The organism is Burkholderia sp. NFPP32 (assembly GCF_900119325.1).
GTDB lineage: Bacteria > Pseudomonadota > Gammaproteobacteria > Burkholderiales > Burkholderiaceae > Burkholderia > Burkholderia pyrrocinia_C.
Map to the genome: position 1 here is coordinate 41,281 of NZ_FPJP01000003.1, position 113,542 is coordinate 154,822.

Here is a 113,542-nt window from a genome sequence, read left to right on the forward strand (position 1 = left end):
GTGTGCGAATCGCGGATCGTCGTCAGCAGTTCGTTCGAGCGTTGTTCGAACGTGGCGGCCTGCGTGGTGAGATCGCGCGTCGTCTGCGCAAGCGCGTCGCAGATTTCCTGCTGACGGCCCGCGCTATGCACGCCCGCGCGCTGCCATTCGTCGCCGAGCTTCGCGGCCATCGCGGCCAGCGAGTCTTTCCACGCGGCGAGGCGCTGTTCGTCGCGCGCGGCCAGTTCGGTCTGCAGCCCGGCGTGCGACTCGCGCATCGCGGCGAGCGTCGCGCTCGAATGCCGCTCGAACGTCGCGGCCGCTTCGCCCAGCGCGCGTGCGTGCTGGCCGGCCAGCGTCTCGCCGACCTGCTCCTGGCGCGACAGCGCTTCGCGCCACACGTCCGACAGGCGGCCTTCGGTCGATTCGAGGCGCGTCGCGACGCCGTCGAGCAGATCCGTCGAACGCTGCGCGAACGTGTCGGTGAACTGGCCGAGCGTCGTCTGCAGTTGCTGCGCGACGGCATCGCCCGCGCGGCGCTGTTCGTCGAGCGCGCGGTTCCAGACGGCCGTCACGTTGCCGGTGGTCTTCTCGAAGCCGTCCGTCAGCCCGTCGAGCTGGCGCTGCACGGCGCCCGTCACGGTGTCGCGCAGCGCGGCCATCTCCTGCGCGAGCCCCGTCATCGTCGCGGCGACGACCGGCTGCAGCGCGGCGCCGGCCACGCGCGCACTCTCGGCGGCGCTTTCCTTCAGCGCGTCGCCGACGTTCGACGCGAGGCCCGCATACGCGCGCTCGGTCCGGTCGAAAAACGCCTGCTGGCTTTCGAGCTGGCGGTCGTGCAGCGCGACGCTGCGCGCCTCGAGCGTCGTCATCATCGTCTGCAGCCGGTCGACGAGCGCCGGCATCACGTCGGCCTGGCGCTGCAGCAGCCGGAACGATTCGTCGCGCTGGTGCGCGGACGAATGCACGCGCAGCGTCGTCGCGATCTTCGCGTCGAGCTGCTGCGCTACGTCGATCCGCTCGCGACGCACGAGCGCGGACAGCAGCCCGAGCATCGCGGACGTCGCGACACCGGCGATCGACGTGCCGAACGCGAAGCCGAGACCCTTCACCGGCGCGATCAGCGATGCGCGGATCGCGTCGAGATCGGTCGCGCTTTCGAGCGCGGCGCCCGTGCCCTTCAGCGTCACGACCATCCCGAGCAGCGTGCCGAGCATGCCGAGCAGCACCAGCAGGCCGACCAGATACGGCGTGAGCGCCGGGCCCGGCAGCGCGACGCGCGCGCCTTCGACACGCGCACGCACGGCGCCGCGCAGGCCCGGGTGCAGCGTGTCGAGCCACGCGTCGAGCTTCGCCGGCGGCTCGGCCAGGCCCGCGACCGCGCGCGACAGCGTGGCGGTCGCCTGCCGGTAGCGCAGCAGTTCCCATGCGCCGGCGACATAGCACGCGCCGATCAGCAGCGTGACGGCCGTCGCCAGCGGGTTCGACGCGACATAGCCGACGCCGATCCAGCCCACTGCGAGCAGACCGGCGACGAAGACAACGAGATCAATGCGAATTCTGGACATAGAGCGTGTTGATTAGCAGGTGCGAAGGGCCGCGAGCAGCCCGTCTACCGTTTGAAACCGGACTTCGAGTTCGGCGAGCAGGATGCTCTGCATTTCGTCTCGAAACGTGTCGAGCCATGCGCCGGGCACGATCGCCGCGACGGCCGTGCCGCCGGCAACCGCGCCGTCGTCAGCCGTACCGGCCGGGTCGGCTGCAGCAGCGGATTCGGCATCGGCCAGCGCTTGCCGTTCCGCTTCGCGCAGCCGCCCGAAGCGCGTGCCGAGCAGCACGGGCACGGCCGACAGCAGGCTGCGCTCGCGCGCGCCGAGCACGCGCTCCATGATCGTGTCGAGCGTCGCGAGCCGCGCCATCCCGGACGAACGCGCGGCGAGCGCGACCCGCAGGCGGCCGCGCAACTGGCCGATCGCCGTTTCCATCTCCTGCTGCAGGGACAGATAGCGCTGGCGGAAGTCCGCGAAATCGGCCGTGTCGGCGGCCGGCGGCGGCATGTCGCCGGGCCGGCGCCGCGTACGCGGCCGGTTGGTGGCCGTGATCGCCTGCGCGAGATCGTGGCGCACGCGCGCGCAGTCGCGCTCCGCGTCGTAGCCGCGCACGCCGGCCGCGACGCCGGGCGGGCTCGTGCTCAGCGCGGACGACAGCGTGATCGCGTCGGTCCAGCCGAGCCACTGGCTCAGCCGGTCGGACAGCGTCTGCCGGGATTCCGCGACGTCGGCATCGGCCAGGCGCGCGAGCAGCCGGACGAGGGTCGGACCGCTCAATGCCGGGCGCGGAGGAGCTTGCACCATGCTGCAAACCGTCAAAAAAGGCAGCAGTTTACACGTCGTCGGGGAGGCGACCGCCAGAATCGGGGAAGCGGCGCCGTCCGGCGCACCGGGCGACACACGCGAACGCCCGTCGCGCAAGGCTCCGCGGGCGGTGGCGGGTAGCCGGGACCACCGTCGTCGGCGGCTCGGCGAGCCGCCGGGATCGGAGCGCCGGGCGCATCGCCCGGTGTGTCATGAGGAAGAAGAACGCGTTTCCGGAAGCGTGGTGCGCGGTTCGGGCAGTTCGCTCCGGCGGCCGACCAAATGAATGGCCTGCCGCCATGCGATGCAGACCAAGGGTGGAAGCAGTCAGATCCCCGCTTTCGGTGCATTCAGGATCAGCCGCAGCCCGAGCAGCGTGATCGCGCCGGCCGCGATGCGGTCGACCCATTTCTTCGCGCGCAGGTAGAGCTCGCGCGGCCGGCGCGTGGAAAAGCACAGCGCGACGATCGTGTACCAGCCGAACTCGACGCCGAACACGAGCGGCGGCAGCGCGAGGTAGCACCACAGCGGCGGATGCTGGGGGAGCAGCGCCGCGAAGATGCTGCCGTACCAGATCGCCGTCTTCGGGTTGCTGAGCTGGGTCGTGAGGCCCGTCCAGAACGACTTGCGCGCGCTGCCGCCGGCCACGGCCTGCGGATCGTCCATCGCGATCGGCCGGTCGGCGCCGCGCCAGATCTTCGACGCCATGTAGATCAGGTACGCGCCGCCCGCGATCTTCAGGCCCACGTACAGCCATTCGACGGCCTGCAGCAGCGTATAGAGCCCGGCCAGCGCGACGCCGCCGAACACGATGCCGCCCATGCCCATGCCGAGCGCGGTGGCGAGCCCGTCGCGGCGCGACAGTCCGATCGAATTGCGGGCAACCAGCACGAAGCTCGGGCCCGGAATCATCGCGCCTAGCCACAGCGCGGCCAGGATCGCAAGTACGGCAGCCGATGCGGTCATCGAAGTCTCCTTGGTCAGCGACGCCGATGCGCCGGCGCCTGCGTGTCGTTTCCGACGGTCGAGCCGCCGATTCTGGCACGCTTCGCGCGTGACCGAAAGCGGCCGCGCGCTGCTATGCTGGCCCTCTTTCCCGCCATCCCGCGCCGACGCCCATGATCGAAATCCGCGCCGCCCGTTATCCCGACGATGCCCGTGTCGTCGTTCGCCTTCAATCCAGTGCCGGACACCGGGTTTTCCGGGCGGGATCCGCGATCGGCACGACAACACGCCGGGCCCTCGTCCCGCTGCTCGCCGCACTCTCGTTCAACGCATGGGCCGGCGACCTGCCGAAGTCGATCGCCACGCAACTGCCGCCCGGCTACCAGCCGCTGCTCGCGCAAGCCGGGCCCGATCTCGGCAACGGGCTGCACAGCTTTCTGGTCGTCGTGCATCGCTCGACCGACACGCGCGAGCAGCCGTCGCCGCGCCCGCTGCTGATCTACGAGGAACAGCCCGACCACACGTTCCGGCTCGCCACGCGCAACGACCAGGTCGTCCTGCGCGCGAACGAAGGCGGCCAGTGCGATCCGTTCGAGTTCGCCGACGACGGCCTCTCCGTAAAAGGCCGCTATTTCACCGTGCAGAACGTCGTCGCGTGCGGACAGCACTGGAGCGACTACGTGACGTTCCGCTACGACCCGCGCACGCACGGCTGGGTATTTTCGAACCAGATCGTCACGGAATCGTTTCCGCTCGACGACAAACCCGACCGCGTCACCGTCACGCGCGCCGACTCGCACCGGCCGATCACGTTCGGTCAATGGAAACGCAAGGACTGAAGCGACCGGCGCAACGCGCTGCGACCCGTTGCGCCGCGCGCCGGCCGCCTCGTACCCGCACCGGCGCGTGGCCCGTCTGTCGCGCTCCCTGCGTCGCCCGCCCTTCCGGTGCTCGCGAGCGCACGCCAACAGGACTACCATAAGGCGCTCGCCGTCGCGCGACCGTGCGCCGCCACCGCACGCGGCTCGCCCGCACGCCTTCCCTCGTTGCACCCACGCAGGAGGACGTCATGACGCAACACTTCGATGCAATCGTCATCGGCACCGGGCAAGCCGGGCCGCCGCTCGCCGCGCGGCTGTCCGCCGCCGGGATGAAAGTCGCGATCGTCGAACGCGGCCGCTTCGGCGGCACCTGCGTGAACACCGGCTGCATTCCGACCAAGACGCTGATCGCGAGCGCATACGCCGCGCAGCTCGCGCGGCGCGCCGCCGAATACGGCGTGTCGGTCGGCGGCGCCGTCACCGTCGACATGAAAGCCGTGAAGGCGCGCAAGGACCAGATCTCCGGCCGCTCGAACCATGGCGTCGAACAATGGGTGCGCGGCCTCGCGAACACGACCGTGTTTCAGGGTCATGCCCGATTCGAGCGCGCCGACGCGGTGCGCGTGGGCGACGAACTGCTCGAAGCGGAACGCATCTTCATCAACGTCGGCGGACGCGCGCAGGTGCCAGCGATGCCGGGCCTCGACTCGGTGCCATACCTCACCAACTCGACGATGATGGACGTCGACTTCCTGCCCGAGCATCTCGTGATCGTCGGCGGCAGCTACGTCGGGCTCGAATTCGGCCAGATGTACCGCCGCTTCGGGTCGAAGGTCACGATCGTCGAGAAGGGCTCGCGCCTGATCCGCCGCGAGGACGACGACGTGTCGCAAGCCGTGCGCGATATCCTCGAAAACGAAGGGATCGACGTGCAGCTCGACGCGAACTGCCTGAGCGCGCGGCGCGACGGCGACGGCATCGCGGTCGGCCTCGACTGCGCGGGCGGCGGCCGCGAGGTCGAGGGCTCGCACCTGCTGCTCGCGGTCGGGCGCGTGCCGAACACCGACGATCTCGGGCTCGACCGTGCGGGTGTCGAGACGGACGCGCGCGGCTATATCACCGTCGACGAGCAGTTGCGCACGAACGTGCCCGGCATCTGGGCGCTCGGCGATTGCAACGGGCGCGGCGCGTTCACGCACACGGCGTACAACGACTACGAGATCGTCGCGGCCAACCTGCTCGACGGCGATCCGCGCAAGGTGTCCGACCGCATCGCGGCTTACGCGATGTATATCGATCCGCCGCTCGGCCGCGTCGGCATGACGCTCGCGGAAGCGAAGCAGACGGGCCGCAGGCTGCTCGTCGGCACGCGCCCGATGACACGCGTCGGCCGTGCGGTCGAAAAAGGCGAAAGCCAGGGTTTCATGAAAGTGATCGTCGACGCGGACAGCCACGCGATCCTCGGCGCGTCGATCCTCGGCGTGACGGGCGACGAGGTCGTGCACGGGATGCTCGACGTGATGGCCGCGGGCGCGCCGTACACGACGATCAGCCGCGCGATGCACATCCATCCGACCGTGTCGGAACTCGTGCCGACGCTGCTGCAGGATCTGCATCCGGTCGAATGACGCGCGGCAGGCGGCAGGCAGCCTCCGCGAATCGCCCGCCCACGACGGTGCGCGCCGCCCGCTCAGCTTTCGAAATACCGCGGCCGGTCGATATCGGCAATCAGCCCCGGCTGCGTCGGCGCCCAGTCGAGCCATGCACGCGTGCGCTCGCTGGTTGCGGGCGCATCCATTCCCGCGAACATCGCGAACCAGCCGAAGTGCTCGCCCGCTTCCGCCGCTGATTTCGCGACGACCGGCACGTTCAGCCGCCGGCCGATCACCGCCGCGATGTCGCGGAACGGCACCCCCGTATCGTCGACCGCGTGATAACGCGCGCCGGCCGCGCCGCGTTCGATCGCGAGCCGATAAACGCGTGCCGCGTCGAGCCGGTGCACGGCAGGCCAGCGATTGCCGCCATCGCCGAGATAGGCCGATGCACCCTTCTCTCTCGCGACTGCGATCAGGCGCGGCACGAACGCGTGATCGCCGTCGCCGTGCACGGACGGCGGCAAGCGCACGACCGACGCATGCACGCCACGCGCTTCGAGCGCGACCGCAGTGGCTTCGGATGCGCGCGGATAGGCCGCCGAAACCGGCACGTGCGGATCGTCCTCGGTCGCTGCGCGGCCGGGCGCGACGAGCGCCAGGCCCGACGTGACGACGAGTGGCCGCGCCGAGCCCGCGAGCACCGCACCGATTGTCTCGATCGCACGTCGGTCGAGTTCGCAGTTCTCCGCAAAGCGCGAGAAGTCGTGATTGAATCCCGTATGGATCACCGCATCGGCGACATCGGCACCGCGCGCCAGGCTGTCGAGATCCTCCAGCGACCCGCGATGGACGTCGGCGCCTGCGGCCGCAACCGACGCGGCGGCCGCATCGGACCGTGCAAGCCCGAGCACCGAATGGCCGGCGGCAACGAGGTCGGCAACGACGGCGGAGCCGACGAATCCCGATGCTCCAGTGACAAAGACACGCATGTTCAGCACCTCCGGATGGAATGGAGGATTACTATCTGTCGACGGCCGCTCGCGGTGAAGACGTGACGGTTTACCGGTAAACGAACTAACAGGCTATGGCAGACGCACCCGACAACCTGCTCGGCGCGTACCTTCGGGATCGCCGCGAGAAACTCGACCCGGCCGCGCTCGGCCTGCCCGTCGCGCGCCGCCGCACACCGGGCTTGCGGCGCGAGGAAGTCGCGCAGCGCGCGCACGTGAGCGCCGCGTGGTACACGTGGCTCGAACAGGGGCGCGGCGGCGCGCCGTCGGCCGACGTGCTGGACCGGCTCGCGAATGCGCTGATGCTGAACGACGCCGAACGCGAGCACCTGTTCCTGATCGGCGTCGGCCATCCGCCCGAAGTGCGCTACCACGCGACCGACAGCGTGACACCCCGCCTGCAGCACGTGCTCGATTCGCTCGAAGCGAGCCCCGCGATCGTGCGCTCGGCGACGTGGGACGTCGTCGCATGGAACGACGCGGCGGCAGCGACGCTGACCGACTATGCGACGCTGCCGCCGGAGCGACGCAACATCCTGCGGCTGATCTTCGTCGATCAGCGCGTGCGCGATGCGCAGTCGAACTGGAAACAGGTCGCGCGGTTCGCCGTGGGCGCGTTTCGCGCCGACGTCGCGCGCGGCGGCGCAACGCAAACCGTGCAGGCCTTTGTCGACGAAATGCGTGCGACGAGTGCGGAGTTCGATGCACTGTGGCGCGACCACGATATCCGCGCGCACGAAGAAGGTACCAAGGAAATCCGCCATCCGGCCGTCGGGCGGATCGCGCTCGAATACTCGGCGTTCGCGGTAAACGGCCGGCCCGACCTGACGCTCGTGATTTTCACGCCGGAAACGGCCGCCGATCGCGCGCGCATCCGGACGCTGGTCGCGGCGCGCGAACAAGCCGGCACGGAACACGCATCGGCCGCGTAACGATGCCCCGCCACCCCGCCGCGCCCCGTCGCAATCCGCACTTGCGGTGGCCGGTAGCGGCCGGCGGAAAACGCGAAGGGGCGTCGCGCATCAACGCGCGACGCCCCTGCTTCGTTTCCGGCAATCGGGACGTCGATGCAAGAAATTCTTCGCGGATTGCCGCGGATGTCGCTTGACGACCCGAATCGGCCGAACCAGCCAGTCGGCTCCGGCACCATCGATGCGCTATGCGTGTCGGTTTTCGATTTTCGTCAACGGTTACCCGTGCGGAACGTGCAGCCGCGACAATCGAACGCCTACCCTTCCGGACAAGGCGCCGCGCATGGCGCGATGTGGCCTTGGCGCAGGAGTTCGCTGGCGCGAGCGGCCCCCACCGCTTCGCTGAAACGGAAGCCTTGCGCACTCGTCGCCCGATTCGTCGCAGCCAGCAGCGCACGCTGTTGCTCGGTCTCCACGCCTTGGGCAATGACGCCGATCCCGATACTGTGCGCAAAGGTGACGATGGCACGTATCGTCGCCGCGCTCTCGGGATCGCTGGTCGACCGGTGGATGAGGGATCGCGCGATCTTGAGATGGTTCACGCGATACGCCTTGACATACTCAAATGACGCGTAATTGCTACCGAAATCATCAATGGCAAGCTTCGCGCCGAGCGCATGCAGCTGCGGGAGTATGTCGCTTTGTGCCCACGACAGCCTGGCCAGAGTCGCCTCGGTCACGTCGAATTCCAGATCGGAGGGGGCGAGGCGCCATTTCGCGGCCGCTTCAGCGACATCGCGCACGAACGTTTGAGCACTCCAGAGCTCGAACAGAGACAGATTGATCGCGATCATCAGCGGGGCCACCCCCTCGTCGCGCCACGCTCTCATTTGCCGGCACGCCTGATCCAGCACCCAGCGCCCAAGCGCTGCCATGGTGCCGTCCCTCTCGGCGATCGGAATGAACACACCGGGGGCAATGAGGCCCCGCGTCGGGTGATGCCAGCGAACCAGCCCTTCCATTCCGAGAATGTTTCCGGAGGACAACTCGACCTCGGGTTGGTACTGGAGTTCCAGCTCGCCGCGATCCATCGCTCCTCTCAAGTCGTCGGCGAGTGCGACACGTTCGCGTACTTCCTGGTCGAGTTCGTCGGAATGAAAGCGGTACCGGTTGCCGCCCTGATGCTTCGCGCGCTGGAGCGCCAAATCGGCCTGCATCAGCATGGCGTCCGCTCCACTGTCGCCCTGGACGTACGCACGGATGCCGATGCTCGCCGAAATCCGCACATCGTTGCCATCAAGCAGATAGGGAGCCGACAGCGCCGCCTGGAGCTTCGCAGCCAGTGCCCCGGCGTCCGCCGGCTCGACCATCTCGCCCTGCAGCACGGCAAACGCATCGCCGCCCATCCGGGCAACCAGGTCGCTTTCCTGAGCGCAATTCCCGAGACGCTCCGCCACCTCCCGAAGCAACCGGTCGCCGATCGGATAACCCAGTCTGTCGTTGACCAGCCTGAAGCGGTCGAGCGCGACAAACAAGATCGCAAACGGCATGGTGCCGTGTCGGGCTGCAGCGAAAGCCTGGCGCACCCGCGCGAGGAAGCCGGCCCGATTCGCCAATCCCGTGAGCGCATCGGTGTGAGCGAGCCGCGCGATCTTTTCCTCCGCTGCCTTGCGCTCGGCAATGTCGATGATGATCCCTTCGACTTCGATCAGCCGTCCCTCCTTGTCGCGGACCGGAACATAGCGATTCTCGACACAACGGTAAGCGCCGTCGCCAGTGCGCAAGCGGAACTCGATCGAGACGCCTTCGGTGTCCTTGTCCAATACTCGCGCCAGTGCCGCATCGACTTTGGCCTGGTCGTCCGGCGCGACAAGCTCGTTGGCCCAGACTGGCGAAGCGAGCAAGGCAGCGCGGTCGTGGCCGAACCTGGCGATGTCATGCGATATGTAGATGAGCGGAAACGACGGCACGCCGCGCAGACGGTAAAGGATGACCGGACTGTTCTGGACGATGATGTTGGCTTCGGCAAGCGCATCGATTCTTTCCTCGACGACCTCTTCCAGGTCGCTCGTCTTGAAGGCCGCCTCTTTCGTCATCTGCCACTTCGTGGTCAGCACGCTCGCCGTCTGACGGACCTCGATGTTGTTCAATGGCTTCTTGAGAATGAGCAGCCGGTCGTCTGCGCCCAGGCGTCTGGCCAGGGTGCCCCAAGGGGGATCGGAATGCGGGCTGCATAGGGCAACCTGCAGCTTCGGATCCACTTGCCAGAGTCGCTCGATGGTCTGAAAGCAGTCCCAACCGTGCAGCATGTGCGTGTCGACAAAGGCCATCGCATAGGGTTTGTTCTCCGCCAGCGCATGCACGACCCGCTCCAGCGCTTCCCGGCCCTGATAGGCGGAATCGATCTGAAACGCCGCGCGACCGGCTGGAACCTCGCCGAACAACGGCACCTGGGTTGCGGCCAGCGCAGTTTCGCCGTCCAGTGGGCGAGCGAGAATCTTGCGGAAATTCTGGTGCGCCGCAACGTTGTCGTTGATCACGAGGACGCGACGATTGACCGGATCGGTCTGCGCGCTCACGCAGGACCCTTGACGGTGCCAGTGGTGGATCCAGGGCAACGATCCCGCCTTTGCAGGCGTCGTCGCACCGTGTCTGCCGGAGCGCACGCCCCTGGGCAGCCAGTGCGGTTCCATGTAAGCCCCGGCGTGAGGCGCAGACCGTGCCTCCCCCTGTCCGTGGTGAAGCCTAGATTGAAAACGCATGCCAGGTTCTCCCCGCAATCCCGCTAACGGTTGCCGCTGAATCGAACCGATCTCAAGTGTTGCGCCGACAAAAAGTGCGCCGAACACGTATAGGGACGCATCGATCCCGCCCAGCGCGATCGCATTCGTATCGAGCCGAGCGGCGGCGTGGGGTCGCTCGAAGCCTCCACGGTGACGGGTCGGGCCGCAGATACACGATTGCTTAGGATAGTTGGACGATTCCGGCCGCTCCACGCTTGCAGCAACTTTGGTTCAATGCGTCAACGTCGACTCACCGCGGCACCCTGTATGTCGAGCCGCGTATGTGTTGGGTCAAACTCAGCCCCAAAGATTGGCCCAATTTCGTCAGACGATCGAAGTATAGTCGCGCGCATCGATCTGACAAACTTCAGTGACCGGGAATCTCATTCGCGCTTGACGGCGAATCGAGGGTCGGACGCGGCATGGTCAGGTTGCGGGACGGGTTGCGCCCACTCGGATCAGCCGCTGGCCAGCATTCGAGCCCTTAACTTCGTCGACTACCAGGTCCACGGCAACAACGCGACGCTTTGGAATCCTTGATACCGAAATGTCGGCCGAATGTTCGCCGACGCCGGCACGCCAGCCTATACTTCATATCGATAGATGAATGCCAGCGATACCAGAGCGTCCGGCTACGCGCGCTGGCGTGAGCAGCCGATCGCCTGACTGCGGTCCTGGAACCCTCCCCCGCCGGTCTTCGCGAAATCAATGAGAATTTTGAGGGGCGCATGAGCGCGTCATCGTCGCCGACGAGCGCCCCCGGGCCGTCGGGCTCGTGACCACGGCTCATGTCTGCTTGCTCCTCGAGGCCTTGGCGCTGGTCCTCACCGGTCCGTTTTTCCTTCAAGATCCCGCCCTCAGATTCGAGAGTTCCGCGTTTCGTGGAATGGCGATCGTGGCAGCCGCGCTGGAGGCCGTTTCGCGGCGTATGTGACGTGGCGTATTACCGGTCATCCAGCGGAGCCCCCGTTGCACTATATGACGCCTGGTTTTCTCTCTTGCCGGGAATGATGTTGAACCCGACACGATGGGGGCACTACATGAACAATTTGACCCTTGAAAAACCGCCGCTCCATATCACCGTCATAGCGATTGCTTACGTGATCTGCGGACTGTGGTACTTCAGCTGGCGCCTGACAGCCATCAACTGGCATCTACCGTTTTTTTCGATCCCGCTCTACGGCGCAGAACTATTCGGTTTCGTCACGGGCTTGCTGTACCTCTTGATTACCTACCGGTTAGCCGTACGGTCGGTACCAGCCCCGCTACGCGATGCTACCGTCGACGTGTTCGTGCCGACGTATAACGAGTCGATCGAACTGGTTCGCCGCACGTTGCAGGCAGCACTCAATATCGAATATCCGCACCGGACCTGGTTGCTTGACGACGGCCATCGCGAGGAAATGCTGATGCTGGCACGCGAACTCGGCTGCGACTACCTTGCGCGAAGTGAAAACAGTTACGCGAAGGCCGGCAATCTGAACAATGCCCTCAAACACAGCCATGGCGAATTCATCGCGATCTTCGACGCGGACCATGCAGCGCGCAAGGACTTCCTCGACAAGACGCTGGGCTACTTTGCAGATCCGATGGTGGCGTTCGTACAGACACCGCAGGACTTCTACAACGTCGATTCATTCAACCATCGCATGGGAGGGCGTCGCGTCTGGAACGAGCAGTCGCTCTTCTTCAAGGTCATCCAGCGCGGCAAGGATACGTGGAATTCGACCTTCTTCTGCGGTAGCTGCGCGCTGCTACGCCGCAGCGCGCTGGAAGCGATCGGCGGCTTTGCGACCGAGACGGTCACCGAAGATATCCACACGTCGATCAAGCTGCACAAGCAGGGATATCGGTCGGTGTATCAGCCGGAATCGCTTGCATTCGGCCTGGCCCCGCACAGCATTGAAACCTACCTGCAACAGCGGATTCGTTGGGGCATGGGCGGTATGCAGGTACTACGGCGCGAACGCATTCTTTCCAGCCCTGGGCTGACGTTGGCGCAGCGACTGAACTACTTTGCGTCGATGCTCGTTTACTTCGAAGGATGGCAAAAGCTCGTCTTCTTCATTACTTCGCCCGCGGTCTTCTTCTTCGGAATCCTGCCAATCAGCGCGCCGGTGAGCGAATTTCTGATCTATTTCTTGATGTACTACGCGCTTTCGTCGCTGATGTACACGGAACTGGCACGGGGCTACGGCGCGCTGTTTCTGAGTGAGCAGTACGGCATGGTCCGCTTCTTCTCATTCATGTTAACGACCGTCGGCCTGTTTCGCAGGACGATCGGTTTCTCGGTCACCAGCAAGGAATTATCGCTTGCAGGCCGCGCCTGGCTCTGGCTATTGCCGTCGCTGATCGTCGCAGGACTGACCGCGTCGAGCATTCCGTTCGGCCTCTACCGGATGTATCACGGCACGTTACCGGTGGGCGCCGGCATCGCGAACACCGTATGGGCGTGTGCCACGATCGCAGCCGCGAGTGTCATTGCATGGTTCAGTCATCGCCGGGCGCAGAACCGGCGCACCGAATATCGTTTCCCATTGCATATGCCGATGATGCTGACGCTGGACGGCAGGTCGTTTCTAGGCCTGTCGGAGGATCTTTCGGCAAGCGGCGCGCTTTACCACGGAGAAGTTCCCTCCCGGTTGTCGCCTGAAAGCTGCCCTGAGGTCGAGATCCACCTGCCGAACCTCGTCGTACGTACCAAGGCGAGTGTTACGTTCGTCGGAGACGATCGCGGCATCGCCCATTCCGATCGAACGATCGGATTGCGCTTTAGCTGGGCCTCGGCGGACCTGAGTCGCCCGCTTGAGACGTTCCTGTTTGGCAGCAGTTTGCAATTCGAACAGGGCGGCGTGACCGATCAGCGGACAACCCTGTTGACGCGTCTTGCGCGCGGCACCCCCATCAATACGAGCGTGCTGGGTGCGGGTAGTCATTGGGCACCGGGATTCTTGAACCAGTCCCGCGACACTCATCCGGTACCCGTTACCGTCGTGTCGGCGGTACGCGATACGGGCGACATGGGGTGGATCCTCAGCAACGGCGAACTCGACACGAGCCTCGATGTGTTTTTGCACCAGCGCCGGGCGGGCAGCGAAACGACGCAGCGCCTCTCATTGAGTTTGAGCGGAAGCCTGGATACGCCTACCGGGCAAATGCATCTATACAACGTCACGTCGCGTCATGCGCTGACGCTGCATAATCTCGGGAACGAAAATGACGAAGATCTCGCCGATCAATCGAGCAATGCCTCGCCGGCTGGCGCTTGCAATCGTCGCTTGCGCCCTGCCATTTAGCCCGTCGGCGCTCGCAGGACAGCCGTTGATATTTGCCGGCGCATCGATCGCCGAGCAAGGTGAACGCAACGAATACATCGGCGTCACGACCCCATTTTTTTCCAGTCGCTTCCTGACCCAGCGGCTCGCGATCAGCGACTATTACTATCAGTACGGCACGAACGGAACGACCGTCAAGGTCAGGGGGCAGGCAGCCGAGGTAGCCCTGGGCGCGCAGGCGGCCTGGCAACGCGGATGGGTTGAAGCTTCGACCGGCCCACGGTTTCGCCATAACCGTGTGACGCCGCCCGGTGCTAACGCACGTGCCGACGGCAGCCAGTGGGGGCTCGCGCTTGGTTTGCAGGGCGAGCAGCGTTTCGGTGAGGATTGGGCTTTTAACGGGATTGGTTCTTACACGATCGGGCCGGCATCATATTGGGGCCGAGCCCGCTTTCTGCATCGAACGTTTGGCGATGCGTGGGCCGGTGTCGAAGTAATCAAGCACGGCGACCCCGACTATCGGGCCACGCAAGGCGGCCTTGTACTAACGGGCATCAAGATTGGCGATAAGTTCGACATTGGATTCTATGCCGGCGTGAAGAAGACGAGCGGCCAGCCGCGTTCCTTTTATGGCGGCATCGAACTGACCAAGGGATTCTGATCCTGCGCTCCGCAGCGTATGGGTGCTTGCGACCAAGAAATCCGACAAGCCTTTGCGGATCAACGAGATTAGGGAGCGTCGCCGGAACATTTCGAATTCAGGCCGATTCGCCCAACGCTTTCCCACGACAAGCAAATGCCACACAAGACGCAAGTGCGTGTAGATTAGAACGTCGCTGCGACCCGCCACCGTGTCTTCGCATCGGTCGCCATCCGAGTCAGTCCTGAAGTTGCACAGGAGCCGGCATGAACACGAAGCACAGCAAGAAAGGGCATCTCGAAGCCGCGGCGTCACACCACGAGCAGGCCGCGCGACATCACCGCGAGGCGTCGCGGCATTTCGAGGAAGGCAAGGACTTTGCCCATGCCGCACATCAGGCGATGATGGCCCATGGTCACACGTTGCATGCAATCGATCAGGCGCACGATGCCGGCGCGCACGGCGCCAATACGCCGCCCACAACGCCATCATCGATCGGCTCGGGCGCAAGTGCCGCGGACGTGGCAAAACTTCATGCCGCGGCCGTCGAGCTTCACACGCAAGCGGCGCAACACATGCGCCACGCCGTCAAACTCTTCGAGCAGGATCGGAGCGCGGCCACCCACGACGCACAGCTGGCGCTCGCCCTCGCACTGCGTGCGTTGTCCCATGGCAACGAAGCAGCCAGGCTATTCGTCAAGCTCGCTGTCAGTGCCGCTGCGTGAAACGAGGTGGGTTACCTCTCGTTGGGGTTTCGCGGGGTATTCAGCGTGACTCGCTACCCGGTTGCGCACGCCGCCCGGCACCAGGTTGTCGCGCGGACCCACGGTCGTGGGCCTCCCGTACCGATCCGCGCATGGCCAGGTATCGCGCAATCGAGCGTGCCGCTCGCGACTAGGCCGTTCGTTCCAGCAGATCCGTTGCGAAAGACTTCGCGTGCGCTACGGCCTCTTGCGGGTCCGGGAACACACCGAGCTGCTCCCAGTGCTCTTCGGCCGCGTACGTTCCTTTCACGCCGAGTGCCCGCTGAACGCGCAATTGCGCGGCGTATCTGCCGTCCTCCAGTGGTCGGGCCGTCGCAATGACCTTGTGCGGAAGATCGGATCTTTCAGGTTGTACCAACTCGACAGGACCGCCAGCCACGCCAATATCCTTCAACTCGTTCCTGGCGTTGCAGTCCGGGCAGTAGAAGCACCACCCTTCGTCCTCGTGTTTGGACCTGACCTGCCCGCGAGCCAGTACGGCACGACATTCAACGTTTTCGCAGATGAACGGCATAGCAGTCTCCGGAGTTGTTTGAGAGAAATCCTAGCATGTCCGCGGACGGCCAACCATCGGCATTGTTGCGTTGCCCGACGCTGACGAAACCCTCACGCGCAAGGTCGCGAGGTCGCCCCTTCCACCGACCATCGTCATGCACGCATCGGCCGCATTCGCGAAGCACGTCACGTGATACGCCGGCATGTTCATCGGCATCATGTGCGGGCGGAACCGATCGACGAGGATGATGTCGGCCGGCGCTTCCCGGCTTCGAGCGGACCGACTTCGCGATCGATCGACAGCGCCTTCGCCGCATCGATCAGCCCGGGCACCGGGCAGCGCCCGATGATCGACGTGACGCGGCTATACGGTTTTCCCGGATAACCCGTGCATCGGCCGCCGCAGCGCGGCGTCGAACGGGTTGGTGCGCGGCCCGATCGCGTCGGCCTGGCGCCGCAGCAGTTCGACGACCATCGGCATCCGGTCGTCGCCGAGCCGCGACGCGAGCGTGCCGACGCTCAGCGCGCCGACCGGGTAACCGGTGCGATCGAGGATCGGCACCGCGACGCCGGCCATCCCGTCGAGCACACCGCTGTTGCGGCCCGCGTAGCCGAGTTGCCGCACGCGTTCGATCTCGGTGCGCAGGTACACCTCGTCGAGCACGCCGTAGCCGCGGATACGCGGCACGTTGAAGCGGATCACTTCCTCGCGCTCGGCTTCGGGCAGGAACGCGAGGATCGCGAGGCTGCCCTGCCCGACGCCGAGCGCGATACGCCCGCCGATGTCGCCGGTAAACGAGCGGATCGGGAACGGCCCTTCGCACAGGTCGAGACACACCGCGTCGAAGCCGCTCTTCACGAGCAGGAAGATCGTCTCGCCGAGGCTCGCGCACAGCCGCAGCAGCGCGGGACGGCATAGCGTGCGCATGCTGCTGGGGTTGCCGGCCAGCGCGGCGAGCGCGAAGAAATCGACGCTCAGCCGGTACAGCTTCGACTGCTCGTCCTGCTCGACCATCCCTTCGGCGATCAGCGATTGCAGGATCCGGTGCGCGGTGCCCTGCGTGAGGCCGACGGCCTTCGCGAGATGCGTGACGCGCACGCCGTCCTGCTGCATGCCGGCCAGCGCACGCAGGATCGCGAACGCGCGCTGCAGCATGCCGGTACCCGGCACGCCGGCCGGATCGGCTTCGTCGTCGCCGCCGGACGCGCGCGCGGCGGGCGTGCCGGGCATTCCGGACGAAAGGGGTTCCTGCATGCCGGCTCTCCTCGACGATTTCATTGAACGGAATACGGTAGCCGCCATTGTCGTCCGGCCGAAATTCCACGGGCATCCGGGTGTACACGGGATTGACGCGCGCATTTCGCGGCCCGGCCACCCTTCACCCATCGGAACGATTTGCGCGCGATACGTCGATCCGTTCCGCTCGCCGGAATTTTTTCGAAATTCATCCCGTTCAGCAGAATTCGAAATTGACGCTCCGAAATATGGCTGGCTAGAGTCCGCGTCATCGGCGCACCGGCTATGCGGTGTGCGAACCCGGAGCTCCTCATGTCGTTTCTCACGCTTACGGATCTGACGAAAACCTTCGGCGAACTCACCGCCGTCGCCGACGTCAACCTGTCGGTCGAACAAGGCGAGTTCGTGTCGCTGCTCGGACCGTCGGGCTGCGGCAAGACCACCACGCTGCAGATGATCGCCGGCTTCGTCGACGTCACGCGCGGCCGCATCGCGCTCGACGGGCAGGACATCACGCACCTGAAGCCGAACCGCCGCGGGCTCGGCATCGTGTTCCAGAGCTATGCGCTGTTTCCGCACATGAGCGTCGCGGAGAACGTCGGCTTCGGCCTCGACATGCGCGGCGTCGACAAGGCCGAGCGCGCGGAGCGCATCCGCGCGGCGCTCGCGCTCGTGCGCCTCGATACGCTCGCGCACCGCTTTCCGCGCGAGCTGTCGGGCGGCCAGCGGCAGCGCGTCGCGATCGCGCGCGCGGTCGTGATCGAGCCGCCGGTGCTGCTGCTCGACGAACCGATGTCGAACCTCGACGCGAAGCTGCGCGAGGACATGCAGTTCGAACTGCGCGCGATCCAGCGCAAGATCGGCACGACGACGATCATGGTCACCCACGATCAATCGGAAGCGCTGTCGATCAGCGATCGCGTGGTCGTGATGGAAGCCGGCCGCGTCACGCAGATCGACACGCCGTACCAGGCCTACGAGCGCCCGGAGAACCGCTTCGTATCGCAGTTCATCGGCAAGGCGAACCTGCTGCCGGGCACCGTCGTCGCGCACGACGGCGACGCGATCCGCATCGACCTCGGGCACGACCTCGCCGAAACCGGGCGCACCGCGCACCTGCCGCCGCGCGAGCGCGACATGCGCGTCGGCGACGCGGTGTCGGTCTGCATCCGCCCCGAGAAGCTGCGGCTGTGCGCGCCCGATGCGGGCCGCTTCGCCGCGACCGTCACGAGCCGCTTCTTCCTCGGCAGCCAGTGGCTGTACCGCGTCGACAGCGCGCTCGGCGAAGTGCTCGTGTGCTGCCAGAACGAAGGCGCGGAGCCGCTCGCGGAAGGCGCGCCGGTCGGCATCGACTGGCATAGCGACGCGGTGCGCGTGATGCGCCGGGAGGCCTGAATGCGACAGCCTTCCCGCCCGCTGCCCGCCGACGGCGCGACGGCCCTCGCCGTCGCACGTCGTGCGCCGCGTACGTCGGTGCGCGCAACGTGGCGCGCGCATGCGCCGCTGTGGCTGATGTGCGCACCCGCGTTGGTACTGTTCGCCGCGCTCGTGCTCGTGCCGCTCGCGATGACGTTCGTACTGACGTTCTACCGCTACGACCCGGCCACCGGGCCGATCGCCGCGCTCCAGTTCGGCAACTACGCGGAAGTGCTCGGCTCGTCGTACTTCCACACGATCTTCATGCGCACGTTCGGCATCGCCGCGCTGACGACCGCGATCTGCGTCGCGATCGGCACGCCGGAAGCGTACGTGCTGTCGAAAATGCGCGACCCGTGGCGCTCGCTGTTCCTGCTCGCGATCCTCGCGCCGCTGCTCGTGTCGGTCGTCGTGCGCGCGTTCGGCTGGAGCATGCTGCTGAACACGAGCGGGCTCGTGAACCAGGCGCTCGGGCTCGCCGGCCTCGGGCCTTACAAGCTCGAATACACGACCTTCGCGATCGTGATCGCGCTGGTGCACGTGATGCTGCCGTTCATGGTGATTCCGGTGTGGACCGCGCTGCAGCGGCTCGATCCGCAGACCGAGCACGCGGCGCTGTCGCTCGGCGCGTCGCCGTTCACGACGCTGCGCCGCATCGTGCTGCCGCAGCTGATGCCGGGCGTGCTGTCGGGCAGCCTGATGGTGTTCGGGCTGTCGGCCAGCGCATTCGCGATTCCCGGCCTGCTCGGCGGACGCCGGCTGAAGGTCGCGGCCACGGCCGTCTACGACGAGTTCCTCGGCTCGCTGAACTGGCCGCTCGGCGCGACGATCGCGGTGCTGCTGCTGGTCGCGAACCTCGTCGTGATGCTCACCTACTACCGCGTGCTCGAACGCCGCTATGCGCGCAGCCTCGGAGGTGCATCCCGATGAGAAAGAACGGCCCCTTCGCCCTCGCGTTCCACACGCTCGTGATGCTGTTCGTGCTCGCGCCGCTCGCGATCGTCGTGCTGGTCGCGTTCACGCCCGACGAGACGCTGACGCTGCCGACCCACGGGCTGTCGCTGCGCTGGTTCCGTGCGATCCTCGACTATCCCGACTTCGTCACCGCGTTCTTCAACAGCCTGAAGCTCGCGTTCGCGTCGGCGACGCTGTCGCTCGCGATCGGTTTGCCGGCGGGCCTTGCGATCGGCCGCGCGGCGTTTCCCGGCCGCGCGTTCCTGAACGGGCTGCTGCTGTCGCCGCTGGTAATCCCCGGCCTCGTGCTCGGCATCGCGCTGCTGCGCTTCTTCGCGCTGATCGGTGCGACCGGCTCGTTCGCGTGGCTCGTGCTCGCGCACATGATCGTCATCACGCCGTTCGTGATGCGGCTCGTGCTCGCGTCCGTCGCAGGCCTCGACCGCAGCATCGAGCAGGCCGCGTGCTCGCTCGGCGCGGACCCGTGGACGACGTTCCGCCGCATCACGCTGCCGATGATCGTGCCCGGCATCACGGGCGGCTGGCTGCTCGCGTTCATCAACAGTTTCGACGAACTAACGATGTCGATCTTCGTCACGTCGCCGCAGACGGTCACGCTGCCCGTGCGCATGTACATGTATGCGACCGAATCGATCGACCCGATGATGGCGTCGGTGTCGGCGCTCGTCATCTTCATCACCGCCGGCGCGATGCTGCTGCTCGATCGCGTGTACGGCCTGAACCGCATCCTGATCGGCCAACACTGATGTCGACTCCCGTTTCCCGCTCCAAAAACGATCCGGCCGACGGCGCGCAGTTCGTGCGCGTCGCCGAACGCGAGCGCGCCGCCGTTGCGTTCATGCTCGACGGCCGCCCCGCGCAGGCGCTCGCCGGCGACACCGTGCTCACCGCGATCCTCGTCGCGCAGCGCCGCGTGCGCATCAGCGAATTCAGCGGTCAGCCGCGCGCGGGTTTCTGCCTGATAGGCGCATGCCAGGACTGCTGGGTGCGCACCGAGGCCGGCGCGCGCATGCGCGCGTGCTCGACGCCGATCGTCGAAGGCATGCGAATTCTCACCGCCGTTCAATCGGCCGCGACCGGAGACACGCAATGAGCGACGCACTGCAACCGGTCATTGTCGGCGCGGGCCCGGCCGGCGTGCGTGCGGCCGAGGCGCTGGTCGACGCGGGGCTGCGCCCTGTCGTGATCGACGAGAACGCGCGCTGGGGCGGGCAGATCTATCGTCAACCGCCGGCCGACGGCGGCTTCGCGCGCGGCAAGCGCGCGCTGTACGGATTCGAAGCCGGGAAAGCCGATGCCGTGCACCGGACGATGGCCGCGCTGCTGCCGCACGTCGACTACCGGCCGAACACGCTCGCGTGGGCATGCGGCGCGGGCCGCGTCGATACGCTGCAGGACGGCCATGAAGTCACCGTGCCGTACTCGCACCTGATCGTCGCGAGCGGCGCGACCGACCGCATGCTGCCCGTGCCGGGCTGGACGCTCGCGGGCGTCTATACGCTCGGCGGCGCGCAGGTCGCGCTGAAGGCGCAGGGCTGCGCGATCGGCCGGCGCATCGTGTTTGCGGGCACCGGGCCGTTGCTTTATCTCGTCGCGTACCAGTATGCGAAGGCCGGCGCGCAGGTCGCGGCCGTGCTCGACACGAGCCCGCTGCGCCACCAGGCCGCCGCCGCGCCCGCGCTGCTGCGCATGCCGTCGACCTTCGCGAAGGGGCTCTATTACATCGGCTGGCTGCGCGCACATGGCGTCGCGATCGAAACCGGCGTCACACTCGAACGCGTGCTCGGCGAACAACATGTAACCGGGCTCGCGTGGCGCGCGGCCGGTGACGACACGCGGCCGCGCGTGCTCGACTGCGACGCACTCGGCCTCGGCTTCGGCCTGCGTTCGGAAACGCAGCTCGCCGATCTCGCCGGCTGCCGGTTCGGGTTCGATCCGGTCAACCGCGCATGGCTGCCCGAGCGCGACAGGGCCGGCCGCACGTCGGTGCGCGGCATTTACGTCGCGGGCGACGGTGCGGGCATCGCGGGCGCCGACGCGGCCGAAGCGTCGGGCCGGCGCGCGGCGCTTGCGTTGCTCGACGATGCCGGCATTGCATTGCCATCGCCATCCGGCAAGCCTGACGCGGCGACACTCGAACGCACGCTCGCCCGCATTGGCGCATTCCGCGCGGGCCTCGAAGCGGCGTTCGCGCCGCCCGTCGAGCAGGCCGCGCGCTGCCCCGACGACACGATCGTGTGCCGCTGCGAGGAGATCGACGCGGGCACGCTGCGCCGCTGCATCCGTGGCGGCGCGGCGACCGAACTCAACCGGCTGAAAGCGTTGACGCGCGCCGGGATGGGCCGCTGCCAGGGGCGCATGTGCGGCGACGCGGCCGCGCTCGTGCTGGCCGCCGAAACCGGCCGCCCGCTCGCCGAGGTCGGCCGGTTGCGCGCGCAACCGCCCGTGAAGCCGTTCCCGATCTCGGCCGCGCTCGCGGGCGACGACGTCGCGGCGATTCCCGACGAGGCGCGCGATGAGTAATGCCCGTCATTACGACGTCGCGATCGTCGGCGGCGGCCTCGTCGGCGCATCGGCCGCGCTTGCACTGACGCGGCGCGGCCTGCGCGTCGGGCTGTTCGAGCGGCGCGACTGCGGCGCGCAGGCGAGCGGCGTGAACTACGGCGGCGTGCGCTGCCAGGGCCGCCCCGCCGAGCAATTGCCGCTCGCGCTGCGCGCGCGGCGCATCTGGGATCGCCTGCCCGAGCTGATCGGCATCGACGGCGAATTCGTCGTATCGGGGCACTTGCGGCTCGCACGCAGCGACGCCGATCTCGACGCGCTCGACGCGTACGCGACGCTCGCCGGCGAGCACGGCCTGCCGCTGCACGTGATGCGCGGCGACGCGTTCCACCGCCGCTATCCGTGGCTCGGCCGCGCGGCGCTCGGCGGCTCGCTGTGCGAGACCGACGGCCACGCGAACCCGCGCCTCGTGTCGCCCGCGTTCGCGCGCGCGGCCCGCGCGGCGGGCGCGGACGTGTTCGAGCACACGCCGGTCGACGACGTCCGGCACGACGGCACGCGCTTCCACTTTCAAGCGGGCGGCCGCGCATGCACCGCGACGTGGCTGATCAATTCGGCCGGCGCATGGGCGAACACGATCGCCGAACGCTTCGGCGAAGCCGTGCCGATGGAGCCGATCTACCCGAACATGTGGGTAACCGAACCGCTGCCGCCGTTCATCGCGCACAACCTCGGCGTGTACGGCGGCGGCGTGTACGCACGGCAGGTCGCGCGCGGCAATTGCGTGATCGGCGGCGGGCGCGGCCGCGGCGACGGCGAATTCGGCCAGCCTTCGGTCGACACGACGCGCGCGGTGATGCGCGACGCGTGCGCGCTGCTGCCCGCGCTGCGCGACGCGCTGCTGATCCGCACGTGGAGCGGCGTCGAAGGCTGCACGCCGGACCACAACCCGATCGTCGGCGCGAGCCGCACGACGCCGAACCTGCTGCACGCATTCGGTTTTTCCGGCGGCGGATTCCTGCTCGCGCCCGGTGTCGGCGACGTGCTCGCCGATCTCGTGACGATCGGCGAAACCGCCACGCCACTCGATGCATTCTCGATCGGCCGCTTCGTCCGTCAAGCCGCGCCGACCGCCCCTTTCCCCCAAGAGGAGACCTCTCGATGAAACTGCTCGGTACGATCGCGGCCGCCGCCGCACTCTGCATCGCCGGCGCCAGCGCCCCCGCGTTCGCGCAAACGAAGACGATCTACATCGGCATGAACGGCGGGCCGATGGAAAAGGCCTATACGAGCCAGGTGCTGCCCGAGTTCGAGAAGGCGAACAACGTGAAGGTCGTCGTCGTGCCCGGCACGTCGTCGGACGTGCTCGCGAAGCTGCTCGCGAACCGCAACAAGCCGCAGATCCACGTCGCGTTCCTCGACGACGGCGTGATGGCGCGTGCAGTCAGTCTCGGCGTGTGCCAGAAACTAGACGATTCGCCGGTGCTGAAGGAGCTGTACCCGTTCGCGCGGATGAAGGACGACGTCGGCGCAGGCGTGCAGCTCGGCATGACCGGCATCGCGTACAACAAGAAACTGTTCGCGGAAAAGGGCTGGGCGCCGCCGACGTCGTGGATGGATTTCGCCGATCCGAAATACAAGGGCAAGGTCGTGTTCCAGTCGGCATCGAGCAGTACGTTCGGGCTGCACGGCTTCCTCGCGATCAACCGGCTGCTCGGCGGCAGCGAGCAGAACGTCGAGCCCGGCTTCAGCAAGTGGGCGAGCACGGTCGGGCCGAACGTCGTCGAGTACATCCCGAACTCGGCGAAGATCTCCGAGATGGTGCAGACCGGCGAGGCCGGCCTGTTCCCGCTCACGCCGACGGGTGTCGGCGACCTGCAGGACAAGGGCATTCCGGTCGGATATGCGAACCCGAAGGAAGGCCCGGTGCTGTTGCTCGTCGACCTGTGCGTCGTCGCAAACAATCCCGATCCGCAGCTTGCGCAGAAGCTCGCGCAGTTCCTGCTGTCCGCGCCCGCGCAGACGAAGGCCGCCGAGGCCGGCAAGCAGATCCCGACCAACCGTCTCGCGAAGATGCCCGCCGCGATGCAGCAGAGCCTCGGCAATGTCGACGATCTGGTGCGCAAGGTGACGGTGGTCGACTGGACCGCGATCAACGCGCGCCGCGCGCAGTGGGATACGCGCTGGAACCGGCAGATCGAGCGGTGACCTTCGCCTGACTACGCGGCAGCCCGCAACGCGCGCTGCCCGGCCGCGAGCGCGGCGCCCGCGAACAGCGTCAGCGCCGAATACACAAGCCCGCGCGCGAGCCCCGCGCTGTCCGACACCCAGCCGATCGCGACAGGCCCGGCAATCTGACCGAACGCGAAGACCGTCGTGAACGCGCTGATCCCTTTCGCCCAGCCGTCGGGCGGCAGGTTGTGCCGCACGAACGCGGTGGTCGATGCAACAGCCGACAGGAACGTCGCGCCGAACAGCACGCCCGATGCGAACGCGGCGGCCGGATGCACGAACATCGCGGGCATCAGCGTCGCGATGCCGAGCAGCGCGTTGAGCACGGCCAGCGCCTGGCCGCCGCGCATCCGGTCGAGCAAGCGCGACCACAATCGCGCCGAGACGACGGTCGCGACGCCGAGCATCACGTAGAACGCCGATACCACCGTGCCGCTCATTCCCGCGCCGCGCAGCAGCGCGACGATGAACGTCATGTAGCCGATATAGCCGACGCCGAACAGGCCGTAGCCGGCCAGCGCGAGCGCGAAGCGGGCGGGGCTCGCGGTGACGGCCTCCAGCGCGCTGTCGCGCGGCGCGGCGTGTACCGCATGCTCGCGCTCGATACGACGCGCGGCCGACACGGCCACCGCCGAGAACAGCACGCACGCGAACGCGAGCGCAAACCATGCGGGCTGCCAGCCGTGCGCGCCCTGCGTAAGCGTGGCCGGCACGAGTAGCGACGACGCGACGATGCCCCACCCCGTGCCGCCGTAATAGAGACCGAGCAGCAGCCCCGCATCACGCGGCGACGCCGATGCGAGCCGCGCAGCCAGCACGCCGCCGCTGATGAAGATCAGCGCGCTGCCGACGCCGGTCGCGAGCCGCTGCACGAGCAGCGTGTGCATGTCCGACGTAAACCCGCATGCGGCCATCAGCAACGCGGTCAGCGCACAGCCGGCCGCGAGCAGCGCGCCCGCGTGCCGGCGCCGCGACAGTATCGGAAACACGAGCGCACCGATCAGGTAGCCCGCCGCATTTGCCGTGTTCAACGCGCCGGCCTGCGCGAACGTCCAGCCGAGATCGGCCTTCATCGGCGGCAGCAGCAGTGCATACGAAAAGCGTGCGAGGCCGAGCGCGATCGCGCTGCCGAGCGACAGGCAGATCGCCAGCCGCCACGCGGCCATGCGGTCGGGGTCGGTTGCGCCGGCATCCGGTCGCGACGAGCCGGCACGCTCCGGTTGCGGTGCCATGGGCATCGGGTTGTCTCCGTTGTCGTTCGAGGTCGGGATGCGCGCCCCCCGCGACGCCGACGTGGCGTCGCGAACGGCGGCCGCCGCATCGTCGATGCGAAATCCGCCGCAGCGCATGCGTCCATCCCGATTGCCGAGGCCGACGGCGCCGTCGAGCGATCATACTCGAGCGCTCGCGCCAACGTTGCCGCCGCGCCCGGAATCCGACGACGACCTCTGCCGCCGCCGGTTCGTCCATCCGGCGACGAAGAGCACGGGAGCACGGGAGCGCGCGAGCCGCGTGCCTGCGCTATGCGCCCAATCCGGCCGTAAAGGCCGTGAGCAGCGCGCCGCCTTCGCGCCATTCCCCCAGCCCCGCGGCCGCGTTCAGATGGCCGCGCGCGCCGAGCAGCAGCGGCGTCGCGCCATATGTGCTTGCCCACGCAATCCCGCGCCCCAACGGGTCGTACGGATCGTCCGAACTGGCGATCGCCAGCACCGGCAGGCCGCCGAAATTGCCGGTCGGCAGCTTCGCGAACACCTTTGCGGCGACCGGAAAGCGCGGGCCGCCCGGGTCGGGCACCGCGACGAGAAACGCGCCGCGCACGCTGCGCGTCGAAACGGCATGCCAATGCGCGAACAACAAGCAACCGAGCGAATGACAAATCACCAGCGGCGGCGCCGCGGCTTTCGCGACGGCCTCGTCCAACGCCGCAATCCAGTCGCTCAGGTCGGGCGCGTCCCACGAAGCCGGAGTCATGCGCGTGGCGCCGGGAAGCGTCGCCTCCCAATGACTCTGCCAGTGATCCGCGCCCGAGTTTCCGATACCCGGCACGATGACAATCGCTTGTTCCATCCCCGCCTCCATGAACACAGGAGTTCGCAGTCTGACGGGCCGGAAACACGCGCGGAATGGCAAGTCATCGGTTATTGAGACAAAATGCCGATGACTTAACGGAACAGGAGGGCGGCAATGTCGAACGGAGAACTCGATCGCCTGGATATCGCCATCCTCGAAGCCCTGCAGGAAAACGCGCGAATGCCGCTCTCCGAAGTGGGCCGGCAGATCGGACTGTCGCAGCCCGCGACTTCGGAGCGCGTCAAACGCCTGGAAGAGCGGGGCATCATCACGGGCTACGGCGCGCGGATCGATCCGGCGGCACTGGGGCTGGGGATGATGGCCATCATCCGGCTGAGAACGACGCACGAACACATCAAGCCCGCCCTGAGCGCGTTCGCCGACATGCCGCATGTGATCGAAGTCCACCGCATGACCGGCGAGGATTGCTTCCTGCTGAAGGTACGGGTGCCGACACCGGAGCAACTGGAAACCATCGTCGACGCGATTGCCCGCTTTGGCGCAGTCACGACTTCGCTGGTACTCCGGTCTGAACCGGTCAAGCCGCTCGGGAAAGCGCTGCTCGGTTGATGCGGGTCACAGCCTCGCTGGGCGCGCGCGATTCGCATGATCTGCTTCCTGCGCCGCGCCGGATCGCGCATGCTCGATGTTTAGCACCGCTCGGCTAAAAACCTTGCAGTGCATTGCCTTCCTCAATTCGTCAGACTAATATCGACGCCACTCGCCCGGCATTCACGAAATACCGGACGGGGAGCGGCAATCTTTTAGCCGTGCGCTTTCATGTTGAATCACTCATGTTCACCACAGGAGAATTGACATGCAGGAAACCCAGCAGATCGAATTGCTTGACTGGATGCAGGAAGACACGCACCCCGAGGCCGTCGACATGATGGTCGAGGACGCCGTGGTGCCGTTCGGCACCGCGCTCTGGCCGGTCTGAGCGGGCCACCCGTTCTCGCGGAAGGGCCGCGGCCCTTCCGCCGTTTCCGGAGACACGCATGCTGAACCTGCACCGCGCACTCGGCTTTCACCCCGCGCTGCGCGACAAGCTTGCGCGCGGCGAGTCGGGAAAACTGCTGGTCGGCCACGACACCCGCAACCGCGACATCGCGTTGCGCGCGTTTTCCGCCCTGCCCGATTCGCTCGACGCGACCACCCTCTGCCTCGAAACCACCCCGCCCGCCGACATCGCCGCCGCGCTCGATCGCGCCGACCTGTTCGTGCTGCTGTACGACTCGTCTTGCCTGCCGACGCCGTCGCCGAGCGGGCCGCCGTTCCTCGCGGCGATCCGCCCCGCGATCGTCGAGCACTGGGGCAAGTCGGTCTTGTTCAAGGATTACGGCCCGCATCTGGACGAGGCATTCGCCGAATCGCTCGACGACATCGCGGCACGCAACGGCCGGCTGATCGAAGCGGCCGCGCGCGCATCGCGGATCCGCTTCATCGACGAAGCCGGCAACACGCTGACGGGCTCGCTCGCGCCGGATCAGAAATGGACGAGCGTGGACGGAATGGGCAATCTCGACGTCGTGCCCGGCGAGATCGCGACGCACGTCACCGACCTGAACGGCTCGGTCGTGTTCAGCGGCACGTTTCTCGGCACCGTGCCGTTCGCGATCAAGTACAAGGTGGTCGAGCGGCTCGCGACGCTGCATGTCGAAGGCAGCACGATCGTCGATTTCGACAGCGACGACGCGGGCTTCCGGCGCGACTTCTCGACCTATCTCGACCGGCACGCGAATCACCGGCGGATCGAGGAATTCGGCATCGGCACCAACCTCGGGATCCGCGGGCTATACGGCCGCAATGCAGGATTCGAGGAACGCCATCCGGGCCTGCATCTCGGGCTCGGCGGCGGCGAAAACGGCAGCCACCACCTCGACCTGATCTTCGCGCGCGGCACGCTCGCGCTCGACGAGCGGATCGTGTTCGACGGCGCATTCGCCGTCTGACGAAGCGGCTGCGTGTTCAGGCTTCGGCGGCCGCCGCGTCGCCGAGCCACTTGAACATCACGAAACAATCGACGAACCCGAGCCGCGCGTGACGGTACGCGCGCGGCAGGCGGCCGACGATCTCGAATCCCAGCTTCTGCCACAGCGCGACCGCGACCTCGTTCGTCGCGACCACCGAGTTGAACTGCATCGCGAGAAAACCGCGCTCGCGTGCGACCTGCTGCGAGTGCTCGCACATCAGGCGCGCGACGCCGCGGCCGCGCGCCGCGTCGCTCACCATGTAGCCGCAGTTGCACACGTGATTGCCGGGCCCGGCCGCGTTCGCCTTCAGGTAGTACGAACCGAGCAGCACGCCGTCCTCTTCGGCGATCCATGTGCAGAGCGGCGCGTCGAGCCATAGTGCGCGCGCTGCCTCGGGCGTCGGCGCGGGATCGAATGCATAGGTTTCCTGAGCAGCGACGATGGTGCGGTAGGTCGGCCAGAAGCGCGGAAAATCGTCCTCGGTCATCGGGCGAAGCGTGATCATGCGGGTTCTCTCGTGAAGGCGATGTTGGCCGGAAGGCAATCGATCGTACCGCGATTCGTCGATAGCCGCCGACCCGCGGCACGCCGCTGCGATACACGCCCTGCGGCACGCCATACCGGCGCTCGAGTGCCGGCGAGAAACCTGGCAGGCGCTCGCCGTCGCGTCGCCGGCAGGTTTGCCGCTCACGTCATTCCCTCCAGACACCCACACTCGGCGCGTGCCTCGTCATCGCACCATCGACACAGGCCATTCAGCCGAATCGCCGCTGTACACACCGGATGAAAGAATGATCGTCGTCCGGGAAACCGGCTTCGCTGCCTGAAACCCCGAATCATGAAGACGCTGCATGCGCTCCGGCCGCAGCGCCGTTGCGTTGCATGCCGTCTCGATCCGACGACCGGCAACGCGTGCATCGCACCCCGTTCACACCACCTGTGGCAGCCCGCATGGCCGCCTCGTTCCCTTCACCATTTTTGTAGCTTATAAGTTACAATCCCATCCAAGTTCGAACTGCTTCGCTATCAGCGCGACGACGGTCGCGAGCCTTTCACCGAATGGCTGAACGCCGTGCGCGACAAGTTCGCCCAGGCGCGGATTCGAGAACGCCTCCGCCGTGTGCAGACAGGCAACTTCGGCGATTGCGAGCCTGTCGGCGAAGGCGTGATCGAACTGCGCATCCATGTCGGTGCCGGCTATCGCGTGTACTTCGGCCGGCACGGCGGTGCACTGGTGCTGCTGCTGTCCGGCGGCGACAAGGGCAGTCAACCCGACGACATCAGGCGTGCAAAGGAACACTGGTCGAACTGGAAACGGAGGCAAATGTGAGCAAGCTCAAAGGCGCGGTATCGCACCACGACGCGGAAGTCGCCGAACTCGGCGCCGATCGCGACCTCGCGGTGGCCTATCTGCGCGTCGCAATGGAATCGCTCGACGATCCCGACAACCGCGCGGCCGCCCTGCTCGCGCTGCGCACGGTCGCGGAAGCGTACGGCGGGCTCGGCGCCGTCGCGGCCGAAGCCGGCATCAGCCGCGAATCGCTGTATCGCACGCTGTCCCCCAACGGCAACCCGACGCTGAAAACCCTGCTCGCGGTGCTCAAGACGGTCGGCCTGCGCCTGTCCGTCGTCCCCGCGCAGCCGGCGCATGCGTAAGCGGCGCGCGGCCCGCCTGCCCGCTCACGGCCTGACCATCCACACCAGCAGCATCCCGGCCGGCGCGGCATTCATCCCCGCCGGCGGATGCTCGATCGTCGGCTCGACCGCCAGCGCCTGCGCGATCGCCGCCGCATCGTCGATCGGCGTCGTCCGCACGATCGTCATCAGCCGCGCCGGCCGGTGCAGCGTCTCGCGATACAGTGCGCCGTACCACAGCGGCCGCGTGCCGAGCGCATCCTGCAGCACGTACGGATAACGCCACAGCCGCAGCACGACACGGCTTTCAGGGTGGCCCGGATCGACGCGGACGAACACGCGGCGCGTGCTCTCGCCGTGCGTGTAGCGCGGCAGCACCGGCAGCGTGTCGACCGGCGCCTGCGGCAACAGCCAGCGCAGCGCGGTGGCGGGCGACCACGGCGTCGCGCGCTGCCAGCCGGCCTGCGCGAGATGGCGATCGAGCGTGTCCGACGTCGCGCTCCATTGCAGCGGCAGATATTCCTCGCGATCGCCGCCGATCTCGGTGCGCCGCGTCGGCACGCGCTGCCACCCGCCGCGCATCCACTGATCGACGGTCATCGCGACCACGTCGCCGACATGCGGGCGCGCCGCGCGGTCGAGCTGCCATTGCGCGGGAACCGTCCATACGCCGGCCGTCGCGAGCACCACGACCACCGCGACGAGCGCGCCCCTCGACTGCACATGCTCGCGCACGCGCCAGTACGCATAAGCGCCGGCGAGCACCGCGAACCACGCCAGCCCGAGGCTCCAGCCGCCGAGCAGACCCGACAGCCACGTGTCGCCGACATACAACCGCGCGAAGCCGCCGAGCACGATCCACAGCACGACCGCCGTCACGACCGGGATGCGCCACCGCGCGGGCCCGTCGTGCGCCAGCACCCAGCCGAGGCCGCTGCTCGCGAGAATCGCGAACGCGGCATCGGCATCGGGCAGCGGCACGTGCAGTGCGCCGGGCGGCAGGCTCGCGGGCGTCGCGCCGGGCACGCCCGCGCCGAACACCGGCACGAGCACGACGGCGATGCCGATCGTCGCGAGCCACCACGCGGACGTCAGCCAGCAGCGATGAATCATCAGCCAGACGAGAAACGCGGCCGCGACGATCAGCCCCGTATCGTGCCCGTGCAGCACCGCGAGCGCGCTCATCGCGGCATCGACGGGCGGCGTGCGCAGGTTCTGCAGGAACGCGTACAGCGCGATGTCCGCCTGCATCAGCGGATCGTTCGCGACGACATCCTGCACGAGCCCCGCGAACAGCCACACGCAGCCGACGAACAGCAGCGCGAGCACCGGCACCGCGCCCGGCAGGCGACGCACGCGCGCGATCGTGTCGTGCAGCCGCGCGCCGAACCGCGGCCAGCGGCGTGCACAGGCGTGCGCGACTTCGACGAGCGCGCGACGCAGCAGCGGCCAGCCGCGACGCAACGCGACGCGCACGCCGATCCACACCAGCGCGACCAGCGCGGCGACGACCGCCAGGATCGCGGCGACCCGCACGCTGATCGCCGCGGCCAGGACGGCCGATGCGCCGAACAGGATGCCCGGCGCCACATGAACGGGCGCCCACACGAGTGCCGATATCACGTTGACCGGATAGAACGACCGGCGCGGCAGCGTCGCGCAGCCGACGACGACCGGCACGACCGCGCGCACCGGCGCGAGGAAGCGCGCGAGCACGATGCTCTTCATGCCGTGACGCAGCACGAACTCCTCACCACGCGCGTAAGCGGCTGCGTAGCCGAAGCGCGCCCACGCGTTGCGGATCACCCCGCCATAGTGCCGCCCGAGCTCGTAGCTGATCCCGTCGCCGACCACGGCGCCGACGGCCGCGACGCCGATCGTCGTCCACCCGTCGAGCGCGCCCGCGCCGATCAGCGCACCGGCCGCGAACATCACGGCACCGGCCGGCACGACCGTGCCGACCAGCGCGATCGCCTCGGCGCAGGCGGTCAAGAACACGATCGCCAGCACGAGCAGCGGATGCGCGCCGATCGCGCCGATCCACGCGTGGATCGTGTCGCTCATCGCGCGCTCCAAAGCGGTGCGGCCCGGTGTGCGAACACCGGGCCGGCAGTGGCGTGGGGAACGTTCATCGCGAGGTGCGCGCGGTCGAGCCGGCGTCGGAGGTCAATCGAACTCGTACTGCCGCGCATCGGCCTCGAGCGGCGCGTCGTGGTACCCGACCGTCGCGATCTCGTGCAGATAGCGCGCGAGAAACGCGCCGATCGACCCGGCGGCCTCGAATTGATGCACGTGACGGAATTCGTGGGTCAGCAGGCGGCGCGTGTCTTGCCCGCGCAGCACGAACACCGCATGGCCGAGCGTGAGCCCGATCGTCCCCGGCGACAGCAGCCCCGTGTCGCGTGCGATCGCGGCCAGCGAAGGCGTGTCGGGGAACGGCATGCGGTCGACGATCACGACGCGGATCCGCTCCGCCTGCGCGACGCCCACGGTGCGCGCGTCGTCGGCCTGCGCCGGCGTCAGCGGCACGCCCTGCGCGATCCCGCGCGCCGCCTCCGCTTCGGCCCATGCGACGGCGGCAGGCAGTGCGGACGGAAGGATATCGGCAAGGTCGATCATCGCGGGGCTCCTCGGTTGGCGCGGCGGCATCGGGCACCAGTTTAGTCCCGAATCGGGGCCGTTCGCGGGGCCGTTCGCGGGGCGCTTCGCGTGACGCCGCGCAGGTCCGCCCCCGGGCGCATCAGTCATCAGGGAATACCCTATTCCACAAGCGGTCCACGCCGCTTCCTTTCCGTCGATTACTTCGGTTCAGTACACATTCCGGGGTCGGATATCTCGAAAATTTCCCGGATGTGTACCGTTTTGGGATTCGGCGGAATATATTGATCGGAAGAACAATCGCGGCGGCAACCGGACGGCAGGGTCCGCGGCGTCATCCCGAAGAGGGTCGCTCGATGATCAGGGTAATTCTGGCTGACGATCACGCAGTCATGCGAGACGGACTGCGTCATATCCTGGAGAGGGCCGGCGGTTTCGAAATCGTCGGCGAGGCGAGCGACGGCCCGGCCACGCTCGCGCTGGCCGAGCGCAGCGCCGCCGACGTGCTGCTGCTCGACCTGTCGATGCCCGCGCCGACCGGCATCGAGCTGATCCGGCTGGTCAAGAGCCACGCGCCGTCACTGCGCACGCTCGTGCTGACGATGCATGCCGAGGCGCAGTACGCGGCGCGCGCGTTCAAGGCCGGCGCAGTCGGTTACCTGACGAAGGACAGCGCGACCGCCGAGCTCGTCGAGGCCGTGGGCAAGGTCGCGGCGGGCGGCGTCTACGTGAGCCCGTCGGCGGCCGAAAGCCTCGCGCGCACGCTGCGCGCGCCGGCCCAAACGCTGCCGCACGAACGGCTGTCCGCGCGCGAGCTCGACGTGATGCGCCGCATCGTCGCGGGCCAGACCGTCACGCAGATCGCGTCCGAACTCGCGCTGAGCGCGAAAACGGTCAGCACATACAAGACGCGGATCCTCGAGAAGATGGAACTGCCGCACGAAGCCGCGCTGGTCCGCTACGCGATGCGCCACGATCTCGACCCCGGCGTCGACGACGCATGACGACCACCCTCCACTTACCGCCTGCCCCCGCGGACGACGCCGATCCGGACGCGTCGCGCCTGTTCATGTCGTCGCTGCCGCCGGGGCGGCGCGAGCGGCGGCTCGCGATCGCGACCGTGCTCGTGTCGGCCGCGATCTTCGCCACGCTCGCGCCGTTCGCGGGCATGCCGCTCGCGCCGGGCTGGGCGTTCATCCCCGTGTACCAGTCGGCGATCGTCGTCAACGACATGGTGACGGCCGGCCTCCTGCTCGGCCAGTACGCGATCCTGCGCGAAAAATCGCTGCTCGCGCTCGCGGGCGGCTACCTGTTCACGGGCTTCATGGCCGGCACGCACATGCTGACCTTCCCGGGGCTGTTCGCGCCGACGGGCCTGCTCGGCGCCGGCGAACAGACCACGGCCTGGCTGTACCTGTTCTGGCACGGCGGCTTTCCGCTCGCGGTGGCCGCCTATGCGCTGCTGCGCGCGGCGTCGCGCACGCGCCCGATCCCGGCCCCGCAGCGCCGCGCGGCGATTCCGGTGGTGCTCTGCATCGCCGCGGCGGCCGCCGCGACGGCCGCGCTCGCGGTGCTCGCGACCGCCGGCCACGACCTGCTGCCGCGCATCATGCACGGCAACCGGATGGCCGCGACGATGACGAACGCGATCACGGTCGTCTGGGCGCTGAACCTGGTTGCACTGGTGCTGATGTGGCGGCAGCGTCGCCATCATTCCGTGCTCGACCTGTGGGTGATGACCGTGCTCGTTGCCTGGCTGTTCGACATCGCGCTGTCGTCGATGCTCAATCACGGGCGCTTCGATCTCGGCTTCTACGCGGGCCGCGCGTACGGCCTCGTCGCGTCCGGCGTCGTGCTGTTCGCGATGCTGTTCGAGAACGGCCGGCTGCATGCGCAGACGGTGCGCGCACTGGCCGGCGCGCGCTACCAGCATCTGCTCGTCGTGCAGAAGAGCGCGCAGCTGAACGAGGCGAACGAACGGCTCGAACAGCGCGTCGCCGCGCGCACCGCGCAACTGAGCGCGTCGAACCGCGACCTGCGGCGCGAAGTCGAGGAGCGCGTGCGCGCGGAGCGGGCGCTGCAGGCGTCACGCGAGGAACTGCGCGAGATCGCCGCGATCAGCGCGACCGCGCGTGAGGCCGAGCAGCGCCGCATCGCCCGCGAGCTGCACGACGAACTCGCGCAGACGCTCGCGGCGCTGAAGAACGATCTCGAATGGCTGATCGACCGCGTGCCGCAGGACGACGCGCCGCTGGCGCGCAAGATCGCGGCGATGCACACGATGGCACGCGGCGCGGTGGCCGCGACGCGGCGCATCGCGTCGGACCTGCGCCCGCTGATGCTCGACGATCTCGGCTTCGCGGCGGCGATGCAATGGCTCGTGGAGGATTTCCGGCACCGTCACGGAATCGCGTGCGGGCTGCATGTCGATCCGCCCGAGTTGCAGCTCGACGAGCCGTATGCGACGGCCGTGTTCCGCATCGCGCAGGAAGCGCTCGCGAACGTCGCGCGGCACGCGGCCGCGTCGCATGCGGATGTCGAGCTCGTGCACGGCGACGATGCGATCGCGCTGACGATTCGCGACGACGGCGCGGGATTCGATCCCGGCGTGCAACGTAAGTCGAACTCGTTCGGACTGGTCGGTTTGCGTGAGCGTGCGTACCTCGTCGGCGGCACGCTGCGGATCACGACGACGCTCGGCGAAGGCACGACGGTCGAGGTGGAGATTCCGCTGTCGCATCCGCAGGTAGCTGTTGCGCATGGGGGAGATGAGGCTTCGCGCGGGTAGGCGGTCGAATGCGGCGGTGCCGCGACGCTGACGCGGTCAGTGGTAATCGTCTTCTCGTTGATGGCGGACGGCGAGGATCGTGACTTGCGTCCGCGATGCATGAATCGCCATCCCAATGGCTTACCCGAGCGCTCTTGTCGCCCGTGCCGCTTTCAGCATGCGCTCGAGTTCAGCCTGGACGTTTACAGCGTCGATGTATTCGCCGGTCCGCCGCGCCTCGTCGCGTGATGCGAGACCACGCGCGACAAACTCGCGCTGCACGCGTCGGCGCGCAACGCGAGCGCGCAACGCCGATTCGATGAACGCGGAGAGCGTCTCGTTTTTCGCCAGAACGGATTCAGCGGCTTCAAGCAATTGCGGATCGATCCGGAACGCGGACTTCGTCGCAGAATTCATTGCATTCCCCACATGTGTCAATGGATCGCACGGTAGCACACCGACACGCTCCAGGAGCGTGAACCGGTTGGAGCAGCCACGAATCCATGCGCGTCACACCCGCGCCGCGACCATCCCCCGCTCCGAGCGCGTCCACGCGACCAGCGCGCCGATCCCGAGCAGCGCGAGGCACACGATCGGCACGATCATCGGCCCGAACGCGGTGCCCGTCACCTTGCCCGCGAACGGCATCAGGTTCTGGCTGAAGAAACCGCCGAGGTTGCCGATCGAATTGATCGCCGCGACGCTCGCCGCCGCCCGCGCGCCGGTGAAATAGCGCGGCGGCATCGACCAGAAGCACGGATACAGCAGCGGGATGCATGCGCCGCCGAGCACGAGCGCGATGAAGCGCAGCGGCGTCGACGGCAGCACGAGGCTCAGCAGGAAGCCGAGCGCGCCGAGCGCCGCGACGATCGCTATCGTGCGCAGGATGCTCTTCGCGCGGCGCAGCTTCGCCGGCAGCCACAGCAGCAGCAGCACCGCGAGCGCCCACGGCAGCATGCTCAGGAAACCGTTCGTGCTGCTCGACACGCCGAACGATTTCACGAGCGTCGGCAGCCAGTACGTGACGCCGTACAGCGACGTCGACATCAGCATGTAGGTCGCCGCGAACAGCATCACGCGCGGATCGAGCAGCGCCTTCCACGGCTGACCATGCTCGGCCTGCGCGGGTTTCTCGCGCTCCAGCGCGGCCGCGACGATCTGCTTCTCGCGCTCGTCGAGGAACGGCGCCTCGCGAAACGACGCGGGCAGCACGCGGAACACGACGATCGCGACGATCACGGCCGGAATGCCGGTTGCGATGAACACCCACTGCCAGCCCGCCAGCCCCCACACGCCGTTCAGGCTCAGCAGCACGCCGCCGACCAGCGAGCCGAGCATGTTCGCGAGCGCGCTGCCGAGCGTGAAGATGCCGAGCACCTTCGCGCGGTAGCTTTGCGGAAACCACAGCGTCAGGTAGTAGATCACGCCCGGATAGAAGCCGGCCTCGGCGATGCCGAGCAGGAAGCGCAGCGAGCAGAACGCGGGCATCGACGTCGTGAAGCCCATCAGCACGGTGATGAGGCCCCACGTCAGCATGATCCGCGCGAGCCATACGCGCGCGCCGTAGCGATGCAGCGCGAGCGTGCTCGGCACCTCGAACAGCAGATAGCCGATGAAGAACAGCGACGACGCGAGCCCGAACGCGGCCTCCGTCATCCCGAGGCTGTGCACCATCTGCAGCTTCGCGAAGCCGACGTTCTGCCGGTCGATGAACGCGATCAGGAACATCACGACGAGGATGGGCAGCAGGCGCCGCGCCACCTTCGACATGATGCGCTGTTCTTCGGCGGACGCGGGGTCCAGGGTTTCGGTAGCGTTCACTACGGGCTCCTTACGTGAATCGGTTGCGTGTCGGTTGAATCGGCGCCGCGCGCAACGAAGGCGCGGACGCGGAATGTTTCGATGAATGTCGCTTGTCGGCCGTCGGCGGCGCTCAACCCGACCGGTAGTCGTCGAGCATCGGCGCGAACATCTCGTGCCACGCGCGCGGCTTCGCCTTGATCGTGCCGGCCAGGTACAGGAATTCGACGTAATCCATCAACTGGTTCGGCCGCACCGAGAAGCGCGTATCGGGCGCGGCGAGCATCCGCATCACGTCGTCGTGCGACACGCCGACGCCCGACGACGCCGCATAAAGCGCGGCCGCCGCGCGCGGATCCTGCGCGATCAGGCGGTTCGCTTCGTCGAGCGCGCCGAGAAACGCGGCGGCCAGCGCGGGCTCCGTATCGACGAGCCGCTTCGGCGCGAACACGACGTCGAGCGTCAGCGGGCCGAGCACGTCGACCGAACTCACGACGCGGTGGATACCCGGCTGCCGCAACTCGAGCGTCGAGAACGGCGGCGACGTGAAGTGCGCGGTGACGCCGTTCTCGCGGCGGATCAGCGCCTGCATCGCCTGCGGATGCGGCAGGTTCACGGTGATCGAATCGAGCTGCGCGAAATGCTTCGGACCGAGCTGCCGGCTCGCGACCATCTGCAGCACGACGGCCGACAACGACGTGCGGATGCCGGGCACCGCGATCCGGTCGGACGGCGTGAAGTCGCGCAGCGACGCGAGGCCCGGACGGTTCGCGTTCAGCGACAGCGACGTGGTCGACAGCCCGCTGATGCCGATCACCTCGACGTTCGGAATGCCGCGCGCCCGCGCCCACAGCTCGATGAAGCCCGGCGCGCCGGCGCCCGCGAAATCCAGCGTGCCGGCCATCATCGCGTCGTTGACGGAATTGCCGCCGTCGAGCAGCACCCAGTCGACCGCGACGTCGCGCACGCCGTGCCGCGCCGCGTGCCGCTCGAACAATCGCTGCTTCTCCATCACGAGCAGCGGCAGGTACAGCACGCCGTAGCCCTTCGAGATCCGCACCGTGCGCGGCTTCGCGCGCACCAGCGCCGGCGCGGCGAGCGCGCCGAGCCCGGCGGCGATCAATGCGCGGCGGCGCGGCGACGTCGTCATGCGTGCGCCGCCTTGCGACGGGCGGCAAACGGCCACGCGAGGGCCGGCGGCGCGCTGCGGCGCGCGTGCGTCGTGCCCGTGACTTGCTGCATGTTGCCGTCTCCTTGAATATTTCTGGTATTAATGCCGTCCTTGCGTGCTGCTTCCGGCTCGACACAGGTTATCGACCGAGTCTGAGAAAATGCTGACATCCCGGCCCCGGGAAAACCCCTAATCCACCCACCTGAAAAACGGCACCATGCGCATTCTCGTCGTGGAGGACGATGCCGAAATCGGCGCGGCGATCCGCAGCCGCCTGGCGCGGCTCGGCCACGCGGTCGATCTCGAAACCGACGGCGCGACCGCGAACGGGCTGCTGCGCGTCGAGCGCTTCGACCTCGTCGTGCTCGACGCGAACCTGCCCGGCATGGACGGGTTCGCGGTGCTGCGCAACCTGCGCGCGTCGGGCGGCACGACGCCCGTGCTGCTCGTCACCGCGCGCTCGGCGATCGACGACCGCGTGAGCGGCCTCGGCCTCGGCGCCGACGACTATCTGGTGAAACCGTTCGACTACCGCGAGCTCGATGCGCGCGTGCAGGCGCTCCTGCGCCGCAACAGCGGCCACGCGAACGACGTGCTGACGCTCGGCGGCCTCGTGATCGACCGCAGCAGCCGCCTCGCCGAGCTCGACGGCCAGCCGCTGTCGCTGTCGCGCCAGGAATTCGCGCTGCTCGAAATCCTCGCGAGCCGACCGCAGCGCATCTTCTCGAAGGAAGAGCTGCTGAACCAGTTGTTCAGCTTCGGCAACGAGCCGACCGCGAACGCGGTCGAGCAATACGTGACGCGCGTGCGCAGGAAGCTGCAGGGCAGCTCGGTCGAGATCCGCACCGCGCGCGGGATGGGGTATCAGATTGCCGCGCACTGACTGGTTCCCGAAGACGCTGTTCGGACGCACGCTGCTCTTCATCGCGCTCGTCGTCGCGACCGGCGCGCTCGCGCTCGCGGCGATCGCGCGCTACTACGCGGGCGTCGCAGCCGAACGCGCGTACGACCAGCTGCTCGCCGGCGCGTCGATCCAGGTCGCGGAAAACCTCTACGTGCAAGGCGGCGTGCTCGCACTGAATCCGCCGGTGGCCGCGCTGTCGACGCTGTCGCGCTACGACCTCGTCTACTACAAGGTCGTCGATTCGCGCGGCATCGTCGTGGCCGGCTACAACGATCTCGCGAGCTCCGCGACGCTCGCCGCCGCGAAACAAGGCCCTGCATTCGCGAACGCCGTCTACCAGGGGCACCGGATCCGCACGGCGACGATCGCGCGCTACATGCCCGAGGAAAGCACGCCGGGCTGGGCGCTCGTGACCGTTGCGCAAACAACCAACGCGCGCCAGCAGCTCACGAACGACATGAGCATCAAGGTGTGGACGCTGATCCTGCTGATGAGCGTGCTCGCGATCGGCGCGAGCGGCCTCGCGATCCGGCGCGGCCTGCGCCCGCTCGCGCAGATCGGCACCATCATCGCCGCGCGCGACCCGGCCGACCTGCGGCCGGTGGCCGTCGACACGCCGAGCGAGATAGACGCGATCATCGGCTCGATCAACGGGTTGATACACCGCCTGGCCGAACGCATCAATGCGATGCAGCGCTTCATCGCCGACGCCGCGCACCAGATGCGCACGCCGCTCGCGCGGCTCGACGCGCAGATCGAACTGCTCGACGGCGAATCCGATCCCGCGCGCCATGCGGCACGCCTCGACGCGCTGCGCGCGACCTGCTCGGACGTCGGCCGCCTCACCGGCCAGCTGCTCAATCATGCGATGGTGATCCATCGCATCGAGGCCGTGCCGCTGCAACCGGTCGAACTCGTCGCGCTCGCGAAGGACGTGCTCGGCCGCACGATTCCGCTCGCGGACGAGCGCGACGTCGCCGTCGCGTTCGCGAGCGACGCGCCGCTTGCGTGGATCGACGGCGATGCAATCAGCTTGCAGGAAGCGCTGTCGAACGTGCTGCACAACGCGCTGCTGCATGGTCATGCCGACGACATCGTCGTCTCGGTCGCGACCGCGGGCAACGCCGACGGCGCGGTCACGCTGACCGTCACCGACAACGGCCGCGGGATTCCGCGCGAGCACTGGGACGCCGCATTGCAGCCGTTCGTGCGGCTCGCGCCGGACGGCAGCGAACGGCGCACGGGGTCGGGCCTCGGGCTCGCGATCGTGCAGGAAGTGATGAAAGCGCACGGCGGGCGCGTCGGGTTTGCGTTTCCGGAAGCGGGTGGGTTCGCGGTGGTGATGACGTTTCCGCGGGCGGCGGGGATCGGCGCCAGGCAGGCATAGGCCGGTGGAACCCGGCTCACGGTCGATCGGGTACTTGCTTCGACTCTTGAGCCGCAGGTGATCATGTGTCGGCCACCGATGAGCCACGCCAACTACGCCGCCACCGCCTCCCCGCCCAGATACGCATCGCGCACTCGCTCATCGTCGAGCAGCGCCGTCGCGGGCCCTTCGAGCACGACGCGCCCGGTCTGCAGCACGTACCCGTAGTGCGCGATCTCCAGCGCGAGGCTCGCATTCTGCTCGACCATGAACACCGTCACGCCCTGCTTGTTGATCGCGTCGATCAGTTCGAGCACCTTGTCGACGTAGAGCGGCGACAACCCCATCGTCGGCTCGTCCATGCAGATCAGCTTCGGCCGCGCCATCAGCGCGCGCGCCATCGCGAGCATCTGCTGCTCGCCGCCCGACAGCGTGCCCGCGCGCTGCGCGAGCCGCTCCCGTACGCGCGGAAACAGGTCGAGCACGCGTTCGTAATCTTCCGCCACTGCCGTGCGGTCGCTGCGCGTATACGCACCCATCAGCAGGTTCTCCCGCACGCTCATGTCGCCGAACAGCCGCCGCGCCTCGGGCACGGCCGCGATTCCGCGTCGCACGCGCTGCGGCGTCGCGAGCGCCGTTACGTCGTCGCCGTCGAAACGCACGACGCCGCGGCGCGGCCGCATCAGCCCGAGAATCAGCTTCATCGTCGTCGATTTGCCGCTCGCATTGCCGCCGAGCAGGCTGACGATCTGCCCGCGGCCCACTTCGAAGTTCACGTCGAAATGCACCTGCACCGGCCCGTAGAACGTATCGAGGTGTTCGAGTTTCAGCAGCGCGTCGGTCATGATCGTGTCGGGTCCGGTGGAAAGCGTGTTCATGCAGCCGCCTGCGTCGTGCGCTCCGCGGCAGCACCGCCCGCGTGACGCCGGCCAAGGTACGCCTCGATCACGCGCGGATCGTGCCGCACGTCGCGCGGCGCGCCTTCGGCGATCTTTACGCCGTTGTCGAGCACCATCACGCGGTCGGACACGCGCATCACGAGTTCGAGCTTGTGCTCAATCAGCAGGATCGTCAGGCCGCGCGCCTTCAGCGACTGGATCAATTGCAGCATCTCGGCCGTCTCCGTCTCGTTCATCCCGGCCGTCGGTTCGTCGAGCAGCAGCAGGCGCGGATGCAGCGCGAGCGCGCGGCCGATCTCCACGCGCCGCCGGTTCGCGTACGACAGGCTGTGCGCCGGATGATCGATGCGCGGCGTGAGCCGTTCGCCGAACCCGGCGACGATCGCGCGCGCCTCGTCGCGCAGCGCCGCTTCCTCGCGCCGCACCGACGCGGGCCGCACGAGCGCGCGCAGCACCTCGGCCGCCGCGCCGAGCGCTGGCCAGCCGGGCCGTGCCGCACGCAACCGCGCATGCGCGCCGATCAGCACGTTGTCGAGCACGCTCAGGTTGCCGAACACGCGGCCGTGCTGGAACGTGCGCGCGATGCCGAGCGCCGCGAGCCGTTCAGGCGCCGTGCCCGTGATGTCGCGGCCGTCGAACGTCACGCGGCCGGCATCGGGCCGATCGGCACCCGCGATCAGGTTGAACAGCGTCGACTTGCCGGCGCCGTTCGGCCCGATCACGCTCAACAGTTCGCCGTCGGCGAGCGTCAGGCTCGCGCCGTCGAGCGCGGTCACGCCGTCGAAGCGGCGCGTCAGGCCCTGCACGTCGAGCAAGGGTCGGGGGGTGGTCATCGCATTCCTCCTCACACCGTGCCGAGCAGGCCCTGCGGCCGAAACCGGACGAGCAGCAGCAGCACGACACCGTAGATCAGCATCCGGTAGTCGGCCGCCCAGCGGAACAGCTCGGGCAGCCCGATCAGCGCGACCGCGCCGGCGATGCCGCCGAGCACGTTGCCGAGCCCGCCGAGGATCACCATCGTCAGCGCGAGGATCGACACCTGCGAATCGAAGGTCTGGTGATTGATGTAGCTGTACAGGTGCGCGGCGATGCCGCCACTCACGCCGGCCGCCACGCCGCTGACCGCGAACGCGATCGCCTTGTAGCGATTCGGCGCGATGCCGTGCGCGCGTGCCGCAATGTCGTCCTCGCGCACCGCGCGCAGCGTGCGCCCGAGATGCGAGCGCAGCAGCCGAACCTGCACGAGCGCGAACACCACGAGCACCGCGAACGTAAACCAGTACGCGGCCCGCGCGGTCGTCGCCCACGGCAGCGGCGCGATGCCGGTGATGCCGAGCGGGCCGCGCGTGAGGCCGTCCCAGTTCAGGATCACGAGGCTCACCACTTCGCCGATGCCGAGCGTCGCGATCGACACGTAGTGCCCGCGCAGCCGGAACGCCGGGTAGACGAGCAGCGTGCCGAGCACTGCCGTGATCGCGCCCGCGCACGGGATCGTCACGGCCGGCGACCAGCCGAGATCCGACGACAGCAGCGCCGACGCGTACGCGCCGATCACCAGCAGCGCCGCAGCCCCAAGCGAAATCTGCCCGACCGTGCCTGCGACGAGCGTGAGGCTCAGCGCGAGCAGGCCGTACAACCAGGCGTTGGTCAGCGTCTGCAGCACGTACGGCGACGCGCCGAGCCACGGCAGCACGGCCGCGAGCACGATCAGTACGACGAGCGCCGGGCGCGGCACGCGCACGGCTTTCGCGGCCGCGAGAAAGGTGCCCGTCATCGGTTCGGGCGGCAGCGCGCGGTTCGCGCTGAACAAGCCGTTCGGCCGCCACACGAGGAACACGATCAGCAGCCCGAACGCGAACAGGTCGCGATAGCTCGTGCCGAACAGCGCGACGCCGTAGCTTTCGACGAGGCCGAGCAGCAGGCTGCCCGCGATCGCGCCCGGCACGTTGCCGAGCCCGCCGATCAGCAGCGCGACGACGCCCTTCAGCGTCGCCTGGAAGCCCATCGCCGGATCGATGCTGTTGTAGTACATGCCGACCAGCAGCCCGCTCACGCCGCCGAGCGCGCACGCAATCGCGAACACGGTCTGGTTCACGCGATCGACGTCGACGCCCATCTGCAGCGCCGCGTCACGATCCTGCGCGGTCGCGCGCACGGCCCAGCCGAGCCGCGTGAAGCGCAGGAAGCCGTACAGCAGCGCGGCCGCCGCGATGCCGATGCCCGCGATCAGCAGGTCGAGCGAGCCGAGCGTCGCGCCGGCGATCCTCAGGTGCCAGTCGGGCAGCGGCGTCGGCACCGCGCGCGGGTCCGCGCCGAATGCGAGCTGCGCGAGCTGGTCGAGGATGAAGCTGATGCCGATCGTCGCGAGCAGCGGCGCAATCCGCGCCGCATGGCGCAGCGGCCGCAGCCCGATCCGCTCGATCGCAATGCCGAGCGCGCCGCAGCCGACGACGACCGCCGCGAGCGCGACCGGCAGCGGCAGCCCGAAGCGTGTTAGGCACAGCCAGCCGATGAACGCTCCGGCCATGTAGACCGAGCCGTGCGCGAAGTTGATCAGGTGCGACACGCCGAAGATCAGCGCGAGCCCGACCGCGAGCAGCGCGTAGATGTTGCCGACGATGAGGCCGTTGAGCGTGTAGTCGAGCCAGGATGCCATCACGATGCGTCCGTCACTTGCATGCGGTTGATTCGAATCAGCGCGCGGCGAGCTGCGGCTTCGCGCCGTCCCACAGCGCCCACTGCCCCTGCTTCACGACCAGATACACGGTGCGCGCGCCCGCAACGCGGCGCGTCTGCGGATCGAAGCGCACCTTGCCGAAGATCACGCTCGGCACGTCGCTCACTTTCGCGAAACCGTCGTGCGCGGCCTGGCGAGTCGTGCCGTAGCGACGCAGCACCTCGGCCGACAGGATCAGCGCGTCATATGCGCGCGCAACGAACGAATCGGGATCGGCGTGGAATTTCGCGCGATAGCGCTGCACGAACGCCTGCACCTCGGGGCGCGGCTCGGCCGGGAAGAAATTCGATTCCGTATAGACGCCGTCGACGGCCGCGCCGCCCAGTTCGAGGAACTTCGGCGAATACACGGAGCCGACCGCCGCGATCGGCAGCGCAACGCCCGACGTGCGCGCCTGGCGCACGATCTGCGCGCCGTCCGCGTAGTACGAGATCAGCACGATCGAATCGGGCTTCAATGCGCCGATCCGCACGAGCGTCGAGCGGAAATCCTTCTCCGCCGGCTGATAGCCTTCGGCCGCGACGACCTGCGCGCCGAGCCCGGCCGCCGCCTTCGCGAAGATGTCCTTGCTGGTGCGGCCCCAGTCGGTGTTCAGGTACAGCACCGCGATCCGCTTGAAGCCGAGTTCCTTCACCGCGTAGCGCGCGAGCAGCGGCTGCTCCTCGGCCTGGCTCAGCGCGGTGCTCCACAGGTAATCGCCGCCCTTCGTGAAATCCGGGTGCGAGTTCGTGAAGCCGAACTGGATCAGTTGCCCGCGCTGGTAGATCGGCGACGCTGCCATCGACGTCGCGCTGGAGAAATCGCCGAGCTCGATCGCGATGCGCGGATCGGCGACGAACTTCTGCGCGATCGCCACCGCCTGGCGCGGGTCGCTGCGGCTGTCCTGGAAATCGATCGCGAGCGGCCGGCCGTGAATGCCGCCGCTGCCGTTGATCTCGTCGAGCGCGAGATCGAAGCCGCGCTTCCATTGCTCGCCGTATTGCGCGTCCTGGCCCGTCAGCGGCCCGCTCACGCCGACCACCACCGGCTCGCCCGACACGCCCGCCGCGAGCGCGCCGCCCGCCGACAAGCCCCATGCGGCAGCGAGCGCCGCCACCGTGCCCAGCACGCGCCGCCATGCGCCGCGTGCGTCGTTCCCCGAAACGTTCATGCCGCCCCCACCTTCAGTCAGTCGAAAAGAGTGAGGGCATGTAACCATCCGGTTCAGGGCGATCCAACGAAGTTTTGCGCATATCGATATCGCGTGCGGCGCGAAGCGGATGACGCGCGCGGATGGCCATCCGCATGCGGCGCATCGTGCAGTGCGTCTGCGTGCATCGCATCGCGTTGATTCGATTGCGGTTTCCCGCGCGGCTCTCCTCTCAGCCGACGCGCACGTACGCGCCGCCGGCCATCGTGAAGATCGCGCGCTTCGCAGTTTTCGCGCTGTCGATAGCAAAAATCATTATATGAATTACGCATGCTCGCACTCCTACAATGCGCAAATCGCATCATCGGAACGCGTCATGGAGCTGCATCAACTCGAAGCCTTTTCCGCGGTCATGTCGGCCGGCAGCGTGACCGGCGCGGGCGAACTGCTCGGCCGCTCGCAGCCGGCCGTCACGCGGCAGATCCAGGAGCTCGAAGCCGATCTCGGCTACGCGCTGTTCGACCGGCACGGCCCGCGCGTCACGCCGACGCGGCGCGCGTTCCTGCTGTACGAGGAAGTCGAGCGCTCGCTGGTCGGCCTGCGCGCGATCGAGGCACGGGCACGCGCGCTCGGAAACGAAACGGCCGAACCCGTGCGCATCGCGGCGACGCCGTCGCTCGCGGCCACGCTCGTGCCGGCCGCGCTCGCCGCGCTGCCCGACGGCGCACACGCCCCGCACTACCAGTTGCGCAGCGAATCGGCCGAGCATGTCGTGCATGAAGTGCTGGCCGGCACGGCGGATATCGGCGTCGTCACGCTGCCGATGGCGCACGCGGGGCTCGACGTGCACTGGATCGCGCAGACGCCATGCGTCGCCGTGCTACCCGCCGGCGATCCGCTCGCGGCGAAGCCGCGCATCGCGCTGCGCGATCTCGCGCGCCGCCGCATCGTGACGGTCGCGAACCGGCACCGGCTGCGCCAGCGGATCGACGCGGCATTCGCGGCCGCGCGCGTCGAGGCGCGCGTGTTCATCGAAACCAATGCGTCGCTGAATGCGGTGATGGCCGCGCGCGCGGGCATCGGGATCGGCATCGTCGATCCGGCGACGGGCGTCGCGCTGCCGGTGGACGGCGTCGTCGCGCGCCCGCTCGACGTCGACATTCCGTTCGCGTTCGGCGTTGCGACGCCGGCCGGCAAGGCGCGCACGGCCGCCGTCGATGCGCTGCTCGACGCGCTGCACCGCACGACGCGCGCGCTGCTCGACGACGTGATTTTTCACGACGCCGCCGCGCACGACGCGCTGCTGCGCGGCGACCGGCTGCGCAGCGAAAGCGCACCGCGCCCGCCTCGCACGACACGTACACGCCGCACCCGCCCGGAGGCCGCATGACGACGCCGCTCGACGCACTCGACGCACTCGAAGCGCGGCTCGCGCAAGACCTGCGCTGGCTCGACCTGCCCGCGCCGTCGTGGGTGCCGCCGCGCGAAGCCGACGGCGCGCGTGTGCTCGACGTCGCGATCGTCGGCGGCGGCATGGCGGGGCTCGCGGCATCCGCCGAACTGCGCCTGCTCGGCATCGACAACCAGTGCGTGATCGACCGCGCGCCGGCCGGCTACGAAGGGCCGTGGGTCACGTTCGCGCGAATGGACACGCTGCGCTCGCCGAAGCAGCTCTCGGGCCCCGCGCTCGGCCTGCCCGCGCTGACATTCCGTGCGTGGTTCGAAGCGCAATACGGCCGCGACGCGTGGGACGCGCTCTACAAGATTCCGCGTACGCAATGGATGGATTACCTACGCTGGTATCGGCGCGTGCTCGACCTGCAGGTGCGAAACGACACGACGCTCGTCGCGCTGCGCCCGCGCGACGACGGGCTGCTCGCGCTCGACGTGCACGGCAACGGCGAAGCGCGGACCCTGCTCGCGCGGCACGTCGTGCTCGCGACCGGCCGCGACGGTCTCGGCGGCCCGTACGTGCCGCCCGTCGCGCAACGCGCGCCGCGCACGCGCTGGGCCCACTCGTCCGAGCCGATCGACTTCGCGGCGCTCGCGGGCAAGCGTGTCGGCGTGGTCGGCGCGGGCGCCTCCGCGTTCGACAACGCGGGCACCGCGCTCGAAGCCGGCGCCGCGCGCGTCGATCTGTTCTTCCGCCGCGCGGACATTCCGCGCATCAACAAGCTGACGGGTATCGGCAGCCCGGGCCTCGTGCACGGCTACGCCGATCTCGACGATGAGTCGAAGTGGCGCTTCATGCACTACGCGTTGACGTCGCAGACGCCACCGCCGCGCGACAGCGTGCTGCGCGTGTCGCGCCACGAGCACGCGCATTTTCATGCGGGCAGCCCGATCGAGACGCTCGCCGAACGTGCGGACGGCCTCGACGTGACAACGCCGCGCGGGCGCTACACCGTCGACTTCCTGATCTTCGCGACGGGCTTTCATTCGGATTGGACGACGCGTGCGGAATTCGCGTCGTTCGGGCAGCACGTGCGGCGCTGGAAGGACCGCTATCGCCCCGAACCGGGCGCATGGCTCGACGAGCTCGCCGAATCGCCCGATCTCGGCCCCGCGTTTGCGTTCCAGGAACGCGAGCGCGGTGCGTGCCCTGCCGTCACGCGGATTCATTGCTTCAATCATGCGGCGAGCCTGAGCCACGGCAAGCTGTCCGGCGATATCCCGGCCATCAGCGCGGGCGCCCAACGGCTCGCGCGCGGCATCGCGAGCCGGCTGTTCGACGCCGACCGCGACCGGCACTACGATGCACTCGTCGCGTATGCAAACGCCGAACTGCAAGGCGACGAATGGCGCGACGACGACGCATGAGCGCGCATTCATCGATCACATGAACGACGAAGGGAACCAGAAACGATGACTGAATCCATCACGCCGGCCGCCGCGCCGGATACGATCGACGCGGTGGCCGGCCTGCGCGACGGCGATGCCGTGACTGCGCTGCGCCGCGCGCGCGACAAGGTGCTGCTCCATACGCGGCTGAGCGAAGCCGCGCTGTTCGATCCGTCGTTGACCGATATTTCGTTGGTCGAAAGACTGCATGCGGCACGATACGTCGCGCAACGATCGAACGCGCACGCACTGGCCTCGACGTATCGCACGCGGCTGCTCGACGCGGGCGGCATCGCCGAGGACATCGCGCGCGCCGACGCCGATGCGTTCGACGCGCTCGCCCCGCGCGTTGGCGCGATCCTCGCTCATGCGCGGCTTTTGACACACGCGCCCGCCGATGCACGCCCCGCCGACCTCGATGCGCTGAGGTCGGCCGGACTCACGACGCCCGCGATCGTCGCGCTGTCGCAACTCGCTGCGTTCGTCGTGTATCAGCTGCGCGTCGCGTTTGCCGCACAAGCGCTTCAGGCACGTGCCGCCAAGGAGGCCTCATGACGACGTCCGCCCACGGCTTCACGTCCGACACGCTCGGCTGGCGCGCCTGGCTCGACACGGTATCGCTCGATGCCGCGACGCCCGATCAGCTTGCGGTACTCGAAGCGAGCCACCCGCATGCGAAAACGTCCGACTACTACCTGCTGCTCGTCCACCTGCCCGACATCCTGCGGCAGCGCTCGGGCGTGTTCAACGCGATCATGTACGGCCCCGGCGGGCTGTCGCGTGCCGAGCGCGAACTCGCCAGCACGGCCGTGTCGCGCGTAAACGGCTGCGTGTATTGCGCGTCGGTTCATGCGCAGCGCTTCGCACAGCTCGCGAAACGCACCGATGCGATCGAGCAGGTGTTCGACGATCCGGCGACGGCCGGCACGACGGCACGCGAACGCGCGATCGTGCGCTATGCGATCGCGCTGACCGAGCGGCCCGATACGGTCGACTCGAACGATATCGCCGCGCTTGAAGCCGAAGGGCTGACACATGAGGAGATTCTCGACCTGTCGCACGCGGTCGCGATCTTCGCGTGGGCGAACCGGTTGATGCTGACGCTGGGGGAGCCGGTGTTTCCGGTGTCGGCAATCGACACCTGATTCGGCGACGCACACCCGACGGCATACGCTGCCCGGGTATCGCCCGACACATCGATCATGCGATGCGTCGCCGACGCCGAACGCGCGCCCCCGACGCGCATCGCGCGTGCCGCCGCGTAGGCCGCCGCACCTGTGCGGCGTCGCCTCCGCTCAGCGCCAGCTATCGACGTAATCCGCAACGAACCGCTCGAACGCGATCGGCGCCCGCCCGAGCAGCGCCTGCACGTCGTCGCTGACGGCCGCCGCCTGGCCGGCCGCGATCATCCGGTTCAGGCTCATCAGCGTATCGATCGACCACGCGTCGGCACCCGCGGCGCGCATGGATTCGATCGCCGCATCGTCCGTCACCGGCACGTACTCGACCTTGCGACCGAGCGCAGTGCCGATCCGTGCAGCCACATCGGCGTTCGACAGTGCTTCGCCGCCCGTCAGTTCGTAGATCCGGCCGGCATGATCGGCCGGGTGCCGCAGGATCGTCGCATCGACGGCGGCGATGTCGCGCACGTCGACGAACGACACCTTCCCGTCGCCCTGCGGCAGATAGAGTGCGCCGTCGCGAATCATGCCCGCGTAGTACGTCACGAAGTTCTGCATGAAGCAGTTGGGCCGCGTGATCGTGTATACGATGCCCGACTCCATCACGAGCCGGTCGATCTCGCCTTGCACGCGCCCGATCGCGACCGGCGACGCGGCATCGGCACCCGCGCCCGACGAGCGAACGATATGCGTGACCCCGGCCGCCCTGGCCGCCGCGACCGCATTGCCGGCCAGCGTCACCATGTCGGCCTGCAGCGGCAGCAACAGGAACAGCGTGTCGATGCCCTGGAACGCATGCGCCAGGCTCGCGGCGTCGGCGAGATCCGCGCGGCGCGTTTCGACGCCTTCGACCGCCCTGCCGCTGTTCGAGCTGGCGATCACATGCGCGCCGGCCGCCTTCAGTTGCGTGACGAGTTCGCGCCCGATGTTCCCGGTCGCGCCGGTCACGAGAATGGTGTGGGACATGATGTATCTCCTGATCGCAAATGGAATTCGTGCCGTATTGCCGGACCGCGACGACCGCCTCGACATGCGAAGCCGCCATTGCCGCCGTGCTGGCGCGCAAGCAACTCCGCGCCCGTTCGCGTTCGTCACGGGTAGCTGAACATGCGCCGCCCGTTCGCGGAACGCGACCCGACGGACATCATCCTAGTCGCGCCCATTCATTCCGAATAGTCCATAATGTGTCGAATTAATTTCAACGCTTTCGATCGAATCGTCATGAACGACCTGCGTGTGCTGGAAAGCTTTCTCCGGACCGTGGAAGCCGGCAGCTTCTCCGCGGCGGCCAGCCGGCTGGGCGTCACGCCGGCGGCCGTCAGCAAGCATGTCGCGAAACTGGAGCGCAGCCTCGGCACGCGGCTGTTCCGCCGCACGACGCGCAGCCTCACGCTGACGGAGGCTGGCGAACGGCTGTACGCCGAAACGTCGACGGCGGCCAACGCGCTGAGCCAGGCGATGGCGACACTGACCGAGCGCGACGCGCGCCCCGCCGGCACGCTGCGCATCAGCATCGCGCCGGGATTCGGACGCCAGTACGTATTGCCGCTGATGCCGGCGTTTCTCGAACGCTTTCCGGACCTCCGGCTCGACTGGAGCCTCGAGAACCGCCACGTCGATCTGGTGAAGGAAGGCTTCGACGCCGCGATCGGCTCGGGCGTCGAGGACGACGCTAACGTCGTCGCGCGCGAGCTGGTACCGATCCGGTTGCTGACGGTCGCATCCCCCGCGTATCTGGCGAAGCACGGAGAACCGGCGACGCTCGCCGAGCTGTCGCGCCACGACTGCATCCGGTTGCGCTCCGCGACGACGGGCCGCGTGCGCGACTGGGCGTTCATGGTGAATGGCGAAACGGTGACGGTCCCGATCGACGGACGCGTCGTGCTGACCGACCTGGATGCCATCTGCGATGCGGCCGTGGCAGGCATAGGGCTCGCGCGGCTCGGCGCGCATCATGTGCTGCCGTATCTCGACGATGGCCGGCTCGTGCGCGTGCTCACGCGCTATCCGGCGACGGCCGGCACGATCTACGTGTACTACGCGCACGCGCGCCTCACGCCACCGAAGGTGCGCGCGTTCGTCGAGTTTCTGACGGAGTCGTTTTCGCGAAGCGACTGGCGGGCGCGCGTCGACACGTTCGGCTGACGGGCATCGACGGGCGCCGGCCTGTCACGCGCGGTCGATTCATGCCGACCGCCCGACGCGGGCCCGGCCCGCGTCATGCCTTGTGCGTCGACAGCAGAATGCTCGTCTCGGTACTCGCGATGCCGTCGATCAGCCGGATCGCGCCGAGCACGCGATCGAAATGCTCGAGCGAATCGGCATGCAGCTCGGCGACGAGGTCCCAGCGGCCGTTGGTGCTGTGGATCGACGCGACATTCGGATGCCCGCGCAGCACCTTCACCACCTCGGCGCCGCGGTTGCCTTGCACCGCGATCGACATCAGCGCGCGGATCCGGTCGCGCTCGAACGCTTCCGCACGCACTTCAATTTCGAGCCGATCTGCTTCGATACGGCCGATGCCTGCGGGCGCCCGATCTATCACACGAACGTGAGGATGAGCGTCGCAACCGAGTTCGCGATGGTCGGCCTCGACCTGATCGCCGGCGGCCGGCGCCGCGCCGAAATCGCGCAACGCCTGACCGAAACGGGACGCGCGGTGATCGCGCTCGATCAGTCGCAGATCGCGAACTTCGCGGGCAATACACTGGAATTGTCGGGAAGAAACGGGCGCGTGCTTGCGCTCCGCGCGGCGAGCGGCCGCGCCGGATGCGGTCGCCGTGGCATCGGCCGCATCGCCACGCAAGACGACGCAGCAGATCTGAGCGGCAGGCTCGCAAAAAACCAAACGGCTGCCGATGCGATGCAACGGCAGCCGTTTTCTTGTTCGATGGGCATTGAATCGGCGAGCGTCAACCGGCATCCGCAACGCCACGAAATGCTCCGGCATCCGAACGATACCGGAGACCGCCGCGCTGCTCACCCGGCCAGCAGCTTCAACCCGGCCGGCAGCGTCTCGCCGAACACGCGCACCGTGTCGGCTTCGTCGAAGGCGATCGCTTCGCGCACCATGTCGATCCATGCGGCCGACGCATTCGCGGCCGACAGACGCTTGATCACTGCGTCGCGCGTATCGTCCGGCAGGTCGCGCGAACGGTCGCCCGTCATCCGTGCGATCTGCGCGGCCGCGAACGCGGCCGGCTCGACCTGCTTCCAGTCGAGCGCGAACAGCGCATCGAGCCAGCCATTGGCGACTTCCGCAGGCACGACACTGTGCGCGCTGCCGTAGAACGGCCGGCGCGCCCCGATGCGCCCGAGCGCCCATGCACACAGCGCACGGTCGGCCGGCTTCTGCAATTGCGCGACCAGGCGCTCGGCCAGCTCGATCTTGCGCTCGACGGGCAGCCGTTCGAGCGATGCGGACAGCCGCGTCATGTCGGCCGGGCCGACCTTGCCTGGATCGAACGGCAGCTTGCGCCGCTTGTCGTCGGACGGCTCGAGGAACGCGATCGCGTCGCGCACCTGCGTCTGCGCATCGTCGTCGAGACCGCCGGCCACGCGCCGCCACAGCGTCCACCACTCGGACCACACCTGAGCGTCGTTCACGTATTGAATCCCGTCGTCGAACAGCGGCCACAGCTGCTCGATGCGCCACGCGTCGAGCGGATGGCCGAAGCCCGGACGCAGGCAATAACCGGCGAGATTCAGCCACGCGCGTTCGTGATCAGCGGAGCGCCGGCGGCGCCGCGCCCGCGCAAGCAACGCGTCGAACAGTTCGCGCGCGAGCGCGACGTCCCACTCGTCGCGCGGGCCGAGCACCTGCTCAAGTTGCGCGCGCAACCGGCGCGTATCCTTCGGCGTGACGTCCGCGGCCTTGCTGCCGAACGAGCGCTCGATCAGTTCGATGGCCTGGTCGAGACGCGGATGCCGCGCGGGCGCATCGTCGCCGCCGTGCACCGGCGCATCGCCGCGCAACTGGAATTCGAGCCGCCAGCGGCGTGCCGCGTCGTCGGTCGCGATGCAATGCATTTCGAGCGTGCCGACCTCGGTCAGCGATGCGGTGAGCTTCACCGGCGTTTCGCGCGCATCGCTGCCCGCCTGCCGCTCGACGACCGTCGCGATCGGCGGCAGCCGCACGAAATCGCCGCTGTCGAGTTCGACGAGATCGCCGGGGCGGTACGCAGTCTCGGCCACCGTCGACACGAGGTGAAAACGCACCGGCTGCCCGAGCTGCAGCGCGAAGGTGCGATCCTCGAGCCGGATCTCGCGGCCCTCTTCCGCGCCGCGCGGCAGCAGGCAGACGCCGCGCGCGGCTGCGTCGCCGGCGCCATCGTCGAGCACGAGGAAATAGCTGCGCGCGGAACCGCCGCCGATGCGCGGCGCATGCCCGGCGCGCGCGAGCCCGTAGGCCACCGCGCCGCGCGCGACGGCCACGTCCGGATGCGCGTTGTGCAGCACGTCGAGCGGCGCGCCGCGCCACGCGCCGAGCGTCTGCGCGAGACGGCCGGCGAGCGCGCCCGCACGGAACACGCCGCCGTTGAGCAGCAGCGTGTCGGGCAGCGGGCCTTCCGCATGACGGTTCAGAAACGCGGCGACGTGCCGCGTGACGGCCGGGTCGCTCGCATACGGCAGCCCGAATTCGACGATCGCGGCCCGCGCACGGCGCGGCAGTTCGCCGGCCTCGACCCGCGGAAAGAAACCGTCGACGACGATCTGCTCGACTTCCTGCCGCGTCAGCTCGGCCGAACGCGCGCCGCCGACGAGCTTGCTGCCCGCGCCGAGCAGCGTGACGGTGACGGACGCCGGCGCATCGTCGCCGAGCAGCCGCTCCTTCGCCGCACGGCAGCGCTCGACGAGCTGCGACAGGCTCGCGGCCGACAGCCGCGTGCCGGGCTCCGTCAGCCGCGTCTCGACCAGGCGCGCGAGCGCGAGGTCCATGTTGTCGCCGCCGAGCATCAGGTGGTTGCCGACGCCGACGCGCGTAAAGGTCGGCTCGCCGTCGTCGCCCGGTGCGACATCGACGAGCGTGAGGTCGGTCGTGCCGCCGCCGACGTCGCAGATCAGCACGCGCCGCGCCTCGGCGAACGTGTCGCGCAACGTCGCGCGCTGGCCGTACAGCCAGTCGTAGAACGCGGCCTGCGGCTCTTCCAGCAGCCGCAGCGCGGGCAGCTTCGCGCGCCGCGCGGCCTCGACCGTCAACGCGCGCGCGCCGTCGTCGAACGACGCGGGCACCGTCAGGATCACGTCCTGCTTCGCGAGCGGCGCATCGGGAAAACGTGCGTCCCACGCGTTGCGCACATGCGCGAGATAACTCGCGCTCGCGTCGACCGGCGATACCTTGTCGACGCCGTCGGCCGCGCCCCACGGCAGGATCGCCGCGAGCCGGTCGACCGATGCGTGCGACAGCCAGCTCTTCGCGCTCGTCACGAGCCGGCCCGGCACCTGCGCGCCGAGCGTGCGCGCATAGCGGCCGATCACGGGCGGCAGCGCGTCACCGGCGCCGCTGTCACGACCGGCTGACCCGCCGTCACGGCCGCCGCCCGAACGGGCGGCCGCGTCGCGTGCGCCGGCCGCCTGCCACGGCAACCTCAACGCGTCCGCCGCGAGCTCACCGGCCGCCGGGTGATAGCGCACCGACGGCAGCAGCGGCTGCGCGGCCACCGCGCCGGGGCCGACCAGCTGCTCGACGTCGAACACGCGGATCGCGTCGGAGCCGGCCTCGACGTATGCGACGACCGTATTGCTCGTGCCGAGGTCGATGCCGACCGTATAGCGCTTCATCGTGCTCAGGCGGCGCCGCGCACGTCGAACTCGACCTTCCAGCGCTCGTTCGTGCCGCTCGGGATCGCCTCGAGCTCGAGCGTGCCGGCTTCGGTCACGCGCGCATGCAGCTTCACCGGCACGATCTCGCCGACCGTGCGCCCTTCGGCAGGCAGCGTCGCCTGGATTTCTTCCAGCTCCTGCAATTCTTCCGGCGACCAGTAGTCGAGCAGCGTACCGACCTGGTCCTGGCGGCGCACCGACGAACCGAAGAAGCGGAACTGCACCGGTTCGCCGACGACGAGGCCGAACTCCTGCGGCGGCAGCGCCGCGTCCGAGCCCTCCTCCATCCCGAACGGCGCGACGCACAGCGCCTGCACCGGCGGTTCGAGCCCCGGCACCGCGGGCATCGCCGATTCGATCGCGACGTAGTACGCACGCGCCGTGCCGCCGCGAATGCGCACGCCACGGCCGCGCTTCACGTAGCCGTAGTAAGCCGCGCCGCGCGCGACCGCGAGATCGAGATCGGCGCCTTCGAGCAGGCGCGCGGGCGGCGCGCCTTCGGCGGCCAGCCAGCTGTTGAGCGTGTCGAGCACGCGCTGCGTGAGCAGCGCCGACTTGAACACGCCGCCGTTGAACAGCACGGCCGTCGGATGCAGGAACGTCGCACCCTGCGGCAGCGTGCGCTGCACGCCTTCGAGCGTGTCGAGCGCCGCGACCTGGCGGCCGAGGAACGCCGCGAGATGGCGCGTGATGCCCGCGTCCTGCGCATACGGCAGGCCGAGCTGCGTCAGGCCGACGCGCGCGCGGCTCACCGGGCGCGCGGCCGCGTCGACCTGCGGGAAGAAGCCTTCGAGAATCGTCTGCGTGAGTTCCGCGCGCGTGAGCTCCGTGCGGATCGAACCGCCGATCAGCTTCGAGCCGCGGCTCGGCACGACGAGCGGCACTGCGTCGGTCGTCGGGTCGGACAGCAGCGTTTCCTTCGCGGCGCGGCATGCGTAGGTGAGCGCGCGCAGTTGCCACGGATCGGCTTGTGTGCCCTGCTGCGCGAGCTTGCGCGCGACCACGTGCGCGAGCGCGAGGTCCATGTTGTCGCCGCCGAGCAGGATGTGCTCGCCGACCGCCACGCGATGCAGTTCGAGATTGCCGTCGCGCTCGACCACCGCGATCAGCGACAGGTCGGTCGTGCCGCCGCCGACGTCGACGCACAGGATCAGGTCGCCGACCTGCACCTGCTTGCGCCAGCCGCCTTCGCTCTTCTGGATCCAGCTGTACAGCGCGGCCTGCGGCTCCTCGAGCAGCGTCATCCGCGTGTAGCCGGCGGCGCGCGCGGCCTCGGCCGTCAGTTCGCGCGCGGCCGGGTCGAACGAAGCGGGGATCGTCACCGTCACGTCCTGATCGACGAACGGCGCATCCGGATGCGTGTGGTCCCACGCTTCGCGCAGGTGCGTCAGGTAGCGGATCGAGCTTTCCAGCGGCGACACGCGCGACACTTCGGGCGGCGCGTCGCTCGGCAGGATCGCCGCGCGGCGGTCGACGCCCGGGTGGCACAGCCAGCTCTTCGCGCTCGACACGAGGCGGATCGGCGTACCGGCGCCGCGCGTGCGCGCCATCTCGCCGACCGCGAAGCCGCGCGAAGTCGTCCACGGCAGCGTCAGGTCGCCCTGCGTCAGTTCGCTTTCATGCGGCAGATAGAGGAACGACGGCAGCAGGTCGCGCGACTCCAGCGCGCCGGGCGCGGTGAGCTGCGCGATCGGCAGCACCTGCTGCGTGATTGTTTCGCCGTCGCTTGCGGCGCTGTCGACGTACGACAGCGCGCAGTGGGTCGTACCGAGGTCGATACCGATCGAATAGCGCGGATCGCTCACAGTTCCACCTCCGCCGGTGCAACCACCGATGCGTCGTGGCTGCCCGTCAGCTTCGGCAGGCGCACGTCGGCGACGCGCCAGCCGCGATGGCTGACGGTGCCGGTGAACGGCGCCGAGCCGACCACGTTGCCCGTCACGCGCACGGCCGTCGCGTCGAAACCGGCCGGCAGCGTCACGCGGCTGCCTTCGGCTTCGTCGCGCACCGGCACGATCGTGAAGTGTTCGCGCAGCGCGGCACGGCAGCCGTCGTGCACGAGACGCGCAGCCGCGCCGATGTCGGCGTCCGCGTAGCCGGCGATGTCTTCCTCGACGAAGTCGATGAAGCGCGCATCGCGCTGCAGCAGGCCGAGCAGTTGCAGCGCGGCCTGCGGGCTCGCTTCGCGCAACTCGGGCGCCGCGGCCTTCACGGGCGCAGGTGCGGGGGCCGGGGTCGGGGTCGGTGCGGCCGCGGGTGCCGGCGCGACCGGTGCCGGGGCGCCGTCGCGCACGCGCAGCACGCCGGCCGCGAACTCGCGGTTGCCGAGCACGGAGAAGAACGTGCCGACGGCAAGCGACAGCCGGCCGAAGAAGGACAGGTTGGATTCGGGCATGGGGTCTGGACTCCTGTGGGCTCGCGACACGGCGAGCAATCTTGCCTGGGCGCCCGGCGGCGGCGTGCGAAATGCGCACTGCCGCCGCCCGGCGCGTGATTCGGACGCGCCCTCGCGGGTGCGGAAAACCCGTATTTTGCCCTGTGGCGGGCGAACCGGGCAGAAGTTGGGGGACAGAACATTGCGACGCGACGGGTTGGGCCGCGCCGGATCGCGCCGGATTGCACGTCAGGCGCGATCGATCGTGATGCTGCGCCGCGTCAGCGCGTGTAGCCCCGCAGCGCAGCCTTCGCTTCGAAATCGCGCGACAGCATGCCGAGCGTGACTTCGCCGAAGCGCGCCAGCAACGATGCTTCGGCGTCCTTCAACGTCGCCGACAGATGCGCGTTGACGGCCTGTTCGACCAGGCATTCGGGCTCGTCCTCCGGCACCAGATCGGAGAACAGCGGCGGCTCGCCCACCGCGCGATAGACGTCGAGCAGCGTGATGTCGTCGAGCGCGACGCTCAGCACCCAGCCGCCGCCGTGCCCTTTCTCCGACTGCACGTAGCCGCAGTCGCGCAAGCCGCCGAGCAGGCGCCGCACGACGACCGGATTCGTGGCCAGCATCGTCGCGATCGCCTCAGACGTCAGCGGGCCGTCGGCCTGGTCCATGTGGATCAGCGCATGCAGCATGCGCGACAAACGGCTGTCGGTTCTCACGGGCGGTGCTCCACTCTCTCGAAACTTCTAAAGTTGCATGAATGATACCATCGCCCTATCATGCAACTTCACGTGTTTCATGAGTTGGCCGCCATCGGGACACGTCCGTCATTCATGCAGGTTCAGGAAAGGAGCGGATGCATGCATAACCATCATGAAGTGATCGTGGTCGGCGGCAGCTTTGCGGGGCTGTCGGCCGCGATGCAGCTGGCGCGAGCACGACGCCGCGTGCTCGTGATCGACGCGGGCCGGCCGCGCAACCGTTTTGCCGAGCACGCGCACGGCTTTTTCGGGCAGGACGGCAAGCCGCCCGCGCAGATCGTTGCCGAAGCCATCGCGCAACTGGATGCGTATCCGACCGTGCAGCGGATCGACGGCGAAGTGCGCACGGCCGAGCGCGATGCCGATGGCCGCTTCCACGTGACGCTGTCGGACGGCCGCCGCGCGAGCGCCGACCGGCTGATTCTCGCGACCGGCATCCGCGACGAATTGCCCGCGCTGCCGGGGCTCGCCGAACGCTGGGGCATCAGCGTGCTGCATTGTCCGTATTGCCATGGGTACGAGGTGAGCGGCCAGCGGCTCGGCGTGCTCGCCACGCATCCGCTTTCCGTGCACCAGGCAGTCCTGATTCCGGACTGGGGCCCGACGACGTGGTTCACGCAGCGCGTGGTCGAAGCGAACAAGGAAGAAGCCGCGTTGCTCGACGCTCGCGGCGTGCGCATCGAGCGGTCGCCGGTCGTTGAAATTCTTGGCGATGCGCCGCGTATCGAAGCGCTGCGGCTCGCCGACGGGCAGGTCGTCGCGATCGATGCGCTGTTCGTCGGTGCGCGCACGGCGATGGCGAGCGATCTCGCTCAGCAGCTCGGTTGCGCGTTCGACGAAGGGCCGCTTGGCTCCGCGATTCGCGTCGACACATGGAAGCAGACGAGCGTCGCCGGCGTGTATGCGGCCGGCGACGCGTCGAGCCTGATGACCAACGCGACGTTCGCGTCTGCGTCGGGGGTGGCGGCAGGGGTTGGTGCGCACCGGTCGTTGATTTTCGGGCTGCACGCTTGACGGGAATGCGTGCAGCCGGGCGTGACGCGACGCGCGTCGCTTTCGCCGCGTGACGAAGGTCAACCTGTCGAGCCAGGCACGTGCTCGCACACGGTCGGTCATCGCACGCATTTGCCGCGATCCGCAGCCGCATCGATGGATTCGCGGCGTGATGTGCGGTTTAATGCTCGGCAACACCAGCATTAAGAGACATGAAATGCTCGATCTCGACGACCTTCGACTCGTTCGCGCGATCGGCGCGTCGCGCTCATTGGCCGCTGCCGCGCGCCTGCTCGATCTCACGCCGCCCGCGGTCACGATTCGCCTGCAGCGGATGGAGGCGCGATTGAGCGCACGGCTCGCCGTGCGGCAGTCGAAAGGGATCGCGTTGACCGACGAAGGGCAACGGCTGTACCAGGAAGCCGTCGATATTCTCGAGCGCGTGGAGGCGCTGCCGGTCAGCATCTCGGGCGACCACGGCGACGTGCAGGGCACGCTGCGCGTCGTCGCCCCGTTCGGCTTCGGGCGCAAGTACGTCGCGCGGATCGTGCGTGACGTGCAACGCGCACATCCGAAGCTGGAAATTTCGCTCCACCTGTCGGAGAGCCCGTTGACGAGCGCGTCGGCGGCCGACGTGGTCGTGCACGTCGGCAGCCTCAAGTCGTCTTCGTGGATCGGCTATCCGCTCGCGCCCAACGAGCGTTTCCTGTGTGCAAGCCCCGGCTACGCGCGTCGCATCAAGGAACTGAATCATCCGTCCGACCTCGCTCGATACGACTGCCTGTGCCTGCGCGAGAACGACGAGGACATTCCGCGATGGCGCTTCTCGCCAAGCGGCGACGGTCAACGCGAGTCCGGACGGTCAACCGTGATCCGCGTCACGGGCGCGCTGTCCTCCAACGACGGCACCGTCATCACCGATTGGGCATTGGCCGGGCTCGGGATCGTGGAACGCTCGGAATGGGACGTCGCCCCGCTGCTGGCGAGCGGCAAGCTCGTCCGGCTGCTGCCCGACTGGAGCCTGCCGCCCGCGCCTGTCACGGCGCTGTTGCCGTCGCGCACGGGCCGGTCCGCGCGGCAACGGGTTTTTCTCGAAGCTGCGCGGCAGTTCCTCGATCCGCCGCCGTGGCGCGGCAAGGCATGAGCCGCACCGCGGCCCGCGCGATCCAGTCGATTAAATCATGCTTAATGGTGGATTAGCCATGCGTTAAACACGGTGTCCGCCGGCTGCCCTACTGTGTTCGCTGTCGACAACATCGCAACCCAACGCATCGTGGACATTCAAACCCTCAACACCCCGGCCGCCTTGATCGATGTCGGCCGCATGCGTCGCAACATCGACCGCATGCAGGCGCATCTGGACGCACTCGGCGTCAGGTTCCGGCCGCACGTCAAGACCACCAAATGCCGGCAAGTCGTCGACGTGCAAATCGCGGCGGGCGCGCAGGGCATCACGGTGTCGACGCTCAAGGAAGCCGAGCAGTTCTTCGCGGGCGGCGTCCGGGACATCGTCTATGCGGTCGGCATGGTGCCCGCGAAGCTGGGCCAGGCGCTTGCGCTGCGCCGGCAGGGCTGCGACCTGAAGATCGTCGCCGACAGCCTGCAGGCCGCGCACGCGATCGCCGCATTCGGGCGCGAGCATGGCGAACGCTTCGAGGTCTGGATCGAAGTCGACGTCGACGGCCATCGCTCGGGCGTCCCGCCCGAAGGCGACCTGCTGATCGACGTGGGTCGCGCACTGGTCGACGGCGGGATGGCGCTTGGCGGGGTGCTCGCTCACGCGGGCTCCAGCTACGACTACAACACGCGCGAAGCGCTGGTGGCGATCGCCGAACAGGAGCGCAGCCGCACCGTGCGGGCCGCGGAGCGCCTCAGGGCCGCCGGGTTGCCCTGCCCGGTCGTCAGTATCGGTTCGACGCCCACCGCCCTCGCGGCGGAAAACCTCGACGGTGTCACCGAGGTCCGCGCCGGCGTGTATGTGCTGTTCGACCTCGTCATGCACAACATCGGCGTGTGCGAGCTGTCCGACATCGCGCTGTCGGTGCTGACCACCGTCATCGGACACCAGGAAGAGAAAGGCTGGGCGATCGTCGACGCGGGCTGGATGGCGATGAGCCGCGATCGCGGCACGCAGCGCCAGGCGCGGGATTTCGGCTACGGGCAGGTCTGCACCGAAGACGGCGAAGTGCTCGGCGACTACGTCGTGAGCGCAGCGAACCAGGAACACGGCATCGTGTCGCGTATCGGCTCGCCCGACACGGGCATCGCGCAGCGGTTTCCGATCGGAACGCGCCTGCGCATCCTGCCGAATCACGCATGCGCCACCGGCGCGCAACATCCCGAATATCAGGCCATCGGCGAAGACGGCACCGCACACGCATGGCCGCGCTTCTACGGGTGGTAAGCGGAGCGTGGCCTCCGCGCCCCGTCCGGCCCAAGATTTGACCATTTGTCTAAATATGGACACAATTTAAACCTTCCCGATTCGCCCTGGGCCGGAAAGCCTGACCTGACATGCCGACAGACGCCCGACTCCTTCTTCTCGACCGCGATGCCGTCGAACCCGCCCTTCAGGCCGAGCAAGTGATGGCCGCGGTGCGGGAAGCCTTCGTGCTGCACAGCCAAAGGGCCGGACGCGTGTTCCCGGTGGTCCGCGAGAAGCTGCACACCGGCGGCGTATTCGGCATCAAGTCCGGCGACGTCGCGAGCCAGGATCTGCTCGGGTTCAAGGCAGCCGGATTCTGGCCCGGCAACCGGGCCCGCGGCGGCGAGCCGCATCAGGCAACCGTTGCGCTGTTCGATCCTGCCACGGGCCGCCCCCTTTGCATCATGGACGGAAACGCGATCACCACCGCGCGGACCGGTGCCGCCGGCGGCCTCGGGCTGCAACTGCTGGCCCGCCGCGACAGCACGCGGATCTGCGTGTTCGGCACGGGCGTGCAGGCGCGCGTCCAGCTCGAATACGCGCTCGGGCTGCTGCCGCAACGTTGCGCGGTGCGGTACGTGAACCGCAGCGGCGAGCCGGACCCGGTGTTCGAATCGGCCTTCCATGAACGATGCGAGATTCGCGTCGCTCGCGACCGGAACGACGCGGTGGCCGACAGCGATGTGGTCATCACGGCGACGCCGGGCGGCGGTGCGTTGTTCGATGCGGATGCGGTTCAGCCGGGTACCCACCTGACCTGTGTGGGTGCCGACACCGCGGGCAAGCGCGAACTTCCGGCAGGCGTGCTGGAACGTGCGCGCATTTTCGTCGACGACCACGATCAGGCGCGCAGCATCGGCGAGTGCCAGTGGGCGCCGGATCTGCCGCGCACCGAAATCGGCGACCTGCTCGCCGGAACGGTGTCGATCGACCGCTCGCCGAGCGACGTCACCGTATTCGACATGACCGGACTCGCGCTCCAGGATCTGACCGTTGCGCGTTTCCTGTTTGAGCAGGCCCTTGAAAACGGCACGGGAACCTCAGTACCATGGCCGTGGTGAACGCCCTCCACCCCGCACCGTCATCCACCATGCGCCTGCCTGACGTATCCGCCCTCTCGTTCGACCTGGACGACACCCTGTGGCCGTTCGGGCCTGCCGTCGAACGGGCCGAAGCGGCACTTCGCGCGTGGCTGATCGAGCACGCGCCCGATACCGCGAGCGTGCTGCCCACGCAACAGGCGCTGAGCGAGCTACGTGAGGAATACGAACGTTTGTGTCCGGATCTTGCCAGCGACTATCGCGCGTTGCGAATCGGCTCGATCAGGCTTGCGCTGGAGCGCGCGAACGCAGATGTCACGCTGACCGAGCGTGCGTACGAAGTCTTCTATGCCGCGCGCAACAACGTCGAGTTCTATGAAGACGCGTTGCCGGCGCTGGCATGGCTGAGCGCCAGGTTTCCGTTGATCGCGGTGACCAATGGCAACGCGGACCTCCGGCTGACCGGCGGCGGAGAATTCTTTCGGGAAACGCTCAGCGCGCGTGCGCTCGGGATCGCGAAGCCGGAACCCGAGATATTCCATGCGGCGGCAGCGGCGCTCGACGTGCAGCCGGCGGAATTGCTGCATGTCGGGGACGACTACCACCTCGATATCGTCGGTGCATTGAACGCGGGGCTTCAGGCGGCATGGGTGGTGCGCGACCATCAGCCGGAAGTGGAACGCGATCCGCAGCATGCCGCGACGCCGCATCTCACTCTCCGCGACCTGTCGATGCTGTGTCGCGCGCTCGGCGGGCCCGACAACGTGTCGTGACCGCATGCGCGCGCCGCGCTCACGCTGCGTGCTGCACCGCTGTGAAACGCGGCTGACCGTCGGTTGTCCGTTGCGCAAACATCGCGGTCGGCCATGCCAATGCAGCGCATGACCGACCACCGCCCCGTCACGCCGCCTTGCGCGCCTCCGCAATGCGCTGCGGCGCCTTCGGCCGCGAGTAAAGGCGTTCGAGATACGCCCGCAGTTGCGGAAACGGTTCGATCAGGTTGCATTCGCTCGCCCAGTCGATCAGGTAGGCCGTCACGCAATCGGCCACCGTCAGCGAATCGCCGACGATGAACTCGCGCCCTTCGAGATGCTTGTCGAGGATCGCAGCCATCGTCGCGAAATCTTCGCGCGCCAGTTCGATGTCGGCCGGCGAACGCTTCTCCGGCGGATAGATGAACGAATGCCGCGTAATCCGCCACAGCGGCTGCTCGAGCTCCGTCACCGCGAACATGACCCACCGATAGGCCTGGGCACGCAGCGCCGGATCGACCGGCAGCAGCGCCTTCTCCGGATACTTGTCCGCGAGATACAGCACGATCGCGGCCGACTCGGGAATCACGAGATCGCCGTCCACCAGCACAGGCACCTTGCCGGCTGGATTGAGGCGCACGAATTCGGGCTGCTTGTGCTCGCCCGTAAGCAGGTTGACCGACACGAACTCGAAATCCGCATCCAGTTCCTTCAGCCCCCACAGCGCGCGTTGCGTGCGGGTGCCGGCAAATCCGTAAAGCTTCATCGCCAGTCTCCATCCAGAATGTCGGGGAAATCTCCGCATGCAGGTCACGGCACATCGACGCAACGCGATGCGCAGCGGCCGGCATCGTTCACGCGCCGGGAATCGCCAGCACCGGCATCACGTCGATCGTCTCGCCCGGGAAAATCGTGAAATGCGGATGGCCTTCGAACATCGCGGCCGCCGCGTCGTGCGAAGCCGCCCGCACGACGGTGAAGCCGCTCAGCGCGTTGGCCGTGTCCTTGATGCCGCCCGCATCGATGGTCTTGGTCTTGCCGAGCGGCCCGCCCAGCTCGACGATCGCGTCGCGATGGCGGTCGACCCATGCCTTCCATGCGGCGATGCCCTCCTGCTCTTTCGCGCGCCGCTCCTGGTCCGAAAGCGCGACCCACGCCTTCATCCGCGGGCTGTCCTTGCTGCCGAGGAATACGGCGAGATACAACTGCTGTTGAGCACTCATGCTTTCTCCTCCGATGACGGGCGCGGCGGGCTGCCGCGCCTCGACCTTGACAAGATAGGTTGATATCAACACAATTGCAACATGGCACGAAAAGAAAAGCTCCCTTTCGAAACGACGCTGATGGTGCGCGATTGCTGCCTGTGCCTGCACATGCAGCGCGCGGCGCGCAATCTTGCGCGCATCTTCGACGATGTGCTGCGTCCGCTGGATCTGACCAACGGCCAGTTTTCGCTGCTGATGTCGCTGAACCGGCCTCAGCCGGCCCCGATGAAATCGGTCGCGTCGCTGCTCGCGATGGACCGCACCACGCTGACCGCCGCGCTCAAGCCGCTCGAGCGGCGCGGGCTCGTCACGATCGCGCAGGATCCGGACGACGGGCGCAGCCGCCTGCTCGAACTGACGCAGGCCGGCCACGATCTATTGGCCGAAGCGTTTCCGCTGTGGCAACAAACGCATGCCGACATCGAACGGCAATTCGCGCCGGGAGAAGTCGACCTGTTGCGCGGCCAGTTGCACGCACTGTCGCAGGAGCCGGCTGCGCGCGGTTGAACCGGCGCGCGGATCGCGGCCGCGGCGTGCCGCCTATTTCCTGCCCTTCTTCGGCAGCAGCAGTTGCGCGAATTCCTGCAGGAAATGCACGGGGCCGCGCTCGTGCAGCGCACGCCCGCTGCTCAGCGCACCGTCGATGACGGTCGCGAGCCGCAGCGCGAAAATTTCCGGTTCGTCGATCCGCATCGCGCTCGCCAGCTCCGTCAACCGGCGCCGCAGTTCCTGCTTGTGCGCGACGGCGACCTTGCGGGCCGGATGGTTGTCGTCCGCATATTCGGCGGCGATGTTGATCTGCGGGCAGCCGCGATAGCCGGGCCGCGCAATGCGCTCGCCGATCCATTGAAGCTGTGCATCCAGCTCCTCGCGCGGCGTGCGCTTGTACTGCTGCGCCACCGCATCCCAATGCGCCCAGAAATCCGCGTCCTCGCGCAGCAGGAACGCCTCGATCAGGTCGTCCTTCGTCGTGAAGTGGCGATAGAGACTCGTCTTCGCGACGCCCGCCTGCGCGACGATCAGGTCCACGCCAACCGCGCGCGTGCCTTCCCGGTAGAACAGCTCGCTGGCCGTTTGCAGAATGCGCTCGCGCGTATCGAGCGCGCTACCTTGTGTGTCCGTTCCCTTTTTCATCCAAGCCCGGCCGCCCAGGGCCGCCCGTACCGCAACAATGGGCCGATCATAGCACCGTGAGGTTGACGACGCTACAGGTCTGTACTATAAAACAGACCGTTCTGTAGCGGAGTTGATCATGGACGATCGAAAGACGGTTGCGGTCTATGGCGCCACGGGTCACACCGGGCGGTTCGTCGTCGCCGAACTGGCCCGGCGCGGCGTTGGCGCGATCCGCATCGGCCGCGATGCCGCGCGGCTCGCGGAAGGCGGCACAAGCGACGTCGCGCCTGCGCGCGTCGCGGCGATCGACGATCCGGCCGCGCTCGATGCCGCGTTGCGCGGCGCGGATGCCGTGATCAACTGCGCGGGCCCGTACCTCGATACCGCGCTGCCGCTGGCCGATGCCGCGCTGCGGGCCGGCATCCCCTATCTCGACCTGACGGCCGAACAGCCGTCGGTGCTGGCGCTGGCCGAACAGGTCGATGCCCGTGCGCGCGCCGCAGGCGTGACCGTCGTTCCCGCCGCGGCGTTCTACGGCGGCCTGGCCGATTTGCTCGTCACGGCCGTCGTCGACCGGCGCATGCCGATCGACCGTGTCGATATCGCGACCGGCCTTGACAGCTGGCACCCGACGCGCGGCACGCGCGTGACGGGCGAACGCAATCGCGCGGCGCGGCTCGTTCATAAGGATGGCAAACCGACGCCGGTGCCGTCGACGCCGCGCGAACGCGTGTGGCCGTTCCCGGCGCCGATCGGCAGCGTCGACGTGACGCTGCTGCCGTTTTCGGAAGTGATGACACTGTCGCGTCATCTGCGCATCGATACGATCGAATCGTGGCTCGCGACGCTCGCGCTGCGCGACGTGCGCGATGCCGCCACGCCGCCGCCCGAGCCGACCGATGCGCTGGGCCGGTCGGCGCAGCAGTTCGCGATGGACGCGATCGTCGTGCAGGGCGGCACGACGCATCGCGTGACGGCATCGGGACGCGACATCTACGCGGTCAGCGCACCGATCATCGTCGAGGCGGCCGTGCGCCTGATGACGGGCGAGGCCATCGTTTCAGGCGGCGTGCGCAGCCTCGGCGAATTGTTCGACGCGCGCGATTTCCTCGCGGCGCTCGATACGGTGGCAATATCGTTCGGCACGACCACCGATCCGGTTTTCACAAGGAGAGACAAGCATGACGAGCAATGAGAAAGGCGCGTATTTCCGGTCGCTTCACCGCGCGGGCCAGCCGCTGGCGCTGTTCAACGTGTGGGACGCCGGCAGCGCGCGCACCGCGGCCGACGCGGGTGCGGTCGCGCTGGCGACCGGGAGCTGGTCGGTAGCCGCGGCCAATGGTTTCGTCGATGGCGAGCAGATGCCGCGCGCGCTCTTGATGGAAGTGCTCGAGCGGATCGCGCGTGCGACGAACTTGCCCGTCACCGTCGATCTCGAAAGCGGGTACGGCGAGCGGCCCGAGGATGTCGCCGAAACGATCGCGCTCAGCATCGAAGCGGGGGCGGTCGGCAGCAACCTCGAAGACAGTTTTCCGGCGACGGGCGAATTGCGTGACGTCGAAGAAGCGGCAGCGCGTCTCGCGGCGGCACGGCGGGCGGCCGATCGCGCGGGCGCCGACTACTTCATCAATGCGCGTACCGACGTGTTCTTCAAGGCGCCGGCCGACACGCACGACGAACGCCTGCTCGACGAAACGCTGGCCCGCGCACGTGCATATGCGGCGGCCGGCGCCGACGGTCTCTTCGTGCCGGGCCTTCAGTCGCCTGCGCTCATTCGCGCGCTGACGGCCGCGTCGCCGCTGCCGGTGAACGTGATGCGCGTCGCGGAAACGCCGACGCTCGCCGACCTCGCCGAATACGGCGTGGCCCGCATCAGCCACGGACCGTATCCGTATCTGCAGGCGATGAAGGCGCTTGCGGCGATGGTCAGGCAAGGCGGCTAGCGGATTCGCGGGACGGCCGGGCGTTGAACGATTACATCCGATGTAATCGGCGCACGGCCCGACCGTCCCTACGCTTCCGATATCGCGCCGCCATTCCGGCGGCGCTCGTCGCCCGGCAGACATCACGCCGGCCCGCAACGGTCAGGATGCCTTGATGAAATCGATGAACGCGCGCAGTGCCGGCGGTACGAGACGGCGCCCGGGGTAATAGAGGAAGGGCCCCGAAAACGGCCGCCACCACGGTTCGAGCACGCGTTCGAGTGCGCCGCTGTCGAATTGCGGGCGCAGCCACTCTTCGAAGAGATGCACGATGCCCGTGCCGGCGATCGCCGCATCGACCAGCAGGTCCGTCGCACCGCCGATCTGCACCAGCAGCGGCCCCGCGGCCGGCTCGACCCGCACGACCTCGCCGTCGCGCTCGAACTCCCACGGCGACATCGCGCCGCTCGCGAAGCGCCCGCGCAGGCAACGATGGTCGAGCAATTCGCGCGGATGCCGCGGCCGGCCGTGACGATCGAGATAGCCGGGGGCAGCCGCGGTCGCAAACCGCTGAATGCGCGGGCCGATCGGCACCGCGATCATGTCCTGTTCGAGCCGTTCGTCATAGCGGATGCCAGCGTCGCATCCAGCCGCAAGCACGTCGACGAAACTTTCGTCGGCGATCACTTCCAGCCGTATTTCCGGGTACGCATCGAGGAAGCGCGGCACGATCGCGGGCAGCACGAGCCGGGCCGCGCTGAGCGGTACGTTGAGCTTCAGCGTGCCGGCCGGTCTGTCGCGGAATTCGCCGATACCGTCGAGCGCCGCCGCCACTTCGGTCAACGCGGGCCCGAGACGCGCGAGCAGGCGCTCGCCGGCTTCGGTAGGCACGACGCTGCGCGTGGTGCGGTGCAGCAGCCGCACGCCGAGCTGCGCTTCCAGCCGACGCACGGCCTCGCTGAGCCCCGACGCGCTGAGGCCAGTCATGCGTGCGGCGTCGCGGAATCCGCTGGCGCGCGCCACGGCCATGAACGCATTCAGATCTCCAAGATCGGTTTGCATTGTTCGCCTTTTCGTACAACCCGTGCGGATTATGACGGCTTATCGCGCAGACGGCCAATGCCTATGCTGGGCGCATTCATCCATGGATTCACAGGAGCACAGTCATGCCCGACATTCGGCACACCGCCACCTTCAGGCTCGGCGATCGCAACGTCAAACGCATCGGCTACGGCGCGATGCAGCTCGCGGGGCCCGGCGTATTCGGCCCGCCGAAGGACCGCGACGCGGCCCTGAACGTGTTGCGCGAAGCCGTCTCGTCCGGCGTCGACCATATCGACACCAGCGACTTCTACGGCCCGCACGTGACCAACCGGCTGATCCGCGATGCGTTGCATCCGTATCGCGACGATCTCGTGATCGTCACCAAGATCGGCGCGCGGCGCGGCGACGACGCAGCGTGGCTGCCCGCGTTCGCACCCGACGAACTCGAACGGGCCGTGCACGACAACCTGCGCAACCTCGGGCTCGATGTGCTCGACGTCGTCAACCTGCGCATCATGTTCGACACGCACGGGCCGGCCGAAGGATCGATCGAGGCACCGCTGAGCGTACTCGCCGAACTGCAGCGGCGCGGGCTCGTCCGCCACGTCGGCCTGAGCAACGTGACGCCCGCGCAGGTCGCGCAAGGCCGGCGGATCTGCGACATCGTCTGCGTGCAGAACCACTACAACATCGCGCATCGCGGCGACGATGCGCTGATCGACGCGCTGGCCCGCGACGGCATCGCGTACGTGCCGTACTTTCCGCTCGGCGGCTTCTCGCCGCTGCAGTCGTCGACGCTGTCCGGCGTGGCGGCACGCGTCGGCGCGACGCCGATGCAGGTCGCGCTGGCGTGGCTGCTGCGCCGTGCGCCGAACATCCTGCTGATCCCGGGCACGTCGTCGGTCGCGCATCTGCGCGAGAATCTCGCGGCAGCCGATCTGGATCTGCCGGAGGACGCGCTCGCGGAACTCGACCGCATCGCAGGCACCGGCGCCGCCTGACGGACGGACGACCGCCGGCGGCCCGCGAAGCACGCGCCGCCCGGCAGGTCAGGACACCACCACGCCCACCCGCTTCGGCACGCCGGTCACGATCGTCGCGACCGCGACGGCCAGCACGATCGCCGCGCCGACGAACACGCCGGCCGCGCCGTTCGCATCGAACACGACGCCGCCGGCCGCCGCGCCCGTCGCGATCGCGAGCTGGATCGCCGCGACGATCAGCCCGCCCGCGCTCTCGGCCTCGTCGGGCACGGTGCGCGTGACCCACGTCGACCACGCGACGGGCACGCCGCCGAACGCCATCCCCCACAACGCGACGAGCACCGCGTCGAGCATCGGCGCGCGGCCGAGCGCGACGAGCGCGATGCCGAGCACGACCATCAGCGCGGGCATCCCGATCAGCATCGGCCGCAGCCGGTGTTCGAGCACGCGGCCCGCGAGCGACGTGCCGACGAAGTTGGCAATGCCGTAGCCGAGCAGGATCGCCGACAGCCCGTTCACGCCAACGCCCGCGACCTGTTCGAGGAACGGCCGCAGATACGTGAAGAACGCGAAATGCCCGGTGAACACGAGGATCGTCGCGAACATCCCGAGGCCGACGGTCGGCCGGCGCAGCACGTCGATCAGCGTGCGCAGCCGCGTCGTGCCGCTCGGCGGCATCGACGGCAGCGTCATCACCTGCGACACGAACGCGACGCCGCCGAGCCCGGCCGCGATCAGGAACACGTTGCGCCAGCCGATCAGGTGACCGAAATAGCTGCCCATCGGCGCGGACGCGATCGTCGCGACCGCCACGCCGCTGAAGATGATCGACAGCGCGCGCGGCACCATCGCCGTCGGCACGAGCCGCATCGCGGTGGCCGTCGCCATCGTCCAGAAGCCGCCGAGCGCGACGCCGAGCACGACGCGGCCGATCAGCAGCGTCGTCAGGTTGGGCGCGAACGCGACCGCCAGATTCGATGCGACGAGCAGCACCGAGAACGCGAGCAGCACGCGCCGCCGGTCGATCGTGCGCGTCAGCGCGGAGATCAGCAGGCTCGTGACGAGCGCGACCGTCGCGGTGGCCGTCACGGCCTGCCCGGCCACGCCTTCGGTCACGCCGAGGCTGTCGGCCATCGGCGTGAGCAGGCTGGCGGGAAGAAATTCGGCCGTGACGAGTCCGAAGACGCCGAGCGTCATCGCGAATACCGCGCCCCAGGCCGGTTCGCGGGTGGCCGCCGTCGAGGCGGCCGGGGAAATTCCGGGATTCATGCGTCGTTCCGTTTTCGTCCAGGGAAAGTACTGATGACGGCGTATCGTAAGGACCGGCAGCAGGACGGTCTATGACATACAATCCGTTCTTGTTGATCGATCGTCCGAATCTCGCCATGTCCGAGCCGCTGCTTCCTCCCATCCCCGACGTGCACGACCTCGTCAGCGAGCTGCTGCTGGGGATGCGTCTGAGCGGCGTCCAGTACCGCCGCATCCAGGTCGCGCGGCCGTTCGGGCTGAATTTCGGTCAGGCGCCGGGCCGCGCGCAGTTCCATTTCGTCGGGCGCGGGCCCGTGCTGCTGCGCGACGCATCCGGCGCAACGATGCGGCTCGAGGCCGGCGACGCGATCCTGCTGCCGCACGGCCGCATGCATGCGCTGGTGTCCGATCCGGATGCGCCGTGCCGCGAGATCAACGGCTTCGAAGTCGCGAAGATCTGCGATACGGTCGCGTCGGTGGCGTCGGCCGGCACGTCGCCCGCGGGCTGCGCGACGACGGAGCCGGGCGCCGGCGACGCGCTGATCTTCAGCGCATGCATGGAACTCGATCTCGGCGGCATGCAGCCGCTGGTCGGCACGATGCCCGAGTTCATGCACGTCGGCACGCTGCTCGCGCGCTACCCGGAAATCCGCCCGATGCTCGACGCGATGGAGCGCGAATCCTGCTCGGCGCGCGCGGGCTTCGCGGGCATCCTCGCGCGGCTCGCGGACGTGGTCGCGGCATTCATCGTGCGCGGCTGGGTCGAGTGCGGATGCGGCGACGCGTCGGGCTGGGTGCAGGCGCTGCGCGAGCCGAAGCTTGGCCGCGCGATCGTCGCGCTGCATCGCGACCCGGGCCGCAACTGGAGCGTCGCGGAGCTGGCCGCCGAAGCGGGCGTATCGCGCTCGGTGTTCGCCGAACGCTTTCTCGCGGCGACCGGGATGACGCCCGTGCGCTACCTGACCGAGCTGCGGATGCGGCTCGCCGCGCAGTGGATCGCGCGCGACCGCGAGGCGATCGAAGCCGTCGCGTACCGGCTCGGCTACGGTTCGCTGGCGGCGTTCAGCCGCGCGTTCAAGCGTGTGATCGGAAAGCCGCCGGGCGCCGTGCGTGCGGACGGCGAGGCGCGCGTCGAAGCGTAATGCCTGACGCTTGACGTGCGACGCCGACCCGGCCGCCACGCGTTGCTTCGCTCCGCAGTCGCTCGCTCGCCGGCGTCGCGCAAGGCGCCGCCGCGTGTGACGCCTTTCCGCGTTCAGCCGCTGAGCGCTTCGAGCTTGTCGACCAGCGCCGTCGCGCACTGCACGGCGAGCGCCGCGCACAGCTCCGCATCCACGGCCGCGCCGTTGGCGACGGTGCCCTGCACGATCCGGCCCAGCAATTCCTTCGAGAGATCGGCGATCTCGTAGTCCCGTTCCGTCATGATGTCCCTCCTGCGCGTCGGTCGATGGCGGCGACGCGCTCACTGTCGCTGCCCGTTCAACGCCCTTTCGCACGCACGACGATCTGCGCCTGCGTATCGCGCTCGATGCGTTCGAGCGACGCGCGCAGCGCCGTGAATTCGTCGGGCGTGCATACCTGCCGGCCGAAATCAGCCTTCATCCGCCGCGTGACCTGCACGACACGCGCAGCCGCGTCGAACACGTAATGCGACGTGAAGTCGACGAAGCGGTCGTGCACGGCTGCATCGGCCGGCAGATCGGTCACGACGACGTCGGCCGGCAGCGCGATCTGGCCGGTCTCGTCGAACGTGCCGCCGATGCAGCCCCACGGCTGCGTGCGCACGGGTTCCGCCAGCCAGTTCTCGACCTGCGTCGCGACGCCGCCCGTGAGGCTCGACAGCGCGGGCAACGCGGTCGTGCCGTCGGGCCATACGAAATGATCGAGCGTGCCCGACACCGTCACGTCGAACGGCCCGTCGGTCACGCGCCGCTCGCTGGTCGACAGTTGCGCGCGGCCGCGCAAGCCGCTTTGCCGCAGGCGTTCGGTCGCGAGCTGCTCGATGCGGTCGTGCGTCGCGCGGCGAAACAGGTTGCGTTCGAGTTCGGCCGTCCAGCCGTCGTCCTCGATGTATGCATGAAACCGCGCGGTGCCGGGCTGCGCGGCATCGATCGCGAGCCGGGCGATGCGGCCGCGCGGCTGCGTGGCCGGCGTGCGCGACAGCACGCCCGTGCCGACCAGCAGCGCGGGGCGATCCATCACGATCGGCGGCAGGTAGCCGAACGCGATGCCGGCCGTCGTCGTATCGGCGTAAAGCGCGAGATCGGGCAGCCACGTGATCGCGTGATTGATCGCGCCGCCGCCGTAACCGGGCACGGACGGCAGCGTGTACACCGAACCGAGATTGATCAGCACCGGTTCGCTGCGAATGCCGACCGCCGCGAGCAGCGCGCCGAACAGTGCGACATGGTCCTTGCAGTCGCCGTAGCGGTTGCGCAGGATGTCCGTCACACGATGCGGCGCGGCGGCCGTTTCGCCCAGAAACAGCGCGACGTAGCGCACGTTCGCCTGCACCCAGTCGTACAGGATGCGTGCCTTGCTGCGCGGATCGGCGGCAGCCGCGGTGAGCGCGCGCGCCAGTTGCACGACGGCCGGATCGTCCACGCTCGGGTCGGCGGCCGCGTTGCGGTAGCGCGCGGCGAATGCCGCGTAGTCGGGCAGCGTCGACACGACGAGCCGGTCGCCGTAGGTCGGGTAGCCAACCGCGCCGTTCTCGATGCGGTCGTACGGGCCGTGCCGGTAGTCGAATTCGTAGCGCGTGCGGCCGTTCGCCGTGACCGGCGGCAGCGCGACATAGCCGCGCGCGTCCGCGTACAGCGGCATGTCGGCCGGCACGTCGAAGATCAGCCGCTGATTGTCGACGGGCTCGCGCGACGGCTCCACGTAGTAGCCGAAGTAGCCGCGATTGACGGGCTTCGTGCGCGTCTTGCGGAACGCCACGCGCGTGCTCGACCCGGCTTCGACGCCGGGAAACACGACGGTGCGCAACAGCCCGTCCTGGAATGTCGGCGCGCCGGCCGAGCGCGGCTCCTGCACGTCGCGGATGCCGTCCGCGCCGACCGGATGCGCGACGCCGTCGCGGTCGATCGTCTCGGCCGCGAGCAGGTCGACCTGCTCGAGATTCTTGTCGAACCACACGTAGCGCTGCGCGACCGCGTCGATGCCGTTCGCGTTGTTCGCGCGCAGCGTCGAATCGTCGTGCTCATCGAGCGAACCGTCGTGCCGGATCACGAATTCGTGGACATCGCTGACGAGCGTGACGGGTGCTTCGTCGGCAACGCCGTTCGCGCCGTTCGCCGCCGCGCCCGCGCCCGGTGTCGCACCGACGGCGTTCGATGCGACGAACGCGGCAGCGCATGCCAGCATCCAGCCAGCCAGGCCGACAGAAAAGCGCACCACATCGCACCTCGTCGTGGTTCACGGAAAGCGCGGCCGCGCAGCGGACAGGGTCAACCGCGCGGCTCTCGTGTCGGCCAGTGTGGGCGACGCATCCGCACGCGTCAAGCCGGTTCCCGCCGGCCTACAATGAGACATGGAAGCATCGTCGCGTGCGGCCGCCGGCATATGCTCGATCGCCGAACGCCGGCGAAGGATCGTCCGTCCGCGAGCGGGAGGCACCATGGAAAACGGGATCGTGGAAGTCGTCGTGCTGCTGGCGTTCGTCGCACTCGCCGTGCTGTTCTTCGTCAAGCGTCCGGGGCGCGACCGGCTGAGGGCCAAATTCCATCATCCGCCGCTGCGGCGGCCCAACCGTCCGCATCGGCATCATCAGCCTTGACGGCTGCTACCGGCAGTCGCCCACGCGCTTGCCGCGCCACGTCCACGCGAGCGTGTACGCGCCGGCCTGCGCATGCTGCCCGGGCAATAGCCCCTTCAAGCCGTAGCTCGTCGGCGTGACAGCGCCCGTCACGGTGCCGTTGCCGCGCCACCGCTAGCCGACGTTCATCGGCAACAGCACCATCTGCTTGCCCTCGACATGCAGGCGCGCCTGCAACTCGACGGGCGTCTGGTTGTGCAGCCACGCGGTCAGGAAATTCACGCGCCGGAAGATCAGCTTGCTCGCGAAGCACACGGCATTCGGATACGCGTCGAGCGTCGACGACGCGAGGTTCATGAATTCCACGACGGGGTTCGTGCCGAACGCGATCCGGTAGTCGGCCGCGATGCCGTTGCGGCGGCAATGCGCGACATAGTAGTCGAGCGCTTCGGTGATCGAATGACGCAGCCGTTCGAGATGTTCGTGCCCGTCGTACGCCTTCGCATCGACCTCGCCGACCGCAAGGAAGATCACGTTGCGGAAGTGCCCGGGAAACAGCCGGTTGACCCACAGCAGCGCATGCATGCTCGCGCCGCGATGCTTGCCGACCAGCAGCACGGCCGTCGGTTGCGACGGATCGGGCTTGCCCGGCGCGCTCGACTCGTCGACTTCGGGCGGCTTGCCGGAGAACAGCGCATCTTCCTTCGCGAGCTGCGTGCGCGTGTACGCGTAGTGGCGGTTGATCATGAAGCACAGCGCGATCACCGCGCTCGTCACGAGCACCGTGAGCCAGCCGCCCGCCGTAAACTTCTCGACCAGCGTGATGACGAGCACGGTCGCCGTCACGCTCAGCCCGAGCGCGGACAGGAAGAAATGCTTGAACCAGCCGCGCTCGCTGCGATGACGCCACCAGTACGTGCACAGCCCGAGCAACGACATGCTGAACGTGAGGAACACGTTGATGCTGTACAGCACGACGAGCACGTCGACGCTGCCGTGCGTCCACATCAGGATCAGCAGGCTCGACAGGCCGACGACGATGATGCCGTTCTGCCGCACGAGGCGTGTCGACAGGTCGCGGAAATGGCGCGGTACCCACGAATCCGACGCCATGTTCGACAGCACAGCCGGCCCGTCGAGAAAGCCCGTCTGCGCGCCGACCATCAGCAGCCCGGCCTCGAACGCGAGCACGGCCGCGAGCAACGCATGCCGCGCGAACGCCGAGCCGAGCCCGAGATGGTCGATCACGCTGCCGAACACGACCGCGTTGAGCGTCTCGCCTTCGACGGGCCGCGCATGCCACAGCATGTACAGCAGGATGATGCCGCCGGCCGTGAACGCGAGCGACGTCGACATGTACCACATCGTCACCTTCCCGTTCGGCACGCGCGGATCGGCGAGCATGTTCACGTTGTTCGACACCGCCTCGAGGCCCGTATAGGTGCCGCCGCCGAGCGAGAACGCGCGCATCAGCAGCGCGAGCATCACGAACACGCCGAGCGACTGCGACATCCCGTGCGCCTCGTGCACGGCATCGGGCACGATCATCGCGAGGTTGCTGCCGTGTACGGCGACGCCATACACGATCAGCCCGAAGTGCAGCACGACGAAGCCGATGAAGATCGGCAGCAGCACCATGATCGATTCGCGCATCCCGCGGAAGTTGAGCCCCGTCATCAGCAGGATCAGCGCGATCTCGGTCGTGAGCTTGAACGCCTGCGCGCTGACCGGCAGCAGGCTGAAGAACGCGTCGACGCCGCTCGCGAGCGAGGTCGCGACGGTCAGCACGTAGTCGACCAGCAGCGCAGCACCCGACACGAGCCCCGGCTTCGCCCCGAGCAGCGCGGTCGCGACGCGGTAGCCGCCGCCGCCCGTCGGGAACAGCTCGATCACCTGGTTGTAGCCGAGCGCGATGATGAAGACCGTGGCCGCGGTCGCGAGCGCGAGAAACAGCGCGAGCGGCGTGTGGTGCGCCAGCGCGAGGAACGCCTCTTCCGGGCCGTAGCACGACGAAGACAACCCGTCGGCGCCGAGCCCGACCCAGGCCAGCAACGGCGTCACCGCGATCGCATGCCGCGTGCGCGGATCGAGCGGGTCCAGCGGTTTTCCGACCAGCAACTGCCAGACCTTCCGGAATGCGGTCATGGTCCCCTCCCGGCACACCCGGCACGGTGGCGCGATCCCTTAAAGCTAATCGACGCGCGCTCGCGGCGCCAGTCCGCATATTCCATAGGGGGCGCCCGCCGGCCCGGCGCCGCTTTCAGCGCGTAAGCGACCGACGCCGGCGCCTGTGCGCAGGAGCGGCCGCCCGCACGCGATTGCGCGATGCGGCGACCTCGCTCCGGCCGCGTCGCGGCCCACCTTCCCCCCCGCATCGGCCACGCCCGGCGCGCAGGTTTCCGCACCCGCTCTCCCTCTCCTCGCCCGTCGCCACCCGCTGCGTCCGCGCCCGCGTCCCGGTCGTGCGTTGTTCCCCGCAATTCGGCATTTGTGCGCGCGCAACAATGGCGATGCCTCGCGCCCGGCGCCAGGCGGGCAACCCGATTCCCGCATGGCGCCGGGCGCGATGGTCTTCGAAAACCACATCTCACGAGGACATACCATGCAACTCCAATCCCATCCGGCGTGCCGCCCGTTTTATGAAGCCGGCGAACTCACGCAACTGACTGCCTTTTACGAAGAAGGCCGCAACGTCATGTGGATGATGCTGCGATCGGAGCCGCGGCCGTGCTTCAACCAGCAACTCGTCACCGACATCATCCATCTCGCGCGCGTCGCACGCGACTCGGGCTTGCCGTTCGACTTCTGGGTGACGGGCTCGCTCGTCCCCGAGCTGTTCAACGTCGGCGGCGACCTGAGCTTCTTCGTCGACGCGATCCGCAGCGGCCGGCGCGACCAGCTGATGGCCTATGCGCGCTCGTGCATCGACGGCGTGTACGAGATCTACACGGGCTTCGGCACCGGGTCGATCTCGATCGCGATGGTCGAGGGCAGCGCGCTCGGCGGCGGCTTCGAAGCGGCGCTCGCGCATCACTACGTGCTCGCGCAGAAGGGCGTGAAGCTCGGGTTCCCCGAGATCGCGTTCAACCTGTTCCCGGGCATGGGTGGCTATTCGCTCGTTGCGCGCAAGGCGGACCGCGGAATCGCGGAATCGCTGATCTCGACCGGCGAAACGCATGCGGCCGAGTGGTACGAGGATCGCGGGCTGGTCGACGAGACGTTCGACGCCGGTGACGCGTATCTCGCGACGCGCACCTTCATCGACGTGACGAAGCCGAAGCTGAACGGCGTGCGCGCGATGCTGCGCGCACGCGAGCGCGTGTTCCAGTTGTCGCGCTCGGAGCTGATGGACATCACGGAAGCGTGGGTGCATGCGGCGTTCACGATCGAGCCGAAGGACCTCGCGTACATGGAACGCCTGGTGATGCTGCAGAACCGGCGCGTGTCGAAGCTGCGCACGGTGTAATGCGGCGGGCGCCGCCGGTTGCCGGCGGCGCCCCGCTCCCCGGAACGAAGCTCAGGCGATCAGCCTGAGCTTTCTCGTCTCGGCGAGCCACGCCTCGAATGCCTGCGCCGGCATCGGCCGTGCGTAGTAGTAGCCCTGCGCGTGATCGACGTCGAGCTGCTTGAGGAAATCGGCTTCCGCGCGCGTCTCGACGCCTTCGGCGACCACCGCGAAATTCAGCGCCTTCGCGAGCGACACGACCGAGCGCACCAGCGCCTGCGAGCGCGGATTGCGGTCGATGCCCGTGATGAAGGTGCGGTCGAGCTTGATCGCGTCGAGCGGCAGGCGCGACAACTGCGACAGCGACGAATAGCCGGTGCCGAAATCGTCGAGATGGATCTGCGCGCCGAGCTGGCGGAACTGCCGCATCAGGCTGTTGGCGGAATCCTCGTCCTCGATGAAGCAGCTCTCGGTCAGTTCGATGTCGAGCAGGCCGGGCTTGAGCCCCGCGCCGTCGAGAATCGATGCGAACTGATGCACGATGTTCGTGTCCTGCAACTGCCGCGCGGACACGTTCACCGCGATCCGGATGCCGAGCCCCTTCGCCTTCCACGCGGCGGCCTGCGCGGCCGCGGTACGCATCACCCAGCGCCCGAGCGGCGCGATCAGCCCCGACTCCTCCGCGAAGCGGATGAACTCGATCGGCGCGACGAGCCCGCGATCCGGCGACTGCCAGCGGATCAGCGCCTCGACGCCGCGCACGTCGCCGGTCGCGATATCGACGACCGGCTGGTAGTGCAGCACGAACTGCTCTTCCTCGAGCGCCTTGCGCAGGTTCGTGTCGAGCCACATGTACTTCGCGACCTTCTGGTTCATCTCCAGCGAGAACACGCGGTACGTATGCTTGCCCTCTTCCTTCGCGACGTACATCGCGGTGTCCGCGCTGCGGATCAGCGTCTCGAGCGAATCGCCGTGCTGCGGATGCATCGCGATGCCGATCGAGCAGCTCGTATAGACCTCCATCAGCCCGAGGTGGATCGGCGTGCGCATCCGTTCGAGGATGATCTGCGCGGTCGCTTCGAGCAGCGGCCGCGTGCCGTGCTCGAACAGCACGAGGAATTCGTCGCCGCCGAGCCGCGCGAGCGTCGCGCCGGACGGCAGGCAGCCGCTGATGATCTTCGACACGTCCTGCAGCAGGCGGTCGCCGGTGATGTGGCCGTAGTGATCGTTGACGCGCTTGAAGTTGTCGAGATCGAGGAACAGGATGCCGACCTGGCCGCGCGACGCGGCGCTCTCCGCGGCGATCGCCGCATGGATGCGCTCGCTGATCGCATGGCGGTTCGGCAGCCCGGTCAGCACGTCGGTGTTCGCGAGTTCGGTGAGCCGCTGCTGCGCGTTGCGCTCCTCGGTGATGTCGATGCCCGAGCAGATCAGGAACTGCTCTTCGACGCCGCTGCCGCTCTGCACGAACTTGTTGCGGAACTGGAACAGGCGCGGCCCGTTGACCGTGTTGATGTAGCGCTCGACCGCGAACGAACGGTTGCTCGCGAAAAAGCCCGTGATGTTGCTGCGCGACTGCGCGCCCTGCTCGGGGCTCATGAACAGTTCGAACGCGCTGCGGCCGATCACGTCGACCTCGCGCTTGCCCGTCACTTCCTCGCACAGGTGGTTGAAACGCTGCACCATCCCGTTGCGGTCGAGGATCACGACCAGCGAATTCACTTCGGACACGACCTGCTCGGCGAACGCGAGCCCGTGCGACAGATCTTCCGCGACGGACACGGCATCGGAATACGCGGAGGCCGTGCCGGCCCAGTCGGTCGTGTTGACCTTCCTGCCGACGAGATGGAGGCTGACCGACTCGCCGAACAGTGCGATGTCGAGCACGAGGTGCGACGTGACGCCCGTCAGCGCACGGATGCGCGCGGCCTGCTCGACCGTCAGCGCGACGGCGACGTTGGTCAGGCCGCGGACGGCTGCCAGTTCGAGCGCATTGCTGTCGCTGCCGAGACGCCAGCAGGGGCTGCGCGTACCGACATGCGCCTCGAGCACCGCGCTATCGTTTTCGTCATCCATGGACACGCCCCGATCCAGAAAAAAACGCACAGTGTAGACGGAGGCGAGTTGGCCGCCCGCCTTCCCGGGCCGCGCAGCGCGCGTTCCCGGCAGGGCAGCCGTGATTGCCGTGACAACGGCCCTCGTCTCGTACTTGTTTCCAGCTAATGCAACCGGCGTTCGCGCGTGAAGCGCGCAGGTTCTGCCTAACGAATGATGAGAGCCATCTTATCAAATGACGATGAGGATTGGCACTCACATTTAGAACGGGGTGTCAAGGAATCGGGACTCGATTGGCAAGCCGGATTTTTCATGCTTGGCGGCATGCTCGAGAACAGACGAGGCAGTGCGAAACGGGGCTGGCCGGATAGTCGGAGTGCCTTGCTCTGAAAGGGTTTCCAGGAAATCTCTGAATGTAGGGACGGATTGTCATCAGGTCCACGGCGGCAGGGTCGGATCGTGTTCCGGTAACGCGAAATCCGGCCAATTTGTTTCTGTTCGAGCGTGAATGCGCCGCTTTATTCCACAGTCGGTTGCAATATCGCGCCGACCGCAGAAACGACGTGTTTTCTCGGATCCCGGCAGCATTGTCGAATTCCGCAGCCGGCCGGCAGCGCCGGTGGAACCGGTACGGCCGCCGTCGCGACCGGTGCGAGAGACACGTGGCGAGCGTCCGCCGTTCCGCACGAACGCCCGCCGTCGCCGCTGCCGCGCGTGGGTCGCGGCTCAGCCCGCCGCGCCGTACCCGCCGCCGCCCGGCGTTTCGACGACGAACACGTCGCCCGGCGCCATCTGCGCGCGGCCGATATGCTCGAGCGCCTCGACCGTGCCGTCCGCGCGCTCGATCGTGTTGCGGCCGAGCGCGCCGGCCGCGCCGCCCGCCGCGCCGAACGGCGCGTGGATCCGGTTGTTCGACAGGATCGACGCGGTCATCGGCTCCAGGAAGCGGATCCGCCGCACCGCGCCGTCGCCGCCGCGCCAGCGCCCGCCGCCGCCCGAGCCGGCGCGGATCCGGTGCGAATCGAGCCGCACCGGGTAGCGCCATTCGAGCACCTCCGGATCGGTGAGCCGCGAGTTCGTCATGTGCGTCTGCACCGCGCCGACGCCCGCGAAGCCGTCGCCCGCGCCGCTGCCGCCCGCGATCGTCTCGTAGTACTGGTAGCGATCGTTGCCGAATGTGAAGTTATTCATCGTCCCCTGGCTCGACGCGACGCAGCCGAGCGCGCCGTACAGCGCGTTGGTGATCGCCGACGACGTCTCGACGTTGCCCGACACGACCGCCGCCGGATACTCGGGGTTCAGCATCGAGCGCGCCGGCACGATCACCGTGAGCGGCTTCAGGCAGCCGGCGTTCAGCGGGATGTCGTCGCCGACCAGCGTGCGGAACACGTACAGCACGGCGGCCATGCAGACGGCCTTCGGCGCGTTGAAGTTGTTGTCGAGCTGCGCGGACGTGCCGGTGAAATCGATTTCCGCGCGCCGGGCCGCGCGATCGACGCGGATCGCGACGCGAATTTCCGCGCCGTTGTCGAGCGGATAGCGGTACGCGCCGTCCTGCAGCGCACCGATCACGCGCCGCACCGCCTCTTCCGCGTTGTCCTGCACGTGCCCCATGAACGCGAGCACGACGTCGCGGCCGAACTGCGCGACCATCCGGCGCAACTCGTCGACGCCCTTCTGGTTCGCGGCGACCTGCGCGCGCAGGTCGGCCATGTTCTGCTCGACGTTGCGCGCCGGGTAGCGGCCCGATGCGAGCAGCGCGCGCGTGTCGGCATCGCGCAGCACGCCGGCCGACACGAGCTGCCAGTTGTCGATCAGCACGCCTTCCTCGTCGATATGCGTCGAATCGGGCGGCATCGAGCCCGGCGTCGTGCCGCCGATGTCTGCGTGGTGGCCGCGCGAGCCGACGTAGAACAGCGGCGCGTCCGAGCCGTCCGCGAACACCGGCGTGATGACCGTCACGTCCGGCAGGTGCGTGCCGCCGTGATACGGGTCGTTCAGCATGAACACGTCGCCGTCGCGCATGCGGCCTCGGTTGCGCTCGATCACCGTGCGGATGCTCTCGCCCATCGAGCCGAGGTGCACGGGCATGTGCGGCGCGTTCGCGATCAGGTTGCCGTCGCCGTCGAAGATCGCGCACGAGAAGTCGAGCCGCTCCTTGATGTTCACCGAGTACGCGGTGTTCTGCAGCCGCAGCCCCATCTGCTCGGCGATCGACATGAACAGGTTGTTGAAGATCTCGAGCCGCACCGGATCGGCATCGGTGCCGAGCGAGCGGCGCGTCGGCAGCGGCGTCGTGCGCGTCAGCACGAGGTTGCCCTGTGCGGTCATCCGCGCGCGCCAGCCGGGCTCGACGACGGTCGTGCCGTTCTTCTCCGCGACGATCGCCGGGCCGTCGATCGCGTCGCCGGCCAGCAGCGTGTCGCGCACGTACAGCGACGCGTCGTGCCACTTGCCGCCGGAATGGAAGCGCACGGCGGAATCGGCACGCGGCGCGGCGCCTTCCCCGCGCGAGGCCAGCGGCGCGATGTCCACCGGCGCGTCGGAGCGGCCGATTGCCTCGACCGACGCCAGTTCGGCGACGAGCGGCGTGCCGGGCATCAGGAATGCGTAGCGCTGCCGGTACGCGGCCTCGAACGCCTGCTGCATCGCGTCGACGCTGCCGGCCGGCACGTCGAGCGCCGAATCGGTGCCCTGGTAGCGCAGATGCACGCGCCGCTCGGTCGCGATCCGCTCCGGCGGCACGCCCTGTTCGAGCAGCGCGCCGACGGCCTCGTCGGCCAGCCGGTCGAGTGCGGCGTTCAGCGCCGGCAGCGACGCATCGGACAGCACGGCCTCGACCGCGCGCTCGCGCATCGCCGTCTGGTCGGCGAGGCCCATCCCGTATGCGGACAGCACGCCCGCGAGCGGATGCGCGAACACCTGCGTCATCCCGAGCGCGTCGGCCACGCCGCACGCGTGCTGGCCGCCCGCGCCGCCGAACGTCGTCAGCACGTAGCGCGACACGTCGTGCCCGCGCTGCACGGAGATCTTCTTGATCGCGTTCGCCATGCTGCCGATCGCGATTTCCAGGAAACCTTCGGCGAGTGCTTCGGGCGTCTCGCGCCGCCCCGTCGCCGCATGGATTTCATCGGCGAGCGCCGCGAACTTCGCGGCCACGCCGTCGCGGTCGAGCGGTTCGTCCGCGTGCGGGCCGAACACGCGCGGAAAATGATCGGGCTGAATCTTGCCGAGCATCACGTTGCAGTCGGTCACCGTCAGCGGGCCGCCGCGCCGGTACGCAGCCGGCCCCGGGTTCGCGCCGGCCGATTCGGGTCCGACGCGCAGCCGCGCGCCGTCGAAGCCCAGCACCGAGCCGCCGCCCGCGGCGACCGTGTGGATGCTCATCATCGGCGCACGCATCCGCACGCCGGCCACCTGGGTCTCGAACACGCGCTCGAATTCGCCGTTGTAGTGCGACACGTCGGTCGACGTGCCGCCCATGTCGAAGCCGATCACCTGGCCGAAGCCGGCCGCGCGCGCGGCGCGCACCATCCCGACGATGCCGCCGGCCGGGCCCGACAGGATCGCGTCCTTGCCCTGGAACGCATCGGCGCGCGTCAGGCCGCCGCTGCTCTGCATGAACTGCAGGTTCACGCCCGGCATCTCATGCGCGACCTGCTCGACATAACGACGCAGGATCGGCGACAGGTACGCGTCGACGACGGTCGTATCGCCGCGAGACACCATCTTCATCAGCGGCGACACTTCGTGCGACACCGAAACCTGCGTGAAGCCGATGCGGCGCGCGAGCTCCGCGAGCGCGCGTTCATGCGCGGTGTAGCGGTAGCCGTGGATCAGCACGATCGCGAGCGCACGCACGCCGGTGTCGAACACGCGTCGCAGCGACGCTTCGGCATCCTGCGCATCGAGCGGCACGACGACGTCGCCATGCGCGCCGATGCGCTCGTCGATCTCGACGACGCTCTCGTACAGCGCATCGGGCAGCACGATGTCGAGATCGAACAACCGCGGCCGGTTCTGGTACGCGATGCGCAGCACGTCGCGAAAGCCGCGCGTCGTCGCAAGCGCGGTGCGTTCGCCCTTGCGTTCGAGCAGCGCGTTGGTCGCGACCGTCGTGCCCATCTTCACCATGTCGACGCGCTCGGGCGTGATCGGCTCGCCGTCGGCGAGGCCGAGCAGGTGGCGGATGCCGGCCACGGCCGCGTCGCGGTACTGCTCGGGGTTCTCCGACAGCAGCTTGTGCGTGACGAGCGTGCCGTCGGGCCGGCGCGCGACGATGTCGGTGAACGTGCCGCCGCGGTCGATCCAGAATTGCCAGCGTGCGGCGTCGGAGGGAACGGGAGAAAGGTGTCGGTCGGTCATGATGGTCGATGCGTCGTGAAATCTCGGAACGAGCGCCGCCGCACGGCGCGCGTCGCGCGCCGTGTCACGGTGTCGATGAAAGGGGAAGAAAACGAAGGGCGGGCCGCCCCGCCGCTTACGCGGCGTCGAGTTCGCGGCCGCGCGTCTCGGGCAGCGTCAGCGCGGCGACGATCACCACGCCGTATGCGGCAACGGCGAAGATCCCGATGCTCGTGCCGAGCCCGTATTGCTTCGACAGCGCGCCGATCAGGAACGGGAACAATGCGCCGATCGCACGGCCCACGTTGTAGCAGAAGCCCTGGCCCGAGCCGCGCACGCGGGTCGGGAACAGTTCGGTGAGGAACGCGCCCATCCCCGAGAAGATGCCCGATGCGAAGAAGCCGAGCGGGAAGCCGAGCCACAGCATCGACGCGTTGGTCAGGTTCAGCGACGTGTACGCGAACGCGATCACCATCGAGCCGACCGCGAACAGGATGAAGTTCGGCTTGCGGCCGAGGCGGTCGGTCAGGTATGCGCTCGTCAGGTAGCCGACCCACGAGCCGAAGATGATCATCGCGAGATAACCGCCGGTGCCCATCACGGTCAGGTGCCGCTCGGTCTTCAGGAAGGTCGGCAGCCACGTCGTGATCGCGTAGTAGCCGCCCTGCGCGCCGGTCGTCAGCAGCGCCGCGCGCAGCGTCGTCGTGATCAGCTTCGGCGCGAAGATCTCGGTGAGGCGCGGTGCGTCGGCCACCTTCGCCTGCGCGGCCTTCTCCTTTGCGTAGACGTCCGGCTCCTTCACCTAGCGGCGGATCGCGACGACCAGCAGCGCGGGCGCCAGCCCGACGAGGAACAGCGCGCGCCACGCCTGCTCGGCCGGCAGCACCGAGAACAGCAGCGCATACAGCAGCGCGCACAGCCCCCAGCCGATCGCCCAGCCCGATTGCACGAGGCCGACCGCCCTGCCGCGATCGCGCGCGCGGATCACCTCGCCGATCAGCACCGCGCCGGCCGTCCACTCGCCGCCGAAGCCGAAGCCCATCAGCGCGCGTGCCGCGAGCAACTGGTGATAGTTCTGCGCGAGCCCGCACAGCGCGGTGAACACCGCGAACCACAGCACCGTGAGCTGCAGCGTGCGCACGCGGCCGATCCGGTCGGACAGGATGCCCGCGATCCAGCCGCCGAGCGCCGATGCGAGCAGCGTGATCGTGCCGATGAAGCCGGCGTCCGCGAGCGAGATGCCCCAGGTCGCGACGAGCGTCGGGATCACGAACGACAGCATCTGCGTGTCCATCCCATCGAGCATGTAGCCGACCTTGCAGCTCCAGAAAGCACGGCGCTCGCGCGGCTGCGCGTACGCGTACCACGAGAACAGGCCGCGGCTCTCGTGGCTCGCGGGCTCGGCGGCGGGTGCCGCGAGGGTCTTGCTTTCCATGGTGGTGCTCCTGTCGTTATGCGCCGTCAAATGTGTGGTGTGCGTGTGTCGTATGTGCGTCGCCGCGATGCCGGATCAGAACACGGCCAGCGATGCGTTCGTGATGTCGGTCATCAGCATGTGGCCGGGCGTATGCGCGATCGCGATCGGCAGCTTCGCGTCCATCAGCGCGGTTTGCGGCGTCACGCCGCACGCCCAGAACACCGGCAGCTCGCCGTCGCGGATCGTCACCGCGTCGCCGAATTCGGGTGCGTTCAGATCAGCGATGCCCAGTTCCCGAGGGTGCCCGATATGGATCGGCGCGCCGTGCACGCCCGGGAAGCGGCTCGTGATCTGCACCGCACGGATCGCATCGGCGCCGCGCATCGGCCGCATGGACACGACGAGCCGGCCGCCGAAGATGCCTGCACGGCGGTTCGGAATCGACGTGCGGTACATCGGCACGTTGCGGCCCTCCTCGACGTGGCGCAGCCCGATCCCTTCGCGGGCGAGCATGTCCTCGAACGAGAACGAGCAGCCGATCGCGAACACGACGAAATCGTCGCGCCACAGCGCTTCGAGCGACTCGACGCGCTCGGTCAGGCAGCCGTCGCGGTACACGTTGTAGCTCGGCACGTCGGTGCGGATGTCGAGATCCTCGCCGAGCGCGTCGATCCGGAACGCGCCCGGTTCGCCGACGCCGAGCAGCGGGCACGCTTTCGGATTCGCCTGACAAAAGCGCAGGAAATCGTGCGCGTACGCATCGGGCAGGATCGCGAGATTGGCTTGCGCGAACGGGCCGCAGTGGCCTGCGGTCGGGCCGCGGAATGCGCCGCGGCGCACCGACTGGCGGAATTCGGAAGGCGTCATGAGGTTCAATGGCAGATCGGGATGTGGTCGGGATGACGGCGTCGCGTCATCGGATACGGCGAAGAATAGAAAAGAAAAAATTTTGTCGCCAACGAGTTTTTTTGCGCTGCGTGTATAGAATTTCTTAACGTATCTTCGGGTTTTCCCCGGTCCCGTTCATTTTTTCAGCGGGGCAAGCTGCGCGCCCAATGCCTTGCCGACCGCCATGAACACGCGTTTTCTCGAAACCTTCGTCACGCTCGCGAAGCTGCGCAATTTCCGCACGACGGCCGCCGCGCTGCACGCGACGCCGGCCGCGATCTCGCAGCGCCTGAAGGCGCTCGAGGACGAATTGCAGACCGTGCTCGTCGACCGCGACAGCCGCGAATTCCGGCTCACGCCGAACGGCGAGTACCTGCTCGGCTATGCGAAAGCCGTGGTCGAGGCGACGCAGGAGCTGCAGGCCGCCGCGTCCGGCGAGAGCGCGCTGCGCGGCAAGCTGCGGCTCGGCGTGATCGAGACCGTCGTGCATAGCTGGCTGCCGCACTATATGCGCCGCCTCGCGGCCGACTACCCGCAGCTCGAGATCGACCTGACCGTCGACGTGAGCGTCGTGCTGCAGCGCCGGCTGATGGCCGGCGAGCTCGACCTGATCATCCGCGTCGAGGGCAGCGACGAGGCGTCGGTCGTCTGCGACGCGCTCGCGAACTATCCGGTGCGCTGGATCGCGCGCGCGGGGCTGCTGCCGAACACGCGCACGGGCCTTGCGCGGCAGGTGCTGCGCCAGCCGATCCTGACCTACGGGCGCGGCACCGCGCCCCACCGCGCGCTCGAGGACATCGTCCGTACCCTTGCGCACGCGCACGGCGTGCCGCTGTCGGACACGCGCATTACCGGATCGCCATCGATCTCGGTGATCGTGCAGCTCGTGCGCGACGGCTTCGGCGTCGCCGCGATTCCGGTGCTGTTCGTCGATGCGCTGATCGAGAGCGGCGAAGTCGTCGAACTGCCGCTGCAGCCGTCGCCGCCGTCGATCGTCGTGTCGATGTCGCGGCGCGCGGATGCGCCGCGGTTCGTGCACGGCGCGTCGATTGCCGCGCGGGCCGCGTGTCACGAGTATTGCGAGAAGAGTACGCGGCGGTTGGTTGAGGCGCTTTGAGGCGGTGGGGCACAGTCGGACGCCGTGCCGTCATCGGTTCGCCTGAATCAGGCAGCCAGTCACGCGGACTGCCCCGCATGCGGCTGCGCCAGCTTGCCGTCGCCGTACTCGCGGAGCACCTTCGAGATCACGACGCGATAGCCGTCGAGCCAGCGCGCCTGCTTCGCCTTCGCTTCGAGATGCGCCGGATGCTGCATCAATTGCTGCAGCGCCGCCTCGGATTCCCAGTAGTAGACGTTCTGGATCAGCCCCGCTTCGGCGTTCTCCCACGTCTCCTCGCCGAGATAGCCGGGCGTCGCGCGCGCCATGTCGGCGATCTGCCGGTCGAGCCGGTGGAATTCGTCGTCGTATTGTCCGGCACGGAAAATGAAGGTCGACGCGTACATGCCCGCTCCGTCAAAAACGATTGAAAGAGCGCCAAGTGTAAGGCACGCGGCGTGCCGCGATCGTTACGCGGCGAGCGGATCGGCGTCGAGCCATGCGTCGATGCGTGGCGCGTCTTCACGCGCTCCGGCCGCGGGCGCCGGCATCGCCGCAAGCGCATGCCGTGCACGTTCGAGCGCCTGTGCAAAGCCGCGCAACTCGCGTGTCGCGGGCCGGTCGTCGGCACGCCGGCGCGCGAGCGCCGCTTCGACGTTCGCGCCGATCAACGCGAGTTGCGCGTCGATGAAGTCGAGGCACAGCGCGCGACAATGCGCGGAAACCGGCGCGACGGCCAGCAGGACGGGCACGATCGACACTATCAGGTAACCGCCCGGCGCGAGCCGTGACAACGCATCGCGTACGTGCTGCCCGCCACCGACCAGCGACGTGAACACGGGATCGCGCCACACCGCACGCTCGAACGCGAGTGCGTCGCGATACGTGTCGAGCGCCGCGCGATCCGCGACCTGTCCGGCCGTCACCAGTGGAATCGGAAACGAGGGTTCGACGGCAGGCTGCTCGCCCTCCGCCTCGACAATGCAGTTCGCGCCAAGCCATGCCGTTTCGTCTCGACGCGCAGCGAGCACGCGAGACTGCAACCGGTCCGGCAGCATCGGATCGAGCGGCACCGCGCCGCAGATCGACGGCTTCTCCGCATGCACGCTGCAGCGGCCGTCGTCGGCAAGCGCCGCGCAACGGCCGAGCGACGGATAGTCGTAACCCTGCAGCGTCAGCACGACCCATTCGCGATTCGCACCGCCGATGCGATGGAACAACCGCTCGGCCAGCGCTTCGGACGCCGCAACATCGTCCGCGTCGAATGCATGCTCGCGCCCGCCCGCACGCCAGCGTTCGCCGATTCGCCGCTTCGGCACGCGACGGATCGTCAGCGCGCCGACGAAGCGGCGCCGATGCCGGAACAGTTCGCGCAGCGACAGCGTCGGCGCGCTATTGCAGCAGCGTCCGCATGCATTGCACGCGAGCAGGTACGTGTCTACCACGGCCGCCGCACCGAATCCTGGTAACGCGTGAGAATGAAGCGCGCGACGTCGTCCGAGTGATATGCGGCGACGAGCTGCGCGACCCACGGTTTCGCGCGATCGGCGTTGCGCACCATCAGCACGTTCGCGTACGGCGAACGCGCGTCCTCGATGCCGATGCTGTCGCGCGCGGGCTGCAGCCCGACGCGGGCGGCATCGTCGCTGTCGATCGCGACGAACGCAGCCGTGTCGAGCGCGGCGTGAAGACGATCGCGGCGCAGCGCGACGATTTTCAGCCCGAGCCGGTTGCCGGTCACGTCGCGCAGCGTCGCACGCAGGCCGGCCTGCTCGCGCAGCGTCACCAGCGTGTCGTTCTGCAGCAGCACGAGCGCACGCGCCATCCCGCGCCGATCGGCGGGAATCGCGACCGTCGCGCCGGGCGGCAATTCGTTCAGGTTTTTCAGCTTGCGCGAATAGAGCGCCATCGGCAGCGTGACGGTCGGCGCGACTTCGGTCAGCGCGTAGCGTTTCCGCGCGCGCGTCGCGGCAAGCTGTTGCGCATCCTCGAAGCTGGCCGCGTCGATCCGGCCGTCGGCGAGCGCCGCGTCGATGCGCGACGCATCGTCGAATTCGACGACGTCGACACCCAACCCGCGTGCAGCAGCGACCCGCTTCACTTCGTCCAGGATCTGCGCATGCACGCCGCGCGTCACGCCGACGCGCACGGCCGGGGCAGCCGATTCGGCCGCAACGGCCGATCCCTGATGGACGACACCGCACGCGGCCAGCAGCCATACGGAAACGGATCGCACGATGCGGTTCCTCACGATGCATCCCTCAGGATCGTGCGAAAGCCGATGTGCGACGCGCCGAGATCGGCCTCCTGCTGTTCGCGCGACGACGCGCGATAGCGCACGCAGTAGTCGCGCGAGCACAGGAACGAACCGCCCTTGATGACCATCGGCGTATCGTGCCGGCGCGTCGTCGGTGCGACGGCAGCCGTGTCGCCGTTGGCGTGCGGCTGGTGCGGGCCCGTGTACGCGTCCTTCGTCCATTCCCATGCATTGCCGATCATGTCGTAGAGGCGGAAGCCGTTCGCCGCATAACAGCCGACGGGCGCGAGGCCCGCATGACCGTCCTCGGCCGTATCGAGCACCGGGAACGCGCCCTGCCAGTAGTTCGCGGCCGGCTTGCCCTGCGCGTCGCGCGGCGCCGCGTCGAGCGACGCGTCGTCGCGGCCGGCCTTGCCCGCGTATTCCCATTCGGTCTCGGTCGGCAGATCGCGGCCGAGCCAGCGCGCATACGCGAGCGCATCGCGCTGCGTGACGAGCGTGACGGGCAGGTTGCCGAGCCCGTCGACGCCGCTGCCGGGCCCGCGCGGATGACGCCACGATGCCCCCTTCACCCACGACCACCATGCGAGGTCGCGCGCATTCATCTCGTCGCGCGTCGGCACATGGAACACCGCCGCGCCGCCCTGCTGCTCGGCCTCGGTCACGTAGCCGGTCGCCTGCACGAATGCGGCGAACTGCGCGATCGTCACATCGGTCTGGTCGATCCAGAAGCCGCCGACGTGCGTGCGGCCGTCGCCGGCCGGACGCTCGTCCGCATAACCGCGCGTGCTGCCGAACACGAACGCGCCGCCGCGCAGATGCACCATCCCGGCCTTGGGGTCGTCGCGCCACTTTGCCGGCAGCCCCGAATAGCGCTCGCACTGCCGCTCGGAGCCGAGCGGCGCGAGCGCGCGGCCGCGATTCGCGTCGTCGAATGCGCCGCCCGCGGGCGCCGCCGGATTCGCATAGCCCACCGCGAACGCGGCGGCGAACAGCGTGGCGGCGAGCGCCGCGCCGATCGTCCAGAACCGGAACCGCATCGTGTCGTCCTTTCAAGAAAGCGCCTTGCCGCTCCAGGTTTTCCGCCCCGAAGGAAGTCCCCCGGGCGGCCCTGGATCGAAGCGACAGGTCCGGGGGCGCTCAGTAATAACCGCGCGGACGCAGCGGCTCGACGCCGCCGACGTTGCTCATGTACGTCTTCCACTGGTCGACGAGCGTGCCGATCACCGACGGGTTCTGCGCCGACACGTCGGTCGTCTCGCCGCGATCCGACGCGAGGTCGTAAAGCTGCCAGTGACCGTCGAGCGGCCCGAGCGGCGGCTCGGTCCACAGCGCCTTCCAGCGGCCGTCGGCACTGCGCAGGTACGCGCGGCCGTACGCTTCGTCGCCGAACGGCGCCGTATGCACCTCGCCCGTCGCCGAACCGGTGAGCACCGGCAGCAGCGACTGGCCCGTGACCGGGTACACGTAGCGGTTGTTGTAGATCACCTTGCCCTTGTTCTGGTCGACGCCCGTCAGCGTGTTGACGAGCGGCGGCGCCGGCTGCGACGGCGGCGTGACGCCCGCGACCGCGAGGAAGGTCGCCGTGTTGTCGGTCACGTGCGTGAACGCGCGCAGCGTCGGCAACTGCTGCGACTGGCCCGGCAGGCGCACGATCGTCGGCGTCGATACGCCGCCTTCGGCCGAGTAGCCCTTCGTATGCCGGAACGGCGACGCGCTCACTTCGGCCCAGCGCAGCCCGTACTGCAGGCGCTGTGCGTTCTGCTTGCCGTTGTCGGTGCCGAGCGCCGAATAGGTCGGCTCCTGCGCGTTCGCAGTGTCGGTCGCCGTCGGGTCCGCGCCGGAATCGATCGGCCAGCCTTCCGCGCCGTTGTCCGACTGGAACATGATGAACGTGTTGTCGTATTCGCCGATGTCCTTCAGGTGCTGGATCAGCAGGCCGATGTTGTAGTCGAGGTTCTCGACCATCCCCGCGTAGATCTCCATGTAGCGCGCCTGCGCACGGCGCTCGGCCGGCGACAGGCTCGACCACAGCTTGTCGACCTTGCCGGTGCCGTAGTCGCTATAGCCGTCCGCGGCCGAATGCACCGCGCTGATGTATTTCGCGCTCGCGGTGCCGTTGTTCGCGGTCGCGGGCGACGCCGCCGTCGTTTCGGGCACGCCGTCGAACGGCTTGAAGTCGGCGGGAATCAGGCCGAGCGCTTTCTGCCGCGCGATCCGCGCGTTGCGGATCGCGTCGTAGCCGGCGTCATAGACGCCCGCGTACTTGTGCAGCCACGGTTCGGGCACCTGAAGCGGCCAGTGCGGCGACGTGTACGCCGCATAGGCGAAGAACGGCTTGCCGTCGCGCTGGTTCGAATCGATGTACGAGATCAGCTTCTGCGTATAGAAATCGGTCGAATAGAACACGGCCGGGCTGCCGCCCGTGCCGCCCGGCTGCCCGGGCTGGCCAGGCTGCACGTAACGGCCGTCCTCCGTGTAGTTCGACGAGCCGGCCGGCTCGTGCGCGAAGTGGTTGGTCGCCGCGCCGCCGAGCAGCACGTAGCTGCGCTCGAAGCCCCACTGGTCGGGCGTCTGCCCGCTGCCCGTCGCGCTGCCGACGATCCCCGAGCCGATGTGCCACTTGCCCGCGATATAGGTGTGGTAGCCGGCGTCCTTCAGCAGTTGTGCGAACGACAGCGCGCGGTCGTTCAGGTAGCCCTCGTAGCCGGGCAGCCCGCGCCGCTCGTCGGTCGGTACGCCCATCGTGCCTTCGCCGACGAGATGGTGATCGGTGCCGGACACCAGCATCGCACGCGTAATCGCGCACACGGTGCCCGTGTGATGGTTCGACAGGATGCGGCCCGATGCGACGAGCGCGTCGAGGTTCGGCGTGTTGATCTCGCCGCCGAATGCATGGATGTCGGAATAGCCGAGATCGTCGGCCATGATGTACAGGATGTTCGGGCGTTTCGCGGCCTGCGGCGGTGTCGTGCCGGCCTGCGAAGGCGGCGAATCGCTGTCGACGCCGCCGCACGATGCGAGCGACACCGCGCCGGCGATCGCGGCGCAGACGACACGGAAACGGAAAGCATGCAACGGCGACGCGGACTTTTTCATTATCGTGAACGCTCGATCTACGGGATCGGCGATCTTAGCGTCGCGCGCGCGGCGCCCAAAGTCGGATTCGTCACATGCTAACGGGGCACAGGAATATGCGATGCGGGCCCGATGCAGGCCGTTTGGCGCGGCCCGCGCCGCGATGCGTCAGCTGCGCCCGCCGAGGCTGCCGCCGCCGTCCACGGCCAGCACCTGCCCCGTGACGAAACCGGCTTCGTCGGACAGGAAGAACGCGATCGCGGCCGCCACGTCGTCGGGCGTGCCGAGCCGGCGCGCGGGAATCGTCGCGAGCACCTTGCGTTCGGCTTCGCTGCCGACCGGCCGCGTCTGTCGGAACAACTCGGTCTCGATCGGGCCCGGCGCGACCGCGTTGACGGTCACGCCATGCTCGGCGAGTTCGAGCGCCCACGTGCGCGTGCAGCCGACGAGTGCGCTCTTCGCGGCCGAATACGCGGTGCGATCGAGGCTGCCGAAAATCGCGCGGCTGCAGATGTTGACGATGCGCCCGTGACCGCGCGCCTTCATCGCATCCGCAAAGTGCTGAGTGACCTGGATCGCGGCACGCACGTTCAGATCGAACACCGCCTGCAGCGACCCGAAATCGATCTGCCCGAGCGGCTGCGGCAACACGATGCCGGCGTTGTTGACGATGCCGTCGACGTCGTGCCGCTCGCTGATGCGCGCGAGCGTTGCCGCCGTCCGTTCGATGTCGGCAAGATCGCACGCGAGCAATTCGCCGGGGAAATCGATGCCCTGCGCATGCCGCGCTAGGCCGATGACGCGATGGCCGCGCTGCGCCAGAAATGTGCTGACCGCGAAGCCGATGCCGCGCGACGCGCCTGTGACGAGGTAGGTGCGGGATGACATGATTCGTGCCTGTGTGGAAGGAATCGAAGAAGTCGCGATGCGTACGCAGCCACGCGGCGCATCCGCGTTCCGGACGATTGTGCCTCGTGCAGGAAAAACGCGTACGGTCGCCGGCACCCGCATCGTTCAGCCGCTCCGCCCGGATGCGGTACGCGCTTGTGCGGGTCGCCTGCCCGCCTCAGTCTTCCGACGCCAGCATCCGCGGAATCTCGTCGACGAGCGCATCGATGACGACCCGCACCTTCGACGGCACGTGGCGCGACGACGGCCGCACCGCGAACACCTCGGCGCCCGACACGCTGTTGCTGTCCATCACGAGCACGAGGCGGCCGTCGCGCAGGTAAGGCGCCATCAGCCAGCACGGCAGCCACGCGAGGCCCGCACCGGCAGCGGCCGCATCGGCGATCGCCTGCAGGTCGTCGAACCGCAGGCGGCCGGCCGCGCGGTGGTCGTGCACCGCGCCGTCCGCACCGATGATCCGCCATGGTGCCGGCTGCCCGCCGCGCGAATATGCGATGCCGACGTGCGACCCGAGTTCGTCGAGCCCCGTCGGCCGGCCGTGACGTTCGAGATACGCGGGCGATGCGCAAATGCCCATCCGCTGTACGCCAAGCCGCCGCCCGACGAGCGTGCTCGTATCCGCAAGCTCGCCGATGCGCACCGCGACGTCGAAACCGTCGTTGATCAGGTCGGCCAGGCGATCGCTGAACGACACGTCGATCTCGAGCCGCGGATGACGCTCGACGAGGCGCCGCATGACGGGCGCAACGCATTGCCGCCCGAACAGCACGGGCACGCTGATGCGCAGCCGCCCCGACGGCTCGCGCCGGCCCGCGTCGAGCGCGGCCTCCGTTTCGCCGAGATCGGCCAGCAGCCGCCGGCACTGCTCGTAATAGACGAGCCCTTCGTCGGTCAGGCTGAGCTGGCGCGTCGTGCGCTGCAGCAGCCGCGCGCCGAGACGGCGTTCGAGCCGCGCGACGACCTTCGCGATGGCCGAACGCGTGACGCCGATGCGCAGCGCCGCCGCCGCGAAGCTGCCCGACTCCACGACGTCGACGAATTCGGCGACGCCTCTCAAACGCTCGTCCATGCGATTCCGCTCCGGTTGGATGACAGATTTGTGTCCATGACGGCGACAGTCAGTGGCCGAATTATCGCCAATGCGTCCCCGTGCGCAACACTATGATAGTTCGACCTATCTCGAAAAGGAGTCGACATGCACGCATGGCAAATCAAACCCGGCGACGGCGCTGCCGGGCTCCGGCGCATCGACGCGACACGCCGGCCGGTCGGGCCGACCGACGTCGTCGTGAAAATCCACTCGGCAGGACTGAACTACCGCGACCTGATGTTCGCGCGCGGCGACTATCTCGGCATCGGCAAGGACGCGCTGATCCCTGTCGCCGACGGCGCCGGCGAAATCGTCGAAACCGGCCGCGACGTCACGCGCTTCAAGCCGGGCGATCGCGTAATCAACACGTATTTCCCGCGCTGGATCGACGGGCCGCCCACGCCGCAGAAGGTCTCGGGTTCGCCCGGCGCGCAATTCGACGGCGTGCTGGCCGAGCACTTCGTGTCCGACGAAGCGGCGCTGGTCGCGATTCCCGCGCATCTCGACTACGACGAAGCGGCGACGCTGTCGTGCGCGGGCATCACCGCCTGGAACGCGCTGTTCGCCGACGGCGGCGCGGGGCCGGGCTCGACCGTCGTGCTGCTCGGCACGGGCGGCGTCTCGATCGTCGCGCTGCAGCTCGCGCACGCGGCGGGATTGCGCACGATCGTCACGTCGTCGAGCGAGGCGAAACTCGAACGCGCCCGCGCACTCGGTGCGGACGCAACGATCAACTATCGGGCGACGCCCGAGTGGCAGCATGAAGTGCTGCGGCTCACCGGCGGCGCGGGTGCGGATCTCGTCCTGGAAGTCGGCGGACACGACACGCTGCCGCGCTCGGTCGCCGCGACGAAGCTGGGCGGCATCGTGTCGGTGATCGGCGGCGTCAGCGGCTTCGGCGGCCCCGAACTCGGGCTGCTGTCGCTGATCGGCGGCATTCGGCAATTGCACGGGATCATGGTCGGCAGCCGCGCGATGCTCGACGACGTCGTGCGGTTCGTCGATGCGAAGCGGATCAAGCCGGTGGTCGATCGCGTGTTCGGCTTCGACGAAGCGCCGCAAGCGTATGCGTACCTGCAGTCGGGGCAGCATTTCGGCAAGGTCGTGATTCGCGTCGCTTCGTGATGGATGAAGGCGGCGGGCCGCCGCCTTCTTTCCGGCAGGTTCCATCAGAACTTGTGCCGAATCCCCGCGTGCACCATCAACTGCTTCGACGTCGACGACAGATCGGCCGCGCCGGGAATATATGCCTGATCGAGCGACGAGCCGGTCGCGTCTCCGGCGATCCGCTGGTACGCGCCCATCAGATACACATCCGTGCGTTTCGACAGGTTGTAGTCGGCCATCAAGCCGAACGAATGGATCTTCGGCTTTGCGGCGCCGGTCGTCGCGTCGTAGCGCACCGTCGTGTACACGTATTGCGCGCCGACGAACAACGCCGGCGTGAACTGATACTTGCCGTTCACTTCGAAGTTCTGATACTTGATCGACGTCACCGTACCGCCCGCAAGCGGCCCGGTCACGGGTTCGATCGTTTCGTCGCCGAACAGGTAGCCGACGTTCGCGGTCGGCCGCGTGACGTTGCTGTTGGTGTACGCAAACCCGACCGTCACGGGCCCTGCGGTGTAGTTGATGCCCGCTCCGAAGATCCGCAGCCGTGCCGACGCAAAATTCGCATCGGCGCCGACCGACCCGGAACCCGCGATCGCGCCGCCCGACGTCGCGCCCGGGTTGTCCGAATTCAGGAACGCGGCGCCGATGAGCAGGCCGCCCTGCTCGTACTGCGCGCCGACGCTCCATACCCGGTTGTTCGCGAAGCCCGTGTCGTTGCTGAAGCTGTACGTGCCGCCGAACGAGAAGCCGGAGAAATCCGGACTCGCATACTTCACGGTATTGTTCGTGCGGAACGTGTTGCCGGTGTTGTCGTTGTCGAGCGGGTGCGAGAACGGATAGACGCCCCAGCTCCCGTTCGCGGTCGTCGGCGCGAGATAGTCGACAACGGAATCGTATTGCCGCCCGAGTGTCAGTGTGCCGAAGCGCGTGCTGCCGAGCCCGACGTAGGCCTGACGCCCGAACATGCGGCCGCCCTGCGCAAGCGTGCCGCTGTTCACGTTGAAGCCATTCTCGATCTGGAACAGCGCGCTGTAGCCGCCGCCCAGGTCCTCGGTGCCCTTCAGCCCCCAGCGGCTGCCCTGCGCGAAGCCGCTCGCCATCTGCCACGCACTGTGCCCGCCAACGTTGTTCGTATAGTCGATTCCCGCATCGACGAGGCCATAGAGCGTGACGCTGCCTTGCGCGAACGCGGGCGCTGCGCACAGCGCCGGAAGCGCGACAAAAATCGATCTCCAGTTCATCCGTAATCCTTATTTATTTATGGTCGATCGCGCACGTTTCGTGCGCTGCTGCTTACTTCGTGCCGTAGATATCGAAGTCGAAATACTTCCGGTTGATCCGCTGGTACGTGCCGTTCGCGAGAATCGTTGCGAGCGCGCGGTTAAATGCGTCGCGCAGGTCGTTGTCCTGCTTGCGCAACCCAAGACCGTCGCCCTGCCCGAAATACTTCGCGTCGTCGATCGGCGCACCGGCGAACATGAAGTCCTTGCCCTGCGACTTCTTCAGAAAGCCGTCGCTGGCCGCGATCGACGCCTGGAACGCCGCGTCGAGCCGCCCCGTCACGAGATCGGCGTACACCTGATCCTGGTTCTGGTACGACACGATCTGCACGCCGGCCGGCTGCCAGTTCGCGACCGCGTAGTCGGCCTGCGCGGAACCCTGCTCGACGCCCACGCGCTTGCCTTTCAGCGATTCGGCCGTCGGCAGCAGCGGCGTGCCCTTGCGCGCGATCAGCCGGGCGGGTGCATTCGAGATGCGGTTCGTGAACGCGATCTGCTGCATCCGCTTCGGCGTGATCGTCATCGACGACGCGATCACATCGAACTTGCGCGCGAGCAGCCCCGGAATCATCCCGTCGAAACTCGACTCGACCCACACGCAGCGCGCGTGCAGCTCCGCGCACAATGCATTCGTGATATCGATCCCGAAGCCCGTCAGCGTGCCGTCGGGCAGCTTGTATTCGAGCGGCGGGTAAGTCGGATCGACCGCGAGGCGAATCTCCTTGCCCGTCCAGTCGCCCGCATGCACCGATCCTGCCGCCAGCGCCACCGCGAGCGCCGCCATCCACTGTTTCATTGCCTGTCTCCTTGTGTAAATCGTGAATCGTGACCCGAAATCGTGCAGCCGCATCACCCGAGGTATCGCTCCGCGAGCGCGGTCCAGTAGCTCGCACCCGTCGCGAGGCAAGCATCGTTGAAGTCGTAGCCCGGGTTGTGCAGCCCGCATCCAGCCGTGCCGTCGCCGTTGCCGATCGACAGGTAGCTGCCCGGGCACGCCTCGAGCATGAATGCGAAATCCTCGCTCGCCGCGATCGGCCGCAGATGCGGAATCAGCGCCGCGTCGCCGCCCCATTCGCGGGCCACGTCGCGCGCGAACGCCGTTTCCGCCGCGTGATTGACGAGCACCGGATAGCCGTATCGATAGTCGATCTCGGCCGTCGCGCCGTAACTCGCGGCCTGCCCATCCACGATCTCGCGGATGCGTCGCTCCAGTAGTGCGCGCACGTCCGGCGACAGCGCACGCACGCTGAGTTCAAGGTCCGCATGCGGCGGGATCACGTTCGATGCGGTGCCCGCATGGATCGAGCCGGCCGTGACGATCGCCAGTTCCTGCGGATTCACGTTGCGCGACACGACCGTCTGCAACGCCATCACGATCGACGCGCACACGACCACCGGATCGATCGTCGTGTGCGGCGCGGCGCCATGCCCGCCGCGCCCGATCACGCGCACGCACACCTCGTCGGCCGACGCCATCGCCGCCCCGTCGCAGAAGCCGAGCACGCCGGCCGGCAGGCCCGGCACGTTATGCATCGCGAACACGGCATCGCACGGAAATTGCGTGAACAGTCCGTCGTCGATCATCCGCTTCGCGCCGCCGAGCCCTTCTTCGGCCGGCTGGAAAATCAGGTTCAATGTGCCCGCGAAGCGCGCGCGCCCCGCAAGACAGCGGGCCGCCGCAAGCAGCATCGCCGTGTGGCCATCATGGCCGCACGCGTGCATCACGCCGTCGCGCCGGCTCGCATGCGGCAGCCCGGTTGTCTCGCGGATCGGCAGCGCGTCCATGTCCGCGCGCAATCCGAGCCGTTTCCCGGCGCCGCGCGTCAGCGTGCCGACCACGCCCGTGCCGCCGAGCCCGCGCGTCACCCGATAACCCCACGTTGTCAGGCAATCGGCAACGAGATCGCTTGTCGCGTGCTCCTCGAAGCCAAGTTCGGGATGCGCGTGCAGCCGGTGACGCAGCGCGATCATCTCCGCCTCGATGGCCGTTATTTCCGGATGAATATGTTTCTGGTCCAACCCCGATTCTCCTGAATGCATTCCGGTCGTCGATCGCCCGGATGACCGATCGTGGCCGAATCGTATGCAGCGAAAATCCCGGCGACCAGCCGCGGTTTCGTTATGATGACAACCTTTCGTTGTCGGGTATCGCACCATGAGCAACATCAAGCTGCATCAGTTGCAGGCGCTCGTCGCGAGCGCGGAGGCCGGCAGCATCCGCGGCGCGGCACGCACGCTCGGGCTGTCGCAGGCGGCCGTCACGCGCGCGCTGCGCGAGCTGGAGGCGAGCGAGCGCCTGCCGCTGCTCGTGCGTGCGCCGGAGGGCATCGGCTTCACCGAATACGGAAAGACGCTGCTCACGCACGCGAAGCTCGTGCTGAAGCAGCTCGAACACGCGCAGAGCGATCTCGAACGCATGCGCGGCCGCGTCGAGGGCCGGCTGAGCATCGGCGTCACGCCATGGCTCACGATGACGTTCCTCGCGGAAGCCGTGCTGCGTTTTCGCGAGCGGATGCCCGACGTGCGCCTCGAACTTTACGAAGCGCTGATGGCCGTCGCACAGCCGCTGCTGCGCGACGGCAGCATGGACTTCGCGCTCGGGCACGTGCAACCGGGCGGCACGAAGGAATTCGCGTTCGAGCCGATGCTGCGCTACGAGACCTCGGTCATGGTGCGCGCCGGCCATCCGCGCGAACGCGCACGATCGATCCACGACCTGCTCGACAACGACTGGGTGCTGAATTTCGCGGCCGACGGGCAAGCCGCACTCGTCGACTACCTGTTCACGCGCCACGGCGCACGGATCGACGAACGGCGCATCGTGCGCGCGCAGTCGGTCGCGATGCTGCAGACGATGCTCGAGCAGGCCGACATGTGCACGTGGTGCCCGACGATACTCGCGGCCGTGCCGCCGTTCGGCGAACGGATGCTGCCGTTGCAACTGAAGGAGACGTTCGAGCCGCGCGACCTCGGGATCGTCACGCGCCGCAGCAGCACGCTGAGCGACGCCGCTCGCTGCTTCATCGACTGCCTGCTGCACGTGATCCGAAGGCATGCGCGCTCCGCGCGCAAGGAGGATCTCGCGCTGTTCAGGACGGTATCGCTGCTGATCTGACCGCCGCCCCGCCCGTCTCCCGTCCATAGCGCATCCGCGCGAATGCTTTTCCGAATCCGTTATTGGATCGCGCCGCCGAGCGTTTTTATACTCGTCAGCACTCTCTCCCAAAGAGTGCCAGCCAATTTCGACAGAACAGCACAGGACGAAAAGATGAGCCTACGCCCCTTGCACGACCGCGTCATCGTGAAGCGACTCGACCAGGAAACCACCACCGCGTCGGGCATCGTGATCCCCGACAGCGCCGCAGAGAAGCCCGACCAGGGCGAAGTGATCGCCGTCGGCCCCGGCCGCAAGGACGCGGACGGCCAGCGCATCGTTCCCGACCTGAACGTGGGCGAGCGCGTGCTGTTCGGCAAGTACGCGGGCCAGGCCGTCAAGGTGGACGGCAATGAATTCCTCGTGCTGCGCGAGGAAGACATCGTCGCGGTCGTCAATCAATAACGGAGCGCAATCATGGCAGCGAAGGAAATCATTTTCAGCGACGTCGCACGTGCGAAGCTGACCGAAGGCGTGAACATTCTCGCGAACGCGGTGAAGGTCACGCTCGGGCCGAAGGGCCGCAACGTGGTGCTCGAACGCAGCTTCGGCGCACCGGTCGTCACGAAGGACGGCGTATCGGTCGCGAAGGAAATCGAACTCGCGGACAAGCTGCAGAACATCGGCGCGCAGCTCGTGAAGGAAGTCGCGTCGCGCACCAGCGACGCAGCCGGCGACGGCACGACGACGGCCACCGTGCTCGCACAGGCGATCGTGCGCGAAGGCCAGAAATACGTCGCGGCCGGGCTCAACCCGCTCGACCTGAAGCGCGGTATCGACAAGGCCGTCGCAGCGGCCGTCGACGAGCTGAAGAAGATCAGCAGGCCGACCACCACGAGCAAGGAAATCGCGCAGGTCGCGACGATCTCCGCGAACGGCGAGGAATCGATCGGCCAGCGCATCGCCGAAGCGATCGACCGCGTCGGCAAGGAAGGCGTGATCACCGTCGAGGACGGCAAGTCGCTCGCCGACGAGCTCGACGTCGTCGAGGGGCTGCAGTTCGATCGCGGCTACCTGTCGCCGTACTTCATCAACAATCCCGACAAGCAGATCGCGGAGATCGAGAACCCGTACATCCTGCTGCACGACAAGAAGATCTCGAACATCCGCGACCTGCTGCCGGTGCTCGAACAGGTCGCGAAGTCGGGCCGGCCGCTGCTGATCATCGCGGAGGACGTCGAAGGCGAAGCGCTCGCGACGCTCGTCGTGAACAACATCCGCGGCATCCTGAAGACCGTTGCCGTCAAGGCGCCGGGCTTCGGCGATCGCCGCAAGGCGCTGCTCGAGGACATCGCGATCCTCACGGGCGGCCAGGTCGTCGCCGAGGAAACGGGCCTGACGCTCGAGAAGGCGACGCTCGCCGAACTCGGCCAGGCGAAGCGCATCGAGGTCGGCAAGGAAAACACGACCGTGATCGACGGCGCGGGCGATGCAAAGAACATCGAGGCGCGCGTGAAGCAGATCCGCGTGCAGATCGACGAAGCGACGTCGGACTACGACCGCGAAAAACTGCAGGAACGCGTCGCGAAGCTCGCGGGCGGCGTCGCGGTGATCAAGGTCGGCGGTGCGACCGAGATCGAGGTGAAGGAAAAGAAGGATCGCGTCGACGACGCGCTGCACGCGACGCGCGCGGCCGTCGAGGAAGGCATCGTGCCGGGCGGCGGTGTCGCGCTGATCCGCGTGCGGCAGGCGATCCGCGAGCTGAGGGGCGTGAACGCCGACCAGGATGCGGGCATCAAGATCGTGCTGCGCGCGCTCGAGGAACCGCTGCGCCAGATCGTCGCGAATGCGGGCGAGGAAGCGAGCGTCGTCGTCGCGAAGGTCGCGGAAGGCTCGGGCAACTTCGGCTACAACGCGCAGACGGGCGAGTACGGCGACCTCGTCGAATCGGGCGTGCTCGATCCGACCAAGGTCACGCGCACGGCGTTGCAGAACGCGGCGTCGGTCGCCGGGCTGCTGCTGACGACCGATGCGACCGTGTTCGAAGCGCCGAAGGATGCGGCGCCGGCCGCGGTGCCGGGCGGCCCGGGCGCGGGCGGGCCGGGGTTCGACTTCTGACGATAGACGCGGCGTGCCGCCCGAACCGGGCGGCGATACGCTCGGGCATGCAACGCGTGGCGACCTCGGTCGCCACGCATTTTTTATGCGCACTGCGGTTGCGGACGCAACGGCGCCTCCGGCCGCGCCGCAACGTGCGAACCGTCTTCAGAACATCAGAACATCTGCCGCAGACCGATCGCCGCCCCAACGTTGTTGGTCCGGCCGATCTGATCGACCTTGCCCGTGAGTCGGTTGGTGGCGCCCGGATAATCGGCGGCGAACGCGCCGTTGCCGCGCGCGAAGTCCACCGTGCCGTAAACCTCGGTGTGCTTCGACAGCGCATATTCGGCCAGCACGGTCGCCGAGTAGTTGATCCCCGAGCCGAGCGTGCCGTCGAGCCGCGCCGCGTTGCGCGCGTGGCCGTAGTAGCCTGCCACCGTGATCAGCAGCGGCGCGGTGGCCTGCCAGTTCGCGCCGACGTAGAACGTATCGTCGATGCGGTTCGGGCTGCCGCCGCTCAGCGCCGGCGCACCGGCCTGCTGCATGTTGAAGTCCGTCGTGCCCGTCTTGTCCTGGCCGTGCAGCCAGCCGGCCAGCAGCCGCACGGACGGCGCGACCTGATACGCGCCGCTCACGTGCACGAAGCTCACCTTCGCGCCGTTGACCGAACTGCCGTTCACGGACGACACGGAAGTCTGCTGATAGCCCGCGTTGATCGACGCGGGCCCGTGTGCATAGGTCAGTTCCACGCCGTACGTGCTGTCGAGCCCCATCGCGCCGGCATGGTTGCCGAAGCCGTAGATCGCGTCGACGCTCAGGCCGCTGTAGGAAAACTTGTACTTCACCGAGTTCGGCACCGTCAGGTAGTTGCCGATGCCGTTGTACGCCCAGCTGTCCTGCCAGTAGTCGCCGACGGTCATCGGGTCGAAGACGTCGCCCATCGTGTCGTACAGCGGCGCGTACTGGTTGCCGAACGTCAGCGAGCCGTAGCGGTCGCTCGACAGGCCGACGTATGCCTGGCGACTGAACAGCGTATTCGCGACGTGCAGCTTGCCGTCGCCGAGCTCGAAGCCGTTCTCGAGGCGGAAGATCGCCGACAGCCCGCCGCCGAGATCCTCGCTGCCGCGCAAGCCCCAGCGGCTGTGCGTTTCCGGGCCGACCGTCATCCCGATCAGGTCCTTGCCGTCCGGGCCGGCATTGGTCTGATACCGGATCGCCGTATCGACGAGGCCATACAACGTGACGGAACTCTGCGCGAACGCGGACGATGCTGCAACGGCAAACACCACGCCGATACCACCGGGAACGACGATGCGTCTCATGAAAGGTCTCCCTGAGCGATTGATTTTGTAAGCAATCCGATGGCACTCGCATCCGGAGGCCCGGCACTGCGATCGGGAGAATAATCGGTCATTTTCCCGGAACCTATTGCCGATTCCGGATTGGACCTTTCCAACGTCGTCAACAATGGCGGTCGCGGCCGCGCGGCTTCCATCGTGTTGCATCGACCGGTCGAGTCCGCACCGGATCGAGGCTGCAAGATGCGCTTCGTGATGCAGCTCGATTCCGGCCTGCCGCAAGCGGACGGCGGCGAATGGCCATCGGGCGGCGGCGCGAACGACACGTTCCGGGGTGCGCCGTGCCGCACCCGTGCGCACCTCCGGCATTGCACGTAGAGGGCGCCTTTACGACCTTTTTACTTGCGGCCGCGTGTGCGTTCACTAGAATGTGTTCGCAATCCACCACCGAGCACGCGACATGCGCATCCGAAGTCCTCGTCCCCCGAGTTGCTTTTCTGCCTGACAGGCAGGGCGCCTGCGTCTCTCTTTCCCGAGCCACCGTCCTGCCGACAGGCGGACGGTGCGCGCCGTAGTCACATCCGCGCACGCTTGAATACGACGTCGATGCGGCAATCGCGCATCGTACGCTCAGGCGTGCTCGCGACGAATCCCCCTGCAACGACGCGCCATCGATCCGCCGCCAAAGCGATGACCGATCGCTTGCCCGCGTCCCGCATGCCGATCCGGTCAAATAATTTTGCATACCTGAGTTCATTCACGGAAATTTCCGATACCGGAGCCCGGACATGTTCGAGATCGACAAGCAGTACACCCGCGAATTCATCCACACCGCATGCGGCGGCAGCAAACAGGCATTCCTGCCGACGAAGAACGGCAAGGTCGTGGCCGCGTGCCTGCGCACGGACCTCAACCCGCACGCACCCGACGTGATCCTCTGCGACGGCAGCGCGTCCGCGCGTGCGGCCGGCAGGACGCTCGCCGCGCAGCGCGATGCGATTCCGGTGTTCATCAAGATGGAAACGGATGCGTTCCGCTTCGTCGGCCAGTACGTCGTCAGCGAATCGCTCACCGCGCCGCTCGACTGCGCGCCTTACGTGCGCAACAGCGGCTTCACGTCCGGACAGATCTCGCGCGTGCTGAAGCTCAGGCGCTGCTGACACGTTTTTACGGCGCATCGCGCGCCCCGTCTCTGTCGTCTTTCAAACAGGAGCAATCATGCTTGGCTTGACGTTCTGGAAACACGTTATCGGCACGCGGGCCGATGCCGTCCGCGAAGACAAGGCAACTGCGCACGACCGGCACCGCCGCCGGTCGAGAGCGCTCGTGCTGACCAGCGCCGCGGTGGCGTTCGCGGCGATCGCGTTCGGCGCGCCGGTCGTCGGCATTTCGGTCTTTCTGCTGACGACTCTGCCGTTCGTCCTGTCGGGCACGTGAAGACGTCCGCATCGGGCGCGCGTCGAGAGCCGCGCCGCAATCGATACGAAATTTTAATACCGGGCCCCCGCGTATCTGACACCGTCTTTACGCGGATGTGTCTAGGATTTCCCTGTCATCACGACACGGAGAGATCCGCATGCAAACGCAGCAGGCCGCCGTCGGCGGCCAACCCGACCTTCCCCACCAACGCGGCGGCTTGCAGCTCGCGGCCCGGCTGGCGGATGCCTGTCCGCCGGACAACATCCTGCTCGACGTGCCGGTCGAAAGCGCAATCCAGTTGTTCGAGCTCGCCGCGCGATACGTCGCGCGCAGCAGCGGAGTTTCCGCGGAACGGATCCGGACCGAACTGGCGAGGCGCGAACGGCTCGGTTCGACCGGCCTCGGCCAGGGCGTCGCGATTCCGCATGCGCGTGTCGACGGGCTCGGCTCGGCCGTCGCGCTGTTCGTTCGCGCGCTGGCCCCGTTCACGTTCAATGCGCCGGACCGCAAGCCCGTGCGCGAATTCATCGTGCTGGTCCTGCCGAAAGAGGACGACCGCGCACACCTCGAACTGCTCGCCGACGCGGCGCGGTGCTTCAGCGAACGCCCGTTCCGGCAGGCGTCGCGCGACGCGCTGACGCCCGGCGAGATTCACAGGCTCATGCAACGCACGCACTGACACCGCGTCGTGCGGCGACAGGCACTTCCCTCATTCTTTCGGATTCCCATGTTCCCAGACCCTGAAAGTCCCGCTCTTACGTCGCGGCGCGTGGCCGGCTTGGCTCGCTCGCTGCCGTTCATGCAGGCCCTGCACGGGCAGACCGTCGTCATCGTCGATGGCGGTGCCGCGCGCGATGCGCGCTTTCGCCACGCGTTCGCGCAGGACGTCGCGCTGCTCGCGCTCACCGGCATTCGTCCTGTCGTCGTCCAGGGCGGGCCGGCCGCGTCCGGCGCGCAGTCCGTCCAGGCCGCACGCGCCGCGATGGCCGACATCAACCACGAGCTGGTGCGCGCGATCGGCAGTCACGGCGTCAAGGCAATCGGCATCGACGGTCACGACGGCGGCCTGGTGGTCGCCGGCGCCGAATCCGATCGCGCGAACACGAGCCCGGTCGCGCAATTCGACGGCACCGCGTTGAACGCGTTTCTCGGGAACGGGCTGGTGCCCGTCGTGATGCCCGTCGCGCCGGACGACACAGGCCAGGATCGCCTGCTGCGCCCGGAACGGGTCGGCAGCCTCTTCGCGCAGCGCACGGGCGCCGTCACGCTGGTGATGATGGTCGAAAGTGCGCTGCTGCGCGAACTCGGCGAACTCGCGGGGCTGTACGGCATCACGGAACTCGAGCAATGGCTCGCCGAGCATCCGGCAGCCGATGCGGCGCCCTGCGTACGGGAGGCACTCGATGCGCTCGCGCACGGCGTGCAGAACGTCCATCTCGCCGATATCGGGCAACCCGAATCGCTGATCGACGAACTGCTGACCGAGGAAGGGTCGGGCGTGGTGTTCTGCCGTCGCGGCAGTACCGACCTGCTGTCGGAAACGCGCCGCTACTTCGCCGATTCCGCGTGCGTGCTGCGCGACGGCTTCAGCGTCGAGCAGAAGCAGGTCGTGCGTTTCTGATCGGCTAGCAGGAAATCGCTTGCGGCAACCCACGAGGGCCGCCGCAAGCGAACGACGTCAGCGGTCAGCGCCGTGTCGCGAGACGCCGCACCACACGGACGAGCGCATCGACCTCATCGCACGTGTTGTAGAACGCGAGCGACGGCCGCACCGTTGCCTCGAGCCCGAAACGCCGCAGGATCGGCTGCGCGCAGTGATGCCCCGAGCGCACCGCGATGCCTTCTTCGTTCAGCGCCTGCCCGACTTCCTCGGTCTCATAGCCCTTCAGCACGAACGACAGCACGCTCGCCTTGTCGCGCGCGGTGCCGACGAGCCGCACGCCCGGCACCGGCGCGAGCACGCTCGTCGCATACGCGAGCAGGTCGTGCTCATAGCGCGCGATGTTCTCGATGCCGACACGGTTGACGTAATCGAGCGCCGCGCCGAGCCCGACCGCATCCGCGATGTTGCCCGTGCCGGCTTCGAAGCGGTTCGGCGGCGGCTGGAACACCGTACGCTCGAACGTCACGTCCGCGATCATGTTGCCGCCGCCCTGCCACGGCGGCATGTCGTCGAGGATCGCGCGCTTGCCGTACACGACGCCGATCCCGGTCGGCCCGTAGATCTTGTGCCCGGAGAACACGAAGAAATCCGCATCGAGCGCCTGCACGTCGACGCGCATGTGCGAGATCGACTGCGCACCGTCGACGAGCGCCTTCGCACCCGCGCGATGCGCGAGCTCGACGATCTCCTTCACCGGCACGACCGTGCCGAGCGCGTTCGACACCTGCGTGACGGACACGATCTTCGTGCGGTCGTTGAGCAGCTTCCGGTATTCGTCGAGCAGCACCTGCCCCGAATCGTCGACCGGAATCACGCGCAGCTTCGCGCCCTTTTGCGCGGCAAGCTGCTGCCACGGCACGATGTTCGCGTGATGCTCGAGATGCGACACGACGATCTCGTCGCCTTCGCCGACGTTCTGCACGCCCCACGTCTTCGCGATCAGGTTGATCGCCTCGGTCGTGCCGCGCACGAACACGATCTCGTCGGGCGACGATGCACCGATGAAGCGCCGCACGGTGTCCCGCGCATGCTCGTAAGCATCCGTCGCGCGACCGGCCAGCGCATGCGCGGCACGGTGGATGTTCGAGTTCTCGTGTGCGTAGAAATGCGCGAGGCGGTCGATCACGGCCTGCGGCTTGTGCGTGGTCGCCGCGTTGTCGAACCAGATCAACTGCTTGCCGTTCACGCGCTCCTGCAGGATCGGGAAATCGCGGCGGATCGCGTTCACGTCGAACGGCGGGTGCGCGCCGCGATGCAGGTTGCCTTGCGGCTCGACCGCATGAGTATCGTCGATGAAGTAGCGCGGCACGTCCGTGCCCGATGCGCGCGAGACAGGCACGTCGCGATGCACGGCGAGCAGATCGCGCAGCGCAGCGTCGCCCGGCAGCCCGAACGCTTCCGGCGACGCGAGGCCGTTCGACGGCACGACGATGTCCTGCGGCGTTGCCTGCCAGCCCTGCAGCGAACCGTCGGTGAAGTAGTACGGCGACGCAGCCGGCGCTGCCTTCACCGCGCCTTCCGATGCCGCTGCGTTCCCCTGCGGCACGCCGAGCGCCGCGCCGCCGACGCGCGGCTCGAGCGCGGGCGCGATCGACACGACGTTGTCCGGCAGCCCGTTCTGCGCGGCCGCATGCGGCGCGAGCGCGGGCACGCGGTTGCCGAGCGACAGCACGTGCGTCGGCGCGGACGGCGCGAGGTTCGTGCCGGGCGCCTTGCCCTGCGGCAACGCAATACCCGGCACGCCGGTGCCGGTGCCGCCGGGCCCCGCGAGCGGCGAGCCGGCCGGCGCCGGGTTGCTCACCGACGCGAGGATCGGCGCGGCGGCCGGCAACGCCGACGGCACACCGCCGACCGCGCCGCTGCCCGCCGACAGCCCGGGCGCGGTGGCCTGCCCGGGCGGCGTCGAGAAGAACTCTGACGCGAGCCGCGCGAGCGTCGCGGGATCGGGCAAGCCGGCCGGCAGCGGCGCGTGCGGCAGCGTGAGCGCGTCGCCGCCGGCCAGGCCGGGATTAACGGTAGGTGTCGGGATAGTCATGGAACTTGGCGATTTCGACGTCATCGAGGACAGCCAGCGCATCCGGCGAATGGACCGCGAGCGAGCAATACAGCGAGATCAGGTACGACGCGATCGCCTGATTGTTGATCCCCATGAAGCGCACCGACAGGCCCGGCCCCTGCTCACCCGCGACGCCCGGCTGATAGAGACCGACGACGCCCTGCCGCTTGTCGCCGACGCGCAGCAGCAGAATCTTGGTCTTGCCGTCCGCGACCGGCACCTTGTCCGACGGGATCAGCGGAATGCCGCGCCACGTGAGGAACTGCGAGCCGAACAGGCTGACCGTCGGCGGCGGCACGCCGCGCCGCGTGCATTCGCGGCCGAACGCGGCAATCGCGAGCGGGTGCGTGAGGAAGAATGCGGGCTCCTTCCACACCTTCGTCAGCAGCTCGTCGAGATCGTCCGGCGTCGGCGCACCCGTCAGCGGGAAGATCCGCTGTTCGTCGGTCACGTTTGCCAGCAGCCCGTAGTCGGGGTTGTTGATCAGCTGGCTTTCCTGCAGCTCCTTGATCGTCTCGATCGTCAGGCGCAGCTGTTCCTTGATCTGGTCGTGAGGACTGCTGTAAAGATCGGAGATCCGCGTATGCACGTCGAGCACCGTGCTCACCGCGTTCAGGAAGTATTCGCGCGGTTGTTCCTCGTACGGCACGAAGGTCTGCGGCAGCACGCTTTCGTCCTCGAGTTGCGTGCATGCGGCACGCACGGCTTCCGGGTTCTTCACCTGGTTCAAGCGGTAGATGCCGGCCTCGACCGGCACCCACTGCAGCAGATGGGTCAGCCAGCGCGGCGTGATCGTGGAAAGCTGGGGGACGGTCTTGGTAGCGTTCGCTAGTTGGCGGGCGGCGTGATCGCTCAGCGCGGCCGTGCCGCTTGCAACGGTCGACATGTGTGGCTCCGGGTTCTTAAGATGAAAAACGGGATTGCTTATGACGCGAGGGGATTATCGGAAGCACGCACCTGCCGGCTCAACATGCTATAGCCGTCATGTCGCGCAACCGAAAGGGAAACGAAACCGTGCGGCCTCAGGTGACGTACGCGCCCGGCAGCAGCATCGAGATCGACACGTCGAACGCGCGCGCGATCTTGTCGGCCGTGACGATCGACGCGATCGCCTCGCCGCGCTCGATCTCGCCGACATACGAGCGGTTCAGCCCCGCATGCTCGGCAAGCTGCTCCTGCGACCACGTGCGCGCTTCGCGCAGCCTGCGCACGTTGGCGCCGAAGTGATGGATGAGGTCGCTCATCGCGCCTCCTAGGCGACACGCGCCGCCGCGCGCGGCGCGGCGTTCGCTTCGCTGCGCAGCACGGCCTGCGTGACGTTCGCGCCTGCCGGCACGTCCTGCGTGAGCCACACGTTGCCGCCGATCACCGCGCCGCGCCCGATCGTCACGCGGCCGAGGATCGTCGCGCCCGCGTAGATCACCACGTCGTCCTCGACGATCGGATGGCGTGCAAGCCCTTTCTCCAGATGGCCGGCCGCATCGCGCGGAAAGCGCTTCGCACCGAGCGTGACGGCCTGGTACACGCGTACGCGCTCGCCGATGATTGCCGTCTCGCCGATCACGACACCCGTGCCGTGGTCGATGAAGAAACCCGCGCCGATGCGCGCGCCCGGATGAATGTCGATGCCCGTTTCCGCATGCGCCTGCTCGGCGATGATCCGTGCGAGCAGCGGCAGGCCGAGCCCGTACAGCTCATGCGCGAGCCGGTGGTGAATCATCGCGAGGATGCCCGGGTAGCACAGCAGCACTTCGTCGACGCTGCCGGCCGCCGGATCGCCGTGAAAAGCAGCGAGCACGTCGCTGTCGAGCAGCCGGCGAATCTCGGGCAGCCGCGCGGCGAACGCCTGCACGGCCGTCGACGCTACCGCGTCGACGTTGTCGATCGGTCCGTCGGCGTTGCGCTGCCGCGCCGCGTAGCGCAATTCGAGCGTTACCTGCGCGAGCAGCGCGTTCAGCGCCGCGTCGAGCGCATGGGCCACATGGAAGTTCTCGCTCTCCTGGCGCAGGTCGGGCGGCCCGAGCCGCATCGGGAACAGCACGCCCTTCAGCGCGCCGACGATCTGCGCGAGCGCCTCGCGCGCCGGCAGGTCGCGCCCGCCCGGCTCGAGCGAGCGACGCTGTTTCTCGCGCCACGCGCGGCGGACGGTCTGCAGCGATTGAACGATATCGTCGATGTCGAATGCGGCCATGCTGACTTCTCCCCTTGTCGGCCGTGAATCAGTCCTGCGCCCACGGCAGGCCGCGAAAGCGCCAGCCGTTGCTGCCGCCGCGATGCTGCCCTTCGTCGAGGTCGCCTTCGAACCCTTCGAGCACGTTGAATACCTGCGTGAAGCCGCCCTTCGTCGCGGCCTCGGCCGCCTGCGCGGACCGGTTGCCGCTGCGGCACAGGAGCAGCACCACCGCGTCCTTGCCGGTCTTCGCTTCCAGTTCGCGCACGAAGCGCGGGTTGCGCGTCAGGCTCGTGCCGGTCGCCCACGGCACATGCAGCGACTCCGGCACGTGGCCGACGAATTTCCGTTCCTCGGCGGTGCGCACGTCCACCAGCAACGCGTCGCCGGCCGAGAACAGCGCCCACGCGGCTTCCGGCGCGACGCCGCCCGCGTAGGGCGTGCCGGCCGCCGCGGCCGCCGCGCGGGCGTCTTCGAGCGCCTGCTGTGCAGCGGTTCGTTCTTCCAATGCAACCGTCATGACATTTCCTCGTTTTCGCAGATTCGTATGATCAAAAAACACCGGGAATGCGGCCGTTGCAGCTTGCGTGCTGTCTATAGCCGTCAGCGCCACTATGCGAGTGCGGCCGGGCAAGCAGAACCAATAAAAATTCATTTCCTAATCAGCGGCGCACGAAATGCAATAGCAGACGCGCGCTATCGCGCTCGGGCTCGCTTGCGGTCGGGAAATGCGGGACGATATGCGGGACGACGACCGTTCGATGTCACGCATCGAAGGGCTTTGAAAGGAACGGCGGGAGACGAGCAACGCGGCGTCAGCGCGTTGTCATGGAATCCGAAATGGCGCGCACGCATCGCCGCGCATGCATGGATAATTCGAAGAAATGCAACCGTCAGGCGACAGGCATCGGCGTGATGCCGAACGGCATCGCCGATGCACTCGCTTGCCTGTCAGTCCATCACCGCACCGGATCGACCGGCGCGACCGGTACGCCGCGCGCTTCGATGTCGCGCCCCGCGAGCAAACAAAGATCCTCGCGATGATGCGCGGCGACCACCTGCACGCCTACCGGCACGCCATTCACGAGCGCCGTCGTCACGGCCAGCCCCGGCAGCCCCATCGCGGGCAGCGCGCGCAGCGTGAGCTGCGCCTCCCACACACGTTCGAACCCGTCCGGCCCCTGCCGGTCGAGATCGTCGGGGAACGGCAGTTCCGACGAAACGGGCAGCAGCACGACCGCATACGCGTCGAGAAACTGCCGCCACTGCCGCGTCAGCGTAGTGCGCCGGACCAGCGCGCGGCTGATCACGTCGGCCGGCAGGTCGCGCACCTTGCCGCGCACCGCGGCGATCACCGCCGCCGCGCCCGGATCGCCGTCGTTCGCGACTGCGCTCGACAATGCGTCGAAACCGTCGCCGAGCCAAAGCTGTTCCTGCAACAGCGCGGCCTCGCGCATCGGCGGCGTATCGTCGATTTCGTCGACGGTCCAGCCCGCATCGACGAGCCGGCGCGCCGCATCGCGCAACGCAGCCTCGACTTCGGGCACGACCTGCAAGCCGCCCGGACGCATGCACAGCGCCGCACGCTTCGGCACGTCGCGCCCGTCGAACGGCACGTGTACGTGCCACGGATCGCGCGGGTCCGGCGCGGCGCACGCACGCAGCGCGAGCGCGAGATCGTCGATCGTGCGTGCGATCGGCCCCGCCGATGACATCAGTTGCGCGCCGATCGCACGTTCGGGCGACGATGCGTTGAACGCCGGCACGCGCCCGAGCGACGGCCGGATTCCGTGCACGCCGCACGCATAGGCCGGATAACGGACCGAACCGCCGATGTCGGTGCCGAGTGCGAGCGGGCCGATCCCGGCGGCAACGGCCGCTGCCGCGCCGCCGCTCGACCCGCCCGGCGTCAGCGACGGATCGCGCGGATTGCGCGTGTGGCCGTGTACAAGATTCGACGTGAACCAGCGCAACGCGAACGTCGGCGAATTGGTGCGGCCGAGCAGGATCGCGCCGGCTTTTCTGAGGTTGCCGACCACCGGGCTGTCGATGCGCGCGATCAGGTTCTCCTGCACGCGCGTGCCGTTGGTCGTCGCGAAATCCGCCTGATCGATGTTGATCTTCACGGTCACGGGCACGCCCGCGAGCGGGCCCGGATCGTCGCCGCATGCGATCGCTCGGTCGACTTCGTCGGCCTGCCGTCGCACATCGTCGGGCCGGTGTTCGATCACCGCGTTGATCGCCGGATTCACCGCGTCG

At 68.1% G+C, this 113,542-nt stretch carries 103 protein-coding genes and 3 pseudogenes (1 of these 106 cut by a window edge); 51 read left to right on the forward strand and 55 right to left on the reverse strand.

Annotated features, from left to right (window positions below; all coding sequences use genetic code 11):
• On the reverse strand, nt 1–1,547 hold a 1,547-nt coding region (locus tag BT264_RS07195; protein ID WP_143156738.1), incomplete at its 3' end, for a DUF802 domain-containing protein.
• A 12-nt stretch (nt 1,548–1,559) separates the two neighbouring features.
• Complete coding sequence (locus tag BT264_RS07200) at nt 1,560–2,333, reverse strand: DUF3348 domain-containing protein (protein ID WP_072442125.1); 774 nt, start codon at nt 2,331–2,333, stop codon at nt 1,560–1,562.
• Between BT264_RS07200 and BT264_RS37940 the strand changes: the two genes are divergently transcribed.
• A complete protein-coding gene (locus BT264_RS37940) occupies nt 2,332–2,619 on the forward strand; it encodes a hypothetical protein (RefSeq protein WP_143155767.1) in 288 nt (95 codons plus the stop codon). The genes BT264_RS07200 and BT264_RS37940 overlap by 2 nt on opposite strands.
• Before the next feature lie 41 nt (nt 2,620–2,660).
• Here the strand turns inward: BT264_RS37940 and BT264_RS07205 are convergent, their stop codons facing one another.
• Entirely contained in the window at nt 2,661–3,299 is a 639-nt protein-coding gene (locus tag BT264_RS07205; protein ID WP_072442127.1) for a LysE family translocator, read from the reverse strand.
• Nucleotides 3,300–3,451: 152 nt separating this feature from the next.
• On the opposite strand from BT264_RS07205, the gene BT264_RS07210 reads away from it, so the two are divergent.
• Together BT264_RS07210 and BT264_RS07215 are read left to right on the forward strand one after the other, a co-directional pair.
• Complete coding sequence (locus BT264_RS07210; protein WP_256260581.1) at nt 3,452–4,117, forward strand: hypothetical protein; 666 nt, start codon at nt 3,452–3,454, stop codon at nt 4,115–4,117.
• 230 nt (nt 4,118–4,347) lie between these two features.
• Complete coding sequence (locus BT264_RS07215) at nt 4,348–5,727, forward strand: FAD-containing oxidoreductase (protein WP_072442129.1); 1,380 nt, start codon at nt 4,348–4,350, stop codon at nt 5,725–5,727.
• 62 nt (nt 5,728–5,789) lie between these two features.
• Here the strand turns inward: BT264_RS07215 and BT264_RS07220 are convergent, their stop codons facing one another.
• Nucleotides 5,790–6,683 carry an SDR family oxidoreductase gene (locus BT264_RS07220; RefSeq protein WP_072442295.1) on the reverse strand — a complete coding sequence of 298 codons (894 nt, stop codon included), beginning with the start codon at nt 6,681–6,683 and terminating at the stop codon, nt 5,790–5,792.
• Nucleotides 6,684–6,778: 95 nt separating this feature from the next.
• On the opposite strand from BT264_RS07220, the gene BT264_RS07225 reads away from it, so the two are divergent.
• Nucleotides 6,779–7,636, forward strand: coding sequence for a helix-turn-helix transcriptional regulator (locus BT264_RS07225; protein WP_072442131.1), 858 nt, complete (start codon nt 6,779–6,781; stop codon nt 7,634–7,636).
• A 296-nt stretch (nt 7,637–7,932) separates the two neighbouring features.
• Here BT264_RS07225 and BT264_RS07230 read toward each other — a convergent pair whose 3' ends face one another.
• Nucleotides 7,933–10,194, reverse strand: a complete 2,262-nt coding sequence (locus BT264_RS07230; RefSeq protein WP_256260582.1) for a GGDEF/EAL domain-containing response regulator — start codon at nt 10,192–10,194, stop codon at nt 7,933–7,935.
• 1,244 nt (nt 10,195–11,438) lie between these two features.
• Here BT264_RS07230 and BT264_RS07235 point away from each other — a divergent pair.
• The 3 genes from BT264_RS07235 to BT264_RS39105 all read left to right on the forward strand — a co-directional run bounded on the left by BT264_RS07235 (nt 11,439) and on the right by BT264_RS39105 (nt 15,038).
• Nucleotides 11,439–13,694, forward strand: coding sequence for a glycosyltransferase (locus BT264_RS07235; protein ID WP_110281331.1), 2,256 nt, complete (start codon nt 11,439–11,441; stop codon nt 13,692–13,694).
• Nucleotides 13,615–14,334, forward strand: a complete 720-nt coding sequence (gene bcsS / locus BT264_RS07240) for a cellulose biosynthesis protein BcsS (RefSeq protein ID WP_072442135.1) — start codon at nt 13,615–13,617, stop codon at nt 14,332–14,334. The genes BT264_RS07235 and bcsS overlap by 80 nt, the downstream gene beginning before the upstream one ends.
• 245 nt (nt 14,335–14,579) lie before the next feature.
• A complete protein-coding gene (locus tag BT264_RS39105; RefSeq protein WP_177318405.1) occupies nt 14,580–15,038 on the forward strand; it encodes a hypothetical protein in 459 nt (152 codons plus the stop codon).
• 169 nt (nt 15,039–15,207) lie between these two features.
• On the opposite strand, the gene BT264_RS07250 is transcribed toward BT264_RS39105, so the two are convergent.
• The gene (locus BT264_RS07250) at nt 15,208–15,591 is read right to left on the reverse strand and encodes a hypothetical protein (RefSeq protein ID WP_072442138.1); all 384 of its coding nucleotides are present in this window, start codon (nt 15,589–15,591) and stop codon (nt 15,208–15,210) included.
• A 345-nt stretch (nt 15,592–15,936) separates the two neighbouring features.
• Nucleotides 15,937–16,827, reverse strand: coding sequence for an IclR family transcriptional regulator (locus tag BT264_RS07260; protein ID WP_072442140.1), 891 nt, complete (start codon nt 16,825–16,827; stop codon nt 15,937–15,939).
• Nucleotides 16,828–17,121: 294 nt separating this feature from the next.
• Between BT264_RS07260 and BT264_RS07270 the strand changes: the two genes are divergently transcribed.
• Genes BT264_RS07270 through BT264_RS07300 form a run of 7 tightly spaced genes read left to right on the forward strand, consistent with a single transcriptional unit; the run spans nt 17,122 to nt 23,910 of the window.
• Nucleotides 17,122–18,204 carry an ABC transporter ATP-binding protein gene (locus BT264_RS07270; protein WP_047901618.1) on the forward strand — a complete coding sequence of 361 codons (1,083 nt, stop codon included), beginning with the start codon at nt 17,122–17,124 and terminating at the stop codon, nt 18,202–18,204.
• Complete coding sequence (locus tag BT264_RS07275; RefSeq protein WP_072442143.1) at nt 18,205–19,155, forward strand: ABC transporter permease; 951 nt, start codon at nt 18,205–18,207, stop codon at nt 19,153–19,155.
• A complete protein-coding gene (locus tag BT264_RS07280) occupies nt 19,152–19,946 on the forward strand; it encodes an ABC transporter permease (protein ID WP_072442145.1) in 795 nt (264 codons plus the stop codon). The genes BT264_RS07275 and BT264_RS07280 overlap by 4 nt, the downstream gene beginning before the upstream one ends.
• The gene (locus BT264_RS07285) at nt 19,946–20,293 is read left to right on the forward strand and encodes a (2Fe-2S)-binding protein (protein WP_072442147.1); all 348 of its coding nucleotides are present in this window, start codon (nt 19,946–19,948) and stop codon (nt 20,291–20,293) included. The genes BT264_RS07280 and BT264_RS07285 overlap by 1 nt, the downstream gene beginning before the upstream one ends.
• Nucleotides 20,290–21,723 (forward strand): FAD/NAD(P)-dependent oxidoreductase, encoded by a 1,434-nt coding sequence (locus tag BT264_RS07290; RefSeq protein WP_072442149.1) that lies wholly within the window; start codon nt 20,290–20,292, stop codon nt 21,721–21,723. Before BT264_RS07285 ends, BT264_RS07290 begins: the two co-directional genes overlap by 4 nt.
• Nucleotides 21,716–22,867: an NAD(P)/FAD-dependent oxidoreductase gene (locus tag BT264_RS07295; RefSeq protein ID WP_072442151.1), complete on the forward strand. Its 1,152-nt coding sequence runs from the start codon at nt 21,716–21,718 to the stop codon at nt 22,865–22,867. The genes BT264_RS07290 and BT264_RS07295 overlap by 8 nt, the downstream gene beginning before the upstream one ends.
• Complete coding sequence (locus BT264_RS07300; protein ID WP_072442153.1) at nt 22,864–23,910, forward strand: ABC transporter substrate-binding protein; 1,047 nt, start codon at nt 22,864–22,866, stop codon at nt 23,908–23,910. The genes BT264_RS07295 and BT264_RS07300 overlap by 4 nt, the downstream gene beginning before the upstream one ends.
• Nucleotides 23,911–23,921: 11 nt before the next feature.
• Here the strand turns inward: BT264_RS07300 and BT264_RS07305 are convergent, their stop codons facing one another.
• Together BT264_RS07305 and BT264_RS07310 are read right to left on the reverse strand one after the other, a co-directional pair.
• Entirely contained in the window at nt 23,922–25,172 is a 1,251-nt protein-coding gene (locus BT264_RS07305; protein ID WP_072442297.1) for a YbfB/YjiJ family MFS transporter, read from the reverse strand.
• Nucleotides 25,173–25,455: 283 nt separating this feature from the next.
• On the reverse strand, nt 25,456–26,001 hold the full coding sequence (locus BT264_RS07310; RefSeq protein ID WP_072442155.1) for an RBBP9/YdeN family alpha/beta hydrolase: 546 nt from the start codon (nt 25,999–26,001) through the stop codon (nt 25,456–25,458).
• A gap of 117 nt (nt 26,002–26,118) precedes the next feature.
• Between BT264_RS07310 and BT264_RS07315 the strand changes: the two genes are divergently transcribed.
• The 3 genes from BT264_RS07315 to BT264_RS07320 all read left to right on the forward strand — a co-directional run bounded on the left by BT264_RS07315 (nt 26,119) and on the right by BT264_RS07320 (nt 27,956).
• Nucleotides 26,119–26,574, forward strand: a complete 456-nt coding sequence (locus BT264_RS07315; RefSeq protein ID WP_072442157.1) for an Lrp/AsnC family transcriptional regulator — start codon at nt 26,119–26,121, stop codon at nt 26,572–26,574.
• 247 nt (nt 26,575–26,821) lie between these two features.
• On the forward strand, nt 26,822–26,944 hold the full coding sequence (locus BT264_RS39810) for a hypothetical protein (RefSeq protein ID WP_006479692.1): 123 nt from the start codon (nt 26,822–26,824) through the stop codon (nt 26,942–26,944).
• A gap of 58 nt (nt 26,945–27,002) precedes the next feature.
• On the forward strand, nt 27,003–27,956 hold the full coding sequence (locus tag BT264_RS07320) for a M29 family metallopeptidase (protein WP_072442159.1): 954 nt from the start codon (nt 27,003–27,005) through the stop codon (nt 27,954–27,956).
• Nucleotides 27,957–27,972: 16 nt separating this feature from the next.
• On the opposite strand, the gene BT264_RS07325 is transcribed toward BT264_RS07320, so the two are convergent.
• The gene (locus BT264_RS07325) at nt 27,973–28,482 is read right to left on the reverse strand and encodes a GNAT family N-acetyltransferase (protein WP_072442161.1); all 510 of its coding nucleotides are present in this window, start codon (nt 28,480–28,482) and stop codon (nt 27,973–27,975) included.
• Between the two features lie 492 nt (nt 28,483–28,974).
• On the opposite strand from BT264_RS07325, the gene BT264_RS07330 reads away from it, so the two are divergent.
• Together BT264_RS07330 and BT264_RS07335 are read left to right on the forward strand one after the other, a co-directional pair.
• Nucleotides 28,975–29,307 (forward strand): type II toxin-antitoxin system RelE/ParE family toxin, encoded by a 333-nt coding sequence (locus BT264_RS07330; RefSeq protein WP_072442163.1) that lies wholly within the window; start codon nt 28,975–28,977, stop codon nt 29,305–29,307.
• The gene (locus tag BT264_RS07335) at nt 29,304–29,633 is read left to right on the forward strand and encodes an addiction module antidote protein (RefSeq protein ID WP_072442165.1); all 330 of its coding nucleotides are present in this window, start codon (nt 29,304–29,306) and stop codon (nt 29,631–29,633) included. The genes BT264_RS07330 and BT264_RS07335 overlap by 4 nt, the downstream gene beginning before the upstream one ends.
• Nucleotides 29,634–29,657: 24 nt before the next feature.
• Here BT264_RS07335 and BT264_RS07340 read toward each other — a convergent pair whose 3' ends face one another.
• Entirely contained in the window at nt 29,658–31,676 is a 2,019-nt protein-coding gene (locus BT264_RS07340; RefSeq protein WP_072442298.1) for a VTT domain-containing protein, read from the reverse strand.
• Nucleotides 31,677–31,778: 102 nt separating this feature from the next.
• A complete protein-coding gene (locus tag BT264_RS07345; protein WP_072442299.1) occupies nt 31,779–32,231 on the reverse strand; it encodes a hypothetical protein in 453 nt (150 codons plus the stop codon).
• A gap of 335 nt (nt 32,232–32,566) precedes the next feature.
• Between BT264_RS07345 and BT264_RS07350 the strand changes: the two genes are divergently transcribed.
• Together BT264_RS07350 and BT264_RS07355 are read left to right on the forward strand one after the other, a co-directional pair.
• Complete coding sequence (locus BT264_RS07350; protein WP_072442167.1) at nt 32,567–33,214, forward strand: response regulator; 648 nt, start codon at nt 32,567–32,569, stop codon at nt 33,212–33,214.
• A complete protein-coding gene (locus tag BT264_RS07355) occupies nt 33,211–34,998 on the forward strand; it encodes a sensor histidine kinase (RefSeq protein ID WP_072442169.1) in 1,788 nt (595 codons plus the stop codon). Before BT264_RS07350 ends, BT264_RS07355 begins: the two co-directional genes overlap by 4 nt.
• Nucleotides 34,999–35,118: 120 nt before the next feature.
• Here BT264_RS07355 and BT264_RS07360 read toward each other — a convergent pair whose 3' ends face one another.
• From BT264_RS07360 to BT264_RS07370, 3 genes are all read right to left on the reverse strand, one after another.
• Entirely contained in the window at nt 35,119–35,394 is a 276-nt protein-coding gene (locus BT264_RS07360) for a YlcI/YnfO family protein (protein WP_072442171.1), read from the reverse strand.
• 93 nt (nt 35,395–35,487) lie between these two features.
• Nucleotides 35,488–36,798: an MFS transporter gene (locus BT264_RS07365; protein WP_072442173.1), complete on the reverse strand. Its 1,311-nt coding sequence runs from the start codon at nt 36,796–36,798 to the stop codon at nt 35,488–35,490.
• Nucleotides 36,799–36,910: 112 nt separating this feature from the next.
• Complete coding sequence (locus BT264_RS07370) at nt 36,911–37,927, reverse strand: ABC transporter substrate-binding protein (RefSeq protein WP_072442175.1); 1,017 nt, start codon at nt 37,925–37,927, stop codon at nt 36,911–36,913.
• Between the two features lie 238 nt (nt 37,928–38,165).
• Here BT264_RS07370 and BT264_RS07375 point away from each other — a divergent pair, with 238 nt between their 5' ends.
• Both BT264_RS07375 and BT264_RS07380 read left to right on the forward strand, forming a co-directional pair.
• Complete coding sequence (locus tag BT264_RS07375; RefSeq protein ID WP_072442176.1) at nt 38,166–38,831, forward strand: response regulator transcription factor; 666 nt, start codon at nt 38,166–38,168, stop codon at nt 38,829–38,831.
• Nucleotides 38,818–40,239: a sensor histidine kinase gene (locus BT264_RS07380; protein ID WP_072442179.1), complete on the forward strand. Its 1,422-nt coding sequence runs from the start codon at nt 38,818–38,820 to the stop codon at nt 40,237–40,239. The genes BT264_RS07375 and BT264_RS07380 overlap by 14 nt, the downstream gene beginning before the upstream one ends.
• A 92-nt stretch (nt 40,240–40,331) precedes the next feature.
• Here BT264_RS07380 and BT264_RS07385 read toward each other — a convergent pair whose 3' ends face one another.
• From BT264_RS07385 to BT264_RS07400, 4 genes are read right to left on the reverse strand one after another with little or no spacing between them, the layout of a single operon-like run.
• Nucleotides 40,332–41,096 carry an ABC transporter ATP-binding protein gene (locus tag BT264_RS07385; RefSeq protein ID WP_072442181.1) on the reverse strand — a complete coding sequence of 255 codons (765 nt, stop codon included), beginning with the start codon at nt 41,094–41,096 and terminating at the stop codon, nt 40,332–40,334.
• Complete coding sequence (locus tag BT264_RS07390) at nt 41,093–41,950, reverse strand: ABC transporter ATP-binding protein (RefSeq protein WP_072442182.1); 858 nt, start codon at nt 41,948–41,950, stop codon at nt 41,093–41,095. Before BT264_RS07390 ends, BT264_RS07385 begins: the two co-directional genes overlap by 4 nt.
• An 11-nt stretch (nt 41,951–41,961) precedes the next feature.
• Nucleotides 41,962–43,773: an ABC transporter permease gene (locus tag BT264_RS07395; protein WP_072442184.1), complete on the reverse strand. Its 1,812-nt coding sequence runs from the start codon at nt 43,771–43,773 to the stop codon at nt 41,962–41,964.
• 37 nt (nt 43,774–43,810) lie between these two features.
• On the reverse strand, nt 43,811–45,004 hold the full coding sequence (locus BT264_RS07400) for an ABC transporter substrate-binding protein (protein ID WP_072442186.1): 1,194 nt from the start codon (nt 45,002–45,004) through the stop codon (nt 43,811–43,813).
• Nucleotides 45,005–45,359: 355 nt separating this feature from the next.
• On the opposite strand from BT264_RS07400, the gene BT264_RS07410 reads away from it, so the two are divergent.
• Genes BT264_RS07410 through BT264_RS07425 form a run of 4 tightly spaced genes read left to right on the forward strand, consistent with a single transcriptional unit; the run spans nt 45,360 to nt 48,969 of the window.
• Nucleotides 45,360–46,373, forward strand: coding sequence for a LysR family transcriptional regulator (locus BT264_RS07410; RefSeq protein WP_072442188.1), 1,014 nt, complete (start codon nt 45,360–45,362; stop codon nt 46,371–46,373).
• Complete coding sequence (locus BT264_RS07415) at nt 46,370–47,803, forward strand: NAD(P)-binding domain-containing protein (RefSeq protein ID WP_072442190.1); 1,434 nt, start codon at nt 46,370–46,372, stop codon at nt 47,801–47,803. The genes BT264_RS07410 and BT264_RS07415 overlap by 4 nt, the downstream gene beginning before the upstream one ends.
• 45 nt (nt 47,804–47,848) lie before the next feature.
• Entirely contained in the window at nt 47,849–48,379 is a 531-nt protein-coding gene (locus BT264_RS07420; protein WP_072442192.1) for a CMD domain-containing protein, read from the forward strand.
• On the forward strand, nt 48,376–48,969 hold the full coding sequence (locus tag BT264_RS07425) for a peroxidase-related enzyme (protein ID WP_072442194.1): 594 nt from the start codon (nt 48,376–48,378) through the stop codon (nt 48,967–48,969). Before BT264_RS07420 ends, BT264_RS07425 begins: the two co-directional genes overlap by 4 nt.
• A 150-nt stretch (nt 48,970–49,119) precedes the next feature.
• On the opposite strand, the gene BT264_RS07430 is transcribed toward BT264_RS07425, so the two are convergent.
• Complete coding sequence (locus tag BT264_RS07430; protein ID WP_072442196.1) at nt 49,120–49,971, reverse strand: SDR family oxidoreductase; 852 nt, start codon at nt 49,969–49,971, stop codon at nt 49,120–49,122.
• On the opposite strand from BT264_RS07430, the gene BT264_RS39550 reads away from it, so the two are divergent.
• Nucleotides 49,970–50,110 carry a hypothetical protein gene (locus BT264_RS39550; RefSeq protein ID WP_218173334.1) on the forward strand — a complete coding sequence of 47 codons (141 nt, stop codon included), beginning with the start codon at nt 49,970–49,972 and terminating at the stop codon, nt 50,108–50,110. The genes BT264_RS07430 and BT264_RS39550 overlap by 2 nt on opposite strands.
• A gap of 116 nt (nt 50,111–50,226) precedes the next feature.
• Entirely contained in the window at nt 50,227–51,150 is a 924-nt protein-coding gene (locus BT264_RS07435) for a LysR family transcriptional regulator (protein WP_072442198.1), read from the forward strand.
• Between the two features lie 73 nt (nt 51,151–51,223).
• Here the strand turns inward: BT264_RS07435 and BT264_RS07440 are convergent.
• Nucleotides 51,224–51,478, reverse strand: a pseudogene (locus BT264_RS07440) (Lrp/AsnC family transcriptional regulator); the annotation flags it as partial.
• Here BT264_RS07440 and BT264_RS39815 point away from each other — a divergent pair.
• Nucleotides 51,443–51,751, forward strand: a pseudogene (locus BT264_RS39815) (arginine deiminase-related protein); the annotation flags it as partial. The pseudogenes BT264_RS07440 and BT264_RS39815 overlap by 36 nt on opposite strands.
• Before the next feature lie 233 nt (nt 51,752–51,984).
• Here the strand turns inward: BT264_RS39815 and BT264_RS07450 are convergent.
• From BT264_RS07450 to BT264_RS07465, 4 genes are all read right to left on the reverse strand, one after another.
• The gene (locus tag BT264_RS07450) at nt 51,985–54,786 is read right to left on the reverse strand and encodes an Hsp70 family protein (protein ID WP_072442200.1); all 2,802 of its coding nucleotides are present in this window, start codon (nt 54,784–54,786) and stop codon (nt 51,985–51,987) included.
• A gap of 5 nt (nt 54,787–54,791) precedes the next feature.
• A complete protein-coding gene (locus BT264_RS07455; protein WP_072442202.1) occupies nt 54,792–56,633 on the reverse strand; it encodes an Hsp70 family protein in 1,842 nt (613 codons plus the stop codon).
• Nucleotides 56,630–57,223 (reverse strand): DUF2760 domain-containing protein, encoded by a 594-nt coding sequence (locus tag BT264_RS07460; RefSeq protein WP_072442204.1) that lies wholly within the window; start codon nt 57,221–57,223, stop codon nt 56,630–56,632. Before BT264_RS07460 ends, BT264_RS07455 begins: the two co-directional genes overlap by 4 nt.
• A 260-nt stretch (nt 57,224–57,483) precedes the next feature.
• Nucleotides 57,484–57,924 carry an Rrf2 family transcriptional regulator gene (locus tag BT264_RS07465; RefSeq protein WP_072442206.1) on the reverse strand — a complete coding sequence of 147 codons (441 nt, stop codon included), beginning with the start codon at nt 57,922–57,924 and terminating at the stop codon, nt 57,484–57,486.
• 141 nt (nt 57,925–58,065) lie between these two features.
• Here BT264_RS07465 and BT264_RS07470 point away from each other — a divergent pair, with 141 nt between their 5' ends.
• From BT264_RS07470 to BT264_RS07490, 5 genes are all read left to right on the forward strand, one after another.
• Nucleotides 58,066–58,980, forward strand: a complete 915-nt coding sequence (locus tag BT264_RS07470; protein WP_072442208.1) for an NAD(P)/FAD-dependent oxidoreductase — start codon at nt 58,066–58,068, stop codon at nt 58,978–58,980.
• A 163-nt stretch (nt 58,981–59,143) separates the two neighbouring features.
• Nucleotides 59,144–60,103, forward strand: coding sequence for a LysR substrate-binding domain-containing protein (locus BT264_RS07475; protein ID WP_072442210.1), 960 nt, complete (start codon nt 59,144–59,146; stop codon nt 60,101–60,103).
• A 129-nt stretch (nt 60,104–60,232) separates the two neighbouring features.
• Complete coding sequence (locus BT264_RS07480) at nt 60,233–61,363, forward strand: DSD1 family PLP-dependent enzyme (protein ID WP_072442300.1); 1,131 nt, start codon at nt 60,233–60,235, stop codon at nt 61,361–61,363.
• Nucleotides 61,364–61,473: 110 nt separating this feature from the next.
• Nucleotides 61,474–62,445, forward strand: coding sequence for an ornithine cyclodeaminase family protein (locus BT264_RS07485; RefSeq protein ID WP_072442212.1), 972 nt, complete (start codon nt 61,474–61,476; stop codon nt 62,443–62,445).
• Nucleotides 62,446–62,474: 29 nt separating this feature from the next.
• On the forward strand, nt 62,475–63,197 hold the full coding sequence (locus BT264_RS07490; RefSeq protein ID WP_072442214.1) for an HAD family hydrolase: 723 nt from the start codon (nt 62,475–62,477) through the stop codon (nt 63,195–63,197).
• A gap of 127 nt (nt 63,198–63,324) precedes the next feature.
• Here the strand turns inward: BT264_RS07490 and BT264_RS07495 are convergent, their stop codons facing one another.
• Both BT264_RS07495 and BT264_RS07500 read right to left on the reverse strand, forming a co-directional pair.
• Entirely contained in the window at nt 63,325–63,942 is a 618-nt protein-coding gene (locus BT264_RS07495; RefSeq protein WP_072442216.1) for a glutathione S-transferase family protein, read from the reverse strand.
• 88 nt (nt 63,943–64,030) lie between these two features.
• Nucleotides 64,031–64,399, reverse strand: coding sequence for a YciI family protein (locus BT264_RS07500; protein ID WP_072442218.1), 369 nt, complete (start codon nt 64,397–64,399; stop codon nt 64,031–64,033).
• 81 nt (nt 64,400–64,480) lie between these two features.
• Between BT264_RS07500 and BT264_RS07505 the strand changes: the two genes are divergently transcribed.
• The gene (locus tag BT264_RS07505) at nt 64,481–64,948 is read left to right on the forward strand and encodes a MarR family winged helix-turn-helix transcriptional regulator (RefSeq protein ID WP_072442220.1); all 468 of its coding nucleotides are present in this window, start codon (nt 64,481–64,483) and stop codon (nt 64,946–64,948) included.
• A gap of 33 nt (nt 64,949–64,981) precedes the next feature.
• Here BT264_RS07505 and BT264_RS07510 read toward each other — a convergent pair whose 3' ends face one another.
• A complete protein-coding gene (locus tag BT264_RS07510; RefSeq protein WP_072442222.1) occupies nt 64,982–65,575 on the reverse strand; it encodes a TetR/AcrR family transcriptional regulator in 594 nt (197 codons plus the stop codon).
• A gap of 118 nt (nt 65,576–65,693) precedes the next feature.
• Between BT264_RS07510 and BT264_RS07515 the strand changes: the two genes are divergently transcribed.
• Both BT264_RS07515 and BT264_RS07520 read left to right on the forward strand, forming a co-directional pair.
• Nucleotides 65,694–66,752 (forward strand): saccharopine dehydrogenase family protein, encoded by a 1,059-nt coding sequence (locus tag BT264_RS07515; RefSeq protein ID WP_072442224.1) that lies wholly within the window; start codon nt 65,694–65,696, stop codon nt 66,750–66,752.
• Nucleotides 66,739–67,500 (forward strand): isocitrate lyase/PEP mutase family protein, encoded by a 762-nt coding sequence (locus BT264_RS07520; RefSeq protein ID WP_072442226.1) that lies wholly within the window; start codon nt 66,739–66,741, stop codon nt 67,498–67,500. Before BT264_RS07515 ends, BT264_RS07520 begins: the two co-directional genes overlap by 14 nt.
• Before the next feature lie 141 nt (nt 67,501–67,641).
• Here BT264_RS07520 and BT264_RS07525 read toward each other — a convergent pair whose 3' ends face one another.
• Nucleotides 67,642–68,541 carry a LysR family transcriptional regulator gene (locus BT264_RS07525; RefSeq protein ID WP_072442228.1) on the reverse strand — a complete coding sequence of 300 codons (900 nt, stop codon included), beginning with the start codon at nt 68,539–68,541 and terminating at the stop codon, nt 67,642–67,644.
• A 104-nt stretch (nt 68,542–68,645) separates the two neighbouring features.
• On the opposite strand from BT264_RS07525, the gene BT264_RS07530 reads away from it, so the two are divergent.
• The gene (locus BT264_RS07530; protein WP_072442230.1) at nt 68,646–69,524 is read left to right on the forward strand and encodes an aldo/keto reductase family oxidoreductase; all 879 of its coding nucleotides are present in this window, start codon (nt 68,646–68,648) and stop codon (nt 69,522–69,524) included.
• Between the two features lie 48 nt (nt 69,525–69,572).
• Here the strand turns inward: BT264_RS07530 and BT264_RS07535 are convergent, their stop codons facing one another.
• Nucleotides 69,573–70,775, reverse strand: coding sequence for an MFS transporter (locus BT264_RS07535; protein WP_072442232.1), 1,203 nt, complete (start codon nt 70,773–70,775; stop codon nt 69,573–69,575).
• Nucleotides 70,776–70,846: 71 nt separating this feature from the next.
• Here BT264_RS07535 and BT264_RS07540 point away from each other — a divergent pair, with 71 nt between their 5' ends.
• Complete coding sequence (locus BT264_RS07540; RefSeq protein WP_072442234.1) at nt 70,847–71,896, forward strand: AraC family transcriptional regulator; 1,050 nt, start codon at nt 70,847–70,849, stop codon at nt 71,894–71,896.
• A 113-nt stretch (nt 71,897–72,009) separates the two neighbouring features.
• On the opposite strand, the gene BT264_RS39110 is transcribed toward BT264_RS07540, so the two are convergent.
• A complete protein-coding gene (locus tag BT264_RS39110) occupies nt 72,010–72,177 on the reverse strand; it encodes a hypothetical protein (protein WP_177318406.1) in 168 nt (55 codons plus the stop codon).
• Between the two features lie 56 nt (nt 72,178–72,233).
• Nucleotides 72,234–74,120: a DUF3857 domain-containing transglutaminase family protein gene (locus tag BT264_RS07545; protein ID WP_110281328.1), complete on the reverse strand. Its 1,887-nt coding sequence runs from the start codon at nt 74,118–74,120 to the stop codon at nt 72,234–72,236.
• Nucleotides 74,121–74,373: 253 nt separating this feature from the next.
• Between BT264_RS07545 and BT264_RS39115 the strand changes: the two genes are divergently transcribed.
• On the forward strand, nt 74,374–74,532 hold the full coding sequence (locus tag BT264_RS39115) for a hypothetical protein (protein ID WP_177318407.1): 159 nt from the start codon (nt 74,374–74,376) through the stop codon (nt 74,530–74,532).
• Between the two features lie 6 nt (nt 74,533–74,538).
• Here the strand turns inward: BT264_RS39115 and BT264_RS39820 are convergent, their stop codons facing one another.
• Nucleotides 74,539–74,664, reverse strand: a complete 126-nt coding sequence (locus tag BT264_RS39820) for a hypothetical protein (protein ID WP_256260583.1) — start codon at nt 74,662–74,664, stop codon at nt 74,539–74,541.
• Between the two features lie 21 nt (nt 74,665–74,685).
• On the reverse strand, nt 74,686–76,656 hold the full coding sequence (locus tag BT264_RS07550) for an APC family permease (RefSeq protein WP_072442237.1): 1,971 nt from the start codon (nt 76,654–76,656) through the stop codon (nt 74,686–74,688).
• A 457-nt stretch (nt 76,657–77,113) separates the two neighbouring features.
• Here BT264_RS07550 and BT264_RS07555 point away from each other — a divergent pair, with 457 nt between their 5' ends.
• A complete protein-coding gene (locus tag BT264_RS07555; protein WP_072442239.1) occupies nt 77,114–77,977 on the forward strand; it encodes a crotonase/enoyl-CoA hydratase family protein in 864 nt (287 codons plus the stop codon).
• Nucleotides 77,978–78,028: 51 nt separating this feature from the next.
• Here BT264_RS07555 and pdeR read toward each other — a convergent pair whose 3' ends face one another.
• From pdeR to BT264_RS07575, 4 genes and pseudogenes are all read right to left on the reverse strand, one after another.
• On the reverse strand, nt 78,029–80,032 hold the full coding sequence (gene pdeR, locus BT264_RS07560) for a cyclic di-GMP phosphodiesterase (RefSeq protein ID WP_072442242.1): 2,004 nt from the start codon (nt 80,030–80,032) through the stop codon (nt 78,029–78,031).
• A gap of 705 nt (nt 80,033–80,737) precedes the next feature.
• Nucleotides 80,738–84,376, reverse strand: coding sequence for a hydantoinase B/oxoprolinase family protein (locus BT264_RS07565; RefSeq protein ID WP_072442244.1), 3,639 nt, complete (start codon nt 84,374–84,376; stop codon nt 80,738–80,740).
• Between the two features lie 115 nt (nt 84,377–84,491).
• A pseudogene (locus BT264_RS07570) lies at nt 84,492–85,790 on the reverse strand (MFS transporter).
• Nucleotides 85,791–85,865: 75 nt separating this feature from the next.
• Nucleotides 85,866–86,639, reverse strand: coding sequence for a putative hydro-lyase (locus BT264_RS07575; protein WP_072442246.1), 774 nt, complete (start codon nt 86,637–86,639; stop codon nt 85,866–85,868).
• 205 nt (nt 86,640–86,844) lie between these two features.
• Between BT264_RS07575 and BT264_RS07580 the strand changes: the two genes are divergently transcribed.
• Nucleotides 86,845–87,777, forward strand: a complete 933-nt coding sequence (locus BT264_RS07580) for a LysR family transcriptional regulator (protein ID WP_065502871.1) — start codon at nt 86,845–86,847, stop codon at nt 87,775–87,777.
• 59 nt (nt 87,778–87,836) lie between these two features.
• Here the strand turns inward: BT264_RS07580 and BT264_RS07585 are convergent, their stop codons facing one another.
• The 7 genes from BT264_RS07585 to BT264_RS07615 all read right to left on the reverse strand — a co-directional run bounded on the left by BT264_RS07585 (nt 87,837) and on the right by BT264_RS07615 (nt 95,069).
• Nucleotides 87,837–88,163 carry an antibiotic biosynthesis monooxygenase family protein gene (locus BT264_RS07585; protein WP_072442248.1) on the reverse strand — a complete coding sequence of 109 codons (327 nt, stop codon included), beginning with the start codon at nt 88,161–88,163 and terminating at the stop codon, nt 87,837–87,839.
• Nucleotides 88,164–88,226: 63 nt separating this feature from the next.
• Nucleotides 88,227–89,201: a YkgJ family cysteine cluster protein gene (locus BT264_RS07590; protein WP_072442250.1), complete on the reverse strand. Its 975-nt coding sequence runs from the start codon at nt 89,199–89,201 to the stop codon at nt 88,227–88,229.
• On the reverse strand, nt 89,195–90,007 hold the full coding sequence (locus BT264_RS07595) for a MetQ/NlpA family lipoprotein (protein WP_072442252.1): 813 nt from the start codon (nt 90,005–90,007) through the stop codon (nt 89,195–89,197). Before BT264_RS07595 ends, BT264_RS07590 begins: the two co-directional genes overlap by 7 nt.
• The gene (locus BT264_RS07600; RefSeq protein ID WP_072442254.1) at nt 90,004–91,053 is read right to left on the reverse strand and encodes a formylglycine-generating enzyme family protein; all 1,050 of its coding nucleotides are present in this window, start codon (nt 91,051–91,053) and stop codon (nt 90,004–90,006) included. The genes BT264_RS07595 and BT264_RS07600 overlap by 4 nt, the downstream gene beginning before the upstream one ends.
• A gap of 100 nt (nt 91,054–91,153) precedes the next feature.
• Nucleotides 91,154–93,112 carry an arylsulfatase gene (locus BT264_RS07605; protein ID WP_072442256.1) on the reverse strand — a complete coding sequence of 653 codons (1,959 nt, stop codon included), beginning with the start codon at nt 93,110–93,112 and terminating at the stop codon, nt 91,154–91,156.
• 147 nt (nt 93,113–93,259) lie between these two features.
• On the reverse strand, nt 93,260–93,979 hold the full coding sequence (locus BT264_RS07610) for an SDR family oxidoreductase (RefSeq protein WP_072442258.1): 720 nt from the start codon (nt 93,977–93,979) through the stop codon (nt 93,260–93,262).
• Between the two features lie 178 nt (nt 93,980–94,157).
• Nucleotides 94,158–95,069: a LysR family transcriptional regulator gene (locus BT264_RS07615; RefSeq protein WP_072442260.1), complete on the reverse strand. Its 912-nt coding sequence runs from the start codon at nt 95,067–95,069 to the stop codon at nt 94,158–94,160.
• 126 nt (nt 95,070–95,195) lie between these two features.
• Between BT264_RS07615 and BT264_RS07620 the strand changes: the two genes are divergently transcribed.
• Nucleotides 95,196–96,215 carry a zinc-dependent alcohol dehydrogenase family protein gene (locus tag BT264_RS07620; RefSeq protein WP_072442262.1) on the forward strand — a complete coding sequence of 340 codons (1,020 nt, stop codon included), beginning with the start codon at nt 95,196–95,198 and terminating at the stop codon, nt 96,213–96,215.
• A gap of 44 nt (nt 96,216–96,259) precedes the next feature.
• Here the strand turns inward: BT264_RS07620 and BT264_RS07625 are convergent, their stop codons facing one another.
• From BT264_RS07625 to BT264_RS07635, 3 genes are read right to left on the reverse strand one after another with little or no spacing between them, the layout of a single operon-like run.
• The gene (locus BT264_RS07625) at nt 96,260–97,444 is read right to left on the reverse strand and encodes a porin (RefSeq protein WP_072442264.1); all 1,185 of its coding nucleotides are present in this window, start codon (nt 97,442–97,444) and stop codon (nt 96,260–96,262) included.
• Between the two features lie 52 nt (nt 97,445–97,496).
• Nucleotides 97,497–98,279 (reverse strand): ABC transporter substrate-binding protein, encoded by a 783-nt coding sequence (locus BT264_RS07630; protein ID WP_072442266.1) that lies wholly within the window; start codon nt 98,277–98,279, stop codon nt 97,497–97,499.
• Between the two features lie 53 nt (nt 98,280–98,332).
• The gene (locus BT264_RS07635) at nt 98,333–99,523 is read right to left on the reverse strand and encodes a M20 aminoacylase family protein (RefSeq protein WP_175960772.1); all 1,191 of its coding nucleotides are present in this window, start codon (nt 99,521–99,523) and stop codon (nt 98,333–98,335) included.
• A 115-nt stretch (nt 99,524–99,638) separates the two neighbouring features.
• Here BT264_RS07635 and BT264_RS07640 point away from each other — a divergent pair, with 115 nt between their 5' ends.
• The 3 genes from BT264_RS07640 to groL all read left to right on the forward strand — a co-directional run bounded on the left by BT264_RS07640 (nt 99,639) and on the right by groL (nt 102,695).
• Nucleotides 99,639–100,598, forward strand: coding sequence for a LysR substrate-binding domain-containing protein (locus BT264_RS07640; protein ID WP_072442268.1), 960 nt, complete (start codon nt 99,639–99,641; stop codon nt 100,596–100,598).
• Nucleotides 100,599–100,751: 153 nt separating this feature from the next.
• Entirely contained in the window at nt 100,752–101,042 is a 291-nt protein-coding gene (locus BT264_RS07645) for a co-chaperone GroES (protein ID WP_072442269.1), read from the forward strand.
• A gap of 12 nt (nt 101,043–101,054) precedes the next feature.
• Nucleotides 101,055–102,695 carry a chaperonin GroEL gene (groL, locus tag BT264_RS07650; RefSeq protein WP_072442270.1) on the forward strand — a complete coding sequence of 547 codons (1,641 nt, stop codon included), beginning with the start codon at nt 101,055–101,057 and terminating at the stop codon, nt 102,693–102,695.
• A gap of 155 nt (nt 102,696–102,850) precedes the next feature.
• Here groL and BT264_RS07655 read toward each other — a convergent pair whose 3' ends face one another.
• On the reverse strand, nt 102,851–103,999 hold the full coding sequence (locus tag BT264_RS07655) for a porin (protein WP_072442271.1): 1,149 nt from the start codon (nt 103,997–103,999) through the stop codon (nt 102,851–102,853).
• Between the two features lie 764 nt (nt 104,000–104,763).
• Between BT264_RS07655 and BT264_RS07665 the strand changes: the two genes are divergently transcribed.
• The 4 genes from BT264_RS07665 to BT264_RS07680 all read left to right on the forward strand — a co-directional run bounded on the left by BT264_RS07665 (nt 104,764) and on the right by BT264_RS07680 (nt 107,015).
• Nucleotides 104,764–105,135: a DUF6697 family protein gene (locus tag BT264_RS07665; RefSeq protein ID WP_072442273.1), complete on the forward strand. Its 372-nt coding sequence runs from the start codon at nt 104,764–104,766 to the stop codon at nt 105,133–105,135.
• A gap of 58 nt (nt 105,136–105,193) precedes the next feature.
• Complete coding sequence (locus BT264_RS07670) at nt 105,194–105,412, forward strand: hypothetical protein (RefSeq protein ID WP_239483244.1); 219 nt, start codon at nt 105,194–105,196, stop codon at nt 105,410–105,412.
• A 139-nt stretch (nt 105,413–105,551) separates the two neighbouring features.
• Entirely contained in the window at nt 105,552–106,073 is a 522-nt protein-coding gene (locus BT264_RS07675; RefSeq protein WP_083533933.1) for a PTS sugar transporter subunit IIA, read from the forward strand.
• Nucleotides 106,074–106,121: 48 nt separating this feature from the next.
• Nucleotides 106,122–107,015 (forward strand): amino acid kinase family protein, encoded by an 894-nt coding sequence (locus BT264_RS07680; RefSeq protein WP_072442275.1) that lies wholly within the window; start codon nt 106,122–106,124, stop codon nt 107,013–107,015.
• Nucleotides 107,016–107,079: 64 nt separating this feature from the next.
• Here the strand turns inward: BT264_RS07680 and BT264_RS07685 are convergent, their stop codons facing one another.
• The 6 genes from BT264_RS07685 to BT264_RS07710 form a co-directional block, all read right to left on the reverse strand.
• Complete coding sequence (locus BT264_RS07685; RefSeq protein ID WP_072442276.1) at nt 107,080–109,092, reverse strand: family 2A encapsulin nanocompartment cargo protein cysteine desulfurase; 2,013 nt, start codon at nt 109,090–109,092, stop codon at nt 107,080–107,082.
• Nucleotides 109,067–109,999, reverse strand: a complete 933-nt coding sequence (locus tag BT264_RS07690) for a family 2A encapsulin nanocompartment shell protein (RefSeq protein ID WP_006479760.1) — start codon at nt 109,997–109,999, stop codon at nt 109,067–109,069. Before BT264_RS07690 ends, BT264_RS07685 begins: the two co-directional genes overlap by 26 nt.
• A 136-nt stretch (nt 110,000–110,135) precedes the next feature.
• Nucleotides 110,136–110,357 carry a helix-turn-helix domain-containing protein gene (locus BT264_RS07695; protein ID WP_034182019.1) on the reverse strand — a complete coding sequence of 74 codons (222 nt, stop codon included), beginning with the start codon at nt 110,355–110,357 and terminating at the stop codon, nt 110,136–110,138.
• Nucleotides 110,358–110,365: 8 nt separating this feature from the next.
• Entirely contained in the window at nt 110,366–111,304 is a 939-nt protein-coding gene (gene epsC / locus BT264_RS07700; RefSeq protein WP_072442277.1) for a serine O-acetyltransferase EpsC, read from the reverse strand.
• A 28-nt stretch (nt 111,305–111,332) separates the two neighbouring features.
• Complete coding sequence (locus BT264_RS07705) at nt 111,333–111,803, reverse strand: rhodanese-like domain-containing protein (RefSeq protein ID WP_072442278.1); 471 nt, start codon at nt 111,801–111,803, stop codon at nt 111,333–111,335.
• 439 nt (nt 111,804–112,242) lie between these two features.
• Nucleotides 112,243–113,542: the 3' portion of an amidase family protein gene (locus BT264_RS07710; protein WP_072442279.1), read on the reverse strand. The gene runs 101 nt beyond the window's last position; the window shows 1,300 of its 1,401 coding nt (coding positions 102–1,401); the start codon falls outside the window, past its right edge; the stop codon is at nt 112,243–112,245.

Coding starts and splice junctions, on each gene's coding strand:
- BT264_RS07370 (WP_072442175.1), bottom strand. CDS start 37,927: ATGACGACGTCGCCGCGCCGCCGCGCATTGATCGCCGCCGGGCTCGGC.
- BT264_RS07585 (WP_072442248.1), bottom strand. CDS start 88,163: ATGTACGCGTCGACCTTCATTTTCCGTGCCGGACAATACGACGACGAA.
- BT264_RS07620 (WP_072442262.1), top strand. CDS start 95,196: ATGCACGCATGGCAAATCAAACCCGGCGACGGCGCTGCCGGGCTCCGG.
- BT264_RS07340 (WP_072442298.1), bottom strand. CDS start 31,676: ATGAGCGACACGATCCACGCGTGGATCGGCGCGATCGGCGCGCATCCG.
- BT264_RS07375 (WP_072442176.1), top strand. CDS start 38,166: ATGCGCATTCTCGTCGTGGAGGACGATGCCGAAATCGGCGCGGCGATC.
- BT264_RS07425 (WP_072442194.1), top strand. CDS start 48,376: ATGACGACGTCCGCCCACGGCTTCACGTCCGACACGCTCGGCTGGCGC.
- BT264_RS07470 (WP_072442208.1), top strand. CDS start 58,066: ATGCATAACCATCATGAAGTGATCGTGGTCGGCGGCAGCTTTGCGGGG.
- BT264_RS07285 (WP_072442147.1), top strand. CDS start 19,946: ATGTCGACTCCCGTTTCCCGCTCCAAAAACGATCCGGCCGACGGCGCG.
- BT264_RS07305 (WP_072442297.1), bottom strand. CDS start 25,172: ATGCCCATGGCACCGCAACCGGAGCGTGCCGGCTCGTCGCGACCGGAT.
- BT264_RS07315 (WP_072442157.1), top strand. CDS start 26,119: ATGTCGAACGGAGAACTCGATCGCCTGGATATCGCCATCCTCGAAGCC.
- epsC (WP_072442277.1), bottom strand. CDS start 111,304: ATGGCCGCATTCGACATCGACGATATCGTTCAATCGCTGCAGACCGTC.
- BT264_RS07630 (WP_072442266.1), bottom strand. CDS start 98,279: ATGAAACAGTGGATGGCGGCGCTCGCGGTGGCGCTGGCGGCAGGATCG.
- BT264_RS39115 (WP_177318407.1), top strand. CDS start 74,374: ATGGAAAACGGGATCGTGGAAGTCGTCGTGCTGCTGGCGTTCGTCGCA.
- BT264_RS39810 (WP_006479692.1), top strand. CDS start 26,822: ATGCAGGAAACCCAGCAGATCGAATTGCTTGACTGGATGCAGGAAGAC.
- BT264_RS07495 (WP_072442216.1), bottom strand. CDS start 63,942: ATGAAGCTTTACGGATTTGCCGGCACCCGCACGCAACGCGCGCTGTGG.
- BT264_RS07355 (WP_072442169.1), top strand. CDS start 33,211: ATGACGACCACCCTCCACTTACCGCCTGCCCCCGCGGACGACGCCGAT.
- BT264_RS07270 (WP_047901618.1), top strand. CDS start 17,122: ATGTCGTTTCTCACGCTTACGGATCTGACGAAAACCTTCGGCGAACTC.
- BT264_RS07705 (WP_072442278.1), bottom strand. CDS start 111,803: ATGACGGTTGCATTGGAAGAACGAACCGCTGCACAGCAGGCGCTCGAA.
- BT264_RS07450 (WP_072442200.1), bottom strand. CDS start 54,786: ATGAAGCGCTATACGGTCGGCATCGACCTCGGCACGAGCAATACGGTC.
- groL (WP_072442270.1), top strand. CDS start 101,055: ATGGCAGCGAAGGAAATCATTTTCAGCGACGTCGCACGTGCGAAGCTG.
- BT264_RS07530 (WP_072442230.1), top strand. CDS start 68,646: ATGCCCGACATTCGGCACACCGCCACCTTCAGGCTCGGCGATCGCAAC.
- BT264_RS07580 (WP_065502871.1), top strand. CDS start 86,845: ATGAACACGCGTTTTCTCGAAACCTTCGTCACGCTCGCGAAGCTGCGC.
- BT264_RS07655 (WP_072442271.1), bottom strand. CDS start 103,999: ATGAGACGCATCGTCGTTCCCGGTGGTATCGGCGTGGTGTTTGCCGTT.
- BT264_RS39550 (WP_218173334.1), top strand. CDS start 49,970: ATGATGTATCTCCTGATCGCAAATGGAATTCGTGCCGTATTGCCGGAC.
- BT264_RS07460 (WP_072442204.1), bottom strand. CDS start 57,223: ATGCCCGAATCCAACCTGTCCTTCTTCGGCCGGCTGTCGCTTGCCGTC.
- BT264_RS07280 (WP_072442145.1), top strand. CDS start 19,152: ATGAGAAAGAACGGCCCCTTCGCCCTCGCGTTCCACACGCTCGTGATG.
- BT264_RS07685 (WP_072442276.1), bottom strand. CDS start 109,092: ATGACTATCCCGACACCTACCGTTAATCCCGGCCTGGCCGGCGGCGAC.
- BT264_RS07400 (WP_072442186.1), bottom strand. CDS start 45,004: ATGAACGTTTCGGGGAACGACGCACGCGGCGCATGGCGGCGCGTGCTG.
- BT264_RS07385 (WP_072442181.1), bottom strand. CDS start 41,096: ATGAACACGCTTTCCACCGGACCCGACACGATCATGACCGACGCGCTG.
- BT264_RS07640 (WP_072442268.1), top strand. CDS start 99,639: ATGAGCAACATCAAGCTGCATCAGTTGCAGGCGCTCGTCGCGAGCGCG.
- BT264_RS07345 (WP_072442299.1), bottom strand. CDS start 32,231: ATGATCGACCTTGCCGATATCCTTCCGTCCGCACTGCCTGCCGCCGTC.
- BT264_RS07525 (WP_072442228.1), bottom strand. CDS start 68,541: ATGCAAACCGATCTTGGAGATCTGAATGCGTTCATGGCCGTGGCGCGC.
- BT264_RS07430 (WP_072442196.1), bottom strand. CDS start 49,971: ATGTCCCACACCATTCTCGTGACCGGCGCGACCGGGAACATCGGGCGC.
- BT264_RS07670 (WP_239483244.1), top strand. CDS start 105,194: ATGCTTGGCTTGACGTTCTGGAAACACGTTATCGGCACGCGGGCCGAT.
- BT264_RS07210 (WP_256260581.1), top strand. CDS start 3,452: ATGATCGAAATCCGCGCCGCCCGTTATCCCGACGATGCCCGTGTCGTC.
- BT264_RS07645 (WP_072442269.1), top strand. CDS start 100,752: ATGAGCCTACGCCCCTTGCACGACCGCGTCATCGTGAAGCGACTCGAC.
- BT264_RS07395 (WP_072442184.1), bottom strand. CDS start 43,773: ATGGCATCCTGGCTCGACTACACGCTCAACGGCCTCATCGTCGGCAAC.
- BT264_RS07500 (WP_072442218.1), bottom strand. CDS start 64,399: ATGAGTGCTCAACAGCAGTTGTATCTCGCCGTATTCCTCGGCAGCAAG.
- BT264_RS07225 (WP_072442131.1), top strand. CDS start 6,779: ATGGCAGACGCACCCGACAACCTGCTCGGCGCGTACCTTCGGGATCGC.
- BT264_RS07515 (WP_072442224.1), top strand. CDS start 65,694: ATGGACGATCGAAAGACGGTTGCGGTCTATGGCGCCACGGGTCACACC.
- BT264_RS07505 (WP_072442220.1), top strand. CDS start 64,481: ATGGCACGAAAAGAAAAGCTCCCTTTCGAAACGACGCTGATGGTGCGC.
- BT264_RS07415 (WP_072442190.1), top strand. CDS start 46,370: ATGACGACGCCGCTCGACGCACTCGACGCACTCGAAGCGCGGCTCGCG.
- BT264_RS07575 (WP_072442246.1), bottom strand. CDS start 86,639: ATGACGCCTTCCGAATTCCGCCAGTCGGTGCGCCGCGGCGCATTCCGC.
- BT264_RS07325 (WP_072442161.1), bottom strand. CDS start 28,482: ATGATCACGCTTCGCCCGATGACCGAGGACGATTTTCCGCGCTTCTGG.
- BT264_RS07665 (WP_072442273.1), top strand. CDS start 104,764: ATGTTCGAGATCGACAAGCAGTACACCCGCGAATTCATCCACACCGCA.
- BT264_RS37940 (WP_143155767.1), top strand. CDS start 2,332: ATGCTGCAAACCGTCAAAAAAGGCAGCAGTTTACACGTCGTCGGGGAG.
- BT264_RS07435 (WP_072442198.1), top strand. CDS start 50,227: ATGAACGACCTGCGTGTGCTGGAAAGCTTTCTCCGGACCGTGGAAGCC.
- BT264_RS07260 (WP_072442140.1), bottom strand. CDS start 16,827: ATGCAGGAACCCCTTTCGTCCGGAATGCCCGGCACGCCCGCCGCGCGC.
- BT264_RS07300 (WP_072442153.1), top strand. CDS start 22,864: ATGAAACTGCTCGGTACGATCGCGGCCGCCGCCGCACTCTGCATCGCC.
- BT264_RS07550 (WP_072442237.1), bottom strand. CDS start 76,656: ATGACCGCATTCCGGAAGGTCTGGCAGTTGCTGGTCGGAAAACCGCTG.
- BT264_RS07605 (WP_072442256.1), bottom strand. CDS start 93,112: ATGAAAAAGTCCGCGTCGCCGTTGCATGCTTTCCGTTTCCGTGTCGTC.
- BT264_RS07295 (WP_072442151.1), top strand. CDS start 21,716: ATGAGTAATGCCCGTCATTACGACGTCGCGATCGTCGGCGGCGGCCTC.
- BT264_RS07250 (WP_072442138.1), bottom strand. CDS start 15,591: ATGCCGTTCATCTGCGAAAACGTTGAATGTCGTGCCGTACTGGCTCGC.
- BT264_RS07390 (WP_072442182.1), bottom strand. CDS start 41,950: ATGACCACCCCCCGACCCTTGCTCGACGTGCAGGGCCTGACGCGCCGC.
- BT264_RS07545 (WP_110281328.1), bottom strand. CDS start 74,120: ATGCTGGCATGCGCTGCCGCGTTCGTCGCATCGAACGCCGTCGGTGCG.
- BT264_RS07235 (WP_110281331.1), top strand. CDS start 11,439: ATGAACAATTTGACCCTTGAAAAACCGCCGCTCCATATCACCGTCATA.
- BT264_RS07615 (WP_072442260.1), bottom strand. CDS start 95,069: ATGGACGAGCGTTTGAGAGGCGTCGCCGAATTCGTCGACGTCGTGGAG.
- BT264_RS07200 (WP_072442125.1), bottom strand. CDS start 2,333: ATGGTGCAAGCTCCTCCGCGCCCGGCATTGAGCGGTCCGACCCTCGTC.
- BT264_RS07215 (WP_072442129.1), top strand. CDS start 4,348: ATGACGCAACACTTCGATGCAATCGTCATCGGCACCGGGCAAGCCGGG.
- BT264_RS07360 (WP_072442171.1), bottom strand. CDS start 35,394: ATGAATTCTGCGACGAAGTCCGCGTTCCGGATCGATCCGCAATTGCTT.
- BT264_RS07350 (WP_072442167.1), top strand. CDS start 32,567: ATGATCAGGGTAATTCTGGCTGACGATCACGCAGTCATGCGAGACGGA.
- BT264_RS07520 (WP_072442226.1), top strand. CDS start 66,739: ATGACGAGCAATGAGAAAGGCGCGTATTTCCGGTCGCTTCACCGCGCG.
- BT264_RS07635 (WP_175960772.1), bottom strand. CDS start 99,523: ATGCATTCAGGAGAATCGGGGTTGGACCAGAAACATATTCATCCGGAA.
- BT264_RS07680 (WP_072442275.1), top strand. CDS start 106,122: ATGTTCCCAGACCCTGAAAGTCCCGCTCTTACGTCGCGGCGCGTGGCC.
- BT264_RS07625 (WP_072442264.1), bottom strand. CDS start 97,444: ATGAACTGGAGATCGATTTTTGTCGCGCTTCCGGCGCTGTGCGCAGCG.
- BT264_RS07275 (WP_072442143.1), top strand. CDS start 18,205: ATGCGACAGCCTTCCCGCCCGCTGCCCGCCGACGGCGCGACGGCCCTC.
- BT264_RS39105 (WP_177318405.1), top strand. CDS start 14,580: ATGAACACGAAGCACAGCAAGAAAGGGCATCTCGAAGCCGCGGCGTCA.
- bcsS (WP_072442135.1), top strand. CDS start 13,615: ATGACGAAGATCTCGCCGATCAATCGAGCAATGCCTCGCCGGCTGGCG.
- BT264_RS07600 (WP_072442254.1), bottom strand. CDS start 91,053: ATGCGGTTCCGGTTCTGGACGATCGGCGCGGCGCTCGCCGCCACGCTG.
- BT264_RS39110 (WP_177318406.1), bottom strand. CDS start 72,177: ATGACGGAACGGGACTACGAGATCGCCGATCTCTCGAAGGAATTGCTG.
- pdeR (WP_072442242.1), bottom strand. CDS start 80,032: ATGGATGACGAAAACGATAGCGCGGTGCTCGAGGCGCATGTCGGTACG.
- BT264_RS07535 (WP_072442232.1), bottom strand. CDS start 70,775: ATGAATCCCGGAATTTCCCCGGCCGCCTCGACGGCGGCCACCCGCGAA.
- BT264_RS07220 (WP_072442295.1), bottom strand. CDS start 6,683: ATGCGTGTCTTTGTCACTGGAGCATCGGGATTCGTCGGCTCCGCCGTC.
- BT264_RS07565 (WP_072442244.1), bottom strand. CDS start 84,376: ATGACCGACCGACACCTTTCTCCCGTTCCCTCCGACGCCGCACGCTGG.
- BT264_RS07695 (WP_034182019.1), bottom strand. CDS start 110,357: ATGAGCGACCTCATCCATCACTTCGGCGCCAACGTGCGCAGGCTGCGC.
- BT264_RS07310 (WP_072442155.1), bottom strand. CDS start 26,001: ATGGAACAAGCGATTGTCATCGTGCCGGGTATCGGAAACTCGGGCGCG.
- BT264_RS07540 (WP_072442234.1), top strand. CDS start 70,847: ATGACATACAATCCGTTCTTGTTGATCGATCGTCCGAATCTCGCCATG.
- BT264_RS07410 (WP_072442188.1), top strand. CDS start 45,360: ATGGAGCTGCATCAACTCGAAGCCTTTTCCGCGGTCATGTCGGCCGGC.
- BT264_RS07555 (WP_072442239.1), top strand. CDS start 77,114: ATGCAACTCCAATCCCATCCGGCGTGCCGCCCGTTTTATGAAGCCGGC.
- BT264_RS07475 (WP_072442210.1), top strand. CDS start 59,144: ATGCTCGGCAACACCAGCATTAAGAGACATGAAATGCTCGATCTCGAC.
- BT264_RS07690 (WP_006479760.1), bottom strand. CDS start 109,999: ATGTCGACCGTTGCAAGCGGCACGGCCGCGCTGAGCGATCACGCCGCC.
- BT264_RS07320 (WP_072442159.1), top strand. CDS start 27,003: ATGCTGAACCTGCACCGCGCACTCGGCTTTCACCCCGCGCTGCGCGAC.
- BT264_RS07610 (WP_072442258.1), bottom strand. CDS start 93,979: ATGTCATCCCGCACCTACCTCGTCACAGGCGCGTCGCGCGGCATCGGC.
- BT264_RS07490 (WP_072442214.1), top strand. CDS start 62,475: ATGCGCCTGCCTGACGTATCCGCCCTCTCGTTCGACCTGGACGACACC.
- BT264_RS07290 (WP_072442149.1), top strand. CDS start 20,290: ATGAGCGACGCACTGCAACCGGTCATTGTCGGCGCGGGCCCGGCCGGC.
- BT264_RS07510 (WP_072442222.1), bottom strand. CDS start 65,575: ATGAAAAAGGGAACGGACACACAAGGTAGCGCGCTCGATACGCGCGAG.
- BT264_RS07485 (WP_072442212.1), top strand. CDS start 61,474: ATGCCGACAGACGCCCGACTCCTTCTTCTCGACCGCGATGCCGTCGAA.
- BT264_RS07420 (WP_072442192.1), top strand. CDS start 47,849: ATGACTGAATCCATCACGCCGGCCGCCGCGCCGGATACGATCGACGCG.
- BT264_RS07205 (WP_072442127.1), bottom strand. CDS start 3,299: ATGACCGCATCGGCTGCCGTACTTGCGATCCTGGCCGCGCTGTGGCTA.
- BT264_RS07675 (WP_083533933.1), top strand. CDS start 105,552: ATGCAAACGCAGCAGGCCGCCGTCGGCGGCCAACCCGACCTTCCCCAC.